At 68.7% G+C, this 99,101-nt stretch carries 97 protein-coding genes (1 of these 97 running past the window's edge); 61 read left to right on the top strand and 36 right to left on the bottom strand.

What is annotated here, in order from left to right; translation table 11 throughout:
* Window positions 1-929, top strand: partial view of a peptidylprolyl isomerase gene (locus tag QMO14_RS04360; RefSeq protein ID WP_301504838.1) — the 3' portion only. It extends 478 nt beyond the left edge of the window; the window shows 929 of its 1,407 coding nt (coding positions 479-1,407); its start codon lies off the left edge, out of view; its stop codon occupies window positions 927-929.
* Between the two features lie 4 nt (window positions 930-933).
* Window positions 934-1,704, top strand: coding sequence for a 16S rRNA (adenine(1518)-N(6)/adenine(1519)-N(6))-dimethyltransferase RsmA (gene rsmA, locus QMO14_RS04365; RefSeq protein WP_301504839.1), 771 nt, complete (start codon window positions 934-936; stop codon window positions 1,702-1,704).
* A gap of 65 nt (window positions 1,705-1,769) precedes the next feature.
* Here the strand turns inward: rsmA and QMO14_RS04370 are convergent, their stop codons facing one another.
* The 4 genes from QMO14_RS04370 to QMO14_RS04385 form a co-directional block, all read right to left on the bottom strand.
* Window positions 1,770-2,006: a hypothetical protein gene (locus QMO14_RS04370; protein ID WP_301504841.1), complete on the bottom strand. Its 237-nt coding sequence runs from the start codon at window positions 2,004-2,006 to the stop codon at window positions 1,770-1,772.
* Complete coding sequence (locus QMO14_RS04375) at window positions 1,985-2,410, bottom strand: barstar family protein (RefSeq protein WP_093129139.1); 426 nt, start codon at window positions 2,408-2,410, stop codon at window positions 1,985-1,987. Before QMO14_RS04375 ends, QMO14_RS04370 begins: the two co-directional genes overlap by 22 nt.
* Before the next feature lie 50 nt (window positions 2,411-2,460).
* The gene (locus tag QMO14_RS04380; RefSeq protein WP_301504843.1) at window positions 2,461-2,874 is read right to left on the bottom strand and encodes a ribonuclease domain-containing protein; all 414 of its coding nucleotides are present in this window, start codon (window positions 2,872-2,874) and stop codon (window positions 2,461-2,463) included.
* A gap of 180 nt (window positions 2,875-3,054) precedes the next feature.
* Entirely contained in the window at window positions 3,055-5,403 is a 2,349-nt protein-coding gene (locus QMO14_RS04385) for an NADP-dependent malic enzyme (protein ID WP_301504845.1), read from the bottom strand.
* A gap of 174 nt (window positions 5,404-5,577) precedes the next feature.
* Between QMO14_RS04385 and QMO14_RS04390 the strand changes: the two genes are divergently transcribed.
* From QMO14_RS04390 to QMO14_RS04455, 14 genes are all read left to right on the top strand, one after another.
* A complete protein-coding gene (locus QMO14_RS04390; protein ID WP_301504847.1) occupies window positions 5,578-6,627 on the top strand; it encodes an SPFH domain-containing protein in 1,050 nt (349 codons plus the stop codon).
* Window positions 6,628-6,751: 124 nt separating this feature from the next.
* Entirely contained in the window at window positions 6,752-8,233 is a 1,482-nt protein-coding gene (locus QMO14_RS04395) for a DUF4178 domain-containing protein (protein WP_301504849.1), read from the top strand.
* A gap of 54 nt (window positions 8,234-8,287) precedes the next feature.
* Window positions 8,288-8,506 carry a DUF350 domain-containing protein gene (locus tag QMO14_RS04400; protein WP_019653703.1) on the top strand — a complete coding sequence of 73 codons (219 nt, stop codon included), beginning with the start codon at window positions 8,288-8,290 and terminating at the stop codon, window positions 8,504-8,506.
* Window positions 8,507-8,605: 99 nt separating this feature from the next.
* On the top strand, window positions 8,606-10,153 hold the full coding sequence (locus QMO14_RS04405) for a polyamine aminopropyltransferase (RefSeq protein WP_301504853.1): 1,548 nt from the start codon (window positions 8,606-8,608) through the stop codon (window positions 10,151-10,153).
* 117 nt (window positions 10,154-10,270) lie between these two features.
* Window positions 10,271-11,920: an FAD-dependent oxidoreductase gene (locus QMO14_RS04410; protein WP_301504855.1), complete on the top strand. Its 1,650-nt coding sequence runs from the start codon at window positions 10,271-10,273 to the stop codon at window positions 11,918-11,920.
* Entirely contained in the window at window positions 11,917-13,047 is a 1,131-nt protein-coding gene (locus QMO14_RS04415) for a saccharopine dehydrogenase family protein (RefSeq protein WP_301504856.1), read from the top strand. The genes QMO14_RS04410 and QMO14_RS04415 overlap by 4 nt, the downstream gene beginning before the upstream one ends.
* Window positions 13,044-13,424, top strand: coding sequence for a DoxX-like family protein (locus QMO14_RS04420; protein ID WP_301504858.1), 381 nt, complete (start codon window positions 13,044-13,046; stop codon window positions 13,422-13,424). Before QMO14_RS04415 ends, QMO14_RS04420 begins: the two co-directional genes overlap by 4 nt.
* A 1-nt stretch (window position 13,425) precedes the next feature.
* Complete coding sequence (locus tag QMO14_RS04425) at window positions 13,426-13,896, top strand: DUF2269 domain-containing protein (RefSeq protein ID WP_301504860.1); 471 nt, start codon at window positions 13,426-13,428, stop codon at window positions 13,894-13,896.
* Between the two features lie 133 nt (window positions 13,897-14,029).
* Window positions 14,030-20,053: an alpha-2-macroglobulin gene (locus QMO14_RS04430; protein ID WP_301504862.1), complete on the top strand. Its 6,024-nt coding sequence runs from the start codon at window positions 14,030-14,032 to the stop codon at window positions 20,051-20,053.
* A gap of 171 nt (window positions 20,054-20,224) precedes the next feature.
* The gene (gene pbpC / locus QMO14_RS04435) at window positions 20,225-22,501 is read left to right on the top strand and encodes a penicillin-binding protein 1C (protein WP_301504864.1); all 2,277 of its coding nucleotides are present in this window, start codon (window positions 20,225-20,227) and stop codon (window positions 22,499-22,501) included.
* Window positions 22,502-22,580: 79 nt separating this feature from the next.
* Complete coding sequence (locus QMO14_RS04440; RefSeq protein WP_301504866.1) at window positions 22,581-23,933, top strand: esterase-like activity of phytase family protein; 1,353 nt, start codon at window positions 22,581-22,583, stop codon at window positions 23,931-23,933.
* Window positions 23,934-24,089: 156 nt separating this feature from the next.
* A complete protein-coding gene (locus QMO14_RS04445; RefSeq protein WP_301504868.1) occupies window positions 24,090-24,398 on the top strand; it encodes a DUF3649 domain-containing protein in 309 nt (102 codons plus the stop codon).
* Complete coding sequence (locus tag QMO14_RS04450) at window positions 24,395-26,068, top strand: PepSY domain-containing protein (protein WP_301504870.1); 1,674 nt, start codon at window positions 24,395-24,397, stop codon at window positions 26,066-26,068. The genes QMO14_RS04445 and QMO14_RS04450 overlap by 4 nt, the downstream gene beginning before the upstream one ends.
* Before the next feature lie 5 nt (window positions 26,069-26,073).
* The gene (locus tag QMO14_RS04455) at window positions 26,074-26,448 is read left to right on the top strand and encodes a DUF3325 domain-containing protein (RefSeq protein ID WP_301504872.1); all 375 of its coding nucleotides are present in this window, start codon (window positions 26,074-26,076) and stop codon (window positions 26,446-26,448) included.
* A gap of 75 nt (window positions 26,449-26,523) precedes the next feature.
* Here QMO14_RS04455 and QMO14_RS04460 read toward each other — a convergent pair whose 3' ends face one another.
* The 3 genes from QMO14_RS04460 to speD are packed head-to-tail and all read right to left on the bottom strand — an operon-like array spanning window position 26,524 to window position 29,041.
* Entirely contained in the window at window positions 26,524-27,924 is a 1,401-nt protein-coding gene (locus tag QMO14_RS04460; protein WP_301504874.1) for an aminopeptidase P N-terminal domain-containing protein, read from the bottom strand.
* On the bottom strand, window positions 27,921-28,634 hold the full coding sequence (locus tag QMO14_RS04465) for a nucleotidyltransferase family protein (protein WP_301505021.1): 714 nt from the start codon (window positions 28,632-28,634) through the stop codon (window positions 27,921-27,923). Before QMO14_RS04465 ends, QMO14_RS04460 begins: the two co-directional genes overlap by 4 nt.
* A gap of 26 nt (window positions 28,635-28,660) precedes the next feature.
* Entirely contained in the window at window positions 28,661-29,041 is a 381-nt protein-coding gene (gene speD, locus QMO14_RS04470; RefSeq protein WP_301504876.1) for an adenosylmethionine decarboxylase, read from the bottom strand.
* 153 nt (window positions 29,042-29,194) lie between these two features.
* Here speD and tkt point away from each other — a divergent pair, with 153 nt between their 5' ends.
* Together tkt and gap are read left to right on the top strand one after the other, a co-directional pair.
* Window positions 29,195-31,249, top strand: a complete 2,055-nt coding sequence (gene tkt / locus QMO14_RS04475) for a transketolase (RefSeq protein WP_301504878.1) — start codon at window positions 29,195-29,197, stop codon at window positions 31,247-31,249.
* A gap of 57 nt (window positions 31,250-31,306) precedes the next feature.
* A complete protein-coding gene (gene gap / locus QMO14_RS04480; protein WP_176665341.1) occupies window positions 31,307-32,308 on the top strand; it encodes a type I glyceraldehyde-3-phosphate dehydrogenase in 1,002 nt (333 codons plus the stop codon).
* Window positions 32,309-32,383: 75 nt separating this feature from the next.
* Here the strand turns inward: gap and QMO14_RS04485 are convergent, their stop codons facing one another.
* The 3 genes from QMO14_RS04485 to QMO14_RS04495 form a co-directional block, all read right to left on the bottom strand.
* Window positions 32,384-32,971 carry a hypothetical protein gene (locus QMO14_RS04485; RefSeq protein WP_301504881.1) on the bottom strand — a complete coding sequence of 196 codons (588 nt, stop codon included), beginning with the start codon at window positions 32,969-32,971 and terminating at the stop codon, window positions 32,384-32,386.
* A 25-nt stretch (window positions 32,972-32,996) separates the two neighbouring features.
* Complete coding sequence (locus tag QMO14_RS04490; protein ID WP_301504883.1) at window positions 32,997-33,590, bottom strand: hypothetical protein; 594 nt, start codon at window positions 33,588-33,590, stop codon at window positions 32,997-32,999.
* Window positions 33,591-33,765: 175 nt separating this feature from the next.
* Window positions 33,766-34,074: a putative quinol monooxygenase gene (locus QMO14_RS04495; protein WP_295984766.1), complete on the bottom strand. Its 309-nt coding sequence runs from the start codon at window positions 34,072-34,074 to the stop codon at window positions 33,766-33,768.
* Between the two features lie 122 nt (window positions 34,075-34,196).
* On the opposite strand from QMO14_RS04495, the gene QMO14_RS04500 reads away from it, so the two are divergent.
* Complete coding sequence (locus QMO14_RS04500) at window positions 34,197-35,525, top strand: Nramp family divalent metal transporter (RefSeq protein ID WP_301504886.1); 1,329 nt, start codon at window positions 34,197-34,199, stop codon at window positions 35,523-35,525.
* Here the strand turns inward: QMO14_RS04500 and QMO14_RS04505 are convergent.
* Window positions 35,512-36,450 (bottom strand): LysR family transcriptional regulator, encoded by a 939-nt coding sequence (locus QMO14_RS04505; RefSeq protein WP_301504888.1) that lies wholly within the window; start codon window positions 36,448-36,450, stop codon window positions 35,512-35,514. The two genes, QMO14_RS04500 and QMO14_RS04505, sit on opposite strands and share 14 nt — an antisense overlap.
* 137 nt (window positions 36,451-36,587) lie before the next feature.
* On the opposite strand from QMO14_RS04505, the gene QMO14_RS04510 reads away from it, so the two are divergent.
* The 3 genes from QMO14_RS04510 (at window position 36,588) to QMO14_RS04520 (ending at window position 39,168) form a co-directional block, all read left to right on the top strand.
* Window positions 36,588-37,682 (top strand): tartrate dehydrogenase, encoded by a 1,095-nt coding sequence (locus QMO14_RS04510; protein ID WP_301504890.1) that lies wholly within the window; start codon window positions 36,588-36,590, stop codon window positions 37,680-37,682.
* Window positions 37,683-37,756: 74 nt separating this feature from the next.
* Window positions 37,757-38,773 carry a tripartite tricarboxylate transporter substrate binding protein gene (locus QMO14_RS04515; RefSeq protein ID WP_301504893.1) on the top strand — a complete coding sequence of 339 codons (1,017 nt, stop codon included), beginning with the start codon at window positions 37,757-37,759 and terminating at the stop codon, window positions 38,771-38,773.
* A 104-nt stretch (window positions 38,774-38,877) separates the two neighbouring features.
* A complete protein-coding gene (locus QMO14_RS04520) occupies window positions 38,878-39,168 on the top strand; it encodes a YciI family protein (protein ID WP_093195879.1) in 291 nt (96 codons plus the stop codon).
* On the opposite strand, the gene QMO14_RS04525 is transcribed toward QMO14_RS04520, so the two are convergent.
* Entirely contained in the window at window positions 39,165-40,253 is a 1,089-nt protein-coding gene (locus tag QMO14_RS04525) for a pirin family protein (protein WP_301504899.1), read from the bottom strand. The two genes, QMO14_RS04520 and QMO14_RS04525, sit on opposite strands and share 4 nt — an antisense overlap.
* A 160-nt stretch (window positions 40,254-40,413) precedes the next feature.
* On the bottom strand, window positions 40,414-40,836 hold the full coding sequence (locus tag QMO14_RS04530) for a VOC family protein (protein ID WP_301504901.1): 423 nt from the start codon (window positions 40,834-40,836) through the stop codon (window positions 40,414-40,416).
* Window positions 40,837-41,011: 175 nt separating this feature from the next.
* Here QMO14_RS04530 and QMO14_RS04535 point away from each other — a divergent pair, with 175 nt between their 5' ends.
* Window positions 41,012-42,598, top strand: coding sequence for a CYTH and CHAD domain-containing protein (locus QMO14_RS04535; protein ID WP_301504903.1), 1,587 nt, complete (start codon window positions 41,012-41,014; stop codon window positions 42,596-42,598).
* A gap of 21 nt (window positions 42,599-42,619) precedes the next feature.
* On the opposite strand, the gene QMO14_RS04540 is transcribed toward QMO14_RS04535, so the two are convergent.
* Window positions 42,620-43,096 carry a peptidylprolyl isomerase gene (locus QMO14_RS04540; RefSeq protein ID WP_093195883.1) on the bottom strand — a complete coding sequence of 159 codons (477 nt, stop codon included), beginning with the start codon at window positions 43,094-43,096 and terminating at the stop codon, window positions 42,620-42,622.
* Between the two features lie 141 nt (window positions 43,097-43,237).
* On the opposite strand from QMO14_RS04540, the gene QMO14_RS04545 reads away from it, so the two are divergent.
* Together QMO14_RS04545 and QMO14_RS04550 are read left to right on the top strand one after the other, a co-directional pair.
* Window positions 43,238-43,930 (top strand): DUF433 domain-containing protein, encoded by a 693-nt coding sequence (locus QMO14_RS04545; protein WP_301504906.1) that lies wholly within the window; start codon window positions 43,238-43,240, stop codon window positions 43,928-43,930.
* A complete protein-coding gene (locus QMO14_RS04550) occupies window positions 43,927-44,343 on the top strand; it encodes a hypothetical protein (RefSeq protein WP_301505023.1) in 417 nt (138 codons plus the stop codon). The genes QMO14_RS04545 and QMO14_RS04550 overlap by 4 nt, the downstream gene beginning before the upstream one ends.
* Before the next feature lie 5 nt (window positions 44,344-44,348).
* Here QMO14_RS04550 and QMO14_RS04555 read toward each other — a convergent pair whose 3' ends face one another.
* A complete protein-coding gene (locus tag QMO14_RS04555) occupies window positions 44,349-45,275 on the bottom strand; it encodes a LysR family transcriptional regulator (RefSeq protein WP_301504908.1) in 927 nt (308 codons plus the stop codon).
* A gap of 212 nt (window positions 45,276-45,487) precedes the next feature.
* On the opposite strand from QMO14_RS04555, the gene QMO14_RS04560 reads away from it, so the two are divergent.
* The 13 genes from QMO14_RS04560 to QMO14_RS04620 all read left to right on the top strand — a co-directional run bounded on the left by QMO14_RS04560 (window position 45,488) and on the right by QMO14_RS04620 (window position 57,772).
* Window positions 45,488-46,081 carry an NADPH-dependent FMN reductase gene (locus QMO14_RS04560; RefSeq protein ID WP_301504909.1) on the top strand — a complete coding sequence of 198 codons (594 nt, stop codon included), beginning with the start codon at window positions 45,488-45,490 and terminating at the stop codon, window positions 46,079-46,081.
* A complete protein-coding gene (locus QMO14_RS04565; RefSeq protein WP_301504911.1) occupies window positions 46,078-46,941 on the top strand; it encodes a pirin family protein in 864 nt (287 codons plus the stop codon). Before QMO14_RS04560 ends, QMO14_RS04565 begins: the two co-directional genes overlap by 4 nt.
* A gap of 111 nt (window positions 46,942-47,052) precedes the next feature.
* Window positions 47,053-48,258: a M20 aminoacylase family protein gene (locus QMO14_RS04570; RefSeq protein ID WP_301504913.1), complete on the top strand. Its 1,206-nt coding sequence runs from the start codon at window positions 47,053-47,055 to the stop codon at window positions 48,256-48,258.
* 43 nt (window positions 48,259-48,301) lie between these two features.
* The gene (locus QMO14_RS04575; protein ID WP_301504915.1) at window positions 48,302-49,276 is read left to right on the top strand and encodes a tripartite tricarboxylate transporter substrate-binding protein; all 975 of its coding nucleotides are present in this window, start codon (window positions 48,302-48,304) and stop codon (window positions 49,274-49,276) included.
* A gap of 123 nt (window positions 49,277-49,399) precedes the next feature.
* A complete protein-coding gene (locus tag QMO14_RS04580) occupies window positions 49,400-50,113 on the top strand; it encodes a glycine zipper 2TM domain-containing protein (protein WP_301504917.1) in 714 nt (237 codons plus the stop codon).
* A 182-nt stretch (window positions 50,114-50,295) separates the two neighbouring features.
* The gene (locus tag QMO14_RS04585) at window positions 50,296-51,210 is read left to right on the top strand and encodes a dihydrodipicolinate synthase family protein (protein WP_301504919.1); all 915 of its coding nucleotides are present in this window, start codon (window positions 50,296-50,298) and stop codon (window positions 51,208-51,210) included.
* A gap of 84 nt (window positions 51,211-51,294) precedes the next feature.
* The gene (locus tag QMO14_RS04590; protein WP_301504921.1) at window positions 51,295-52,428 is read left to right on the top strand and encodes a branched-chain amino acid ABC transporter substrate-binding protein; all 1,134 of its coding nucleotides are present in this window, start codon (window positions 51,295-51,297) and stop codon (window positions 52,426-52,428) included.
* Between the two features lie 28 nt (window positions 52,429-52,456).
* Window positions 52,457-53,395 carry a 4-hydroxyproline epimerase gene (locus QMO14_RS04595; RefSeq protein ID WP_301504923.1) on the top strand — a complete coding sequence of 313 codons (939 nt, stop codon included), beginning with the start codon at window positions 52,457-52,459 and terminating at the stop codon, window positions 53,393-53,395.
* 11 nt (window positions 53,396-53,406) lie between these two features.
* Window positions 53,407-54,510, top strand: a complete 1,104-nt coding sequence (locus tag QMO14_RS04600; RefSeq protein ID WP_301504925.1) for an FAD-binding oxidoreductase — start codon at window positions 53,407-53,409, stop codon at window positions 54,508-54,510.
* A complete protein-coding gene (locus QMO14_RS04605; RefSeq protein WP_301504927.1) occupies window positions 54,507-54,758 on the top strand; it encodes a (2Fe-2S)-binding protein in 252 nt (83 codons plus the stop codon). Before QMO14_RS04600 ends, QMO14_RS04605 begins: the two co-directional genes overlap by 4 nt.
* A complete protein-coding gene (locus QMO14_RS04610) occupies window positions 54,755-56,053 on the top strand; it encodes an FAD/NAD(P)-binding oxidoreductase (protein WP_301504928.1) in 1,299 nt (432 codons plus the stop codon). The genes QMO14_RS04605 and QMO14_RS04610 overlap by 4 nt, the downstream gene beginning before the upstream one ends.
* 26 nt (window positions 56,054-56,079) lie before the next feature.
* Window positions 56,080-56,754, top strand: a complete 675-nt coding sequence (locus QMO14_RS04615; protein WP_301504929.1) for a GntR family transcriptional regulator — start codon at window positions 56,080-56,082, stop codon at window positions 56,752-56,754.
* A gap of 82 nt (window positions 56,755-56,836) precedes the next feature.
* A complete protein-coding gene (locus QMO14_RS04620) occupies window positions 56,837-57,772 on the top strand; it encodes a fatty acid desaturase family protein (RefSeq protein WP_301504930.1) in 936 nt (311 codons plus the stop codon).
* Window positions 57,773-57,776: 4 nt separating this feature from the next.
* On the opposite strand, the gene QMO14_RS04625 is transcribed toward QMO14_RS04620, so the two are convergent.
* Window positions 57,777-58,670 carry an EamA family transporter gene (locus QMO14_RS04625; RefSeq protein ID WP_301504932.1) on the bottom strand — a complete coding sequence of 298 codons (894 nt, stop codon included), beginning with the start codon at window positions 58,668-58,670 and terminating at the stop codon, window positions 57,777-57,779.
* A gap of 88 nt (window positions 58,671-58,758) precedes the next feature.
* On the opposite strand from QMO14_RS04625, the gene QMO14_RS04630 reads away from it, so the two are divergent.
* The gene (locus QMO14_RS04630) at window positions 58,759-59,646 is read left to right on the top strand and encodes a LysR family transcriptional regulator (RefSeq protein WP_301504934.1); all 888 of its coding nucleotides are present in this window, start codon (window positions 58,759-58,761) and stop codon (window positions 59,644-59,646) included.
* Here QMO14_RS04630 and QMO14_RS04635 read toward each other — a convergent pair.
* The 4 genes from QMO14_RS04635 to QMO14_RS04650 form a co-directional block, all read right to left on the bottom strand.
* A complete protein-coding gene (locus tag QMO14_RS04635; protein ID WP_301504936.1) occupies window positions 59,583-60,818 on the bottom strand; it encodes an acyltransferase family protein in 1,236 nt (411 codons plus the stop codon). The two genes, QMO14_RS04630 and QMO14_RS04635, sit on opposite strands and share 64 nt — an antisense overlap.
* A gap of 33 nt (window positions 60,819-60,851) precedes the next feature.
* Entirely contained in the window at window positions 60,852-61,886 is a 1,035-nt protein-coding gene (locus tag QMO14_RS04640) for a TipAS antibiotic-recognition domain-containing protein (RefSeq protein ID WP_301504938.1), read from the bottom strand.
* Window positions 61,887-61,907: 21 nt separating this feature from the next.
* On the bottom strand, window positions 61,908-62,237 hold the full coding sequence (locus QMO14_RS04645; RefSeq protein WP_301504940.1) for a hypothetical protein: 330 nt from the start codon (window positions 62,235-62,237) through the stop codon (window positions 61,908-61,910).
* Window positions 62,238-62,363: 126 nt separating this feature from the next.
* Entirely contained in the window at window positions 62,364-62,534 is a 171-nt protein-coding gene (locus tag QMO14_RS04650; RefSeq protein WP_164546861.1) for a hypothetical protein, read from the bottom strand.
* A 60-nt stretch (window positions 62,535-62,594) separates the two neighbouring features.
* On the opposite strand from QMO14_RS04650, the gene QMO14_RS04655 reads away from it, so the two are divergent.
* A complete protein-coding gene (locus QMO14_RS04655) occupies window positions 62,595-64,070 on the top strand; it encodes an MATE family efflux transporter (RefSeq protein WP_301504944.1) in 1,476 nt (491 codons plus the stop codon).
* Window positions 64,071-64,163: 93 nt separating this feature from the next.
* Here the strand turns inward: QMO14_RS04655 and dbpA are convergent, their stop codons facing one another.
* The 3 genes from dbpA to QMO14_RS04670 form a co-directional block, all read right to left on the bottom strand.
* A complete protein-coding gene (gene dbpA, locus QMO14_RS04660; RefSeq protein WP_301504946.1) occupies window positions 64,164-65,588 on the bottom strand; it encodes an ATP-dependent RNA helicase DbpA in 1,425 nt (474 codons plus the stop codon).
* Window positions 65,589-65,673: 85 nt separating this feature from the next.
* Window positions 65,674-65,943: a translation initiation factor IF-1 gene (infA, locus tag QMO14_RS04665; RefSeq protein WP_007828652.1), complete on the bottom strand. Its 270-nt coding sequence runs from the start codon at window positions 65,941-65,943 to the stop codon at window positions 65,674-65,676.
* A 354-nt stretch (window positions 65,944-66,297) separates the two neighbouring features.
* Complete coding sequence (locus QMO14_RS04670; protein WP_301504953.1) at window positions 66,298-67,551, bottom strand: MFS transporter; 1,254 nt, start codon at window positions 67,549-67,551, stop codon at window positions 66,298-66,300.
* An 86-nt stretch (window positions 67,552-67,637) separates the two neighbouring features.
* On the opposite strand from QMO14_RS04670, the gene QMO14_RS04675 reads away from it, so the two are divergent.
* A complete protein-coding gene (locus QMO14_RS04675; RefSeq protein WP_301504955.1) occupies window positions 67,638-69,098 on the top strand; it encodes a PLP-dependent aminotransferase family protein in 1,461 nt (486 codons plus the stop codon).
* Between the two features lie 112 nt (window positions 69,099-69,210).
* On the opposite strand, the gene QMO14_RS04680 is transcribed toward QMO14_RS04675, so the two are convergent.
* Window positions 69,211-70,266, bottom strand: coding sequence for a sugar phosphate isomerase/epimerase (locus QMO14_RS04680; RefSeq protein WP_301504957.1), 1,056 nt, complete (start codon window positions 70,264-70,266; stop codon window positions 69,211-69,213).
* Between the two features lie 140 nt (window positions 70,267-70,406).
* Between QMO14_RS04680 and QMO14_RS04685 the strand changes: the two genes are divergently transcribed.
* Window positions 70,407-71,294 (top strand): gamma-glutamyl-gamma-aminobutyrate hydrolase family protein, encoded by an 888-nt coding sequence (locus QMO14_RS04685; protein WP_301504959.1) that lies wholly within the window; start codon window positions 70,407-70,409, stop codon window positions 71,292-71,294.
* Between the two features lie 28 nt (window positions 71,295-71,322).
* On the opposite strand, the gene QMO14_RS04690 is transcribed toward QMO14_RS04685, so the two are convergent.
* The 3 genes from QMO14_RS04690 to QMO14_RS04700 all read right to left on the bottom strand — a co-directional run bounded on the left by QMO14_RS04690 (window position 71,323) and on the right by QMO14_RS04700 (window position 75,005).
* Window positions 71,323-71,514, bottom strand: a complete 192-nt coding sequence (locus QMO14_RS04690) for a hypothetical protein (RefSeq protein WP_301504961.1) — start codon at window positions 71,512-71,514, stop codon at window positions 71,323-71,325.
* A gap of 104 nt (window positions 71,515-71,618) precedes the next feature.
* Window positions 71,619-72,023, bottom strand: a complete 405-nt coding sequence (locus tag QMO14_RS04695; RefSeq protein WP_301504962.1) for a tripartite tricarboxylate transporter substrate-binding protein — start codon at window positions 72,021-72,023, stop codon at window positions 71,619-71,621.
* Window positions 72,024-72,053: 30 nt separating this feature from the next.
* Entirely contained in the window at window positions 72,054-75,005 is a 2,952-nt protein-coding gene (locus QMO14_RS04700; RefSeq protein WP_301504964.1) for a DNA topoisomerase III, read from the bottom strand.
* 207 nt (window positions 75,006-75,212) lie between these two features.
* On the opposite strand from QMO14_RS04700, the gene QMO14_RS04705 reads away from it, so the two are divergent.
* Genes QMO14_RS04705 through QMO14_RS04715 form a run of 3 tightly spaced genes read left to right on the top strand, consistent with a single transcriptional unit; the run spans window position 75,213 to window position 76,849 of the window.
* Window positions 75,213-75,821 (top strand): SET domain-containing protein, encoded by a 609-nt coding sequence (locus tag QMO14_RS04705; RefSeq protein WP_301505025.1) that lies wholly within the window; start codon window positions 75,213-75,215, stop codon window positions 75,819-75,821.
* Between the two features lie 3 nt (window positions 75,822-75,824).
* Complete coding sequence (locus QMO14_RS04710; protein WP_301504966.1) at window positions 75,825-76,640, top strand: biotin--[acetyl-CoA-carboxylase] ligase; 816 nt, start codon at window positions 75,825-75,827, stop codon at window positions 76,638-76,640.
* Between the two features lie 8 nt (window positions 76,641-76,648).
* A complete protein-coding gene (locus QMO14_RS04715; RefSeq protein WP_301504967.1) occupies window positions 76,649-76,849 on the top strand; it encodes a sporulation protein in 201 nt (66 codons plus the stop codon).
* A gap of 18 nt (window positions 76,850-76,867) precedes the next feature.
* Here QMO14_RS04715 and QMO14_RS04720 read toward each other — a convergent pair whose 3' ends face one another.
* The 3 genes from QMO14_RS04720 to QMO14_RS04730 form a co-directional block, all read right to left on the bottom strand.
* Complete coding sequence (locus QMO14_RS04720) at window positions 76,868-78,310, bottom strand: sensor histidine kinase (RefSeq protein ID WP_301504969.1); 1,443 nt, start codon at window positions 78,308-78,310, stop codon at window positions 76,868-76,870.
* 115 nt (window positions 78,311-78,425) lie between these two features.
* Window positions 78,426-79,100 (bottom strand): response regulator transcription factor, encoded by a 675-nt coding sequence (locus QMO14_RS04725; RefSeq protein WP_019653813.1) that lies wholly within the window; start codon window positions 79,098-79,100, stop codon window positions 78,426-78,428.
* Between the two features lie 72 nt (window positions 79,101-79,172).
* Window positions 79,173-79,658 (bottom strand): MarR family winged helix-turn-helix transcriptional regulator, encoded by a 486-nt coding sequence (locus QMO14_RS04730; RefSeq protein WP_301504973.1) that lies wholly within the window; start codon window positions 79,656-79,658, stop codon window positions 79,173-79,175.
* Window positions 79,659-79,803: 145 nt separating this feature from the next.
* On the opposite strand from QMO14_RS04730, the gene recA reads away from it, so the two are divergent.
* From recA to QMO14_RS04745, 3 genes are read left to right on the top strand one after another with little or no spacing between them, the layout of a single operon-like run.
* Window positions 79,804-80,931, top strand: a complete 1,128-nt coding sequence (gene recA / locus QMO14_RS04735; protein ID WP_301504976.1) for a recombinase RecA — start codon at window positions 79,804-79,806, stop codon at window positions 80,929-80,931.
* A 45-nt stretch (window positions 80,932-80,976) separates the two neighbouring features.
* Window positions 80,977-81,438, top strand: coding sequence for a recombination regulator RecX (gene recX, locus QMO14_RS04740; RefSeq protein WP_301504977.1), 462 nt, complete (start codon window positions 80,977-80,979; stop codon window positions 81,436-81,438).
* Window positions 81,419-81,850 (top strand): SRPBCC family protein, encoded by a 432-nt coding sequence (locus QMO14_RS04745; protein WP_301504980.1) that lies wholly within the window; start codon window positions 81,419-81,421, stop codon window positions 81,848-81,850. The genes recX and QMO14_RS04745 overlap by 20 nt, the downstream gene beginning before the upstream one ends.
* Before the next feature lie 15 nt (window positions 81,851-81,865).
* Here the strand turns inward: QMO14_RS04745 and yiaA are convergent, their stop codons facing one another.
* Complete coding sequence (gene yiaA / locus QMO14_RS04750; RefSeq protein WP_301504982.1) at window positions 81,866-82,303, bottom strand: inner membrane protein YiaA; 438 nt, start codon at window positions 82,301-82,303, stop codon at window positions 81,866-81,868.
* A 147-nt stretch (window positions 82,304-82,450) separates the two neighbouring features.
* On the opposite strand from yiaA, the gene QMO14_RS04755 reads away from it, so the two are divergent.
* Window positions 82,451-83,263 (top strand): NAD(P)-dependent oxidoreductase, encoded by an 813-nt coding sequence (locus QMO14_RS04755; RefSeq protein WP_301504984.1) that lies wholly within the window; start codon window positions 82,451-82,453, stop codon window positions 83,261-83,263.
* A gap of 124 nt (window positions 83,264-83,387) precedes the next feature.
* Window positions 83,388-84,413 carry a LacI family DNA-binding transcriptional regulator gene (locus tag QMO14_RS04760; RefSeq protein ID WP_301504985.1) on the top strand — a complete coding sequence of 342 codons (1,026 nt, stop codon included), beginning with the start codon at window positions 83,388-83,390 and terminating at the stop codon, window positions 84,411-84,413.
* On the opposite strand, the gene QMO14_RS04765 is transcribed toward QMO14_RS04760, so the two are convergent.
* Window positions 84,313-86,046: a GMC family oxidoreductase gene (locus tag QMO14_RS04765; RefSeq protein ID WP_301504987.1), complete on the bottom strand. Its 1,734-nt coding sequence runs from the start codon at window positions 86,044-86,046 to the stop codon at window positions 84,313-84,315. The two genes, QMO14_RS04760 and QMO14_RS04765, sit on opposite strands and share 101 nt — an antisense overlap.
* A gap of 391 nt (window positions 86,047-86,437) precedes the next feature.
* Here QMO14_RS04765 and QMO14_RS04770 point away from each other — a divergent pair, with 391 nt between their 5' ends.
* From QMO14_RS04770 to QMO14_RS04810, 9 genes are read left to right on the top strand one after another with little or no spacing between them, the layout of a single operon-like run.
* Window positions 86,438-87,469, top strand: a complete 1,032-nt coding sequence (locus tag QMO14_RS04770; RefSeq protein WP_301504989.1) for an ABC transporter substrate-binding protein — start codon at window positions 86,438-86,440, stop codon at window positions 87,467-87,469.
* A gap of 6 nt (window positions 87,470-87,475) precedes the next feature.
* Entirely contained in the window at window positions 87,476-88,258 is a 783-nt protein-coding gene (locus QMO14_RS04775; protein ID WP_301504991.1) for an ABC transporter ATP-binding protein, read from the top strand.
* Between the two features lie 10 nt (window positions 88,259-88,268).
* Window positions 88,269-89,132 (top strand): ABC transporter permease, encoded by an 864-nt coding sequence (locus QMO14_RS04780; RefSeq protein ID WP_301504993.1) that lies wholly within the window; start codon window positions 88,269-88,271, stop codon window positions 89,130-89,132.
* 52 nt (window positions 89,133-89,184) lie between these two features.
* Complete coding sequence (locus QMO14_RS04785; protein WP_301504995.1) at window positions 89,185-90,567, top strand: FAD-dependent oxidoreductase; 1,383 nt, start codon at window positions 89,185-89,187, stop codon at window positions 90,565-90,567.
* Complete coding sequence (locus QMO14_RS04790; RefSeq protein ID WP_301504996.1) at window positions 90,564-91,733, top strand: CaiB/BaiF CoA-transferase family protein; 1,170 nt, start codon at window positions 90,564-90,566, stop codon at window positions 91,731-91,733. The genes QMO14_RS04785 and QMO14_RS04790 overlap by 4 nt, the downstream gene beginning before the upstream one ends.
* Complete coding sequence (locus QMO14_RS04795) at window positions 91,730-92,506, top strand: enoyl-CoA hydratase-related protein (protein WP_301504998.1); 777 nt, start codon at window positions 91,730-91,732, stop codon at window positions 92,504-92,506. Before QMO14_RS04790 ends, QMO14_RS04795 begins: the two co-directional genes overlap by 4 nt.
* Window positions 92,507-92,533: 27 nt before the next feature.
* Window positions 92,534-92,869, top strand: coding sequence for a ferredoxin (fdxA, locus tag QMO14_RS04800; protein WP_301505000.1), 336 nt, complete (start codon window positions 92,534-92,536; stop codon window positions 92,867-92,869).
* Window positions 92,870-92,905: 36 nt separating this feature from the next.
* Complete coding sequence (locus tag QMO14_RS04805; protein WP_301505002.1) at window positions 92,906-93,820, top strand: LysR family transcriptional regulator; 915 nt, start codon at window positions 92,906-92,908, stop codon at window positions 93,818-93,820.
* A gap of 49 nt (window positions 93,821-93,869) precedes the next feature.
* Complete coding sequence (locus tag QMO14_RS04810) at window positions 93,870-94,631, top strand: SDR family NAD(P)-dependent oxidoreductase (RefSeq protein WP_301505003.1); 762 nt, start codon at window positions 93,870-93,872, stop codon at window positions 94,629-94,631.
* Between the two features lie 26 nt (window positions 94,632-94,657).
* Here QMO14_RS04810 and QMO14_RS04815 read toward each other — a convergent pair whose 3' ends face one another.
* Window positions 94,658-95,668, bottom strand: a complete 1,011-nt coding sequence (locus tag QMO14_RS04815) for a CbrC family protein (RefSeq protein WP_301505005.1) — start codon at window positions 95,666-95,668, stop codon at window positions 94,658-94,660.
* A gap of 292 nt (window positions 95,669-95,960) precedes the next feature.
* Between QMO14_RS04815 and QMO14_RS04820 the strand changes: the two genes are divergently transcribed.
* Together QMO14_RS04820 and QMO14_RS04825 are read left to right on the top strand one after the other, a co-directional pair.
* Complete coding sequence (locus tag QMO14_RS04820; protein WP_301505007.1) at window positions 95,961-96,719, top strand: hypothetical protein; 759 nt, start codon at window positions 95,961-95,963, stop codon at window positions 96,717-96,719.
* Window positions 96,720-96,733: 14 nt separating this feature from the next.
* A complete protein-coding gene (locus QMO14_RS04825; RefSeq protein ID WP_301505009.1) occupies window positions 96,734-97,726 on the top strand; it encodes a hypothetical protein in 993 nt (330 codons plus the stop codon).
* Here QMO14_RS04825 and QMO14_RS04830 read toward each other — a convergent pair.
* The 3 genes from QMO14_RS04830 to QMO14_RS04840 all read right to left on the bottom strand — a co-directional run.
* Window positions 97,698-98,279, bottom strand: coding sequence for a nucleotidyltransferase family protein (locus QMO14_RS04830; protein ID WP_301505011.1), 582 nt, complete (start codon window positions 98,277-98,279; stop codon window positions 97,698-97,700). The genes QMO14_RS04825 and QMO14_RS04830 overlap by 29 nt on opposite strands.
* A 5-nt stretch (window positions 98,280-98,284) precedes the next feature.
* Entirely contained in the window at window positions 98,285-98,743 is a 459-nt protein-coding gene (locus QMO14_RS04835) for a RidA family protein (protein ID WP_126021773.1), read from the bottom strand.
* Window positions 98,740-99,101: transglutaminase family protein (locus tag QMO14_RS04840; RefSeq protein ID WP_301505013.1), on the bottom strand; the 362-nt coding region annotated here is incomplete at its 5' end. The genes QMO14_RS04835 and QMO14_RS04840, both read right to left, overlap by 4 nt.

Below are 99,101 nucleotides of genomic sequence, written 5' to 3' on the forward strand. Positions count from 1 at the left end.
AGGACTTCCGCAACGATCTGCGCGACCAGCTGCTGCTCACGCGCCTGCGCGACCGCGAAGTCGAATCGAAGGTCAAGGTCAGCGACGCCGAGGCCGATGAATACCTGCGCGACCAGCGTAACCAGTCCGTGAAGAACGTGGCGCTGGAGAACCTCAACCTCGCGCAGGTGCTGGTGGCCGTTCCCGAGAACGCCACCGACGCGCAGGTGGCCGCCGCGCAGAAGAAGGCGCAGGACATCGCCCAGCGCGCCCGCTCCGGCGAAGACTTCGCCAAGCTCGTGCGCGAGAACTCCGACTCGCCCGATCGCGCCAACGGCGGCGCCATCGGCATGCGCAGCGCCGACCGCTATCCGTCGCTGTTCGTCGAGGCCACGCAGTCGACCGCCGTGAACGGCATCGCCGGGCCGGTGCGTTCCAGCGCCGGCTTCCATGTGCTCAAGGTGCTGGCCAAGGCCCAGATCGGTTCGGGCGACGCCACCGTCACCCAGACGCAGGTACGCCACATCCTGCTGCTCAATGATCCCAAGCGCACCACGGCGCAGGCGGTCGCGCAGCTGGCCGAATTCAAGCGCCGCATCCAGGCCGGCACGGCCGACTTCGCCAGCCTTGCGCGCGACAACTCGCAGGACGGCAGCGCCAAGCAGGGCGGCGATCTCGGCTGGTCGCGCCCCGGCCAGTTCGTGCCCGAGTTCGAGGAAGCCATGGATCGGCTTTCGCCGGGCCAGATCAGCGACCCGGTGGTCTCGCGCTTCGGCGTGCACCTGATCCAGGTGGTCGGCCGTCGCGATTCCAAGCTCAGCCAGTCGGAGCAGCGCGAAGCCGCGCGCGCCGCGCTGCGCGAGCAGCGCGTCGAAGAAGCCTTCACCACCTGGGTGCAGGAAGTGCGCGCGCGCGCCTACGTCGAATACCGCGACCCACCGCAATCCTGAGCTGATGGCGCAGCACATCGCGAGGAAGCGGTTCGGGCAGCACTTCCTGTCCGACGGCGGGATCATCGATTCGATCGTGCGCGAGATCGCGCCGCAGCCCGGCGATGCCATGGTCGAGATCGGCCCGGGGCTCGCAGCGCTGACGCAGCCGCTGGTGGAGCGGCTGGGCCGCCTCACCGTGATCGAGCTCGACCGTGACCTGGCCAAGCGCCTGCGCGAGCATCCTCAGCTGGACGTGATCGAGTCGGACGTACTCAAGGTCGACTTCGCCGAGCTGGCCGCGAGGTTTCCTGCCGGCAAACCGCTGCGCGTGGTGGGCAATCTGCCCTACAACATCTCCACGCCCATCCTGTTCCATCTGCTGGGCTATGCCCATCTGGTCGCCGACCAGCATTTCATGCTGCAGAAGGAAGTGATCGACCGCATGGTGGCGAGCCCCGCCACCTCCGACTACAGCCGCCTGAGCGTGATGCTGCAGTGGCGCTACGAGATGGAGAACGTGCTGTTCGTGCCGCCCGAGAGCTTCGACCCGCCGCCGCGCGTGGACAGCGCCGTGGTGCGGATGGTGCCGCTGGCGACGCCGCCGGCCGTCGACGAGAAGCGCCTGGGCGAGATCGTGCAGGTCGCCTTCAGCCAGCGCCGCAAGCTGCTGCGCCACACGCTGGGCAAGTGGCTCCAGGAGCATGGCTTTTCCGGCGACTTCGACACCCAGAGGCGGGCCGAGGAAGTGCCGGTGGCCGACTACGTGGCGCTGGCCCAGGCCGTGCCCCAATGAAAAAAGCGCGCCGAGGGCGCGCTTTTTCATGTTTGCCGGCAAGCTTGCCGGCTTCTTTCTTCTCGTCAGGCGGCGGCGAGCCAGTAACCCGCGTTGAAGGGGCTGCTCATGCGCAGCGCCAGCGGCGACACGTCGACCAGCTTGTCGGTCGGCATCTTTTCGCCGGCCGGTTCGGCGGCAGCAGCAGCTGCCGCGGTGTTCACTTCGATGCCATCGAGGGTTTCAACGTTCGGTTGAGCCTCGTTCGCCCGTTCTGCTTGGCTGGTGGATGCAGAACGGGCTACAGAAAAGAATAGAAGCACCGGAAAGGGACCTTGCGGTCGCCCCAGTAGTCCGAGGCGTCGCGGAAGATGTCGAGCAGCTGCTCGCGGGCTTCCTTGTCGAACTTGGCATTGGCAGGAATCTGTTCCAGCACGATGACGAAACCCGGCTGCGGGCCCGATTTATGCAACGGGTCGGTCATGCAGTCGTACAGCGCATCGAAGTTCTTCCCGAAGTGGGACGGGAACGTGAACTGCTGGGCGATCAGGTCGAGCACGTCCTGCTTGGTCTGGGCGTTGCCCAGGTTGGCGTACAGGAAGTGCTGGCCGGCCGCATTGGCGGCGTCCTGCAGGTCGTTCACGCGGAACGCGCGGATCGATTGCACGATGTTCGGGCGTACGGCACGAAGGGATAAGGTCATCTCCGCTGGTCTTTCCATAGTCATCATCATTTCTTCGGGGCGCTTCGAGGCGCCGCTCAGGTCGTTTTCATCGCTCATGGCGCAATCCGTCTGAAACTCGCGTAATGGTCCGCGGTGTACCAGCAGGCCTCGGGTGCGGTGCGCTGCTCGCCGCCACAGACGATCCGTTGTGCGCCGCGGTTGCGCGAGCCGGGCGTCGTTACCGTGTATTCACGGTAGTGGCCCCGGCGGGCCGGTGGCAACAGACGCTCGCGATTGCCGAACACCGTGCCGTCCTTGTCATACCGGAAGGGGCCGCCATTGAGGATGGCCTGGTAGGTCCGCCGGCCCTGCACCGGCAGATCGGTCAGCGCAATGGTTTCCTCGGTGGACGTTTTCCCGGCGCCGAACCATCCGCGAGCCTCGGCCCCCGTCGTCAACGCCACCAGCATCAGACTGGTGAGCGCAAACTTTGTGACAGAGGACGTGATCGAGGCGTAAGCCGCCATGGGGCACCACAAGAAAAGAGCGGGGGGTCGAATCGGCGATCAACGTCGGGGTTAACCCGCAAATTCAAGCCCGCGAGTGTGCACCACGCTGGCGAAAATAGCAAGCGACTGCCCAAAGTTTGAGCAGTCGCGAGGGTATCGAATGGCTTTTCAAGTTGGCGGCCACTCTCGCCAGAGGGCTTATCTCTCGGCGTTTGCGTCGGCCACTGTCAAGGCTGTCATGTTCACGATGCGCCGAACAGTCGCGCTTGCCGTGAGAATGTGCACAGGTTTGGCCGCACCGAGCAGAACGGGGCCGATCGCGATGTTGCCGCCCGCCGCCGTCTTGAGCAGGTTGTAGGAAATGTTGGCCGCGTCGATGTTCGGGAAAACCAGCAGATTGGCGTCGCCCGCCAGCGCGCTGTGCGGCATGACGACCGCGCGCTGCTTGCTGTCGAGCGCCACGTCGCCGTGCATTTCGCCGTCCACCTCGAGCCAGGGCGCCTGCACGCGCAGCAGGTCGAGCGTCTTGCGCATCTTGATGGCGCTGGGCTCGTTGCTGGTGCCGAAGTTGGAGTGCGACAGCAGCGCCGCCTTCGGCTTGAGGCCGAAGCGCATCATTTCCTCGGCTGCCATCGTGGTGATCTCGGCCAGTTCCTCGGGCGAGGGGTCGTAGTTGACGTGCGTGTCGACCAGGAACACCTGGCGGTCGGGCAGCAGCAGGCCGTTCATGCAGGCGTACACGGGCACGTCCTGCGGGGTGCTTTCGCAGCCGCCGGGTCGCTTGCCGATCACCTGGTCGATGTAGTGCAGGTGGTTGGCGGTGGTGCCCCAGGTGCCGCAGATCAGGCCGTCGACCTCGCCCTTGTGCAGCAGCATCGAGCCGATCAGCGTCAGGCGCCGGCGCATCTCGATCTTGGCGACCTGCACCGTCACGCCCTTGCGCTCGGTCATGCGGTGGTAGGTCTGCCAGAACTCGCGGTAGCGGTGGTCCTGCTCGACGTTGACCACGTCGTAGTCCAGCTCTTCCTTCAGGCGCAGGCCGAATTTCTCGATGCGCTGGGCGATGATGGCCGGGCGGCCGATCAGCGTCGGGCGCGCGACGCCTTCGTCCACCACGATCTGGGCGGCGCGCAGCACGCGCTCTTCCTCGCCTTCCGAATAGGCCACGCGCTTCTTGCTCGAGCGCCTGGCGGCGTCGAAGATCGGCTTCATCGTGGTGCCCGATGCGTAGACGAAGCTCTGCAGCTTGTCGCGGTAGGCGTCCATGTCCTTGATGGGGCGCTGCGCCACGCCGCTTTCCTCGGCCGCCTTGGCCACGGCCGGCGCGATCTTCATCATGAGGCGCGGGTCGAAGGGCTTCGGAATCAGGTATTCGGGGCCGAATGACAGCTTTTCACCGACGTAGGCGGCGGCCACGCGCTCGCTCTGCTCGGCCTGCGCCAGGTCGGCGATGGCGTGCACCGCGGCGATCTCCATCTCGTCGGTGATCGTCGTCGCGCCGCAATCCAGCGCGCCGCGGAAGATGTACGGGAAGCACAGGACGTTGTTGACCTGGTTCGGGTAGTCGGTACGGCCGGTTGCCATGATCACGTCGTCGCGCACCGCGTGGGCGTCCTCGGGCGCGATCTCGGGGTTGGGGTTGGCCAGCGCGAAGATCACCGGGCGCTTTGCCATCTTCGCCACCATGGCGGGCTTGAGCACGCCGCCGGCCGACAGGCCCAGGAACACGTCGGCGCCCTCGATCACCTCGCCGAGCGTGCGCGCGTCTGTCTTCTGCATGTACTGGCGCTTGTCGTCGTCCATCAGCTCGGTACGGCCTTCGTAGACTACGCCGGCGAGGTCGGTGACGAACACGTTCTCGCGCTTCAGGCCCACCTTGAGCAGCAGGTTCAGGCACGCCAGCGCCGCGGCGCCCGCGCCCGAGGCGACCAGCTTGACCTCCTCGATCTTCTTGCCGGCCACCTTCAAGCCGTTGACCATGGCGGCCGCCACCGTGATGGCCGTGCCGTGCTGGTCGTCGTGGAAGACCGGGATCTTCATGCGCTTGCGCAGCTCGCGCTCGACGTAGAAGCAGTCGGGCGCCTTGATGTCTTCCAGGTTGACCGCGCCGAAGGTGGGCTCCAGCGAGGCGATGATGTCCACCAGCTTGGCCGGGTCCTTCTCGTCGATCTCGATGTCGAACACGTCGACGCCCGCGAACTTCTTGAAGAGCACGCCCTTGCCCTCCATCACCGGCTTGGAGGCCAGCGGGCCGATGTCGCCCAGGCCCAGCACGGCAGTGCCGTTGCTGATGACGGCCACCAGGTTGCCGCGGGAGGTGTACTTGAAGGCGTTGGCCGGGTCCTTGACGATCTCCTCGCAGGGAGCCGCCACGCCGGGCGAGTAGGCCAGCGACAGGTCGCGCTGGTTGACCATCTGCTTCGTCGCCGCGATGGCGATCTTGCCGGGAACGGGAAACTCGTGGTACTCGAGGGCGGCACGGCGCAGTTCTGCGCGCTTGTCTTCGGGCGTGGGAGTCGATGAGGTCGAGGGGGTCGAATCTGACATGTGCCGTAGCTCCTGGTGGCGCTTCTTCTGGGGGCGCCGATTGTAGACCTCGCGCATGACGCCCTAGGCCGCATGGCCAGGGGCGCCATGACCAATAGCACGGGTGCCAATTCAGGTCCATGTGGCAATATCCGCGATCCGGACAAAACCCGAAAAACCTGACGAGGAGCGACCATGGCCCTGATGGATTTCATCAAGAAGCAGTTCATCGACATCATCCAGTGGACCGAGACCGGCGACGGCACGCTGGCCTGGCGCTTCCCGATGGCGGAGATGGAAATCCAGAACGGCGCCTCGCTCACGGTGCGCGAATCGCAGGTCGCCGTCTTCGTCAACGAAGGCAAGGTGGCCGACGTGTTCGGCCCCGGCATGTACAAGCTCACGACGCAGACGCTGCCCGTGCTCACGTACCTGAAGAACTGGGACAAGCTCTTCGAATCGCCCTTCAAGAGCGACGTCTACTTCTTCAGCACCCGCCAGCAGGTCGACCAGAAGTGGGGCACGCCCCAGCCGATCACCATCCGCGACAAGGACTTCGGCGCCGTGCGTCTGCGCGCCTTCGGCAACTACTCCTTCCGCATCGGCGACGCCAAGGCCTTCCACACCGAGATCTCCGGCACGCGCGACATCTATTCCGTGGCCGACCTCGACGGCCAGCTGCGCGGCCTGGTGCTGCAGAACATCAGCAACGCCATCGCTTCCAGCGGCGTGCCCTTCCTCGATCTCGCGGCCAACCAGATCCAGTTCGCGCAGGCGCTCGCCGCCCAGCTGGTGCCCGAGTTCGAGAAGATCGGCATCAAGCTCGAGAACATCACTGTCCAGAACGTCTCGCTGCCCGAAGAACTCCAGAAGATCCTCGACCAGAAGATCGGCATGGGCATGGTCGGCAACGACATGGGCAAGTTCATGCAGTACCAGACGGCGCAAGCGATTCCGAAGTTCGCCGAGGGCGCGGCCGGCGGCGGCGGCATCGCGGGCGACGCGATGGGCCTGGGCGCCGGCGTGGCGCTCGGCCAGGTGCTGGCGCAGAACCTCGCGCAGGGCCTGAGCCCCAATGCCGCGGCGGCCGCCGCGGCACAGCAGCAGCAACCGGCGGTGGCCGTGGTGAGCGCCGCAGACGTGATGACCACGCTCGAGAAGCTCGGCGAACTCAAGACCAAGGGCATCCTCACCCAGGAAGAGTTCGACGCCAAGAAGGCCGAACTGCTCAAGAAACTGGTCTAACCCCCAGGCTTCGCGCACTTCGTGTCGCTTCTCCTCCCCCCTTGCAGGGGGCGATACCAGCGGCCCGGCATAGCCGGTTCCGCGGTATCTCCCGCCTCGTTCGTCGTGTCTTCAGCTGCGTGCCATGGCTGAGGAAACCGGCAACCAACGCTACTACCGTGCGCCCTGCCCCGGCTGCGGCGCGCCGGTCGAATTCCGCTCGGCGCAATCGACGCACGCGGTCTGTCCCTACTGCCAGAGCACTGTCGTGCGCCAGGGCGAGACGCTTGCGCGCACCGGCAAGATGGCCGAGCTGTTCGACGACTTCAGCCCGCTGCAACTGTTTGCCGCCGGCCGCATCCAGGACAAGCCGTTCACGCTGATCGGCCGGCTGCAGTACACCTACCCAGGCGGCCGCTGGACCGAATGGATCGCCGCGCTCGACGGCGACCGCACCGGCGTGCTCAGCGAGGACAACGGCGCCTACGTCTTCGCCCTGCCCTTTGACCTGCAGCGCACCGCGCCGCCGCCCGGCGACCTGCGCGTGGGCGCCACCAGCGCCTTCGCGGGCCAGAGCTACACCGTCACCTCGAACGAGCAGGTGGCGCTGACCTCGGCGCAGGGCGAACTGCCGCACCTGCCCGAGCTCGGCCGCCCGTTCGCGATGGTCGAACTGCGCAACGACCGCGGGCTGGTGCTCAGCATCGACTACGGCACCGCCCAACCCAGCGCCTACCTCGGCCGCTCGGTGCAGCTGGAAGACCTGCAACTGACCGGCCTGCGCGCCGAGTCCGCCAAGGACGAGAAGGGCCGCAGCTTCAACTGCCCCAACTGCGGCTCGCCCGTCACCGTCAACCTCGCCGACAGCAAGAGCATCACCTGCGGATCGTGCAACAGCATCATCGACCTGTCGCAGGGCATCGGCGGCGAGCTGAAGCACGCCACGCAGGACGAGCCGGTGCGCCCGCTCATCGCGCTGGGCAGCATGGGCCAGCTGCAGGGCGCGCAGTGGCAGGTGGTGGGCTTCCAGCACCGCATGGGCAGCGAACCCGGCGACGACGAGCACTTCGGCTGGGACGAGTACCTGCTCTACAACAAGAAGCGCGGATTCAGCTTCCTGGTGGACGCCGAGGACGGCTGGAGCATGGTCAAGCCGACCACCGGCGCGCCGGTGATGGCGGAGAACGGCGCGAGCGCCACCTACCTCGGCAAACGCTACCAGCAGCAGTACGCCTACAACGCCGAGACCACCTACGTGGCGGGCGAGTTCTACTGGCAGGTCGAGCGCGGCCAGAAGACCTTCAACCGCGACTTCGCCAGCGGCGGCGCGCTGCTGTCGATGGAGCGCTCGGCCAACGAGCTCACCTGGTCGTCGGGCGGCAAGATCGACAGCGGCGCCGTGGCCACCGCCTTCAAGCTCGATGCGAAGAAGGACATGTTCAAGCGCGCCGACGCGCTCCCCGTGAGCGCCGCCTCGGGGCTGGGCTGCGGCACCATCATCCTGATCATCGTCGTGATCATCATCCTGCTGATCATCCTGAGCACCTGCTCCAGCAGCGGCGGCTCCGGCTACCGCAGCTCGGGCGGCTCCTACGGCGGCTATTCGAGTGGCGGCGGCCACAAATGACGGCGAAGATGCGCGCGATGCACTCTCTCACTACTGCTACGACTGGAGGTCCCCATGGGATTTGAATGGCTGAAACCGGGCGTGGTCCTCGGATCGCTCGTGTATGCGCTGATCGGCGTCGTGATCTTCTGGCTCTGCTTCCTGATCATCGACAAGATCACGCCCTACGACCTGTGGGGCGAGATCGTCGAGAAGCAGAACGTGGCGCTGGGTCTGGTCGTGGCGGCAATGAGCCTCGGCATCAGCATCATCGTCGCCGCAGCAATACATTAGCCGCCGGCCTTGCACTTCGCTTCGCTACGCTTCATCCGCCACCCCCCGAGGGGGAGGCGCGGTCCGCCTTGGGGCGGCCCGGCGGCGGCTGCCTGATTCATGGATGCTCCTGCCAGTCCGCTGCCGGCCAAAGGCCCGCAGCCCGTTGAGATCGCGCTGCTCGCCAGCGTGTTCGTGGTCGCCGCCTGCGGGCTGGTCTACGAGCTCACCGCGGCCGCGCTCAGCTCATACCTGCTGGGCGACTCGGTGCTGCAGTTCAGCACCATCATCGGCACCTACCTGTTCGCCATGGGCGTGGGCTCGTGGCTCTCGCGCTACTTCGAGCGGCAGCTGCCTGCGCACTTCCTTCGTATCGAACTGCTGGTCGCGCTGATCGGCGGCGCGCTGCCGGCGATCCTGTTCCTGGCCAACGCCTACGTGCCCGGCGCCTTCCGGCTGCTGCTGTACGGCCTGGTGATGGTGGTGGGCACGCTGGTGGGGCTCGAGATCCCGCTGGTGATGCGCATCCTGAAGCGCAACATCGTGCTCAAGAACCTGGTGTCGCAGGTTCTCACCTTCGACTACCTCGGCGCGCTCGCGGTGTCGGTGGCCTTCCCGCTGATCCTGGTGCCGCAGCTGGGCATGATCCGCACCGGCCTGCTGTTCGGCTTCATGAACGCGGCCGTGGCGGTGTGGGCGCTGTGGCTCTTCCGCCATGAACTGCGCCGCGTGGGCGCGCACGCCGTCGCCTGCTTTCTCGCGCTGGCCGCGCTGGTGGCCGCTTTCGCCGGCGCCAACCACATCACCACGCTGGCCGAGGACAAGTTCTACCAGGACCGCATCGTCTTCAGCGCTACCTCGCCCTACCAGCGCATCGTGGTCACGCGCGGGCTGCTGGGGCACCGGCTCTTCCTAAACGGCAACCTGCAGTTTGCCGAGCGCGACGAATACCGCTACCACGAGGCGCTGGTGCATCCGGTGATGGCCGCCCAGGGCGCGCCGAAGAAGGTCGCGGTGCTCGGCGGCGGCGACGGCATGGCGGTACGCGAGATCCTCAAGTACCCGTCGGTGGAATCGGTCACGCTGGTGGAGCTCGATCCGAACATGACGAAGCTCTTCACCGAGCATGAGACGCTGGCCGCGCTCAACGGTCATTCGCTCTCCTCGCCCAAGGTGAAGATCGTGAATACCGACGCCTTCCAGTGGCTGCAGCAGCCCGGCGACACGTTCGACGTGATCGTTGTCGACTTTCCCGATCCCACCAACTTCGCGATCGGCAAGCTCTACACCAACAGTTTCTACGCGCTGCTCGAAAAGCGCCTGTCGGCCAGCGGCTACGCCGTGATCCAGACCACCTCGCCGCTGGTGGCGCGCAAGAGCTACTGGACCGTGGCGACGACCATCGAATCGGTGGGCCTGCGCGCCACGCCGTACCACGCGCACGTGCCCAGCTTCGGCGAATGGGGCTACATCATCGCGAGCCGCAGGCCCTACCGCATGCCCGATGCGCTGCCGCCGGGCCTGCGTTTTCTCTCCCCGACCACGCTGCCGCTGATGTTCGACTTTCCGCTCGACATGGCGCGCGTGCCGGCCGAAGTGAACCGGCTGTCGAACCAGGTCCTCGTCACCACTTACGAGCAGGAGTGGGGCAAGGTCATGGCGCATTGAAATGGCTCGCTCCCAGGCTGCGCGCACTTCGTGTCGCTTCGCCAACCCCCTGCCGGGGGCAATACCCGCGGCCCGGCAAAGCCGGTTCCGCGGTGTTTCACGAATGAGGCAGGCGAGATGAGGCGCCGTGGCTTTCTCGGAGCCGCTGCCGGCGCGGCGGGTGCGCTCGCGCTCGCGGGCTGCGACGCGCCGCCACCGCCTATCGAGGGCGGCTTCACGGGCATCGACGTCACTCGCGGCCATGCGATGCGCGACCGCGCCCTGGGGGGCGGCGCGGCGCCCGCCGCTGTGAAGCGCACGCGCGTGGTCGTCGCGGGCGGCGGCGTGGCCGGCCTCGCCGCCGCACGGGCGCTGCGGCTTGCGGGCATCGACGACTTCGCGCTGCTCGAGCTGGAAGACACCGCCGGCGGCAATGCGCGCGGCGGCACGGTCAACGGCATCGCCTGCCCGCTCGGCGCCCATTACCTGCCCGTGCCGGGGGACGACGCGCGCGAGGTGCAGGATCTGCTGGAGGAACTCGGCCTGCGCCGTCGCGTGGCCGGGCGCTGGGAGTACGACGAGGTCACGCTCTGCCACAGCCCGCAGGAGCGCCTGTTCTTCCAGGGCGAGTGGCAGGACGGCCTGCTGCCCATGCACGGCGTGAACGAAGCCACGCTCGCCCAGTACCGCAAGTTCGCGCAGCGCATCGACGCACTGCAGCACGCCGCGCACTTCGCGATACCGACGCTCAAGGTCGCCATCACGCCCGAGCTGCTGGCGCTCGATGCAGTCAGCTTCCAGAGCTGGCTCGACAGCGAAGGCTTCAGCGATGCCCGGCTGCGCTGGTACCTGGACTACTGCTGCCGCGACGACTACGGCGCCGGCATCGGGCAGGTGTCGGCCTGGGCAGGCATCCATTACTTCGCGAGCCGGCACGGCTTCCATGCGCCCGGCGACCCGACCGGCAGCATCAACGATTCGAGCCCCGAGCGCGACGGCATCCTCACCTGGCCCGAGGGCAACGGCTGGCTCACCAAGCAGCTCGCCAGGCCGCTCGGCGAGCGCCTGCGCACCGGCAGCGTGGTCACGCGCATCGCCGAAGTGCGCGACGGTGTCGAGGTCGATGTGTGGGACGCGGCATCGAAATCGCTCGTGCGCTGGCAGGCCGAGCGCTGCATCGTCGCGCTGCCCGTGTTCATCGCCGCGCGGGTGGTCGAGAACGCGCCCGAGATACTGAAGAACGCCGCCGCGCATGTGCGCTACGCGCCCTGGCTGGTCGCCAACATCCACCTGCGCGGCCCGCTGGCCGACCGGCCCGGCGCCGCGCCGAGCTGGGACAACGTGATCTACGGCACCAGGGGCCTGGGCTACGTGGACGCGCGCCACCAGACGCTGGACCCCACGCCGCGCGGCACCGTGCTGAGCTGGTACCGCCCGCTGGGACCGAGCGGTTACGACACCGCCGACGGCCGCAAGCTGCTGCTGGAGCGACCGTGGACCGGCTGGCGCGACGACCTGCTCGCCGAGCTGTCGGTGCCGCACCCCGATCTGCCCTCGCTGGTCTCGCGCATCGAGATCACGCGCTACGGGCACGCCATGTCCATCCCCAGGCCCGGCCTCCTGGCGCAGATCGGCTCGCAGCGCAGCGCACCCGATGCGGAGCATCGCGGCAGCGTGGTGGCGGGCCGCCTGTCGTTCGCGCATGCGGACTGGTCGGGCTATTCGATCTTCGAAGAGGCGTTCACGCGCGGGCACGTTGCCGGAACGGATGCGGCGGCGGCAGCATGAAGACGCTGGTGCTCGGCGGCTATGGCAACTTCGGCGCGCGCATCTGCCGCGCGCTGGCCGGCAGCCCCGGCATCGAGCTGCTGGTGGCGGGGCGCGATGCGCAGCGCGCGTCGGCTTTCGCTTCATCGCTGGGCGCGGCCGCCAGCGGCGTGCGCGTCGACGTGCAGGCCGCCGATCTCGCCGGCACTCTGCGTAGCCTGGGCGTGGAGCTGGTGATCCACACCGCCGGCCCCTTCCAGAACCAGGACTACCGCGTGCCGCTGGCCGTCGCCGCGGCGGGCGCGCACTACATCGACCTGGCCGACGGGCGGCGCTTCGTGTGCGACTTTCCCGCAGCGCTGGGCGCGGCGTTTCGCGCCGCCGGCCGCACTGCGGTGAGCGGCGCCAGTACGGTGCCCGCGCTGTCCTCGGCCGCCGTCGACCATCTTGCGGCCGGCTGGCAAGGCATCCGAAGCATCGACATCTGCATCGCTCCCGCTCAGGGCGCGCCGCGCGGCGACGCCACTCTGGCTGGCGTGCTCGCGTACTGCGGTGAGCCGATCCGCGTCTGGCAGGGCGGCCGCTGGATCGAGCTGCCTGGCTGGGCTGATCCGGTGAAGGTGGAGTTCGCGCGCATGAAGCCGCGCCGTGGTGCGCTCTGCGACATTCCCGACCTGGAGCTCTTCCCGGCGTGCTACGCGGGCGTGCAGTCGGTGATGTTCCGCGCCGCGCTCGAGGTCGGGTTGACACAGCGCGCCTTCGCCTTCCTGGCCTTCATGCGCCGCGCGGGACTGCTGCCGGCGCCGCAGAAGCTCGCGCCGCTGCTGCATGCCACCGGAGGCGTATTCGACGCACTGGGCACGGCGCTGGGCGGCATGGTCGTGCGCGTCGAAGGCACCGATGCTCAGGGTCACCCGGCGCGGCGCGCCTGGCACATCGCGGCCGACGACAACCACGGGCCGGAGATTCCATGCATGGCTGCGATCCTTCTGGCGCGCCGGCTTGCGAACGGCGACACGGCGCTGCCCATCGGCGCGCATGCCTGCATGGGACTGCTCTCCTTGCCCGAATTCGAACCCGAGTTCGCGCGCTGGGGCATGGTGACCGACGTGGTCGATGAAGAAAGCCCGAGCCCCGCTGCAAGATGACCCGCCCCGCCGACGAGACCGATCGCCTGCTGCGCTACAGCCTCGTCGCCGTATGGCTGTTCACCGCCGTCGCCAGCTTCGTCGAACTGAACGGCCAGAGCCGCGAGGTGCTGGCCGCCGCCGGCATCGCGTCCCCGCAATGGCTGGTGCAGGGGCTGATCGTCGGCGGCGCGGCGGCCGATCTTGCGGTCGGCATCGCGCTGTGGCGATGGCCCGGCCGCGCCAGCTATGCGGCGGCGCTGGCCCTGATGCTCGCCATGACCGTGGTGGCGACGGTGCTGCAGCCGGGCCTGTGGCTGCATCCGCTCGGCCCGCTGCTCAAGAACATCCCCATCGCCGCCCTGCTCTGGCACCTTTACCGGCGCGCCGCACCATGACATGAACACCTATCTCGTCCTCAAGTGGCTGCACATCGTCTCCAGCGTGCTGATGGTCGGCACGGGGCTGGGCTCGGCCTTCTACATGTTCTTCGCCAACCGCAGCGGCAGCGTGCCCGCGCAGGCGGTGGTCAGCCGGCTGGTGGTGCGTGCGGACTGGTGGTTCACCACGCCCACCGTCATCCTGCAGCCGGCCACCGGCTTCGCGCTGGCGCACATGGCGGGCTGGCCGCTGTCCACGCCGTGGCTCGCGGTCTCGCTGGCGCTGTTCGTCTTCGCGGGCGCCTGCTGGCTGCCGGTGGTGTGGCTGCAGATCCGCATGGCGGCGATCGCGGCGCAGGCGCATCGCGATGCGACGGCACTGCCGCCGCTCTACGCGCGCTACCAGCGCTGGTGGGAGCTGCTGGGCTATCCGGCCTTCGCGGCCATGGTGGTCGTGTTCTACCTGATGGTGAACAAGCCCCAGCTATGAGCCGTTGAAATGAACCGATGAGAGATGGCCCGGCGCGGGCCGTGCAGTTTTCACGAAGACTTCACACACAGCGCGATTGCTTCACAGATGGCTCGCACACTCGCGGGCGCCAACAAAAACAGTGGGGAGTTCCATGCTTCAAGTCGCCAACAGAAAACTCGCGTCGATCAGCGACGTGTTCTTCACCGGGCTGGGCCGCGCGCTCGGCTTCCTGCGGCCATTGGCCCGCGGGCTCATCGGTTCCTGGCGACCACCGGGCTGGCTGCGCATCCTTGGCGCCTTCCTTCTTCTGGGATTTCAATGGCTGCAGCAGCGGCTTGCATGGCTGGTGCTGCTTGCACTGCTGTTGCTGGCGGGCTGGGTTGCCCACCCCCATGTCATGAAGTGGTGGCACGGCCTCACGCCCGATCGCGTCGAGCCCGTGGTCGCCACCGCGAAGACCGACTCGCCGCAGCGCACGCAGATCGAACTCGACAAGGGCCCGAACCCCTTCGTCATCAATTTCTCGGCCTCGGTCGCGCCCATCGCGCGCGTCGGACAGGAGGCCACCGGCGTCAGCATCGAGCCCGCCATCGCCGGGCGCTGGACGTGGACCAAGCAGAACCGCCTCGAATTCCTGCCCACGCAGGACTGGCCCGTCGGCCAGCCCTACAAGGTGCAGATTGCCGACAGCGCCCTCGCGCCGCACATCGAGCTGGCGCAGCGCAAGTACGAGTTCAGCTCGCCGGAGTTCACCGCGCAGTTCATCGGCGCCGAGTTCTACCAGGACCCGGTCCAGGCCAACGTGCGCCGCGCCCTCTTCCAGGTGCGCTTCTCGCACCCCGTCAACACGGCTGAGTTCGAGAAGCGGCTGGTGCTGACCTACGACCAGCCCTGCAGCAGCTCCTTCTTCAGCGTGGGCAAGTGCGCAAGCGAGAAGTTCACCGTCAGCTACGACAAGCTGCGCCTCATCGCCACGCTGCAGTCGGAGCCGCTGCCCATTCCCGAGAAGACGCGGCCCGCGATCCTGAGCCTCACCGCCGGCGCGGTCGCGCAGAAGGGCGGACCGGCACTGCGCAACGACCAGTCGCGCGCGGTCGACATCCCCGGCCTCTACAGCCTGGCCATCGCGGGCATCGAGCCCACCATCGTCACCGGCGAGAACGGCGAGCCCGAGCACGTGCTGCAGGTCAATGCCTCCATGCCGGTGCATGAACGCGAGATGGCCCGCGTGGTGCAGGCCTGGCTGCTGCCCGCCACGGAAGAAGCCAAGGGCGACCCCGAGGAGAAGTTCGACTGGTCCGCCGATCCGGCGAAGATCACCGACGCGGTGCTGCGCCGCGCGAAGAAGCTCGACCTGCAGCCCATCGCCAGCGAGCGCGAGGTGACCGACATGGTCGGCTTCCGCATGCCGCAGGCCGAGGGCGGGCGCTACCTGCTGGTGCGCGTGGCCAAGGGCCTGAAGACGCCCGGCGGCTACCAGCTGGGCGCCGCGTTCCAGGACGTTCGCCAGCTCAAGACCTTCGCGCCCGAGCTCACCATCATGAGCCAGGGCTCGCTGCTCGCGCTCTCGGGCGAGCGCAAGCTGCCGATCCTGGTGCGCGACCTGCCCGGCATCCGCCTCGAGATCGGCCGCCTGCTGCCGCAGCAGCTGCAGCACCTGGTGACGCAGACCAGCGGCGACTTCGCGCATCCCCAGTTCTACGGCGGCCTGCAATCGGACGACCTCGTCGACCGCTTCCAGAAGGAGATTCCGCTGAGCATCCCCGCCGGCAAGGCGCACTACGAGACCGTCGACTTCGCCGAGTACCTGCGCAGCGACGCGACCGACCGCCGCGGCGTGTTCCTGCTCAAGGTGCAGGGCTACGACCCCAAGGCGAAGAAGAAGCCCGAAGGCGAGGCCCAACCCGAGGAGGTACAGCAGCAGGAAGAGCAGTCTTCCGAAGAGGAAGGCAGCGACGGCAACGGCGAGGGCGGCAGCCCCGATCAGCAGATCGACCAGCGCCTGGTGCTCGTCACCGACCTGGGCATCGTCGCAAAGAAGTCGCTCGACGGCACGCGCGACGTGTTCGTGCAGAGCATCGCCAGCGGCCAGCCGGTGGCGGGTGCCATGGTCGAGGTGTGGGGACGCAACGGCATGATCGTCGCGTCGCAAGCCACCGACGCCACGGGCGCGGCCAAGCTGCCCAACCTCGCCGGCTACCAGCGCGAGAAGGCGCCGGTGGTGCTGGTCGTGCGCAAGGACGGCGACCTGAGCTTCCTGCCCTTCAACCGCAGCGACCGCACGCTGGACATCTCGCGCTTCGACGTCGGCGGCCTGCGCGCGGCGGGCGTGCCGAACCAGATGACGGCTTATGTCTTCAGCGACCGCGGCATCTACCGCCCCGGCGACACCATGCACATCGCGATGATGGTGAAAGCCGGCAACTGGGCCACCTCGCTGCGCGACCTGCCGCTGGAGGCCGAGATCATCGACGCGCGCGGCCTCAGCGTGCGCCGCGAGAAGCTCAGGCTCGGCCCCGGCGGCGCGGCGGAGATCGCCCACACCACGCAGGACACCTCGCCCACCGGCAACTACGCCGTCAACCTCTACCTGCCGCGACAGTCGTCGCCCGGTGCGCCGGAGGTAGAGAGCCTGCTGATCGGCAGCACCACGGTGAAGGTGCAGGAGTTCCTGCCCGACCGCACCAAGGTCACGGCCAAGCTCAGCAGCGAAATCGCCGAAGGCTGGGTGAGCCCCAAGGACCTGAAGGCGCAGATCGACGTGCAGAACCTCTTCGGCACGCCCGCGCCCGACCGCAAGGTGGAAGGCACGCTCACGCTGAGCCCCGGCTTCCCGGTGTTCCGCGCCTTCACCGACTACGCCTTCTTCGACCCGCAGCGCGCCACCGAGAAGCAGGTGGACGACCTGGGCAGCGTGCAGACCAGCGCCGACGGCAAGGCCGAGTTCGACCTGCGCCTCTCGCGCTTCGACGCCGCCACCTACCAGGTGCACGTGCTGGCCAAGGCCTTCGAGCCCGAGGGCGGGCGCAGCGTGTCCGCCGAGGCGCAGACGCTGGTGAGCGACATGCCCTACCTCGTCGGCGTGAAGGTCGACGGCGACACCAGCTACGTGAGCAAGGGCGCCGCGCGCAACGCCACGGTGATCGCCATCGACCCGCGCGCGAAGAAGACGGCCGTGGCCGACCTGAAGATCGAGCGCGTCGAGCGCAAGGTGCTGTCGGTGCTCATCAAGCAGGACAACGGCCTGTACCGCTACGAGTCGCGCCGCAAGGAGATCGTGCTCGACGAGAAGCCCTTCGCCATCGCCGCCGCGGGCAACAACGTGGTGCTCGATACCGCCGCGCCCGGCAACTTCGCCTACGTGGTGCGCAACGCGCAGGGGCTGGAGCTCAACCGCGTGGAATACAGCGTGGCCGGCAACGCCAATGTGTCGCGCTCGCTCGACCGCAATGCCGAGCTGCAGCTCACGCTGGACCGCAAGGACTACGAGCCGGGCCAGGAGATCTCGGTGAGCATCCGCGCGCCGTACGTGGGCGCGGGCCTCATCACCATCGAGCGCGACAAGGTCTACGCCCATGCGTGGTTCAAGACCGACAAGACCGCCTCGGTGCAGAAGATCACCGTGCCGAAGGACTTCGAGGGCACCGGCTACATCAACGTGCACTTCGTGCGCGACCCGGCCTCCGACGAGGTCTACATGAGCCCGCTGTCTTACGGCGTGGTGCCCTTCGCCACCGCGCTGACCAAGCGCACCGCCAACCTGCAGCTCACCAGCAGCGAGCTGGTGAAGCCGGGGCAGACGGTGAAGATGAAGCTCACCAGCGACAAGCCCACGCGCGCCGTGGTGTTCGCGGTGGACGAAGGCATCCTGCAGGTGGCGCGCTACAAGACGCCCGACCCGCTGAAGCACTTCTTCCAGAAGCGCGCACTTGAAGTCGGCACGCTGCAGACGCTCGACCTGATCCTGCCGGAGTTCAAGAAGCTCATGCAGGGCGCCGCACCCGGCGGCGACGGCGAAGGCGAACTCGGCAAGCACCTGAACCCGTTCAAGCGCAAGCGCGACAAGCCGGTGGCCTACTGGTCGGGCCTGGTCGACGTGAACGGCAGCCGCGAGTTCAGCTACACCGTGCCCGAGAGCTTCAACGGCAGCCTGCGCGTGATGGCCGTGGCCGTGAACGACGAGACCACCGCCGCCAAGAGCACCCGCACCGTGGTGCGCGGCGACATGGTGATATTGCCGAACGCGCCGCTGGCGATGGCGCCCGGCGACACCGTTGAGGTGGGCGTGGGCCTCGCCAACAACATCGTCGGCTCGGGCAAGGAGGCGCCCATCGCGCTCACGCTCACCGCCTCGGGCGGACTCGAAGTGGTGGGTGATGCCACGCAGACGCTCAAGGTCAACGAGCGCGGCGAAGCCAGCACGAAGTTCAACGTGCGCGCTAAGCCGGGCGAGCAGGCGGTGCTGGGCTCCTCGGCGCTGGTGTTCACCTCCACGCACAAGAACTTCAGCGCGCGCCTGTCGACCGAGGTGAGCGTGCGGCCCGCATCGCCCTTCGTCACGCTGGTGCAGGCCGGCAGCTTCCAGCGCGCGGGAGAAATCTCGAGCCAGGCCGACCTGTACCCGAACTTCCGCCAGAGCGACGTGGCCGTGTCGGCCGCGCCCTGGGCCTTCGCGACCGGCCTGATGCAGTACCTGGAGGCCTATCCGCACGGCTGCACAGAGCAGATCACCAGCCAGACCTTCCCGGCGGTGCTGCTGTCGGGCCGACCCGAGCTGGTGAAGGAAATGTCGCGCGGCCGCACGGCCGAGCAGGGCCCGCTGCCCGAGGCGCGCAAGACCTTCGAGCGCTACCTGGTGCAGCTGCGCGCGCGGCAGACGGCCGACGGCGGCTTCTCGCTGTGGCCCGGCGCCGGCACCGACGCCTTCGCGACGCTGTATGCGGTGCAGCTGCTGGTCGAGGCCAAGGACCACAAGCTGCCCGTGCCGCAGGACCTGCTGCAGAAGGCCAACACCTACCTGCAGGGCTGGCTGGGCAGCGGCGACAGCACGCTCGACGGCTGGCGCCAGCGCACGCAGGCGGCCTACCTGCTGACGCGCCAGGGCATCGTCGCGCCGGCCGCGCTCGCCAACCTGCGCGAAGCCCGCCGCAATCAGCTGTCGCGGCAGACTGTGGGCTGGGGCGACGACCTCGGCGCCGTGTACCTCGCCGCAAGCTACCAGCTCGTGAAGCAGGAGCAGGTGGCCAACGAGCTGCTCGACCCGGTGTGGTCCGACCTGCTCGCGCGCACCGAGAAGAAGCAGCGCCGCAACGTCTGGGGCGCCTACTACGACCCGCTGGTGCACGACAGCATGACGCTGCACCTGGTGGGCCGCCACTTCCCCTCGCGCCTGAAGACGCTGAAGCCCGCGGTGTGGGAAGGCATGGCGGCGATGGTGCGCGACGGCTGGTACAACAGCCTGTCGTCGGCCTCGATGCTGCTGGCGGTCGACTCCTACTTCGAGGCCGTGGGGCAGAACGTGGAAGGCAAGCTCTCGGCGAGCACCGTCAATGCCCAGGGCCAGGCGGCGGCGCTCGCGCTGGGCGCGGTGAACCCGATCACGCGCGCTTCGGTGCCGGCCGGTACCGCGAAGCTGAAACTGTCGAACGACAGCGACTTCAACCTCTACTACAGCTGGGCCGAACAGGGCTTCGAGCGCAACGTGCCAAGCACGCCGGTGAACAAGGGCCTGGAGATCTTCCACGAGGTGCTCGACGCCAAGGGCAACCCGGTCACCAAGGTCAAGCTCGGTGAAGAGGTCACCGTGCGGGTGCGCGTGCGCAGCCTGGAGCGCGCGCAGATCAACGATGTGGCGCTGGTCGACGTGCTGCCCGGCGGCCTGGAGCCCGTGCTGCAGGCCGTGGGCGACGACGACGATGCAGCCAACGCCGACGCGCCCATCTGGAAGAAGCGTCTGGGCGGCGGCGGTTCGTGGAAGGTGCAGTACGCCGACATCCGCGAAGACCGTGTCGTGTTCTACGGCGGCGTCGGCAAGGACCTGCTCGAAGTGACCTACAAGGCCCGCGCCACCAACGTGGGCGACTACGTGGTGCCGGCGGCCTACGGCGAGGCGATGTACGACCGGCGCGTGTTCTCGCGCTCGGCGGGTGCGCGCTTCCAGGTGGTGGCAAATTGATCGTGACGCGCTCTTGCCTTGTTCCCTCTCCCGCTTGCGGGAGAGGGTTAGGGTGAGGGGGCGGCGCTTCCTATGACCTCCGCGCCCGATCCATCGCCGACGCCCTCACCCCAGCCCTCTCCCGCAAGCGGGAGAGGGAGGAAGGCCGTCATCGCCCTTGCGGTCTTCGTCGTGCTGCTTGTCCTTCTTCGCCTGTGGCCCCACGCCCCGCTGAGCGAAACCGTCGGCAGCTCGCGCGCCGTCTATGCGCAGGGCGGCGAACTGATGCGCCTCACGCTCGCCGCCGACGAGCAATACCGGCTCTGGGTGCCGCTGGAGCGCATCTCGCCCACGCTGATCGATGCGGTGCTGCTGTACGAAGACCGGCGCTTCTACGCACACCCCGGCGTCAACCCCGCCGCGCTGGTGCGCAGCGCATGGCGCATCGCCAGCGGGGAGCGCAGGCAGGGCGGCTCCACGCTCACCATGCAGCTCGCGCGGCGCGTGTACGGTATCGACAGCCGCACGCCCGGCGGCAAGGTCGCGCAGATCTTCGCGGCGCTGTGGCTGGAGGCACGCTTCAGCAAGCACGACATCCTGGAGGCGTACCTCAACACCGCGCCCTACGGCGGCAACATCGAGGGCGTGCAGGCCGCGAGCCTCATCTACTTCCGCAAGGACGCCGCCAGGCTCAGCCTGCCCGAGGCGCTGACGCTCGCGGTGATTCCGCAGAACCCCGTCAAGCGCATCGCCGAGCGCGGGCGCAATGCGGAGCTGCAGGCCGCGCGCGAGCGCCTCGCGGCGCTGTGGGCCGAACGCGATCCGACGGCGAAGCAGCATGCGCCCGACGCGCAGCTCGCACTGTCGGCCCAGTCGCGCGGCAGCCTGCCCTTTCTCGCGCCGCACGCCACCGACATGCTGCTCGCGCAGGAGCGCGGCGTGCAGGAGGTGCACACCACCATCGACCTGCGCATGCAGGCCACGCTCGAGCGCGTGATGGCGCAGTACCTGCGCGCGCATGCCGACGTCGGCATGAACAACGCGAGCGCGCTGCTGCTCGACGCATCGACGATGCAGGTGCGCGCGATGATCGGCTCCGCCGACTTCCGCAACGACGCCATCTCAGGCCAGGTCAACGGCGTGCTGGCCAAGCGCTCGCCGGGCTCCACGCTCAAGCCCTTCATCTACGCGCTGGCGCTCGACCAGGGGCTGCTGCACCAGAAGACGATGCTGAAGGACGCGCCCACCTCCTTCGGCCCCTACACGCCCGAGAACTTCGACCACCGCTTCGCCGGCCCGCTGCCGGCGCAGGAGGCGCTGATCCGCAGCCGCAACGTGCCCGCGGTGGCCGTGGCGGCGAAGCTCTCGAAGCCGGGCCTCTACGACTTCATGCGGCTGGCGGGCGTGCAGAAGCTGCAGAGCGAGCAGCACTACGGCCTTGCGCTGGTGCTGGGCGGCGGCGAGGTCACGCCCGAGGAACTGGCCGGCATGTACGCGACGCTGGCCAACGGCGGCATCTCGCAGCCCATCCGCTACACGCGACCCGATCCCGACGAGAAGCCCGTGCAGCCGCTGCGCCTGCTGAGCGAGGAGGCCTCGTTCATCACGCTCGACATGCTGCGCCACACGCCGCGCCCAGACACCACGCTGCCCGCGCGCCCGGCCATCGCGTGGAAGACGGGCACCTCCTGGGGCTTTCGCGATGCATGGACCGCGGGCGTGTTCGGCCGCCACGTGCTGGTGGTGTGGGTGGGCAACTTCGACGGCAGCAGCAACCCCGCGCTGGTGGGCGTGGATGCCGCGGCGCCGCTCTTCCTGCGCATGGTCGATGCGCTGCGCGCCGAGCGGCTGGACCCGGGCGAGATGGCATCGCGCCGGCCGCCCGACCTGCGCCAGGTGGAGGTATGCGCGGCGACGGGCGGCCTGCCCGACGCGCTTTGCCCGGTGCGCACCATGACATGGTTCATTGCGGGCAAGTCGCCCATCCAGGTCAGCAACCTGCATCGCGCGGTTTGGGTCGACGAGACCACGGGCAAGGTCGTCTGTGGCCCGCAGCCCAACGCTCGGCAGCAGGTGGTGGAGCAATGGGGCAGCGACATGCGGCGGCTGTTCCGGCAGGCCGGGCTTCCGCGCGCTAGCGCGCCCTCCGACGGTTGCGAGAAGGCGCAGGGCGGCGAAGGTGATGCGTCTTCGGACAGCGCGCCGCTCATCACCTCGCCGCTGCGCGGCGTGCGCCACACGCTGCGCGCGAAGAAGCCCGAGCCGCTGGTGCTGCGCGCCGAGGGAGCGGCCGGCACGCAGGCGATCTACTGGTTCGCGGACGACGCGCTCATCGGCCGCACGGCGCCGGGCGAAGGCATCACATGGATGCCCGATCTCGCGTCGTCGGGGCGGCGCTACCTGCTGCGCGCCGTCGATGACCAGGGGCGGGCCGAGTCGCGCGAGGTGACGGTCGACATCGCGCCCTGAAATCCCGCGGGGCATGTCATGGCCGCGTCACTCCTTGCCGGCATGGTCACGCGTTTTCGACTTGGAGTCCTCCCTGCTCATGACGCGTCTTGCCACCTTGTCTCTCGTCTCCTTCGCTGCCGCCTTCGCTTGCTCCGCAGCCCAGGCACAGACGGCCTTCCCCGCCACGCTCGCCGGCCACGCCGTGCTGCCAGCGCAGAGCTTCGTCGCGGCGCCCAAGGACGCACCGGCCGACCTGCAGGTCAGCGGCAAGTTCACCAGCGGCAAGCGCGTCGAGGCCGTGGGCTCGGTCGAAGGGCTCTCGGGCGGCCGTGGCACCGGCGTGTCGCTGCCCTTCAAGGGCCAGCCGCTGCAGGGCCATTCCGGCATCAAGAAGATGGACGACGGCAGCTTCTGGATCCTCACCGACAACGGCGCCGGCGCCAAGGCCAACTCGCCCGACTTCATGCTCTACCTGAGCCACTACAAGGTGGACTTCAAGAGCGGCAAATTCAACCGCATCGAAACCGTCTTCCTGCACGACCCCGACAAGAAGGTGCCCTTCCGCATCGTCCATGAAGGCACCAGGCAGCGCTACCTGACGGGCTCCGACTTCGACCCGGAGAGCTTCCAGTTCGCCGGCGGCGCACTGTGGATCGGCGAGGAGTTCGGCCCCTTCCTCATCAAGGCCGACCTCAAGGGCAAGGTGCTCGCCGTGTACGACACGCTGGTCGACGGCAAGGCCGTGCGCTCGCCCGACCATCCGGCCGTGACCACGCCGGGCGCCCCGGGCGGCGCGGTCGACTTCCAGATCAAGCGCTCCAAGGGCTTCGAGGGCATGGCTTCGTCGAAGGACGGCAGCAAGCTGTATGCGCTGCTCGAGGGCCCGGTGTGGAACGCCGAGGCCAAGGACTACGAGAAGGTCGAGGGCAAGGAAGCGCTGCGCGTCTTGGAATTTGACGTCAAGGCTGAACGCTGGACGGGCCGCCACTGGCAGTACGTGCTCGAAGCCAACGGCAACGCCATCGGCGACTTCAACATGATCGACGGCAGCACGGGCCTCATCATCGAGCGCGACAACGGCGAAGGCACCAGCGACAAGGCCTGCCCCGAAGGCCAGAAGCGCACCGACTGCTTCCACGATATCGCGAAGTTCAAGCGCGTCTACAAGGTCGAACTCAGCGACGCCAACGTGGGCGGCCCGGTGCGCAAGATCGGCTACATCGATCTGCTGAACATCGCCGACCCGAACAAGCTCGCACGCAAGCCCCTGAACGACGGCGTGCTGAAGTTCCCCTTCTTCACCATCGAGAACGTCGACGTGGTCGACGCCACGCACATCGTGGTCGGCAACGACAACAACCTGCCGTTCTCAAGCAGCCGCGAGCCGAACAAGGCGGACGACAACGAGCTGGTGCTGCTGGAGGCTGGGGCGCTGCTGCAGGCGAAATAAGCGGCAGTTGCTGCGGCCGGGGCGGAAATGCCCCGGATCGCGAATGGGGTGGTTGTGAAAGAGTTTTCAAGATGAGTATCATTCTCATCTTCTCGAATTTCTCTTCCCCTTCTCCATGAACCTCCGTACGACCTCGCACGCCGTCCGGCGCGCGTCGTGACCGCTGGCGTTCGTTACCGCCTCGGCGTTGCTTCGCGTGCGGTCGCCGCCATCGCCGGCGGCTACGGCGTCGCGGCGCTGTCATCCGTCGTGCTCGCGCTGTGCCTGCCCGCCATCTTCGGCATGGCCCGCAGCGAGGCCACGATGACCGGCCTGCTCGCGTCCTTCGCCATCTTCGCGCTCGCGGTGATGTGGGTCTTCGCCGCGCGTACCGCGTTGCGCGCTTGGTTGGGGCTTGCCGTGGTTGCGGTGGTGCTGGGGTCGCTCCTTCTGCTGCTCATGCGCGCGACTGGAGCGGCCGCATGAAGGAAGGCTTCCGCCAGTCGATGGCTTGGCTTCATACCTGGTCAGGCCTGCTGGTCGGCTGGGTGCTGTTCATGGTGTTCGCGGCCGGGACGGCTTCGTATTTCAAGGACGAGATCACCTTCTGGATGAAGCCCGAACTGCACGCGGCAGCCGCACGCACGGAAGTTCCGCCGGTACAGGCGGCCGAAGGCGCGGTGGCCTACCTGCAGCAGCACGGCGCGGGCAGCCCGCGCTGGTTCATCAACCTGCCGACCGAGCGCCAGCCGTCGACCGACGTGCTGTATCTGGCTACTCCCGCCCAGGGCGGCGCGCCCGGCGACAAGCCGCGCCGCCGCTTCGACCGCGCCTCGCTCGACCCCGCCACCGGCGAGGCCCTCTCCGCGCCACGTGTCACGCGCGGCGGCGAGTTCTTCTACCGCCTGCACTTCGACCTGCACTACATGCCCGCGCTGTGGGCGCGCTGGATCGTCGGCTTCTGCGCGATGTTCATGCTGGTGGCGATCTTCAGCGGCATCGTCACGCACAAGCGCATCTTCAAGGACTTCTTCACCTTCCGGCCGAAGAAGGGCCAGCGCTCGTGGCTCGACGCGCACAACGTGACGGCGGTGCTCGCCCTGCCCTATCACCTCATGATCACGTACACGGGCCTCGTCACGCTGATGTTCATGTACATGCCCTGGAGTCCGCAGGTGGCCTACAAGGATCGCGGCGGCGAGCAGGCCTTCTTCTCCGAGGTGTTCCCCGGTGGCGGCCGCGACCAGGTCAAGGCCTCGGGCAACAGGGTGCCGCTGGCGCCCATCGCGCCGATGATGGCGCAGGCCTCCGCGCACTGGGACGGCGCCGCCGTGGGCCGCATCACCGTGCACCAGCCCAACGACGCCAACGCGGTCGTCGCGCTCACCCGCGCCGAAGGGCCGCAGCTCTCGTACGACAAGCCGTCGATGCTTTTCAACGGCACCACTGGCGCGCTGATCGGCGCCTACGGCGACGTGCCCAAGCCCGCGGCGGAGACGCGCGGCGTGCTCTACGGCCTGCACATCGCGCGTTTCGGCGATCCGTTGCTGCGCGCGCTGTTCTTCCTTTCGGGGCTCGCGGGCTGCCTGATGGTGGCGACGGGGCTCCTGCTGTGGGCCGTGAAGGAGCGCCAGAAGTTCGCGAAGACGCTCAAGCAGGGCGGACGCATCGGCTTCGGCCTGCGGCTCGTCGACGGCTTGAACCTCGGCGCCATCGCCGGCCTGCCCGTCGCGATGGCTTCCTTCTTCTGGGCCAACCGCCTGCTGCCGGTGGGCATGGCCGAGCGCGGCGAGGCGGAGATCCGCTGGTTCTTCATCGTCTGGGGCGCGGCCGCGGTGCTCGGCCTGCTGCGGCCCACGCTGCGCATGTGGCAGGCGCAGCTCGCAGCGGGTGCGTTGCTCTTCGTCCTGCTGCCGGTGCTCAACGCCTTCACCGGCCTGGCGCCGTTGACCGTCAGCCTGCGCGCCGGACCGAGCGCGGTGGCAGGCTTCGATCTGGTCGTGATCGCGCTGGGCCTGGGGCTCGCGGGCGCGGTGTGGATCGTCGAGCGCAAGCGGCGCAAGTCGATGGCTGCCAAGCGGCAGGCGGAGAAGAAGCCGCCGAGCTCGCCTCAACAGCCGTCGTCGACGCTCGCCCCGTCGGGCCAGGGCTCGTGACGTCGATGGATTCGTCCCTGCTCTCCCTCGTGTTCGCCGCTTCGCTCGCGGGTTTCTGCGCGCTGAGCCTCGCGATGGACCGCCACAGCGAAGACGTCTACGGCCGTGGCAGCACGCCCGGCCCCTGGCGGCGTTGGCTGCAGCTCGGCGGTGCGGTGCTGCTGTGCCTGTCGCTGTGCGCCAGCCTGCGCGCGGCGGGCAGTGCCGCCGGCTGGGTGCTCTGGCTGGGCGCGCTCACGGCTGCGGCGTTGTCCACGGTGGGGCTGCTCAGCTATGCGCCGCGCCGCTTTCACTGGATCGCATTCGCGGCCACGGCTGTCGCGCTGTGCAGCCTGCTGATGAGTCTGCTGGCGTCGTCCTCCGCATCGGGCACGTCGTGACGATGACGGTGGCGGCGCGCAGCGCGCCTGCCTGCTCATTGCGTCTTCCGCCCTCGCCGGTGTCCCTGTGGGCCGTCAGGCCCGCATCAGCGCCTCGATCTCGTCCGCCTTCACCGGCACGCCGCGCGAAATGAGCTCGCAGCCGGTGGCGGTGACGATCGCGTCGTCTTCGATGCGGATGCCGATGTTGTGGAACTGCTCGGGCACGCCGTCGGCGGGGCGCACGTAGATGCCGGGCTCCAGCGTCAGCACCATGCCGGGGTGCAGGATGCGGCTGGGGCGGTTCTTGATGACTTCGTTCGACAGCGGGTCCTTGCGCTCGCTCACCTCGCCCACCTGGGTGGGCTCGACGTAGCTGCCGCAGTCGTGCACGTCCATGCCGAGCCAGTGGCCGGTACGGTGCATGTAGAACTGGAAGTAGGCACGCTTGTCGATCACGTCATCGACGCTGCCGACCTTGTTGGCGTCGAGCAGGCCGAAGTCGAGCATGCCCTGCGCCAGCACCCGCACGGCGGCGTCGTGCGGGTCGTTGAAGCGGTTGCCGGCCTTGGTGGCCGCTGCCGCCGCATCCTGGCTGGCGAGCACGAGGTCGTACAGCGCGCGCTGCGGGCCGCTGAACTTGCCGTCGGCCGGGAAGGTGCGGGTGATGTCGCTGGCGTAGCCGTCGAGCTCGCAGCCCGCGTCGATCAGCACCAGCTCGCCCTTGCGCACGGGTGCGGCGTCGGCGCGGTAGTGCAGCACGCAGGCGTTGGCGCCCGCCGCGACGATGGAGTAGTAGGCGGGGTACTGCGAGCCGCCGAGGCGGAATTCGTGCAGCAGCTCGGCGTCGAGGTGGTATTCGCGCGCATCCTTGCCCTCGCGCAGCATGCGGGCCGACAGCTGCATCGCGCGCACGTGCGCGCGGGCGCTGATCTGCGCGGCGCGGCGCATGATGTCCTGCTCGTGCGCGTCCTTGACCAGCCGCATCTCGTCGAGCGGGCCGCACAGGTCGCGCTGCTCGTCGGGGCACAGCGCGCCGTAGCGCACGCGTGCGCGCACCGACTGCAGCCAGCCGTCGACGCGGCTTTCCAGGCCCTTGTGGATGGCGAAGGGAAACCACACGGTGGCGCGGTTCTCCAGCAGCTTGGGCAGCTTCGCGTCGAGTTCGGTGACGGGGAAGGCCTCGTCGACGCCGAGCGCCGCGGGCGCAGCGTCGGGGCCCAGGCGGTAGCCGTCCCAGATCTCGCGCTCGATGTCCTTGGGCGCGCAGAAGAGCGTCGAGCGGCCGTCGCCCGCCAGCACCAGCCAGGCATTGGGCTCGGTGAAGCCGGTCAGGTAATAGAAGTAGCTGTCGTGGCGGTAGAGGAAGTCGGTGTCGCGGTTGCGCGGCCGCTCGGGCGCGGTCGGGATGATGGCGATGCCGTCCTTGCCCAGTTGCGAGGCGAGGCGCGCGCGGCGCTCGGCGTAGATCGTGGTGGCGATGTCTGCTGCGGTCATCTTGTTGGCGTGTTCAGTTGGGCGAGCCGTTCGGGGGTTCCCACATCGGTCCAGGGGCCGGTGTAGAGCTCTGCGCTCACGAGTTCATTGTCCATCGCGGCGCGCAGGATCGGCGCCAATGGGGCCTTGCGGCCGGCCGGGTTGCCGCTCGGGATGTCGCAGTAGGGCGGCGCGAAGAGCGCGGCGCGGTACAGGCCGATGGTCGAGAAGGTGTACTTCTCGGCCGCCGCGTTCAGCGCGAGGCCGTCCGCCGAGAGGCCGAAATCGCCCTTCGGGTTGTGCGCCGGGTTGGGCACCAGCCAGAGGTGCGCGAGCCTGCCGCTGGCCATGAAGCGGTCGACCCAGGCCTGCGTGAAGGTGAAGCCGGGCGCGAACACGTCGCCGGCGGCGACCCAGAACACGTCGCCCAGCAGGGGCAGCGCACGCACGATGCCGCCGGCCGTCTCCAGCGCGCCGCCGAAGTCGCGGCCTTCGTCGGAATATGAAATCGATAGCGCGGCAGGCCCGTCCAGCTTGGGATTCGCGCCGAAGCGTCCGGAAATCTGTGCACCCAGCCAGTCGGTGTTGACGACCAGCTCGGTGAAGCCGCCGGTGGCCAGCGCCTCCATCGGCCATTGCATCAGGGGCTTGCCGCGCACCTCCAGCAGGGGCTTGGGGCAGGAATCGGTCAGCGGCCGCATGCGCTCGCCGCGCCCGGCGGCCAGGATCATGGCCCGTACTGCGCTGCTGTTGCCGTTCACGCCGCGATCCGCCCGCGCTGAAGCTCGTTGCGCTCGCTGTGCCGGGGCTGGAACACCGACACCAGGCACTCCATCAGCGCATGCGCCTTGGCAGAGTGGTCGCCGCTGAAGTTGCAGACGTACACGTCCAGGGTCACGCCGCGCTGCTCGGGCCAGGTGTGGATGCAAAGATGCGATTCGGCCAGCAGCACCGTGGCCGTGACCCCGCCCGGGCCCTGCGGCGTGGCCGGAAAACCATGGATCAGCTTGCCCACCGCCTGCAGCCCGGCGGCCGCCACCGCCTTGAGGCAGACGGCCCCCAGCGCGTCGCGGTCGGTGAGCCATTGGAGGCCGCATTGGCAGTCGTGGAGGTCGGCGGTGAGGTGCAGGCCGTGCATGGGTGGCAACTCTAGCAGTCCGTCTGGCGGGCCAGGCGCACAGGAACATCGGAAGGGTGTTCGGGCCGTATCGGGAGCGTCCGGGGCTCGCCCGGTAAAATCGCGGGTTCTCCCCACCCCAACCCTCCTTTTCCCTCCGAAAGCCCACCGCACATGGCAAATCACGCCCTGATGGCCAACGCAATCCGCGCTCTGGCCATGGATGCCGTCCAACAAGCAAATTCCGGACATCCGGGCGCACCGATGGGCATGGCCGACATGGCCGTCGCACTCTGGGGCGATCACCTGCGCTACAACCCCGCCAACCCGCACTGGTTCGACCGCGACCGCTTCGTGCTCTCGAACGGCCACGCCTCGATGCTGCTGTACTCGGTGCTGCACCTGACCGGCTACGACCTGCCGATCGGCGAGCTCAAGAACTTCCGCCAGCTGCACAGCAAGACCGCCGGCCACCCCGAAGTGGACGTGACCCCGGGCGTGGAAACCACCACCGGCCCGCTGGGCCAGGGCATTACCAACGCCGTGGGCTTCGCGCTGGCCGAGAAGCTGCTGGCCGCCGAGTTCAACCGCAAGGACCATGCCGTGGTCGACCATCACACCTACGCCTTCCTGGGCGACGGCTGCATGATGGAAGGCATCAGCCATGAAGCTTGCGCGCTGGCCGGCGCCTGGCACCTGAACAAGCTGATCGCGCTGTACGACGACAACGGCATCAGCATCGACGGCCAGGTCAAGCCCTGGTTCATCGACAACACCGAAGAGCGCTTCAAGGCCTACGGCTGGAACGTCATCGGCCCGATCGACGGCAACGACGCCGAGGCGGTGTCCAAGGCCATCGCCAAGGCGAAGAAGGAAGAGGCGAAGCCCACGCTGATCGTCTGCAAGACGGTCATCGGCAAGGGCAGCCCGAATCGCGCCGGCACCGCCAAGGCGCACGGCGAGGCGCTGGGCGCGGAAGAAATCGTGCTCACCCGCGAAGCCATCGGCTGGCCCTACCCCGCATTCGAAATCCCCGCCGAGGTGTATGCCGACTGGGACCACAAGGAAGCCGGCGCCAAGACCGAAGCCGAGTGGAACGACAGGTTCGCCGCCTACGCGGCCGCCTATCCCGAGCTGGCCGCCGAGTTCACCCGCCGCATGAAGGGCGAGCTGCCCAAGGACTTCCACCAGGTCGCGTTCGACACCGTGGTCGCCGCCCACACCAAGGCCGAGACCGTCGCCAGCCGCAAGGCCAGCCAGCTCGCGCTGGAATCCTTCACCGCCGCGCTGCCCGAGCTGCTCGGCGGCAGCGCCGACCTGACCGGCTCGAACCTCACCAACACCAAGAGCACGCCCGCCCTGCGCTTCGACGCGAAGACCGGCGCCGTGGTGCGCACCGAGCCCACCGAACAGCACCCCGAAGGCCAGATCGGCCGCCACATCAACTACGGCGTGCGCGAGTTCGGCATGGCCGCCATCATGAACGGCGTGGCGCTGCATGGCGGCTACATCCCCTACGGCGGCACCTTCCTCACCTTCAGCGACTACAGCCGCAACGCCATCCGCATGGCCGCGCTGATGAAGCGCCGCGTGGTCCACGTGTTCACGCACGACTCCATCGGCCTCGGCGAAGACGGCCCGACGCACCAGTCGATCGAGCACGCCGCCTCGCTGCGCCTGATCCCGAACCTCGACGTCTGGCGTCCGGGCGACACGGCCGAAACGGCCGTGGCCTGGGCCGTGGCGCTGCAGAACCAGTCGCGCCCGACCGCGCTGCTCCTGAGCCGCCAGAACATCGCCTACGCGCCAAAGAGCGAGCTCGGCGACATCAGCCGCGGCGCCTACGTGCTCTCCGAGCCCGAGAACGTCGGCCTCAAGAACAAGAAGACGGCGGCCGTCATCATCGCCACCGGCTCCGAAGTGCAGCTCGCGCTGGCCGCCCAGAAGCTGCTGGCCGAGAAGAAGATCGCCGTGCGCGTGGTGTCGATGCCCTCGACCACCACCTTCGACCGCCAGGACCTCGCCTACAAGAAGGCCGTGCTGCCGAAGAAGCTGCCGCGCATCGCCGTGGAAATGGGCTGCACCGGAGGCTGGTGGAAGTACGGCTGCGCGGCAGTCGTCGGCATCGACACGTACGGCGAGTCGGCGCCCGCGCCGGTGCTGTTCAAGCACTTCGGATTCACGGCGGAGAACGTGGCCGCCACTGTGGAAGCGGCGCTGCGCGACTGAGCCTTTCTTCGCCGGATCACGACAGACAACAGTTTTTCAACCTTAGGAGCAAGTCAGATGGCTATCAAACTCGGTATCAACGGCTTCGGCCGCATCGGTCGCAACGTGCTGCGCGCAGCCGTGCAGAACTTCAAGAACGACATCGAAATCGTTGCCATCAACGACCTGCTCGAGCCCGATTACCTGGCCTACATGCTCCAGTACGACTCGGTGCACGGCCGCTTCAAGGGCGAAGTCACGGTTGAAGGCAACACGCTGATCGTGAACGGCAAGAAGATTCGCCTCACGCAGGAGCGCGACCCCGCGCAACTGAAGTGGAACGAAGTCGGCGCCGACATCGTGCTGGAGTCGACCGGCCTTTTCCTGACGAAGGAAACCGCCCAGAAGCACATCGACGCGGGCGCGAAGAAGGTGATCCTGTCGGCACCGTCGAAGGACGACACCCCCATGTTCGTCTACGGCGTGAACGACAAGAAGTACGCCGGCGAAGCCATCATCAGCAACGCCAGCTGCACCACCAACTGCCTGGCTCCGCTGGCCAAGGTGCTGAACGACAAGTGGGGCATCAAGCGCGGCCTGATGACCACCGTGCACGCCGCCACCGCCACGCAGAAGACCGTGGACGGCCCGAGCAACAAGGACTGGCGCGGCGGCCGCGGCATCCTGGAAAACATCATCCCGTCGTCGACGGGCGCGGCCAAGGCCGTGGGCGTGGTGATCCCCGAGCTCAACAAGAAGCTCACCGGCATGAGCTTCCGCGTGCCGACCTCCGACGTGTCGGTGGTCGACCTGACGGTCGAGCTGGTGAAGGAAGCCACGTACAAGGAAATCTGCGCCGAGATGAAGGCACAGAGCGAAGGCGCGCTCAAGGGCGTGCTGGGCTACACCGAAGACAAGGTGGTGGCCACCGACTTCCGCGGCGACCCGCGCACCTCGATCTTCGACGCCGAAGCCGGCATCGCGCTCGACGGCACCTTCGTGAAGCTCGTGAGCTGGTACGACAACGAATGGGGCTACTCGAACAAGTGCCTGGAGATGGTGAAGGTCGTCTCGAAGTAAGCAGCAAGCCTTCTTCGACGCTTCAATGAAAAACGCGCCTTCGGGCGCGTTTTTTTATTGGGCTTTTGCTCGCTGCTATCGCAGCCTCTCGTTCCTGCGAACCTCGCTGCTCAGCTGCGAAGTCAGCCGCGTCGCGGCCCTTCTTGCTGCCAGCCCGAAGTCGCCCTTGAACTCCCCGAACTCGGCCGTGCCGTTACCCACGGCACGCACGCGCGCGACTTCGGCACCATTGGCATCGGTCACCACGCACGAAACCTCGGCCGTGAAGGAGGTCGGCGGCCAGCTGATCCACGACGACGAGCTCGAATCGGTCTTGATGCGCGGCGAGAACACCAGCGATACGCCCGCCGCCTCGTTGGCCTTCGCGTCGCCGGCGGTGCGCAGCACGACCACGTCGCGGTACACGGCACGCAGCGCATCGCGGATCGACTTCTCGAGGTCGCGGTACGGGTAGTAGCTCACGCGGTCGCCGCTGCCGCCGGGGGTGACCACTTCGAGGTCGCGGTCCGCGTCGGTCATCACGTAGGCGACCTTCTTTTGAATCAGGTGCGCCTGCGAACGCTGCGGCGCGGTCTCGGTGATCATGGTGATCGGGTGCACGCAGCCGGCGAGCAGCAGCAGTGCCGACAGCGCCATGGTCAGCGGTAAAGAAAAGAACTGCATCGAAGCGCCTCCTGATCTCCGGGGATCAACGGCCGATGGCGGCCACGAACTGCGGATCGGCATACACCTGCCGCAGCAAGGCACGCACGAGGCGCGGGTACGCGGCCTGCCCGGCAGGCACGGCGACGATGCTCGCGTAGCTCGAATCGAAAGCGGTCTCGGCGCGGTAGGTCTTGCGCAGGCGCTGCGTGGCGTCGCGCGTGACGGTGATCTCCACCTCCATGCGGCCGGTGCCGTTGATCACGCCGAGGTCGATCTCGTTGACCAGCACGCGCGCCGCGATGCGCGTGGGCGCCTTCGGGTCGTAGACGGAGATCTCGCCGAGGTCGCGCATCATCGCGTCCTGCAGGTACTGCGCGAAGCTGCCGCTGGGCGACAGCAGTCGGGCGCTGCGCAGGCGCACGGTGTTGACCTTGTCCTCGGCACCGGTGGGCTGCGCCCTCGCGAGGGCCACCGGGCCGGGCCGCGTGGCCTCCAGCTTGTCGAGGGTCTCGTAGTCGGCCGCGTAGGGCGGCGCGAGCAATGGCGCGCAGCCGGTGGCCAGAACGGCGGCTGCCAGCGCGCCGGGCAAGAAGAGGCTGCGCAAACGCCAGCCCTGCTGCGAACTAAAGATCGCCATCCCTTCGGTCCCCTCTCAGCATCTTCACGAGGCCCGCGATGCATGCATGGTGCATCGGTGGCGCGTGCTCCCGGCGCGAAGGTAGCACGCATCGCACGGCGTGCGAATGCGTGATGCCGCGAAACCTAAAGGTACGGAGAGGGACGAAGTGGTGCGAAGGCGAACCTCAGGCTGCTCAGACCGGCTCGAGCACGTGGATCAGCTTGCCCGCGGTGAGCTCCTTGGTCTTCTCGCTGTGGGCCTTCATGTGCGGCGCGACCGCGTGCGCCTGCAGGTGCGCCAGCGTTTCCCACTTCTCGATCACGACGAAGGTGTCGGGGCCGAAGCTGGCCTTCGACGCCGGGATGCCCTGCGCATCGACCGTGGCGCCGTACTCGATGCAGCCTGCTTCGGCCAGCACGGCCGCACGGTTCTCCGCGAAGGCTTCGAGCAGTTTGGCGCGCTGGCCCGGCTTGGCGGTGATGACGGCGACGACGTGGATCATTGAAAGAGTCTCCGGTTGGGTGTGGTTGGTGAATCGGGTGCGACGGTCGAATCTAAGAGATTTGGCGCGGGCATGCAGGTCAGGTCCGCGACAACGCCGGCCTTGTCCCTATCATCGCCCGCATGTTCTTTCCCCTGCCCCGCACGGCCACGGCGCCCTTCTGCCCTTCCGAAGTCAAGGGCAGCGTGGCCGTCCCGCAGGAGCTGCCCTTTTTCAGGAAGCTGATGCGCTACGCGGGCCCGGGCCTGCTGGTGTCGGTCGGCTACATGGACCCGGGCAACTGGGCGACCGACATCGAGGCCGGCTCGCGCTTCGGCTACGGGCTGCTGTTCGTGGTGCTGCTGGCGAGCCTCTCGGCGATGCTGCTGCAGACGCTGTGCGTGCGGCTGGGCATCGTCGCGCGCAAGGACCTGGCGCGCGCCTGCCGCGAGCACTACTCGCCGCGCGTCAACCGCCTGCTGTGGCTGGGCGCCGAGCTGGCCATCGTGGCCTGCGACCTCGCCGAAGTGCTGGGCAGCGCGCTTGCGCTGCACCTGCTGTTCGGCGTGTCGATTCCGGTGGGCATCGGCATCACGGCCTTCGACACGCTGCTGGTGCTGGGCCTGCAGGGCGCGGGCTTCAGGCGCGTGGAGGCCATCGTGCTGGGGCTGGTGGGCACCATCGCGGCCTGCTTCGTCGTCGAGCTGGCGATGGCGCCGCCCAACTGGTTCGGCGTGGCGATGGGCTTCGGGCCCAGCCTGGAGCGGCTGCACCAGCCGGGCGCGCTGTACCTGGCCATCGGCATCGTCGGCGCGACGGTGATGCCGCACAACCTGTACCTGCATTCGTCCATCGTGCAGACGCGCCTGATCGCCGACACCGAGCCCGCGCGGCGCGAGGCGGTGCGCTTCTGCACGCTCGACGCGGTGGTGTCGCTGTCGCTCGCGCTCTTGGTCAACGCGGCGATCATGGTGCTGGCGGCCAGCGCCTTCCACGCCACCGGCCACCGCGAGGTGACGGAGATCGACGACGCCTACCGGCTGCTGGAGCCCATCGTCGGCAGCGCCGTCGCGGCCACGCTGTTCGGCATCGCGCTGCTGGCCTCGGGACAGAGCTCGACCTTCACGGGCACCATCGCGGGCCAGATCATCATGGAAGGCTTCCTCGACCTGAAGATCCCGTGCTGGCAGCGCCGCCTCATCACGCGTGCGCTGGCGCTGGGCCCTGCGTGGCTGGGCGTCTGGTGGTTCGGCGACGACGGCGTGGGCAAGATGCTGGTGCTCAGCCAGGTGGTGCTGAGCTTCCAGTTGCCCTTCGCGATGTGGCCGCTGATCCGCTTCACGGGCAGCCGCGCGCTGATGGGCAGCTTCGCCAACGGCCCCGTGCTCAGGTCGCTGGCCTGGCTGCTGTTCGGCGCGATCGGTGCGGCCAACGTGTGGCTGGTGGCGTCGGTGGTGTTCAGCGGCGGTTGAGCGAAGGCTCGGCCGCGTCCTTGCCGAGCGCCACCGCGATGAAATCGACGAAGCTGCGTACGCGCGCCGACAGCTGGTGGCGCTGGGGATAGACGGCGTAGATGTCTGCATCGGGCGTGCGGTAGCTGGCGAGCAACTGCACCAGCCGGCCGCTGCGCAGGTAGCGCGCGATGTCCCACTCGGCGCGCATCAGGATGCCGTGGCCGTCGAGCGCCCAGTTGACCGCGATCTCGCCGTCGTTGGTGCTGAGCATGCCGCGCGTCTTCACCGCTTCGGTGCGCTGCGCGGTGCCGCGCCCGGTGCTCAGCCGCCAGATGCCGTAGGCCTCGTCGCCCTGGCGGATGCCGATGCAGCGGTGGCGCGTGAGGTCGTTGGGCACCTTGGGCAGCCCGGCGCGCGCGATGTAGGGCGGCGAGGCGCACAGCAGGCGCCGGTTCGACGCGATGCGCCGCGCGATCACGCGGGCCTCGGGCGGCGCGCCGAAGCGGATGCAGACGTCGAAGGCGTCGTCGGTCAATGGCGGCGGGTTGACCGAGAGCTGCAGCTGCACCTCGACTTGCGGATGCTTCTTCGCGAACTTCGAGATCAGCGGCGCGACATGGCTGCGCCCGAAGCCCAGCGTGGCGTTCACGCGCAGCAGTCCCTGGGGCTCGCTCCTGGCGCCGCCCAGCAGCTGCGCCATGTCGTCGATCTCGCCGAGGATGCGGCGCGCGTGCGCCACGTAGAGCTCGCCCTCGGGCGTGAGGCTCATGCGCCGCGTGGTGCGGTTCACCAGCGTGACGCCCAGGCGCGATTCCATCTGCGCGAGCCGCTTGCTTACCGCCGGTGTGCTGATGCCGAGTTCGCGCGCGCCGGCGCTCAGGCTGCCGCAGGCCGCGAGCGTGGAGAAGAAGCCGAGATCGGCGGGCTGGACCGGAGCGGCCATGGAGGTCGTGCCTTCGATTGTTGAACTGAGGTTAACGATGGATTCACTTCCGGCGTGAATTGTTCGCCGAGCCGGATCCTACAGTGGGCGATCCGCAGCACACCTGCATGCGGGCAAACCACCACAGGACATCGACGATGAGCAGCAGCTACAGCATTGCCACCATTCCCGGCGACGGCATCGGCAAGGAAGTGATACCCGCAGGACGCCAGGTGATGGAGGCGCTGGCCGAGGCCTCCGGCGGCGCGCTGAAGTTCAGCTTCGAGGACTTCGGCTGGGGCGGCGACTGGTACCGCGCGCACGGCGAGATGATGCCGGCCGACGGCCTCGACGCGCTGCGCGGCAAGGACGCCATTCTTTTCGGCTCCGCGGGCGATCCGCACATTCCCGACCACATCACGCTGTGGGGCCTGCGCCTGAAGATCTGCCAGGGCTTCGACCAGTACGCCAACGTGCGGCCCACGCGCATCCTGCCCGGCATCGATGCGCCGCTGAAGCGCTGCAGGGCCGAGGACCTGAACTGGGTGATCGTGCGCGAGAACTCCGAGGGCGAATACGCCGGCGTCGGGGGCCGTGTGCATCAGGGCCATCCGATCGAGGCCGCCACCGACGTGAGCATGATGACCCGCGCCGGCGTGGAGCGCGTCATGCGCTTCGCCTTCGGGCTGGCACGCTCGCGGCCGCGCAAGCTGCTCACGGTGGTCACCAAGAGCAACGCGCAGCGCCACGCGATGGTGATGTGGGACGAGATCGCGCTGCAGGTCTCGAAGGAGTTCCCCGACGTGAGCTGGGACAAGGAACTGGTGGACGCGATGACCGCGCGCATGGTCAACAGGCCCGCCACGCTCGACACCATCGTCGCCACCAACCTGCACGCCGACATCCTCAGCGACCTTGCGGCCGCGCTCGCGGGCAGCCTGGGCATCGCGCCCACCGGCAACATCGATCCCGAGCGGCGCTACCCGTCCATGTTCGAGCCCATCCACGGCTCGGCCTTCGACATCATGGGCAAGGGGCTCGCCAACCCGGTGGGCACCTTCTGGTCGGTGGTGATGCTGCTGGAGCACCTGGGCGAGACAGAGGCCGCGCGCCGCGTGATGGCCGCGGTGGAGCACGTCACGGCCAATCCCGCGCTGCACACGCGCGACCTCGGCGGCAACGCGACCACCGAGCAGGTGACGCGCGCGGTGTGCGCGCACATAGCGGCTAGGCCGCTGCGGCTGGCGGCCTGACCGGGCCCTGAGCGATTCCACGGTTTCCGCGCGCCTCGATGCGCGCACCACGACAACGAGCCGGAGACAAGACCATGAACGCTTTTCCGAACGCGCGCCGCCAGCGGCGCACCTTGCTGCGGGCCGCAGCTGTCGTGCTGGGGCTGGGCACTACCGCCCTCGCCTTCGCGCAGCAGGCGCAGCCCACTCCGGGCTGGCCAGCAAGGCCGATCAGCCTCGTCGTGCCCTTTCCCGCCGGCGGCACCACCGACGTGCTCGCTCGCGCGTTGGCCGACAGGCTCTCGCAGTCGCTGGGCCAGCCGGTGGTGGTCGAGAGCAAGCCCGGCGCCGGCGCCACGCTGGGCGCCGACTACGTGGCCAAGGCCAGGCCCGATGGCTACACGCTGCTGATGGGCGCGGTGCACCACACCATCGCCACCAGCGTCTACAGGAAGCTGCCCTACGACTTCCAGAAGGACCTGGCACCCATCACCGTGGTGGCGATGGTGCCCAACGTGCTGGTGGTCAACGCGGCGAACACGCCCGCGAAGAACGTGGCCGAACTGGTCGCGCTCGCCAAGGCGGCGCCCGAGAAGCTGGCCTACGGCTCCAACGGCAACGGCACGGCGCAGCACCTGATCGGCACGCAGTTCCAGGCCAGCACCGGCGCGAAGCTGCTGCACGTGCCCTACAAGGGCAGCGGGCCGCTGACCACCGACCTGCTCGGCGGGCAGGTGGCGATGTCCTTCGACACCATCACGCCGGTGCTGCAGCACATCAAGGGCGGCAAGCTGCGCGCGCTGGCCGTGACCACCGCGCGGCGCTCGTCGGTGCTGCCCGATGTGCCGACGCTGGAGGAAGCGGGGCTCAAGGGCTTCGACATCGGCACCTGGTTCGGCGTGCTCGCGCCGGCGGCCACGCCGAAGGAGATCGTGGCGCGGCTGAACGCCGAGATGGTGAAGATCATCCATTCGCCCGATTTCGCGCAGCGCATGCAGGCCATCGGCGCCGAGCCGCTGGGCGGCACGCAGGAAGAAATGGCGCGGCAGATCCGCGAGGAGACGGCGAAGTTCGCGAAGCTGGTGAAGGAAGGCGGCGTGGCGATCGAATAGCGGCCGGCGGTGAGCAGTCGGTTACGGACGCGCACACCTGCGCCCGGCGGGCATGCCGCCGAGGCCATAGGATCGGGGCTTCCGAATTCACCGCCGTCCCGCCCATGTTCATCGTCACCCTCACCTACATCCGCCCGCTCGAGGAAGTCGACGCGCTGATGGATGCGCACATGGTCTGGCTCAAGAAGCACTACGAAAGCGGCCTTTTCGTGGCTTCGGGCCGGCAGGTGCCGCGCCAGGGTGGGGTGATCCTCGCGCGCTCGGGCGACCGCGAGGGCCTGGAGGCGGTGCTGGCGCGCGACCCCTTCGTGCAGGGCGGGGTGGCGCGCACCGAGGTCATCGAGTTCGTGCCGCGCATGACGGCGCCGAGCGTCGAAATCCTCAAGACTTTCTAGGCCGGCTTTCCAGCCGCTTCCACCGGCAGCTCCTCGCGCCCGCCGGGATGCCGGGCGAAGCGCGGCGTGCCGTGGCCGTGTACCGGCGCCGGGTCGTCCCAGGGCCAGCCGCCGAACTGCGTGCGGCGGTAGTCGGCCATGGTCTGGCTGATCTCGGCCTGCGTGTTCATCACGAAGGGGCCGTACTGGGCCACCGGCTCGGCGATCGGGCGGCCCTGCAGCACCAGGAACTCCGCGGCTTCCGCGTCGCCGTTGGCGATATCGACGGCCGTGTCCGCGCGCAGCTCGATGGCAGCCGGGCCCTGCACGCTCTCGCCGCCGACCAGCGCCGTCGCTCCCTTGAAGAAGTACAGCATGCGCCGCGTGCCCTCGCCGGTGGCGGCGGGCAGCGTCCATTGGGCGCCGGGCGTCATCTTCAGCGTCCAGATCGCCACGTCGGCATCGGCCTGCGCGGCCCAGGAGTCGGGCGGGGGCGCCAGCGGCTGGATCGGTGCGCGGCCGTTGGCGGCGTCGTCGCCGAGCCGGCCCGCGATCACCGCGACCTCGGTGCGGCCGCCCTTCGCGTCGTCGGAGACGAAGCGCGGAATGGCCTCCGACCAGAACATCGTGAAGTGCGGCTCGGCCATCTTGTTCCTGGCGGGCAGGTTGAGCCAGATCTGGAACAGCTCCAGCGGATTCGCCGAGGCGGCGTCGAGCAGCGGGAACATCTCGGAATGCACGATGCCCTTGCCGGCGGTGAGCCACTGCACGTCGCCGCCGCCGAAGCGCGCGGTGGCACCCAGCGAGTCGGAGTGGTCGACAAGGCCCTTGCGCACGATGGTCACGGTCTCGAAGCCGCGGTGCGGGTGCGAGGGAAAGCCCGGCACCGTCTCGCCGTGGTACATGCTCCAGCCGTCCTTGCGGCTGAAGTCCTGGCCGATCTGGCGGCCGGCCAGCGAGGCCTCGGGGCCCATGCGGCCGTTGGCCTTCGGGTAGGCGTCGTCGTGGTAGACGCAGAAGAGGAACGGGTCGATCGTCTGCCAGGGGAAACCGAGCGGCTTGACCTGGACGACGGGGCTCCTGTTGTCGTTGTTGTTGTCGGACATGCGGATATTCCTTTCCATGGGGCGCGCGGCCGATGATGCCGTGCCGGTGGATGGAATATCGGGCCGGCGACGCCTTTCGCCAGAGGCCTTCCGTGCAACAGTGAAGAGCGCGTATGGAACGATCGGCATCGCTGCGGTCCTCCGGCGCAGTGGCGCCGCGTCAGGGGTTCTGGTGCGTCACGGCGGCGTTCGGGTCCATGTAGACCAGTTCCCACAGGTGGCCGTCGATGTCCTGGAAGCCGTGGCCGTACATGAAGCCGTAGTCCTTCGGCTCGGTCGGCGTGGTGCCGCCGGCGGCCTTGGCCTTGGCCACGAGTTCGTCGACCTCGGCGCGGCTCTCGCACGAGAGGCACAGCAGCACTTCGGTGCTCTTCGCGGTGTCGGTGATGCTCTTGGTGGTGAAGGTCTTGAAGAACTCCTCGACCAGCAGCATCACGTGGATGCTGTCCTTCTGGACGACCATGCACGCGGCATTGGCGTCGGTGAACTGCTCGTTGAAGGTGTAGCCCAGGGCGGCGAAGAACGCCTTGGTCTTGTCGAGGTTCTTGACGGGGAGGTTCACGAAGATCTGCTTGGTGGCCATGGTGTCGTCCTTGCCGATGAAGAAAAGAGAGTGGATGTGGAGGTGTTTTCCGGCATCTTGTGTACGCCGTCCACAAACGATATCAAATCAAATGGACGGCGTCCACATTTTTTTCGAAGCCGGGAAATTCCGGCGATGCGACCGCGATTGCAAGAGGTGAAATGAACGGGGCATCATGGTCGCCATGGAAATCGAGTTCAAGTTCTGCATCCCTCCCGGCCGCCTGAAGGCCGTCGAAGCCGCCCTCAAGCGCGGCACCGTCGTGCGCACCCGTCTGCAGGCCCGCTATTTCGACACCGCCGACCAGCGCCTGGCCGCCGACGGCATGGTGCTGCGGCTGCGCAAGGAGGGGCGGCGCTGGGTCCAGACCGTCAAGGCCACCGGCGACAACGCCCTGCACCGGCTCGAGCACAACGTCGACCTGGGCACCACGGGCCCCGCGCCCGGCATCGATCCGCAGCGCCACCAGGGCACGCCCGTGGGCGAGCGGCTCGCGAAGCTGCTGGCCGAAGGCGGCGCGGCGCTGGTCGAGCGCCAGTCGACCGATATCGTGCGGCTCACGCGCGACGTGCGCGTCACCGGCCCCGGCGGCGCGGTGGTCGAGATGGCGCTGGACGTCGGCAAGGTCGTCGCCCACGCTGGCACGCCCGAGCAGCGCGAATCGCCGGTGTGCGAGCTCGAACTGGAGCTCAAGCGCGGCGACGTGCAGGGGCTGGTCTCGCTCGCGCGGCGCTGGTCGCAGCAGCACGGGCTGTGGTTCAGCACCGTCTCGAAGGCCGAACGCGGCGCGCGCCTGCTGGCCGCGCAGGAAACCGTGGAGGCGGTGAAGGCCGAAACGCCGCGCTTCGCCGGCCCGCATCCGGACGGCATGGCCATCCGGCAGGCCGTGGTGGCCTCGTGCCTCGCGCAGATGCTGCCGAACGCGAGCGAGATCGCCGCGGGCAGCACCGACGAGGAGCAGATCCACCAGCTGCGCATCGGCATCCGCCGCCTGCGCACCGCCCTGCGCGAACTCGCGCCGCTCGATCCCGTATCGGGCGCAGCCGAAGCCGCCGAATGGGAGCCCCCGCTGGTCGACGCCTTCCGCGCCCTCGGCGCACTGCGCGACCGCGAGCAGGTCGTGACGCTGGCCCAGCCGCGCCTGCGCGAAGCCGGCGCGCCCGATTTCGACTCGCTGGCCGCCGGCGATGCCGCCGCTGCCGATGCGCCCTCGCCCGCCGACATCGTGCGTGCCCCGGCCTTCCAGAACGTGCTCGTCTCGCTGATCGGCCTCACCGCAGCCGCCAGGCCGGCCGAACCCGCGCCCGCCCCTGTCGCGGAAGACACCTCGTCATCAGCACCGATCGGCGCCAACGCCGCCCGCCGCCTGCTGCGCAAGCGCCTGCAGCGCCTCCACAAGCAGGTGCTGCGCGACGGCGAACGCTTCGAGTCGCTCGACACCGAAAGCCAGCACCGCGTGCGCAAGCGCCTCAAGCGCTTGCGCTACCTCGCCGAGTTCGTGGCGCCGCTGTTCGGTGAAAAGAAAGACGACGGCGGCGCCGCCGATCGCTACCTGAAGGCCCTGCGCCCGGCGCAGGACGCATTGGGCGCGTTCAACGACGAGGCCGTCGCACTCGCCCTGTACCGCGAGGCCGCCGCCCGCGATGCACGCGCATGGTTCGCCGTGGGGTGGTTCACCGCGCGGCGCGACACCGGGGCGAAGGACTGCCGCAAGGCGCTCGCGAAGATCGAGGATGCGGCGAGGTTCTGGAAGAAGAGTTAGTCGCTAGCCGGCACGGCCGGTTCAGTGATGGTGCCCATGCGCCCCATGCACATGCCGGTGCTCGATCTCCACCGGCTGCGCCGCGCGCACATCAGTCACCTGCAGGCTGAACTTCAACGCCTTGCCGGCCCAGGGATGGTTGCCGTCGAGCAGCACGACCGGGCCCTTGATCTTCATCACGGTGAACACATGCTCGCGGCCGTCGTCGAGCCGGCCCTGCAGCTGGCCGCCGACCTTCACGCCGGGCGGGAAGTCGGTCTTGGGGATGCTGCGCACCAGCGACTCGTCGCGCTGGCCGAAGGCGTCTTCGGGGGCGAGGTTCAGCACGGTCTGATAGCCCTTTTCCTTGCCGTCGAGGGCTTCCTCGATCTTCGGCAGCGTGTTCTCGTAGCCGCCATGCAGGTAGGCCATCGGCTCGGGGCTCGCCTCGATGAGCTTGCCCTGGGCGTCGGAGACCTTGTACTTGATGGTGACGACGGTGTCTTTTGCGATTTTCATGAACTCATTTTCCCTTGACCGGAGGATCACTGTCCGGGTGCTCGTTTGAGCACCGGGAGCCTCGAGTCTGTGCGACACCTCACGAAGATGCTGTATAAAAACACAGACAATGACTAGAGTTACCAACTACACTTTGCCGAAATGGCTTCGTCAAATCTACTGGACACAGGAATCTATTCACTCGGGCAAGCTGCGCGCTTGATCGGTGCGGAGACTCGTGCAGTCAGGCGATGGATGCGTGGCCATCGCTGGAAATATGGCGAAGGTCATCGTTACACACCGCCCTTATGGACGTCGCAGTTGGCGGATGCCGATTTCGATGAACCAGCTATTGGATTCCGCGACTTGATGGAGTTGCGCCTCGTCCGAGCCTTTACTGACGCAGGTGTGAGCCTTCATGTGGTCAAAGCAACAATTGAAGCTGCACGCGAGAGATTGCATACCGACTATCCGCTGACCACGCGTCGCTTTTTGACTGACGGCAAGAAGATTTTTGAGTCAGCCGTCGACGAGGCAGGTGATGAAACCTTGATTGACATACGTGCACACCAAATCGTGTTCACGCATGTCATCAAGCCTTCTCTATATGCCGGGATTGAGTACGAGGGAAATGTTGCGCGTCTTTGGACTCCGCTCGGCAATAAGGGCGTGGCATTGGATCCGTCACGTCAGTTTGGCACTCCGATTGTTGTTGGTCCAAGTATTCCCACAGATACGCTTTTTGATGTTTTCGTCGCAGAGGGGCGTGATCGCAAAGCTGTCGCGCGTCAGTTTGAAATAGAACCACGGCACGTGGATATAGCCGTGCGATTCGAGGAGCGGCTACGGGCCTGAAGTTCTTTTTCGATGCGAATCTGTCGCCACACTTTGCCCGTGGCATCGCTGGTCTATGTGGCTCAGTCAGGGATGATGTCGAACAGGTTGTACATCTAACTGATTTGTTCAAGCCTGACGCGCAGGATGTCGATTGGATTGGCGAACTAACCAAAACTGGACCGTGGTGCATCGTGTCCATCGATCGCTTCAAGAAACATCACAATGCCGAGCGTGAAGCTTTGCGAAAGGGCGGGCACATGGTCTTCGTGCTGGAGAAGCAGTGGAGCGGTCAGCCATTTTGGGTTAAAGCCGAACGTCTAGTCGGATGGTGGCCTCAGATCATTGCTCAAGCCGAACTTCAGGCTGGTGGCATGTTGTCGGTGCCATTTACTCACCGCTCCGGTGCAAAGTTCAAGCCGATAAAGCTATAGGCTGATCAGGTGTGACCGGGTCGCAATGTCCCGGTCAGCGCGTCCATCTGGTCGAGCTTGCCCATCACCAGCCCGATGAAGGCCGACACCGCCAGCGGTAGGTGCTTGCGGCTCGGGTACACCACGTTGAGCCCCCGGCCGGTGTATTCGTATTGCGGCAGCACGCGCACCAACTGGCCGGCCTGCTCGTCGCGCGTGGCCATGGCGGGCGGCAGCTGCGCGATGCCCAGCCCGGCGAGCGCGGCCCTGCGCAGCGCCTGGGCGGTGTTGCCGGTGAAGCGGCCGGTGACCTGCACTTCCTCTTCCACGCCATCGGGGCCGGTGAGGCGCCAGGTGGTGTGGCCGGTGGGGGTCGAGGGCGTCACGCAGTCGTGGCCGGCCAGCTCCCGCAGGTTCTTCGGTTCGCCGCGTCGGGCGATGTAGGCGGGGCTCGCCAGCAGGCCGGCGCTGCTGGTGGCCAGCCGCCGGCCCACGTAGCCCGAGTCGCGCAGCACGCCGCCGCGGAAGGCCACGTCGATCCGCTCGGCGATCAGGTCGGCGGCCGCGTCGCTGAGCACGAAGTCGAGCTTGACCAGCGGATGTTCGGCCAGGAAGCCGGCCACCCATTCCATCGGGAAGAAATCGAAGAAATCCGCCGGCGCGGCCACGCGCACGAGGCCGCTGGGCTCCTGGCCGCCGGCCGCCAGCGCCTGCCCGGCGGCGGCGAGCCCGTCGATGTGGCCGGCGCACTGGTCGTGGAACTCCTGCCCGGCGCTGGTCAGCGTGAGCTTGCGGGTGGAGCGCTGCATCAGCCGGGTGCCCAACTGTGACTCAAGCTGCTGGATGCGCCGGCTCACGGTGTTGGGCGGCAGGCCCAGCCGCCTGCCTGCCTCGGCGAAGCTGCCGTGGCGCACCACCTGGACGAAGACGGCGGCGTCGTTGAGGTCGAACATGGCGGGCTGATTCCTTCGATTGATGGACGAGTGCAATCCGACTCTACCGCCTAGTCGATCAATGGGTGCGTGCCTAACCTTCTGGCCATGGCTTCCGAATCGCTCATCTCCTGCACACCGCGCCGCGCCCATCGGGGCGCGCGGGCCTTCGGCGAGCGTTTCCGAGCTTCGCTTTTCCATCCATCCACCCGGAACATTCCACGGAGTACCCCATGACCTCGCAGCAACCGCGACAACCCCGCATCGGCATCATCCTCGGCTCCACCCGCGAAGGCCGCTTCGGCGAGAAGCCCGCGCAGTGGATCCATGACATCGCGAAGCAGCGCACCGACCTGGCCTTCGAGCTGGTCGACCTGCGCGACCATCCGCTGCCCCTTTTCAATGAAGCCGGCGCGCCGGCCTGGGGCCCGGTGAAGAACGAGGCCGCGCAGCGCTGGCAGGCCAAGCTGGCCAGCTTCGACGGCCTGATCGTGGTCACGCCCGAGTACAACCACGGCCCGAGCGCGGTGCTGAAGAACGCGATCGACTGGGCCTACAAGGAATTCATCCGCAAGCCGATCGGATTCGTGGGCTATGGCGGCGTGGGCGCGGCGCGCGCCATCGAGCAGTTGCGGCTGGTGGCGGTCGAGATGCAGATGGCGCCGGTGCGCCACGCGGTGCACATCGGCATGGTCGAGTTCCTCGGCATCTGGCAGCAGGGCAAGAGCTTCGGCGACTTCCCGCACCTCGCGCAGGCGGCCACCGCGCTGCTCGACGACATCGCCTGGTGGACCAGGGCGCTCAAGACGGCAAGGGAGGCAGCATGAACGCCGCAGCAGCAGAAACGCAAACGCAGGCCCGCGCCATCGTCTACCGCACGCGCGGCTCGCGCCACGGCGGCATCACACGGCTGATGAGCCCCGGCGACCTGGGCGAATTCCTCAAGCCCTTCGTGTTCCTGGACCTCTTCGGCTTCGACGTCACGGGCGGCCACAAGGGCTTCGGCCTGCATCCGCACTCGGGCATCGCCACGCTGACCTGGCTGATGGAAGGCGACACGCAATACGAGGACACCACCGGCGAGAAGGGCACGCTGCACGGCGGCGGCGTCGAATGGATGCGTGCCGGCAACGGCGTGTGGCACACCGGCGCCCCCGCGTCCGGCGTGGAGCGCGTGAGCGGCTTCCAGCTGTGGGTGGCGCTGCCGCCTTCGGAAGAGAACGCGCCCGCGCAGAGCATGTACCTCGCGCCCTCGCAGGTGCCGCAGGAAGGGCCGGCGCGCGTGCTGCTCGGCCGATACGGCGCGGCGCGCAGCCCCATCGCCGCACCCTCGCCGATGAACTACCTGGCCGTGAAGCTGAAGGACGGCGAACGCTGGAGCTACGTGCCTCCGGCCGGCCACACCGTGGGCTGGGTCGCGCTCAGCGCGGGCCGGCTCGAGGCGGGCGACGACACCGGCGGCCCCATCGTCGCCGGCGAGCTCGCGGTGTTCGAGGAATCGGGCGCGGCCATCGACTTCGTGGCGCACGGCGACACGTCCTTCGTGCTGGGCTCGGCGGTGAAGCATCCGCATGAGCTGGTGATGGGCTACTACTCGGTGCACACCAGCAAGGCCGCGCTCGAGCAGGGCGAGGCGGAGATCCGGCGCATCGGCGCGAAGCTGCGGCAAGAGGGGCGCCTCGCGTAGTCAGGTCAGCAAGCAACCCGGCGTGCGCCGGGCGGGCGGCTGCGCCAGAATCGTTCGCTTCATCCTTCATCGAACGACCGGACCGGCTTCGCAGCCGGCAGCAGCCCCGCCATGAACATCGCCGATTCCTTCGTCACCAACGCCGCCCGCTTCGTCGAGATCCGGCGCGACATCCACGCCCACCCCGAGCTCGGCTTCGAGGAGCACCGCACTTCCGAGAAGGTGGCGAAGCTGCTCGCCGAATGGGGCATCGAGGTGCATCGCGGCATCGCCGGCACCGGCCTCGTCGGCGTGCTGCGCAAGGGCACCGGCAGCCGCACCATCGGCCTGCGCGCCGACATGGACGCGCTGCCGCTGCACGAGGCCAACGAGTTCGCCCACAAGTCGACCAACCCCGGCCGCATGCACGCCTGCGGCCACGACGGCCACACCACCATGCTGCTGGCCGCCGCCTGGCACCTGTCGCAGCAGGGCCCCGACGACTTCGACGGCACGGTGCATTTCATCTTCCAGCCCGCCGAGGAGATGGGCAAGGCCGGCGCGAAGAAGATGATCGACGAGGGCCTGTTCGAGCGCTTCCCCTGCGACGCGGTCTTCGGCCTGCACAACTTCCCGGTGGGCGACGTGGGCCGCTTCGCGCTCAACGAAGGCGCGCTGATGGCGTCGAGCAACACCTACATGATCACCGTGCGCGGGCGCGGCACGCACGCCTCCATGCCGCACACCGGCATCGACCCGGTGGCGGCGGTGGTCACGCTCGCGCAGCAGCTGCAGACCATCGTGGCGCGCACCATTCCAAGCACCGAGCGCGCGCTGCTCGCGGTCACGCAGCTGCAGGGCTCCGATGCGCCCAACGTCATTCCCGACGTGGCCACGGTGGGCGGCACCATCCGCACCTTCTCCATCGACGCCATCGACAAGCTCGAAGCCCGCCTGCGCGAAGTGGCCGCGGGCGTGGCGGCGGCGCATGGCTGCACGGCCGAGGTGTTCTTCAAGCGCTCGTCGCCGCCGACCGTGAACCACCCGGCCGAGGCACGCTTCGCAGCCGGCGTGATGCGCGAGGTGGTGGGCGACGACATGGTCACCGACGACTTCCCCGCCGTGATGGGCGCGGAAGACTTCGCCCACATGCTGCTTGCGCGGCCCGGCTGCTACGCCTTCCTGGGCAACGGCGACGGAGACCACCGTCTCGACGGCCACGGGCCCGGCCCTTGCATCATCCACAACACCTCGTTCGACTTCAACGACGAGATCATCCCGATCGGCGCGAGCTACTTCGTGAAGCTGGTGCAGCGCTGGCTGCCGGCGCGCGGCTGACCGGCGTTTCCTTTTTCTGTTGATGATGAAAGCGGCCACCAAGATGACCACGACCCCGTTCACCCGACGTTCCCTGGCCGCGCTGGCGGCCGCCGCCGCGCTTTGCGCCGTCGCGCCGCTGCACGCGCAGCAGCGCGTGATCCACATCGTCGTGCCCTTCGCCACCGGCGCGGTGCAGGACACGGTGGCGCGCGCCTTCAACAACGAGCTGGGCGCGGCGCTGAACGCCAGCGCCATCGTCGAGAACCGCGCGGGCGCGGGCGGCACGGTGGGCGCGGCCATGGTGGCGCGCGCCCCGGCGGACGGCAACACGCTGATCCTCGCGGCCGCGAGCCACAACATCGCGGGCTTTCTGTACAACAAGCTCAGCTACGACCCGCTGAAGGACTTCGTCGGCGTCGCCAACGTCGGCAACGCGGGCTACGTGCTGGCGGTGGCCAGCGGCATGGGCGTGTCGAGCACGGCCGACTTCATCAAGGAGGTCAAGGCCAACCCGGGCAAGTACAACTACGCCTCGGCCGGCAATGGCAGCGCGACGCACCTGGCGATGGCGTCCTTCCTCGCGAAGGCCGGGCTGCAGATGACGCACATCCCGACCAAGTCGACCGGCGAGGCCGTCAACGAGGTGCTTGCGGGCCGCGTGCAGGCGGTGATCTCGTCGAGCATCGGCGTGATCGGCTTCCAGGACGACGCCCGCATGAAGCTGCTGGCCTCCACCGGCCAGTCGCGCAGCCCCTTCCTGCCCAAGCTGCCCACCGTGGCCGAAAGCGGCCTGCCGGGCTACGCCTTCGATTCGTGGATCGGCCTGCTCGCCCCCGCCGGCACGCCCAAGGCCGAGGTCGAGCGCCTGAACGCCGCCGCCAACAAGGTGCTGGCCGATCCGGTGATCCAGGAACGCTTCAAGCGCCTGGGCGTGGAGCCGCGCAGCCAGAGCGCGGAAGAATTCCAGAAGCTGCTGCGCGCGGATTGGGATGCGATGGGGGTTGTGGTGAAGGCTTCGGGGGCGAAGGTCGATTGAGGGGGTGCCGGGCGACGTCTTCCTTCTTGTAGGACGCCGCTCAATTGACAACGCGCCAGCCGCGTCCATGCTCCTGGGTGGGTTCCGCGGCATTCCGCCTCGGACCGCACAAGGGGCTATTTCATGGATCCGACGTCGCCATTCAATCCGCCTGCGGGCACGCCGGCGAGCAAGTCGCCCAAGGTGCTCTGGGGCGTGATCGGCGCGCTCGCCGTGGCCGTGGTGGCGCTGGGCGGGACGTTGCTGTACAGGCACGAGGCGCCGACAGCGGTTGCGCCGCCGGTGGCCGCGGTTGCCGCCAACACCAATATCGCGCCCCAGGCGCCCGACGATTTCAAGCCTGAAGCGATGCCGCCGGTGCCGGCCGTGCCGCCGATGGCCGCCGCGCCGCTGCCAGCGCCCGTGCGGGCGCCCGAGCCGCAAGCCGTCCAGCCCGGACCCGCGCCCGGCGCGAACGCTCCGGTTGTGGCTGCCGCCGCTCCTCCCGCCCCGCCGCCCTGCGCGGTCTGCGGCCATGTCGAATCCGTGCGCTCCGTGCAGCGCCCGCAGAAGACCACCGGCGTGGGCATCGTGGCCGGCGGCCTTGTGGGCGGGCTCGTGGGCAACCAGTTCGGGCACGGCAACGGGCGCACCGCGACCACGGTGCTCGGCGCGGTCGGCGGCGGTTTCGCGGGCAATGCCATCGAGAAGCACGTGCGCACCGTCACGGTCTACCAGGTGAGCGTGCGCATGGACAACGGCGCGCTGCGCACCGTGGAGACGAAGACGGCGCCGCCCGTCGGCCAGCCGGTCACGCTGAAGCGAGGCGTGTTGCGGCCTGCGGTGCAGCACGGGTAAGCGCAGCCGGTTCCCCGTTCCGGCCCTGCTGTCCCGCGGGCCGGCCCTTCCATCCCCCCTCGCGCGATATCACAGAAGAGCCGCGCCCGGAAGAGCGCTTGCCCCACAGGTATCTTGACGGTATATCCTTAATATATTTAGAGTGCGTGGCTTCCACACCGCACATCCACAGGAGCGATCAAGTGAGCAATCCCCGCTGGCAAGGCATCTTTCCCGCCGTCACCACCAAGTTCAACGCCGACGAGAGCATCGACGCCGAGGGCACCGCCCGGCACATCGACTTCCAGATCCGCAACGGCATCCACGGCCTCGTCACCTGCGGCTCGCTCGGCGAAGCCAGCACCCTGACGCTGGAAGAGAAACTGCAGGTCGCGAAGATCGCGCTGGAGGCCGCCGACGGCCGCATCCCGGTGCTGGCCAACGTGTCCGAAACCAGCACCGGCGAGGCGCTGCGCTACGTCGACGGCGCCAACAGGCTCGGCGTGGCCGGCTTCATGGTCATGCCCTCGGTGATCTACGTGGCCGACGCGCGCGAGGCGATGCTCAACGTGCGCACCATCGCCAACGCGGCGCAGAAACCCATCATGGTCTACAACAACCCGGTGGCCTACCGCGTCGACCTCAAGCCCGCGCACATGGCCGAGCTGGCCGACTGCGAATGGATCGCCGCCATCAAGGAAAGCACCGACGACATCCGCCGCATCACCGACCTGCGCAACACCGTGGGCGAGCGCTACCAGCTCTTCCTCGGCGTGGACGACCTCGCCTACGAGGGCCTGGCGCTGGGCTGCGACGGCCTGCTCGCCGGCGTGGGCTGCGCCTTCCCGCGCGAGACGGTGGCGCTCTACGACCTGATGAAGGCCGGCAAGTTCGCCGAGGCGCTCAAGCTCTACCAGTGGATGACGCCCATGCTGCACCTCGACGTGTCGACCAAGCTGGTGCAGAACCTCAAGCTCATCGACGCCCTCGTGGGCGTGGGCACCGAGCACATGCGCCGCCCGCGCCTGCCGCTGGTCGGCGCCGAGCGCGAGTTCGTCGAAGGCATCGTGAAGAAGGCGCTCGCGACGAGGCCTGTTCAATACCAGTCGGTCATGTAATAAACCGACGGCGCGCTGGCGCCGGCTTACCCGCCGGCTGCCGGCAGCGTGTTTTTCATCGTCCCCAACCCAGCAGGAAGAAGCATGAAGACAAAAGCAGGCATGGTTTCGTTTCTCGGTCTCGCCGCCCTGGCCCTTGCCGGCCAGGCGCATGCGCAGGAGCAGGTCGTCAAGATCGGCCACAGCGGTCCGCTGTCGGGCCCCAACGCCTTCGCGGGCAAGGACAATGAAAACGGCGTGCGCCTCGCCATCGAGGAGCTCAACGCGAAGAAGCTCGTCGTCGGCGGCAAGACGCTGAAGTTCGAACTCGTCTCCGAAGACGACCAGTGCGACGCCAAGACCGGCGTGAGCGTGGCGCAGAAGTTCGTGGACGACGGCGTCAAGTTTGTCATGGGACCGTACTGCTCGGGCGTGGCCATTCCGGCCTCGCGCGTCTACGCCGACGGCGGCACCATGGTCTCCACCGTGGGCACCAATCCGAAGGTCACCCAGGGCGGCTATAAGAACCTCTACCGCATCATCGCGAGCGACAACCAGATCGGCGGCGCCATGGCCGTGTACGCGGCCAAGGAAATGAAGCTGAAGAAGGTCGGCGTGATCGACGACCGCACCGCCTTCGGCCAGGGCCTCGCCGAGGAGTTCACCAAGGAGGCCAAGAAGCAGGGCCTCACCGTGGTCGGCCAGGAGTTCACCACCGACAAGGCCGTGGACTTCACCGCCATCCTCACCAACATGAAGGCCAAGGCGCCCGAGGCCATCTTCTTCGGCGGCTATGCGCCGCAGGCCGCGCCCATGGCACGCCAGATGAAGCAGCTCGCGGTGCCCGGCAAGCTGCTGGGCGGCGACACCGTCTGCAGCCCCGCCACAGGCAAGCTCGGCGGCGACGCGGTCAACGACCTGGTGTTCTGCGCGCAGGGCGGCTCCATCCTCGAGAAGGCGCAAAGCGGCCCGGCCTTCAAGGAGAAGTTCAAGAAGCGCTTCAACGCCGACCCCGACGCCTACGCCGCCTCGTACTACGACCAGGTGCTCTTCATCGGCGAGTCGATGAAGAAGGCCAACTCCATCGACCCCGACAAGGTCGGCGCCGAGCTCTACAAGACCACCTACAAGGGCGTGGCCGCGACCTACGCCTACGACGACAAGGGCAACATGAAGCAGGCGCCGATCACGGTGTTCACCTTCAAGAACGCGGCGCCGGTGCCCATCGCCAGCTACTGAAGAAGAAAGAAAGAACGGACCACGCCCCATGCAGCGCATCCAGGTCATCGACTCACACACGGGCGGCGAGCCCACGCGCCTGGTGATCGGGGGCTTTCCCGACCTGGGCAAGGGCAGCATGGCCGAGCGCCGCGCGCTGCTGGCCGACCAGCACGACAAGTGGCGCGCCGCCGCCGTGCTGGAGCCGCGCGGCAGCGACGTGGTGGTGGGCGCGCTGCTGTGCGAGCCCGTCTCGCCCGATGCGGCGGCGGGCGTCGTCTTCTYCAACAACGCCGGCTACCTCGGCATGTGCGGCCACGGCACCATCGGGCTGGTGGCCAGCCTCGCGCACATGGGGCGCATCGGCATCGGCGAGCACCGCATCGAGACGCCCGTGGGCACCGTGACCACCACGCTGCACGAGGACGGCTCGGTGAGCGTGCGCAACGTGCCCGCATGGCGGCACCTGCGGCAGACGGCGGTCGAGCTGCCCGGCCACGGCACCGTGCGCGGCGACGTGGCCTGGGGCGGCAACTGGTTCTTCCTCGTGAGCGAGCACGGCCAGCGCGTGGCGAGCGACAACCTCGCCGCGCTCACCGACTACACCGCCGCCCTGCGCAAGGCCCTGGCGGCGCAGGGCATCACCGGTGCCGACGGCGCCGAGATCGACCACATCGAACTCTTCGCCGACGACAGCGAGGGCGCCGACAGCCGCAACTTCGTGCTGTGCCCCGGCAACGCCTACGACCGCTCGCCCTGCGGCACCGGCACCAGCGCCAAGATCGCCTGCCTCGCGGCCGACGGCAAGCTCGCGCCGGGCGAGGTGTGGAAGCAGGCCAGCGTGATCGGCAGCGTCTTCGAGGTCAGCTACGCGCTCGACGGCGAAGGCCGCGTCATTCCCACGCTGCGCGGCCGCGCGCACATCAGCGCCGAGGCCACGCTGCTGATCGACGAGGCCGATCCCTTCGGCTGGGGCATACGGCTCTGACACCAGTCGGAATGGACGCGGACGTCATCGTCATCGGCGCCGGCATCGTCGGCGCCGCTTGCGCGCATGCGCTCGCGAATGCCGGCGCGAGGGTGCTGGTGCTCGACGCCGGCATCGGCGGCGCCACCGGCGCGGGCATGGGCCACCTCGTGGTGATGGACGACAACCCGGCCGAACTCGCGCTCAGCCGCCATTCGATCGCGCAGTGGCGCGAGCTTGCGCCGCGCATGGCCGAAGACTGCGCCTACAGCGCCTGCGGCACGCTCTGGATCGCCGCCAACGACGAGGAAATGGCCGAGGCCGAGCGCAAGCTGCAGCGGCTGCGCGCCGACGGCATCGACAGCCGCCTGCTCGATGCGCGCCAGCTCGCGGCCGCCGAGCCCGCGCTGCGCAAGGGCCTCGCCGGCGCGCTCGAAGTGCCGGGCGACGGCATCCTCTACGCGCCCAACGCGGCTCGCTGGCTGCTCGCGCAGCACGCAACATCGATCCGCGTCGAGCAGGCGAAGGTCGATGCCATCGAGGAAGACGGCACGCTGCGCCTGGCCGGCGGCAGCCGCCGCGCCGCGCCGCAGGTCGTGCTGGCCAACGGCATCCAGGCGACGACGCTGTGCCCCGAGCTGCCGATACGTCCGAAGAAGGGCCACCTGCTCATCACCGACCGCTATCCGGGCACGGTGCACCACCAGCTCGTCGAGCTCGGCTACGTGACCAGCGCGCACCACAGCGAGGGCGAATCGGTCGCTTTCAACGTGCAGCCGCGTCCCACTGGGCAGCTGCTGATCGGCTCCTCGCGCCAGTTCGACACCACGGACGCGGCGGTCGAAGCGCCGATGCTCGCGCGCATGCTCCAGCGCGCGCTCGACTACCTGCCGGGGCTCGCGAACCTCAACGCCCTGCGCTCGTGGACCGGCATGCGCGCGGCCTCGCCCGACGGCCTGCCGCTGCTGGGCAGGCACCCGTGGCGCGAGAAGCTCTGGCTCGCCGTCGGCCACGAAGGCCTGGGCGTGACCACCGCGCCCGGCAGCGCGCATCTGCTCGCCGCGTCGATGACCGGCACGACGCCCGGCTTCGATGCCGTGCCCTATGCGCCGCGCGGCCTGCGGGAGGCGGCATGAACAACGGCCACACCCTGCTGAACATCGACGGACGCCTCGTCCGCGTGAAGGCCGGCAGCTCGGTCGCCGCCGCGCTGCGCGTGGCTGGCGGCACGGGCGTGGCGCGCACTTCCGTCAGCGGCCAGCCCCGCGCGCCCTTCTGCGGCATGGGCGTGTGCCAGGAATGCCGTGTGCTCGTCGACGGGCGGCGCAGGCTGGCCTGCCAGACGGTGTGCGCCGAGGGCATGCGCGTGGAGACATCGGAATGAACGGCCTCGCGCAGGAACGCTGCGACGTGCTCGTCATCGGCGCCGGCCCCGCCGGCATGGCTGCTGCGGTGGCGGCCGCACCGAGCGGCGCATCGATCGTCGTGATCGACGACAACCCCGCGCCGGGCGGACAGATCTGGCGCGACGGCCCCGGTGCCTCGCTGCCGCCGGCGGCGCGCAAGTGGCGCGACGCGCTCGACGGCCGCGCCAACATCCGCGTGCGCAGCGGTACGCGCGTGGTCGCCGCGCCCGAGCCCGGCGAGCTGCTGCTCGAAGACGCCGAAGGCGCCGTGCGCATGCGATGGGGCAAGCTGATCCTCTGCACCGGCGCACGCGAACTGCTGCTGCCCTTTCCCGGCTGGACGTTGGCCGGCGTGACCGGTGCGGGCGGGCTGCAGGCGCTCATCAAGGCCGGCCTGCCTGTCGAGGGCGAGCGCATCGTCATCGCGGGCAGCGGACCGCTGCTGCTTGCCGCAGCCGCCACCGCGCGCGCGGCAGGTGCGAAGGTGTTGCGCATCGCCGAGCAGGCTTCGTTCGCTTCGGTCGCTCGCTTCGGCGCCAGCCTTGCGCGCTGGCCCGGCAAGGCGGCGCAGGCCGTCACGCTGGCAGACCCTTGCTATCGCACCTCGTCGCGCGTCGTCTCGGCGGGAGGCGCCGCGAAGGTCGAATCGGTGCGCCTGCGCCAGGGCAACGGCAAGGAAGTGGAGATCGCCTGCGACCGCATCGCCTGCGGCTTCGGCCTCGTGCCCAACACGCAGCTCGGCCGCATGCTCGGCTGCGCGCTGGCTTCGGACGGCTTCCGCGCGCGGGGCCTGCAGGTCGATGCGCGGCAGGCCACCAGCGTGCCCGGCATCTTCGCGGCGGGCGAATGCACCGGCTTCGGCGGCAGCGAACGCGCGCTGGCGCAGGGCACCATCGCCGGCCATGCAGCGGTCGGCAACGAGTGCGCCGCTGCCGCGCACGAGGGCGAACGCGCCCGCTGGGACGGCTTCGCCGCGCAGCTGCACCGCAGCTTCGCGCTGTCGCCCTCCCTCAAGGCCCTGCCGCAAGCCGACACGCTCGTGTGCCGCTGCGAGGACGTGCCCTTCTCGGCCCTGAAAGACTGCGGCGGCTGGACCGACGCCAAGCTGCACCGCCGCTGCGGCATGGGCGCCTGCCAGGGGCGCGTGTGCGGCGACGCCGCGCAGTTCCTCTTCGGATGGACGCCGCCCGCGCCGCGCCCGCCGCTGTCGCCGGTGCGCATCGCCACGCTCGCTGGCCTTGTCGCGAGCGAAGGCGCGGACGCCCGACAATGACGCCGCCGCATCCGCAGAACAAGACCATGGCCTCTCCGAAGAACACCGTCGCACCCCGTCCCCAGCCCAAGCGCCGCGCCGCCGACGAGGCCTACGACGCCATCGAGACGCTGCTGTCCACGATGCAGCTGCAGCCCGGCAGCCAGATCGTCGAGGCCGAACTCGCCGAGCGCACCGGGCTGGGCCGCACGCCGGTGCGCGAGGCGCTGATGCGCATGGTGTCCATCGGCCTCATCGTGCAGCAGCCGCGGCGCGGGCTGCTGGTGTCGGCCATCGACCTGGCCGACCACCTCGACGTGATCCAGACGCGGCGCGTGCTCGAACTGCTGATCGCCGCCTGCTCGGCGCGTCGCGCCACCGCGCAGCAGCGCAAGGAGATCGTGCGCTGCGCCGAGATGATGGTCGAGGCCGCGGACCGGGGCGACCTCAACGACTACATGCAGGCCGACCGCGCGCTGGACCTCGTCAACCACCAGGCGAGCCACAACGATTCGGCGGTGCGAGCGGTGATTCCGCCCATCGTGCAGTGCCGGCGCTTCTGGTACGCCTACCAGCACGAGGGCGAGATCGTCGAGGGCGCGAACGCGCACCTGCAGCTGGCGCGAGGCATCGCGACCGGCGACGAGGCGGCCGCCACAGCGGGTGCCAACCGGCTGATGGACTACCTGGAAGTCTTCGCGCGCAAGATCATCGACAACTAGGCCGAAGGGCCTCGTTCTCGGCCCCGGCACCTCGGGCAACTCCGCGTGCCCTGCACCCGCCTCGCGGCGCATACTGGCCCGCATGGCCGTTGCACCCCGCGCCCAACCCGAAGACTTCTTCACCGCCGACGAGTGGCGCTCGCTCACCGCGCGTTCGTCGTGGAAGGGGCTGTGGCTGGTGCTGCACTGCTGGAGCGTGATCGGCGCCGCGATGCTCGCGGGCATCGTGTGGCCGTGGACCATTCCGCTGGTGGTGCCCATCGTCGGCGCGCGGCAGCTGGGCCTCTTCATCCTCATGCACGACGCGGCGCACGCGGCCCTGCACCGCAACCGCAAGGTCAACGACTGGGTGGGCTACTGGCTGTGCTCGTCGACGCTGCGCGACTACCGGCCCTACCACCTGCGGCACCACCGCTTCGTGCAGCAGAACGAAGACCCGGACCTCGTGCTGTCGGCGCCCTTCCCGATCACGCGCGCTTCGATGTGGCGCAAGGTGGTGCGCGACCTGAGCGGACAGACCTTCTACAAGCAGCGCTTCGGGCATATCGCCGAGGGCATCCGCAAGCGCGCGCATGGCGAATCGGTGCTGAAGGCATTCGGGCGCGAGCTTGCGAAGGACCGGCGCTTCCTCGTCGCCAACGGCCTCGGCTTTCTGGCCTTCGCGCTCGCCGGCTACTGGTGGGCCTGGCTCGCGATGTGGCTGCTGCCGATGGTCACCTGGCTGCCGCTGGTGAGCCGCGTGCGCAACATCGCCGAGCATGCGCTGGTCGCGCAGAACGAGGCCGATCCGCTGCGGCAGGCCCGCACCACGCATGCCGGCTGGCTCGAACGCACGCTGGTGGCGCCCTACTGGGTCAACTACCACTGCGAGCACCACATGTTCACCAGCCTGCCCTGCTGGGCGCTGCCGAAGGCGCACCGGCTGCTTCAGCGGCAGGGCGCCATCGCGCGCATGGAAGTGCAGCCGGGCTACCTGAGCCTGCTGAAGCGCGCCACGGCCGGCGCGCAGCCTGCCTAGCTGGTCAGCGAACAGCCGCCGGCGCGGCGCGCACCGTTGTCGGCTGCGCACCGCGCTGCGCGCGCTGGCTCAGCCAGATGCTCGCGATCACGATGAAGATGCCCAGCACCTGCCACGCCGAGAGCGCCTGGCCGAGCAGCGCCCAGCCGAGGATCACGGCCATTACCGGGCTCAGGAAGGCGAGCGGTGCGATGGTCGAGGGCTCCAGCCGCGCCACGCCGCGGAACCACACGATGTAGGTCAGCGCGGCGCCCACGAGGCCGAGCCAGCCGAAGCCGATCCAGTTGTGCAGCGTGAGCGCGGGCAGCGGCGGCTCCAGCAGCAGCGCCACCGGCAACAGCAGCAGGCCGCCCGCGGTGAGCTGCCATGCGGTGAAGGTCAGCGCCGACACCGGCGGCTGCCAGCGCCGGCTCAGCACCGTGCCGAAGGCCATCGATACGGCGGCGGCGATGGCGGCCGCGATGCCGAGCGCATCGAGCGCCGCGTTCGGCGTCAGCACCAGCAGCGCCACCCCGCCGATGCCGACCACCGCCGCCACCACCGACAGCGCGCGCACCCGCGAACCGAGGAAGAAGCTGGCCAGGAACACCACCATCAGCGGCTGCACCGAGGTGATCGTGGCTGCCACCCCGCCCGGCAGCCGGTAGGCCGCGAGGAACAGCATGGCCCACAGCACCGAGAAATTCAGCGCGCCCAGCAGCAGGATGCGGCCCCACCAGGCCCGTTCGGGCGGCTGCCGCACGATCGCGAGCAGCAGCAGGCCGGCGGGCAATGCGCGCAGCAGCGCGACGGTCAGCGGGTAGTTCGCCGGCAGCAGTTCGGTGGTGACGATGTAGGTGCTGCCCCAGATGGCGGGCGCCGTGGCGGTGAGAAGGATGTCGGTGGTGCGGCTGGTCATGCCTCGAATCTAGTGAGTTGACCTGTGGTTGTGAATGCTCGAATAATGAATTGATTCTTTACTGATAGTTGTCAATAAGGCCGTACCCATGGACCATCTCACCGCCCTGCGGGTCTTCCGCACCGCCGCAGCCACCGGCAGCTTCGCCGGCGCGGCGCGGCAGATGGGCCTTTCGGCCGCGGCCGTCAGCAAGAACATCGCGGAACTGGAGGCGCACCTGAAGGTGCGGCTCATCAACCGCACCACCCGGCAGATGAGCCTGACCGAGGCCGGCGCGGCGTACCACGAGCGGCTGTCGCGCATCCTCGACGAGCTCGCCGAGGCCGATGCCGCGCTCGCGCCCATGGGCAGCAGTCCCGGCGGCGTGCTGCGCGTGAGCGCGCCGCTGACCTTCGCGCTCACGCAGCTGTCGCCGGCCGTTCCCGAGTTCATGGCCCGCCATCCGAACCTGCGGCTGGAGCTGAACCTGCAGGACGCCCGCGTCGACATCATCGGCGAGGGCTACGACCTCGCCATCCGCGGCAGCGACCGGCTGGAGGATTCGAGCCTCGTCGCGCGCGAGCTCATGACCATGGACCACGTGCTGTGCGGCGCTCCGGCCTACTTCGCCGCCTTTGGCCGGCCCCGGCAGCCCGGCGACCTGAAGAACCACGAGTGCGTGCAGTTCACGCTCTCGGGCCACGCCAACAAATGGACCTTCGCGCGCGCCGGCCGCAGCGTGGCGGTGCCCATCGACGGGCGCTACAAGGTCAGCTCCAGCATCGCCGTGCGCGACGCGCTGCTCGCGGGCTTCGGCCTGAGCCTTGTCCCGCGCATCTACGTCGAGACCGAGCTGGCCTCGGGCCGGCTGGAGGCGGTGCTCGAAGACTGGGAGGCCGACCGCACGCCGATCTATGCCGTGTACCCCTCGCGTCACCTTGCGGCGAAGACCCGCGCCTTCGTCGACTTCCTGGTCGAGCGGCTCTCGGGGCGCTGACCGTTCAGCAGCCTGCCGACGGGCGTGCGGCGCACCAGCAGCTGGTAGCTCGCGAGCGCCGCCAGCGAGGTGGCCGCGATGTTCAGCCCCATCTTCGCGACCGCGCCCAGCGGCGCGTTGAACAGAAGGATGCCGAAGCCGACGGTGCCCAGCATGTGCACCAGGTACACCCAGTAGGAGCTTTGCGACAGGTAGGCCAGCACCGCGTTCTGGCGCGGCAGGTAGCGCACGAAGCCGCCTATCAGCGCCATGCTCCAGAGCCACGCGGTCGCGTTGTAGGCGAAGGCGGTCCAGAACTCGGGGTGCGGCAGATGATGCGGGCCGTTGCCGCGCGAGGCGCCAAGCAACGCCAGGGTTGCAACCAGGAAAGCGATGCCGGCTACGGCGTAGGCCTTGCACCGCGCCGCGAACAGTGCCAGCAGCCGCTCCTGTTGGCGATGCACGTACCAGCCGGCCACGAAGAAGAGGCCGCTCTGCGCCCATTCGGCCAGTGGCGGCAGGAACGAGCCGCTTTCCGTGACCATGCCGGACGGATAGAGCATGCCGATGAAGGCCAGCGGCAGCGCCAGCACCGCGAAACCCCAGCGCCGCGCCATCAGTTCGGTGAAGCCGGAGGCCAGCGCCGCGCGCAGCCGCGCCGGCACGAAGCGCCGGACCCGCATGCCGGCCCACGCCAGCACGCTGAGCCAGAACAGCTGGTACAGGAACCACAGGTGCATGGTGTTGAAGGGCGAGCCGCCGGCCTGCCGCGCTGGTGTCAGCGCGACGTCGATGCCCGGCACGCCGCGCACCGTCAGGTGGATGTAGACCATCGCCAGCACCGTGGTCGCCACGAAAAGCGGCGGCCAGAAGATCGTGAACGGCAGCGCGAGCCGCAGGCAGCGGTTCTTCAGCATGCCGTCGGCCCCGCGCCGTGCAACCAGCAGCGCCGCGAAGAAACCCGCCAGCACGAAGAACACCGGCATGCGGAAGCTGTGGATGAAGAGCAGCAGCAGGTCGGCGACCGGCGATGTCTTCGGGTCGCGCCAGGGGAGCGGCGAATCGACGGTGATGTGGTTGATCGCGACGTGCAGCACGATGCCGAGCCACATCATGAGGGCGCGGAGGTTGTCGAGCGCGTGCAGCCGCTGGACAGGCTGAAGGGGCTGGAGTGGTGTGTGTGCGTTGTTCATGCGGCCACTGTCGGACCTCACGCAACGTCAGGGTCAAGCGCCGCTGGCGGCTGGCGGAAGATTTTTCAGGCGCAGCGCGGCCATGGCGCGCACCAGGTACTCGCGCACCGCGGGCGTCGCCACGGCGGCGGCCTGCAGCACCGGCTCCGCCGCCATTGCCTGCATCAGCCGGGCGGCAATGCCGGGGTCATGGTCGGTGAAGGCGTCGAACAGGCGCGCCCATTCGCGCGCGATGGCCTGGACGGCATCGCCTTCGGGCGGAGCGCCGCGCGCCTGCAGGGCAGCGAGTTCGGCCGCGAGCCGCCGCCACTCGTCCTCGGGCGGCGGGCCCAGCCGCGCGAAGTCGGCGGTGCGCATGTGGCGCAGCAGCGCGGCCATGCGGATGCCGATAGCCTCGCCGATGTAGTCGACCAGCTCGGTGGAGGGCCCCTCGTCGCGGCGCGCCACGGGTTCGCGGCGATACATCTCGCCCCAGCGCGCGACGAGATCGTGGTTGCCGTCCATCCACTGGCCCATCAGCGTCATCCAGCGCGCAGCCAGCGGCTGCAGTTCCAGCGAGTCGGCGGGCACGCCGCGCGCCATCAGCGCGGCCACCTCGGCCACCAGCGGCGGCCAGCGGTCGGCCACCGTCTTCCAGTTGGCCATGAGCGACCTGATCTCGGCGGGGCTGAAGTAGCGGCCGTAGGTGGTCATCTGCTCCAGAGTGGCGAGCCAGTCCTTCATGTCGGGCGGGGTGCCCTCGGCCAGGCGCTGTTCGAGCAGGCCGAGCCGTTCGCGCAGGGCGGTGGCCTGCGCGATCTGCTGGTCCAGCGAGGCCATCTGGCGCCGCAGGATGGATGGCAGCGCATCGCTTTCCGTGCGGAGCACCGCGCCGATCTCGGCCAGCGGCAGGCCCAGCAGACGCAGTGCCTGGATGGCGTGCAGCCGGGCGATGTCAGCCGCGTTGTAGAGCCGGTAGCCGGCCTCGGAGCGCGCCGAGGGGGCCAGCAGGCCGATGGCGTCGTAGTGGTGCAGCGTGCGCACCGTGAGGCCGGTGTGCCTGGCGAGTTCTCCGACCTTGAGCAGCACGGGTTGTCGCTCCTGCGGGGCTCAGCCGGCTTCGGGCTCCGGCTCGGGCAGTTCGGGGTCTTCCCAGCCCAGCAGCTCGGCCAGCCGCCGCACGACCCAGGTGGCCTCGGCCGCCGACACGCCCGATTCGCGCGCCATCAGCCCGGCGTGGATGCGCCGCAGGATCTCGCTTTCGACGGGCACCTCGGTGTGGTGCTGGATCTGCGCGTGGCCCACGAGGTGGCTGGCGAGGTCCTCGCAGATCTCGTAGCGCTCGCGCACCACGCCGATGGGTTCGCTCAGGCGCTGGCGTGCGTCGGTGTAGACCGCGAAGAACGAGGGCGGGATGAGGATCTGGTTGTCGTCGGACATCGCGGGCCTGGGGAAAGTCTCGGAGCGGCGGCCCCAATGACAAAACGCGCCCTGGGGCGCGTTCGTCGTGGCTCCTTCGGTGCTCTTTCGGGAAGCTCGGGGAGCCGGCGGGGGGCCGATGCCGGATCAGCCGCCCTTCTTGGCGCGCTTGCCGGGGTTCTTCTTGCTGCGCGTTGCGGTGCCGCGTTCGAGGCTGACCTTCTGGCCGCCACCGGAGCGCGGCACGGTGTAGCCGGGCAGCGGCGTCGGCTTCGGGGTGGCAACGCGTTCGGCTTCGGTACGGAATGTCTTGGGCATGAAAAGCTCGGGTAAAAGTGAATGTTCGAACCTGCAATTAGGCCACATCGGGAATTTCACATGCCAATAACCGCAACGGCGGGTGGTGTCGGACGCGCGCGCTTCGTTTCAGGCTCGCTGATGCGCCACGTCTGCGTGATGGCCGGCACGGGCGCCATCGGGCTGATCGCGGTGTTCGCGGTCGATCTCATCAACCTGTTCTACATCTCGCTGCTCGGGGAGAAGGAGATCGCCGCGGCGGTCGGCTTCGCGGGCGTGGTGGGCTTCTTCCATGCGTCGCTGTGCATCGGTCTGACCATCGGCATCGCGGCGGTGGTGTCGCGCACAGTGGGTGCCGGCCGTGGCGACGACGCGCGCCGCATCGCCACGTCGAGCCTCGTGCTGATGACGGCGCTGGCCGTGGTGGCGGGCACGGGCACCGCGTTCTTCCTGCACCCGGCGCTGCACGCGCTCGGCGCCCAGGGTGAAACGGCGCGGCTCGCGCACCGCTACCTCTCGGTGACGGTGCACACGCTGCCGCTGCTGGGCATCGGCATGGCGACGGCCGCGCTGCTGCGCTCCATCGGCGATGCGCGCCGCTCGATGACGGTGACGCTCGGCGGCGCCTTCGTGACGGCGGTGCTCGATCCGATCCTGATCTTCGGCTTCGGCCTGGGGCTCGATGGCGCTGCCATCAGCGCGGTGGTCTCTCGCATCGTGCTCGCGGCCATCGGGCTGCACGGCGTGACAGTGAAGCACCACATGCTGGGGCGCTTCGAGCCGTCGCGGCTGGCTGGCGATGCGCGCGCGCTCGGCACGGTGGCTGCTCCGGCCGTGCTGACCAATCTCGCCACGCCCGTGGGCGCTGCCTTCGTCACGCACTCGATCGCGCAGTTCGGGCCCTCGGCGGTGGCGGGCGCGGCCACCATCGACCGGCTCACGCCGGTGGCCTTCGGGCTGGTCTATGCGCTCAGCGGCGCGGTCGGGCCGATCCTCGCGCAGAACCTGGGCGCGGGGCAGTTCCGCCGCGTGCAGGAGGGGCTGCGCGACAGCCTGCTCTTCATGGTGGTGTCGGTGGCCGTGGCGTGGCTGGTGCTCGCGCTCGGGCAGGGCGTGCTGATCCGCGCGTTCTCGGCCGAGGGGCAGGCGGCGCAGCTGATCTCGCTTTTCTGCAGCTGGCTGGCCGCGAGCTTCTTCTTCGCGGGCGGGCTGTTCGTGGCGAACGCCTCGTTCAACAACCTCGGGCATCCGCTGCTGTCGACCGCGTTCAACTGGGGACGGGCCACGCTGGGCACGATTCCGTTCGCGTGGTGGGGCTCGCACTACGGCGCGGCCGGCGTGCTGATCGGCCAGGCCGTGGGCTCGTCGATCTTCGGGCTGCTGGCGGTGATCGTCGCGTTCCGGCTGGCCGCGAAGCTGGCGCGGCAGGAGCTGCCGGCGCCGGACGCCGCACCGGCCCCGGTGCTCGACGCGCCGGTGGCGCCGGCCTCGGCGCATGCGGAGGCCGCAGCTTTGACCACGCCGCAGTCGGTTCCGAAGGGCGCCGCATCTTCGTGAGGGCCGCCGCGCACGGCCGCCCGAAGCGGCCGGCCCGCCCCCGGTAGGGGGTTGGAGAAGCGACACGAGGTGCGCGAAGCCTGGGGGCGAGTCCTAGATGAGCCGCACCTTGACCGACTTGCCCTTCACGCGGCCGGCCGACAGCTTGCGCGCCGCTTCCGCCGCGATGGCGCGGTCCACCGCCACGTAGGTCGAGAACTCGTTGACGTTGATCTTGCCCACCTGCTCCTTGGCATAGCCGCAGTCGCCGGTCAGCGCGCCCAGCACGTCGCCGGCGCGGATCTTTTCCTTGCGCCCGCCCACGATCTGCAGCGTGGCCATCGGCGGCTGAAGCGGCGCGCCCTTGCCCGGCGTGAGCTCGGCCAACTGGTGCCATTCGGATTCGCGGCCCTGCAGCTGCTCGATCTTCCCGACACTGCCCATCTCGTCCATGCTCGCCAGGTTCAGCGCCAGGCCTTCGGCCCCGCCCTGCTGCCCCACGCGGCCGGTGCGGCCGACGCGGTGGATGTGCACCTCGGCATCGGGCGTCACGTCGACGTTGATCACGGCTTCGAGATGCGCGATGTCCAGTCCGCGCGCCGCCACGTCGGTGGCGACGAGCACCGAGCAGCTGCGGTTGGCGAACTGCACCAGCACCTGGTCGCGCTCGCGCTGCTCCAGTTCGCCGAACAGCGCCAGGGCACTGAAGCCCTGCGCCTGCAGTACCTCGACGAGGTCGCGGCACTGCTGCTTGGTGTTGCAGAAGGCCAGCGTGCTCACGGGGCGGAAGTGGTCGAGCAGCAGGCTCACGGTGTGCAGCCGCTCACTGTCCTTCACTTCGTACCAGCGCTGGCGGATCTTGCTGCCCTCGTGCTGCGCCTGCACCGCGATCTGCTCGGGGCTCTTCATGAACTGCTCGGCGAGCTTGGCGATGCCCTCGGGGTAGGTGGCCGAGAACAGCAGCGTCTGGCGGGCCGAAGGGCACTGGCGCGCCACCTTCACGATGTCGTCGAAGAAACCCATGTCCAGCATGCGGTCGGCTTCGTCGAGCACCAGGGTGTTGAGCGCTTCCAGGTTCAGGTTCTCGCGCTCGAGGTGGTCCATGATGCGCCCCGGCGTGCCCACCACGATGTGCGCGCCGTGCTCCAGGCTGGCCACCTGCCCGCGCAGCGCGACGCCGCCGCAGAGCGTGACCACCTTGATGTTCTCCTCGGCGCGCGCGAGGCGGCGGATTTCGGTCGTGACCTGGTCGGCCAGCTCGCGCGTCGGGCACAGCACCAGCGCCTGCACCGCGAAGCGGCGCGGGTTCAGGTTGGAAAGCAGTGCGAGGGCGAAGGCGGCGGTCTTGCCGCTGCCGGTCTTGGCCTGGGCGATCAGGTCCTTGCCGAGCAGCGCGGGCGGCAGCGCTGCCGCCTGGATCGGCGTCATCTGCGTGTAGCCCAGCTGCGTGAGGTTGGCGAGCATCCGGGGCGAGAGCGCCAGCGAGGCAAAGCCGTTGTCGGCTGGAGGGCCGCCGGCTGTGGGATTGGGTGTGGTCATCGTTCAGCAGCCGGAGAGACGCAAAAAAACAAAAGCCTCGCCGGCGCCCGTTGCGGGCGCCGCAAGGCCTTTCGTCAATCGCGGATCAGCGGCGGGGGGAGTTGTTGCCGCCGGTGGTCGGCGGCGGACCGCGGCGCTCCAGGTGGCGGAAGGTGATGCGGCCCTTGGTCAGGTCGTAGGGCGAGAGTTCCAGCGACACCTTGTCGCCGGCCAGGATGCGGATGTGGTGCTTGCGCATCTTGCCGCCGCTGTAGGCGATCAGCTGATGGCCGTTGTCCAGCGTGACGCGGTAGCGCGAGTCCGGCAGGACTTCGGTCACCGCGCCGTTCATTTCGATGAGTTCTTCCTTGGGCATCTGTGCTTACCTCTGAATCGTTCGATGTGTGTTGGAGATTGAATTGGGTGTGATTGTTTCAGCCCACGTACGGGAGCGCGAGACGGACGCGCGATTCGCTTCAACAGGAACGAAGGCAGTGGTGGCCATCATGGGCGCCGGTCAGGCACTCCAACACACTGTGAAGCCGGCTCGCCGTGCGGGAAGCCCGGAGAATCCGGGAGCAGCGCAGCTTGCAGGCTGGATTGACGAAATTCTTCGTCGTGGTATCGAAACGAACCCGACATTATAGCTTGCAGGGCATGACAGTTGCTTGTCTTAAAACAACGCACGAAAGAAAAAGGCCCCGAAGGGCCGTTCCATCGAAGTTTCCCGCTATCGAAAACATAGCCCGTCGGGTGCGCTGCAGGTCGTGCGCGCGCGGCGTGCGGCGCGCAGCAGCAGCATCAGGCCCACAAGCTGGCAGGCCGCGCCGACCCAGCCCACCGAGCCGATACCGAACAGCTCGATCGCCGCCCCGCCCAGTGCCGAACCCGCCGCGATGCCCAGGTAGATCGCCGAGGCGTTGAGCGACAGCGTCATCGGCGCGCGTTCCGGCGCCAGCCGGATCAGCCGCACCGCCTGCGCGGGCCCGAAGCCCCAGCCCGCGAAGCCCCAGAGCGCCGACAGCCCCACGATCGCCGGCAGCGCCAGCCCGCGCGGCAGCATCTGCGCCGATAGCGACAACCCACCCAGGATCAGCACCAGCATCAGCGCGAAACCCTGCGCCATGCGGTCGGCGCCGAAGCGGTCGGTGGCCCAGCCGCCTGCCGCGGTGCCGATGGCCGCCGCCACGCCGATGGCGAAGAACACCGCGCCAGCGCCTTCCGCGCCGAAGCCCAGCGTGTGCGACAGGAAGAGCGCGATGTAGGTATAGAAGCTGAACCCGCCCGTGGCCCACAGCAGGCTGACCAGCAGCCCCGCCAGCACGCCCGGCTCGCGGGCCACGGCGAAGGCCGGTGCCCGCTTTTCCGCGACAGGCGCCTGCGCCAGTTCGCGCGGCAGCCCCAGCGCGAGGCCCCAGGTGGCGAGCGCCGCCACTGCCGCGATCAGCAGGTAGGCCGTGCGCCAGCCGCCCCAGCCTGCGATCCACGCGCCCAGCGGCACGCCGAGCGCCACCGCCACCGTGCCGCCGCCGGTCACGATGGCCAGCGCCCGGCCGCGCAGCGCGGGAGACACCATCACCGCCGCCACCGCGCTCGCCGTCGGCAAAAACACGCCGGCCACCAGCCCCAGCGCGACGCGCGCCAGCGCCAGCTGCATGAAGCCGTGCGCCATCGAGGCCGCCAGCGTCAGCCCCGAAAAGGCCGCGAGGCTCACCACCAGCAGTCGCCGGCGCCCGAAGCGCGCCAGCAGCGCCGCCATCAGCGGCGAGCCGATCGCATAGCTCAGCGCGAACAGCAGCACCAGCTGGCCGGCGCGCGCGGCGCTGATCCGCAGATCGGCCGCCAGCACCGGCAGCAGCCCCGCGACCATGAAGCTCTCGGTGCCGATGGCGAAGGCGCCCAGCGCGAGCCAGCCCAGGCTCAGCGGCAGGCGCCCGGCCGGTTGCGGTGCGGAGGAGGAAGAGGAAAGAGCCGTGTTGTTCATGACGATGACTCCATGGAAATTGTGTTCAGTGCCTCCAGAATAGGTTTGCAAGTGGCTCTTCAAAAGAACCACAATCGGCGAAGTTCATGGAGCCACTTTTCGAACTCGCCATCCGCCTGCCGGCCGCCGGCTCGCGCGACCTGCTGCGCGWGCTGCACCGCCAGTTCCGCGGCGCCATCCTCGACGGCCGGCTGCAGCCCGGCGCGCGCCTGCCCGCCACGCGCGCGCTGGCGCAGCGGCTGGGCGTTTCGCGCAACACCATGCTGGCGGCCTACGACCTGCTGCTGGGCGAGGGCTACCTGCTCACGCGCCCCGGCGCCGGCACCTACGTGGCCGACACGCTGCCGGTGTCCCGGCGGGGCCGCGCCAGCAGAAAGGCGCTTGCCGCCGGCCGCGACCGCCGGCTGGTGCCGGCGAGCATCCCCGGCGCCGACCTCGCCCCCACCCTGCAGCCGCAACCCGCGCGCGACGACTTCCGCGTCGGCCTGCCCGACGTGAGCCTCTTTCCCTTCGACATCTGGCGCCGCCTGAGCGACCGCGCCCTGCGCCGCATTGCGCGCCAGACGGCCGACTACGCCGACCCGCAGGGCCAGGCCGCGCTGCGCGAAGCGATCGCCGGGCATGTGTCATTCACCCGCGCGGTGGGCTGCACGGCGGACGACATCGTGGTCACGGCCGGCGCCCAGCAGGCCTTCGGGCTGCTCGCGCGCATCCTGGTGGTGCCGGGGCGCACGGTGGTCGCGGTCGAGCAGCTTTTTTATCCGTCGCTGCGCGAGGCCATGCTGGCGGCCGGCGCGCGGGTGGTGACGGTGCCCACCGACGCCGAGGGCCTGTGCGTGGAGGGCATCCCGCCCGAGGCGCGCGTGGTCTGCGTCACGCCCTCGCACCAGTTTCCGACCGGCGTCGCGATGTCGCCGCAGCGCCGCGCCGCGCTGCTGGCCTTCGCGCGGGAGCGCGACGCGGTGATCGTCGAGGACGACTACGACAGCGAGTTCCGCTTCTCCGGCCGCCCGCTCGACGCGCTGCAGACGCTGGACCGCGCAGAGTCGGTCTTCTACGTCGGCACCTTCTCGAAGAGCCTGTTCCCCGCGCTGCGGCTGGGCTTCGTGGTCGCGCCGCCCTGGGCCCGCGCGGCGCTGGTGCGCTCGCGCGAACTGGCCGACTGGCATGGCCCGGTGCTCGGCCAGGAGGCGCTGGCCGCGTTCATTGCCGAGGGACATCTCGCGCGCCACATCCGCAAGATGCGCAAGCTCTACGGCGCGCGGCGCACCGCCCTGCTGGAGGCATTGGCGCGCCACAGCGCGGACCGGCTGGAGACGATTCCGTCGAGCGCCGGCCTGCACCTGTCGGCACGGCTGCATGGCGACACGCGCGATTTCACCGTGGTCGAGCGCGCCGCGGCGGCCGGCATCACGCTGCCGCCGCTGTCGCGCTTCGCGCTCGATCCGCTGGCGCCCGACACGCCCAACGGGCTGGCCTTCGGCTACGGGCTGATCGGCGAGGCGCAGATCGACGGTGCGATCCGGCGGCTGGCGGCGCTGCTGTAGCGCTCGCCTCCTTTCCGGCGACTGCCTGCCGGGTGGCGAGGGCCGCGCGAACCCCGAGACGGTGCGCGGCGCGTAGACGACCGAAGACGTGATCCGATCTACTTGCTGGTCCCTAACCGATACCCAGCATCCGCTTGTTCGCCGCCACGTCGACCCCGCCTGCCGCGAAGTCGTCGAAGGCGCGGTCGGCCACGCGGATGATGTGGTCGGCGATGAATTTCGCGCCCTCGCGCGCGCCGTCTTCCGGGTGCTTGATGCAGCACTCCCACTCCAGCACCGCCCAGCCCGGGAAGTCGTACTGCGCCATCTTCGAGAAGATGGCCTTGAAGTCGACCTGGCCGTCGCCCAGCGAGCGGAAGCGCCCGGCGCGATTGATCCAGCTCTGGAAGCCGCCGTACACGCCCTGCTTGCCGGTCGGGTTGAACTCGGCGTCCTTCACATGGAAGATCTTGATGCGCTCGTGGTAGTGGTCGATGTAGGCCAGGTAGTCGAGCTGCTGCAGCATGAAGTGGCTCGGGTCGTACAGCAGGCAGGCGCGCGGGTGGTTGCCGACGCGCTCCAGGAACATCTCGTAGCTCGCGCCGTCGTGCAGGTCCTCGCCGGGGTGGATCTCGTAGCCCACGTCCACGCCCACCGCGTCGAAGGCGTCCAGGATGGGCCGCCAGCGGCGCGCAAGTTCGTCGAAGGCCTCCTCGATCAGGCCCGGCGGGCGCGGCGGCCAGGAGTAGAGGTACGGCCAGGCCAGCGCGCCCGAGAAGGTCGCGTGCGCCGTGAGCCCCAGGTTGGCCGAGGCGCGGGCCGCCAGGTGCAGCTGCTCGACGGCCCACTGCTGGCGCCGCGCCGGGTCGCCGCGCACCTCGGGCGCCGCGAAGCCGTCGAAGCCCGCGTCGTAGGCCGGGTGCACCGCCACCAGCTGGCCCTGCAGGTGGGTCGAGAGTTCGGTGATCTGCAGGCCATGGCTGGCCAGCGTGCCCTTCACCTCCTCGCAGTAGGTCTTGCTTTCGGCGGCGCGCTGAAGGTTGAAGAGGCGGGCGTCCCAGCTGGGAATCTGGACGCCCTTGTAGCCCAGGCCGGCAGCCCAGCCGGCGATGCCGTCGAGGGTGTCGAAGGGGGCTGTGTCTCCGGCGAACTGGGCCAGAAAGATGGCGGGGCCCTTGATGGTCTTCATCGGCTTGTCTTCCTTATTCGTTGGGGCGGCGTTGAAAGCATACTTGGCGTGTCGTCCGACCCCGCGCGAGAGGCCAACGAGCAAAAATGGACTTTCCTTTTCGCATCACCCGTCCGGTTAGCACTGGCGACAGTCCAGCGATGACACAACCCGTTTCCGCCCGGCTCAAGATCGGCCTGTCCGCCTGCTTCTCGCACGCCGACCCGGCCCGTTCGCTCTTCTCCAACAAGACCCTGCAGTACGTCGAGCAGTCGATCGCGCACTGGCTCATGTCCGCCGGCGCCATGGTGGTGATGGTGCCCTGCCCCACCGGCGACACCGCGCGCGGCGACACCAAGCTGTCGCACTACGCCGAATGGCTCGACGGCGTGGTGATGCACGGCGGCGCCGACGTCTGGCCCGGCAGCTACGGCGAGGTGCCGCTGAAGGACGCCTGGATCGGCGACCGCATCCGCGACCTCTACGACCTGGCGCTGGTCGAAGCCTTCGAGCAGGCCGGCAAGCCCATCTTCGGCGTGTGCCGGGGGCTGCAGCTCATCAACGTGGCCTTCGGCGGCACGCTCTACCAGGACATCGAGGAGCAGCACGGCCACCCCCAGACGCTGAAGCACCGCGACCCGGTGACCTACGACCAGAACTTCCACGAGATCGAGATCGTCGAGGGCACGCGGCTTTCCAGGCTCTATCCGCAGGTGCACACCGCGCGCGTCAACAGCATCCACCACCAGGGCATCAAGGGCCTCGCGCCGGGCTTCGAGATCGAGGCCTGGAGCCTGCCCGACCGCGTGCCCGAGGCCATCCGCCGTCTCCCCGAGAAGGGACGCAGCTACATCGCCGCGACCCAGTGGCACCCCGAGTTCCACAAGTACGGCAGCACCGAGACGGTGGACGACACGCCGATCCTGCACGACTTCCTGTGGGCCTGTGCCACCGCCAAGGTCGCGCCCAGGACTCCGGCGCGTTCCGGACCCGGCAAGATCCGCGACCGCGCCGCGCGGGTGCTGCGCCAGGCGCTGCTGCGGCGCTGAAGAGCCCGAGCCCCTCCGCGCGGCCCGATCAGCGCGAGCTGCTGCTGTTCTTGTAGCCGCTGACGCTGGCGTCGATGGTGCCGAACACCGTGACGCCGCTGCCGCTGGCCGGTGTCGCGGCCGAGGAGCCGGGGTTGCCGGCGGAACCGGTGCCGGCGCAGCCCGTGGCCAGCACGCCCATTGCGATCGCGAATGCGGCGGCGATGAAAGACGACTTCAACGGAGTCTCCTGGATGGTTGGGTCCGGGCCACTATAGGCCCGGCGGCCGGGACGGCCTGTAACAAACACACCCGGCGTGGTCAGGGCTGTTGCTCCATCCCGCCCTACTCGGGCCTGGCGCCCGAGGCCTTCACCGCCGCGCCCCACACGCCGATCTTGCTCGCCGCGAAGCGATCGAGCCTGGCTGGCGTCGTGGGTGCGGGTTCGGAGGCGCGTTCGCGGATGAAGCGCGCCATCTGCCCGCTCTTCAGGATGTCGGTCACCTCGCGGTTGAGGCGCTCGGCGACTCCGCCCGGCGTGCCACGCGGCGCCATCAGGCCCGGCAGATGCTGCGTGCCGCCGATGCCGGCGCTCGCGCAGCTCAGCCGGCAGGGCTCGACCAGGGCGAGGGCGAAGATGTCCGTGGCCTGCCCGGGCGGGAACGGCACCACCAGCCTGACTGGCTTGTCGGGCCATGCGGCGGCATGCGCCAGGCCCGTGCCGCCCAGCACCGAGATGGCCAGGGCCAAGCTCGCGCCGAAGTGTCCGCGCCGAATGGCTCAGGCCGCCGACAGGTGCTTGCCCACGATGCCCGCGAGTTCGAACATCGTCACCTGGTCCTTGCCGAACACAGGCTTGAGCTTGGCGTCGGCGTTGATCGAGCGCTTGTCCTTGGCGTCCTGCAGGCCGTTGGCCTTGATGTAGTCCCAGAGCTTCTTCACGACCTCGGTGCGCGCGACCGGCTCGTTGCCGATCACCGCCGCCAGCGCGTCGCTGGGCTTGAGGCCCGCGCCGGTCTTGCGCGGTGCGGCGGCCTTCTTCGCGGCCGGTGCCTTCTTGGCGGCGGGCGTCTTCTTTGCAGCAGCCGTCTTCTTGGCGGCGGCGGTCTTGCCGGCGAAGGTCTTGCGCGGCGGGAACTTGCTTGCGCCCTCTCGCGGCGCGAACTCGAAGGTCACCTTGCCTTCTTCGGCGTTCCAGGTCAGGAAGGCCTTGAAGGCGCGGCGCGTGCGCATGCTCACGAACTTGTCGAGCAGGTCGGTCTTGCCGGTGGCCAGCAGCTTTTCCATCTGCGCGCGCTCCACCGGCTGCTGCAGGATGATCTTGCCGGTCTTGAAGGTGCAGCTCGGCGTGGGCTGCGAATTGGTCGGCACCGACTTCTCGCAGACGTAGTTGCTGCCGTGCTCGAACACGGGCGCGCCGCACACCGGGCAAGGGCCCACGGTGTCCTGCTCGCTGAAGTCGACGATCTCGCCGCTGTCCTCGTTCTTGTCGTCGCCGAAGTCGAACTCCAGCTTCCAGTTCTTCGCCTCTTCGTCGAACTTGATGACGATCTCGGAGGTGAAGGGCCAGCCGGCCTTGGAGCGGAAGCCTTCCAGCGGGCCGATGTGCTTGTCGCGCAGCAGCGCTTCGGCCTCGGCCACCTCGAAGGTGCGCCCGGCCGGCGACTTGCCGAACGAGAAGCCGCAGGCGTTCTCGCCGGTGCCGCTCTTGCCGGTGCAGGCGTAGCGGCGGTAGTTCTCGCGCACGATGCCGCCGCAGTTGGGGCACGGCGTCTGCAGGGTCGCGTAGTCGCCCGGCACGGTGTCGCGGTCGTATTCCTTGGCCTTCTTAACGATGTGCTGCGTCATCTCGGCGATCTCGCGCATGAAGGCGTCGCGGCTGAGCGCGCCCTTCTCCATCTGCGCGAGCTTGTATTCCCACTCGCCGGTCAGCTCTGCCTTGGAGAGTTCCTCCACGCCCAGGCCGCGCAGCAGCGTCATGAGCTGGAAGGCCTTGGCCGTCGGGATCAGCTCACGGCCTTCGCGCAGGATGTACTTCTCGGCGATCAGGCCTTCGATGGTGGCCGCGCGCGTGGCTGGCGTGCCCAGGCCTTTCTCCTGCATGGCCTCGCGCAGCTCGTCGTCGTCGATGGTCTTGCCCGCGCCTTCCATGGCGCCCAGCAGCGTGGCTTCGGAATAGCGTGCCGGCGGGCGCGTCTTCAGGCCCTTGGTGTCGACCGACTCGGCCTTCACGATCTCGCCCGGCTTCACCGGCACGAGGCGCTTGCCGTCCTTGTCGTCTTCCTTCTCGTCGTCCTGTGCTTCCTTGCCGTAGATGGCGAGCCAGCCCGGCTTCACCAGCACCTTGCCGTCGGTGCGGAAGGGGTACTTCCTGCCGCCCTGCTCCACAGTGCTGATGCGCGTGGTGACCTGGTATTCGGCGCTCGGGAAGAACACCGAGAGAAAGCGCCGCACGACGAAGTCGTAGAGCTTCTGCTCGGCTTCGCTCAGGCCGCTGGGCGCCTGCAGCGTCGGGATGATGGCGAAGTGATCCGACACCTTGGCGTTGTCGAAGATGCGCTTGTTGGGCTTCACGTAGTTGCCGTCCACCGCTTGCTGGGCGAAGGGCGCCAGGTGCTTCATGCCGCTGTTGGCGAGCATGCCCATGGTCTGCTTGACCACCGGCAGATAGTCCTCGGGCAGCGCGCGCGAATCGGTACGCGGGTAGGTCAGTGCCTTGTGGCGTTCGTACAGGCTCTGCGCCAGCGCCAGCGTGGTCTTGGCGCTGAAGCCGAAGCGGCCGTTGGCCTCGCGCTGCAGCGAGGTCAGGTCGAACAGCGCGGGCGATGCCTGCGTGGTGGGCTTGCTTTCTTCGGTGACGGTGGCGGGCTTGCCGCGCGCGGCGTCGGCGATGGCGCGGGCTTCCTGCTCGTTCCAGACGCGGTCGGCGCGCTGCTCGGGGTCGGGCTCGCCATTGGCCAGCAGCGGCGCGTTGGCTTTCTTCCAGTCGGGGTTGAACCACTTGCCCGGGTACTCGCCGGCCTCGGCCGCGAAGCTGCCGTGGATTTCCCAGTAGTCGCGCGAGACGAACTTGCGGATCTGCTCCTCGCGCTCCACGACGACGGAGAGAGTCGGCGTCTGCACCCGGCCCACGGTCGTGAGGAAGAAGCCGCCGTCGCGCGAATTGAAGGCGGTCATGGCGCGCGTGCCGTTGATGCCCACCAGCCAGTCGGCCTCCGATCGCGAGCGCGCGGCATCGGCCAGGCCCTGCATCTGCTTCTCGGTGCGCAGCGCGTCGAAGCCGTCGCGGATGGCCTGCGGCGTCATCGACTGCAGCCAGAGGCGCTTCACAGGCTTGTTCAGGCCCGACTTGCCGCCCGCGTACTGCTCGATGAGACGGAAGATCAGCTCGCCCTCGCGCCCCGCGTCACAGGCGTTGATGAGCTGCGTGACGTCCTTGCGCTTGGCCTGCTTGACCACCGCGTTCAGGCGCGTCTTGGTCTTGTCCACGGGCTTGAGGTCGAAGTGCGGCGGGATCACCGGCAGGTTGGCGAAGCTCCACTTGCCGCGCTTGACGTCGAATTCCTCGGGTGCCTGGATCTCGACCAGGTGACCGACCGCGCTGGTCACGACATAGCTGTCGTTCTCGAAATGCTCGTCATGTTTGTCGAATTTCCCTGCGACCGGCGTGAGAGCGCGGACGATGTCCTGCGCCACCGACGGCTTTTCTGCGATTACCAACGTCTTTGTCATCTAAGGGCTCTCTATACTCTGCGGCTTCCCGCGTGCGCACGCGCACACGCGCATGTGTGTGCATATTCAAACTAACAGACTTCGGCGATGCCTTCCAAATCCCCACTTCCGGCCGGTCGTGATACGCAAGCCACCGCTCTTACCGAGGCAGATGCACAACCCGCCGCCAAGGCCAAGGATCGTTCCGGCGGCGGCCGCCGCATCCAGATGCGGCGCTCCGATGTCCACGGCAACGGCGTGTTCGCCGTGCAGGACCTGGCCGAAGGCGAAACGCTGATCGAATACAAGGGCGAGGTCATCAGCTGGAAGGAGGCGCTGCGCCGCCATCCGCACGACCCGACCCAGCCGAACCATACCTTCTACTTCCACATCGACGACGGCCGCGTGATCGACGGCAACGTCAAGGGCAACGACGCGCGCTGGATCAACCACTCGTGCGAACCGAACTGCGAAGCCGACGAGGTCGATGGGCGCGTTTATATCAAGGCGCTGCGCAACATCGCTGCCGGCGAGGAGCTCAACTACGACTACGGCCTGATCATCGACGAGCCGTACACACCGAAACTGCTTTCCGAATTTCCCTGCTGGTGCGGCTCCGAGCAATGCCGCGGCACGCTGCTGACACCCAAGGATGAGGACGAGGAAAAGAAAAAGAAGAAGGCGAAGAAAAAAGCCGAAAAGAAAAAGGCCGAGAAAAAGGCCGAAAAGAAGGAGGCGAAAAAGGAAGCCAAAAAGGCCGGGAAGAAAGCCGAAAAGAAGGCTGAAGCGAAAGCGGAAAAGAAATCCGCGAAGAAGGCCAGGTCCGCCAAGGACTGACGGATGAACGACAGCAGCACCGCCGACTGGTTCCAGGACCGGATCGCCGCGGCGGTCGTGCCGCTGCTGCCCGGCTTCGCGGTCGAGGCCGTGGCCGAGATCGACTCCACCAACACCGAGCTGATGCGCCGCGCGCGCGCCGGCCGCGTCGAGCCCGTGCTGCTCGTGGCCGAGCGCCAGACGGCCGGGCGCGGCCGCCTCGGGCGCCCCTGGCAGAGCGGCGCGCGGCAGGACGCGGCCGTTTCGCTGACCTTCTCGCTGGGCATGCCGCTCGCGCCCGCCGACTGGTCGGGCCTGTCGCTGGCCGTTGGCGTGGCGGTGGCCGAGGGGCTCGATCCCTCGGGCGCGCACAAGGTCGGCCTGAAGTGGCCCAACGACATCTGGGTCGACGACCGCAAGCTGGTCGGCATCCTCATCGAAACCGCCCTGCCCTCCGATGGCGGCCCCGATGCGTCGCGCTATGTGGTGATCGGCATCGGCATCAACATCGGCGCGCGCGAAGGCGACGGCATGCGCACGCCGCCGGCATGGCTGCGCCAGTGGCGCCCGGGAGCCGGCGCGCCCGAGGTGCTGGCCGAACTGGCCGAGCCGCTGGTGCGGACGGTGCTCGACTTCGAGGCTCGCGGCTTCGCGCCCTTTGCCGAACGCTTCGCCGCGCGCGACGTGCTGCGCGGGCGCGAGGTGGCGCTCAGCGACGGCACCGCCGGCCTGTGCGAAGGCGTGGCCTGGGGCGGCGAACTGCAGGTGCGCACCGACGCCGGCCTGCAGCTCATTTCCAGCGATGAAGTGAGCGTGCGCCCTCGCGGCATGTCTTTCTGATCTTCACCATGAAGCTGCGCCTGCTCCTCGTCGTCCTGCTGCTCGCCAATGCCGGCTACTTCCTCTGGGCGCGCGGCGATCTTGCCGGCTTCGGTCTCGCGCCGGCCGGCCTCGCCGAGCGCGAGCCGCAGCGCATGGCGCGGCAGATCCATCCCGAGTGGCTGCAGATCCGCAAGGAAGCACCGAAGGCCGCCGCACCGGCGCCCTGACGCACTCCCGCTGCCGTCTCAGGACGGCTGCTCGCCCTCGAAGCGCACCGTGAAGAGCGCCCCCGGCGGATGCTTGCCGGGATGCGCATCCTCCAGCTTCACCTGCGCGCGGTGCTGGTTCGCGATCTCCAGCACGATCGGCAGGCCCAGCCCCGAGCCGTCGGCCTCGTTGCCGAGCACGCGGTAGAAGGGCTCGAACACCAGCTCGCGGTCGGCCTCGGCGATGCCCGGGCCGTTGTCCTCCACCTGCAGCAGCAGCACGTGGCCGAAGGGGTCGGCCAGCACGCGCACGGTGATCAGGCCGGGGCGCTCGGGCGTCGATGGCGTGTAGTTGATCGCGTTGTCGACCAGGTTGCGCACCAGCTCCTTCAGCAGCGTGGCGTTGCCGTCGAACACCGCGCCCGGCGCGCCGGGCTCGACGCCGTCGTAGCCCAGGTCGATGCGCTTCTCGATGGCGCGCGGCACCGCCTCGCGCACCACCTCGATGGTCAGTTTCGCGAGGTCGCAGGGCTGGTGGTGCGCGTGGGCGCTGTTGCCCTCGGCGCGCGCCAGCGACAGCAGCTGGTTCACCGTGTGCGTGGCGCGCTTGCTCGCGCGGCCGATCTGCTTGAGCGACTGCTTCAGCTCGTCGGCATTGGCACCCTCGCGCTGCGCCAGGTCGGCCTGCATGCGCAAGCCCGCCAGCGGCGTCTTCAGCTGGTGCGCCGCGTCGGCCAGGAAGCGCTTCTGCGTGCCTATGGAGTCGTTGAGCTTGTCCAGCAGCTCGTTCACCGAGGACACCAGCGGCACCACTTCCAGCGGCACCGAGGATTCGTCCAGCGGGCTCAGGTCGCCGGGGCGCCGCTCGCGGATGCGAGCCTCCACCACCGACAGCGGCTTGATGCCGCGCACCAGCGCCAGCCAGATCAGCAGCACCGCCAGCGGCAGGATGGCGAACTGCGGCAGCAGCACGCCCTTGATGATCTCGGCCGCCAGCACCGACTGCTTCTCGCGCGTCTCGGCCAGCTGCAGCAGCGTGGGCGGCACGTCGTCGGTGCCGCTGGCGATCCACATCGAGGCCACGCGCACCGGCTGGCCGTGCACGTCGCTGTTGTGCAGGAAGACCTGGCCGGGCGGCAGCGGCTCGTCGAGTCCGGGCTGCGGAATGTCGCGCTCGCCGCTGAGCAGGTTGTCGTAGCCGTCGAGCAGCTGGTAATAGACGTGGCCGGTCTCGTCGGCACGCAGGATCTCGCGCGCCGACTGCGAGAGCACGAACTGCGCGTGCCCTTCCCTCACCGTCACCAGCTCGGCCAGCGCCTTCACGTTGTGCTCCAGCGCGCGGTCGAAGGGGGCGTTGGCAATGCCCTGCGCCACCAGCCAGGTGACGCCGATGCTCACCGGCACCAGCAGCAGCAGCGGCGTGAGCATCCAGTCGAGGATCTCGCCGAAGAGAGAGCGCTGCGCGCGCTGGAACAACTTCACTTGGTTCGCCCCCAGGCTGCGCGCACTTCGTGTCGCTTCGCCAAGCCCCTTCCGGGGGCAATGCCTGCGGCCCGGCAAAGCCGGTTCCGCGGCATTTCCCGCATCTCAGAATGCATCAGGGTTGGATCTTTTCGAGGCAGTAGCCCAGCCCGCGCACCGTCGCGATGCGCACCGGGCCCTTCTCGATCTTCTTGCGCAGCCGGTGGATGTACACCTCGATGGCGTTGAGGCTCACCTCCTCGCCCCATTCGCACAGCCGGTCGACCAGCTGGTCCTTGCTCACCAGCCGGCCGGCGCGCTGCAGCAGCACCTCGAGCAGGCCGAGTTCGCGCGCCGACAGCTCGATCATCTTGCCGTCGATGGTGGCCACGCGGCCGGCCTGGTCGTACACCAGCGGGCCGTGGCGGATGGTGTTGCTGGTGGCGCCCATGCCGCGCCGGGTGAGGGCGCGCACGCGCGCCTCGAGCTCCTGCAGGCTGAAGGGCTTGGCCATGTAGTCGTCGGCGCCGTGGTCCAGGCCCTTGACGCGCTCTTCCACGCTGTCGGCCGCGGTCAGCACCAGCACCGGCAGCTGCGAGCCGCGCGCGCGCAGGCGCTTGAGGATCTCGATGCCGTGCAGGCTGGGCAGCCCGAGGTCGAGGATCAGCAGGTCGAACTCGTCATGGGTCATGAGCGCGGTGTCGGCCTGCGAGCCGTTCGCCACGTGGTCGACCGCCGCGCCCGAGGTGCGCAGGCTGCGCAGCAGGGCATCGGCCAGCACCTGGTCGTCTTCGGCAATCAGAATCCGCATGCGCCACCTCCGGCCTGTTTCGGGTGTCGGGCGCCACGCCGGCGCCGTTCACATTTGTCTCTTCGCCGGAGTCTAGCCCGCCGTATAGGCTTCGAGTCCGATGGTTACCACGGTGGCGATCTCGTCGCCCACGCTGGCGCGGAACTCCTTTTCCGCCTGCGTCACCGCGCCGCGGAAGGCGTCGAGCCAGGCCAGCCCGTCGGCGGTGAAGAGCACCCGCCGCGCCCGCGCGTCCAGCGGATCGGGCCCGCGCGTGACCAGCCCCCAGGCCTCGCACTGGTCGACCAGCGCGCCCATGGCCTGCTTCGTCATGCCCGCGCGCTCGGCCAGCTCCGTGAGGCGCGAGCCCTCGCGCGCCAGGTGCCGCGTGATGTGGATGTGCGCTGCGCTCACCTGCGCGCGCGCCGCGAGGTTCGACAGCGCCAGCGGCACGTCGACGTCGTGCGCCATCAGCTCCAGCACGCGCTCGTCGAAGCGGCGCATGGCGTGGCCCAGCAGGCGGCCCAGGTGGGTCTGGCGCCAGGCGTCCTGATCGGCGGAGAAGGTGGTGTCGGCCATGCTTCAGATGGTAAAGCAAACTGACCAAAAAGCGGGTTTACGCCGAAGAATCAGCCTCTACACTACTGTTCAAGCATCCAGCCTGTAGTTAAACGCAGATGGATGGTGTCACACACAAGCCATTGATTTTCAAGGAGATTTCCACATGGACGCAGTCGTCAAGGGTTCGAGCATCGCAGGCGCCAACACCGAAAAGGCCAAGGCCCTGCAGGCCGCGCTGGCCCAGATCGAAAAGCAGTTCGGCAAGGGCACCATCATGCGGCTCGGCGAGGGCGAGGCGCTGGAAGACATCCAGGTGGTCTCCACCGGTTCGCTGGGCCTGGACATCGCGCTGGGCGTCGGCGGCCTGCCGCGCGGCCGCGTCATCGAAATCTACGGCCCGGAATCCTCGGGCAAGACCACGCTCACGCTGCAGGTCATCGCCGCCATGCAGAAACAGGCCGGCACCTGCGCCTTCGTCGACGCCGAACACGCCCTCGACGTGCAATACGCCCAGAAGCTCGGCGTCAACCTGTCCGACCTGCTGATCAGCCAGCCCGACACCGGCGAGCAGGCGCTTGAAATCGTCGATTCGCTGGTGCGCTCGGGCGCCGTGGACCTGATCGTGGTCGACTCGGTCGCCGCGCTCACGCCCAAGGCCGAAATCGAAGGCGAAATGGGCGACTCGCTGCCCGGCCTGCAGGCCCGCCTGATGAGCCAGGCGCTGCGCAAGCTCACCGCCACCATCAAGAAGACCAACTGCATGGTCATCTTCATCAACCAGATCCGCATGAAGATCGGCGTGATGTTCGGCTCGCCCGAAACCACCACCGGCGGCAACGCGCTGAAGTTCTACGCCTCGGTGCGCCTGGACATCCGCCGCATCGGCACCATCAAGAAGGGCGACGAGGCCATCGGCAACGAAACCAAGGTGAAGGTGGTGAAGAACAAGGTCTCGCCTCCGTTCAAGACGGCCGAGTTCGACATCCTGTTCGGCGAGGGCATCAGCCGCGAGGGCGAGATCATCGACATGGGCGTGAACGCCAAGATCATCGACAAGTCGGGCGCCTGGTACGCCTACAACGGCGAGAAGATCGGCCAGGGCCGCGACAACGCCCGCGAGTTCCTGCGCGAGAACCCGGCGCTGTCGCGCGAGATCGAGAACAAGGTGCGCGAGTCGCTGGGCATTCCGCTGCTGGCTGCCGATGTCGGCACCGAGGAGCCCGAGAAGCCGCAGAAGGCGGCCAAGGCCGACAAGGCCGACAAGGCCGACAAGGCCGAGAAGGGCGAATAAGACCGGGCGCGGCTCCTTCCGGGGGCCGCGCGAGCGACTCCCCGCATGGCATTCGACGCCCCATCCCTCAAAGGCCGCGCGCTGCGCCTGCTGAGCCAGCGCGAGCATTCGCGCGCGGAGCTGGAGCGCAAGCTGGCCAGGCACGAGGAAGAGCCCGGCACGCTGGCGAAGGCGCTCGACGAGCTGGCGGCCAAGGACTTCATCAGCGAGCCGCGCGTGGTGGCTTCGGTGCTTCACCAGCGCGCGGCCAGTTCGGGCGCTTTGCGTGTGAGGCAGGAACTGCAGGCCAAGGGCATCGCGCCCGAGGCCATCGCCGAGGCGGTGGCCGGCCTGCAGGATACGGAAGTCGAGCGCGCCACGGCCGTCTGGCGCCGCCGCTTCAGCGCCCCGCCCGCCGACGCGAAGGAGCGCGCGAAGCAGATGCGATTCCTGATGGCGCGCGGCTTCTCCGGCGCCGTCGTCTCCAAGGTGCTCAGGAGCGATTTCGATGAAGCATCAGACGAGTGAAGGCCCCGTGGCGCAATCCCGCGTCATCATCCAGCGCGTCGCCTGCGAATGGCGCCGCGCCTACGTGCTGGCGGCCGACCCGAAGCGCCTGCCCGAATGGGCGAGCGGGCTTGCGAAGAGCGCGCTGGTGCCGCATGGCGACCACTGGATCGTGCGCACGCCCGAAAGCGGCGAGGCCCGCATGCGCTTCGCGCCGCGCAACGACTTCGGCGTGCTCGACCACTGGGTGGCGCCCGAGGGCGTGCCCGAGGTCTACCTGCCGTTCCGCGTGATCGGCGTCGCGCCGGACGCCTGCGAGCTGCAGTTCACGCTGCTGCGCCAGCCGCACATGGACGACGCGGCCTTCGCGCGCGATGCGCAGTGGATCGCCAGCGACCTGCGCACCCTGCGCGACCTGCTCGAGGCGGGCTGACGGGACGGGCCGGCTTCAGCCGGCCTCGGGGGCGTCGTCGAGCGAAGGCGCTTCGTTCTTGTGCGCGGCGATGTCGCGCACGTTCTTCTGCACGGCCACCGCGCCGAACAGGCTCAGCAGGAAGGCCATCGCGTAGAAGCCCTTCTCGCTACCAGCCAGTGTGGCGTTGAACAGGCCGACGGCCAGCAGCGCCACCGACAGCAGCAGCGAGATCCAGCACAGGCCGTAGTAGATGCCGGTGACGGCGATGCCCTCGAGGCGGTCGCGCACGGTCTTCTGCAGCGAGACGGCGGCGAAGAGGCCGTACATCAGCACGGTGAAGTAGTAGCCCTTCTCGTTGAGCTGCATCGAGGCGTTCCACAGCCCGATCAGGTAGACGACGGCGCCGATGAACAGCGCTGCCCAGGACGCGGCGACGAATGCCGCGGTCGGTTTCTGGAATCTGACGGCCATGGGATTCTCCTCGTATGGTTTGCGCGCGATTATGGTGGAGCGGCGCCGGTGGCATGATCCGCGCCGGGCCGGCGGTTGCGCAGCAGCAGCAATCGCGCGAGGCGGCCGTCAACATCAACATCAACAACAACGCAGGAGTCTTCCCATATGTCGTCGTCGACCGACCCCGCGGCCCGGCAGTCGCTCGTGCGCACCGGCGCCAAGGCCGGGCTGTCCTTCGCCGGTTCAGTGATCAAGGGCGGCCTGCTCGGCGTCTTCCTGGGCGGCGGTGTTTTCTTCTTCTACCTGAGCCAGCTGCAGGGGCCGGGCAACGTAGCCGCGCGCGCGGGCGGAGTCGGCGCGGTGCTCGCGCTCGTCACCTCGCCGCCGCTGCTGGTGGCGCTGCTGCTGCTGTTCTTCGTGGTCGTCTACGTGACGCTGGGCATCCTCGGCTTCGGCCGCATCGGGCAGGCGGTGGCACGACGCGCCGCCCTGGGCTTCGGCATGCCGGTGCTCTACCACGCGCGCCGGCCGGTCGACCTGGCCGCGCAGGCGCCCGAGCTGCAGGGCCGCGCCACGCACGCGCCCCTGGACGACCTGCTCGCGCGTTCCGACATCGTTCTCGCCATGCTGCCGCTGACCGAAGCCACGCGCGGCATGATCGACGCCGCCTTCTTCGCGCGCATGAAGCCCGGTGCGTCCTTCATCAACGGTGGCCGTGGCGCCACGGTGAACGAAGAGGCGCTGCTGCATGCGCTCGACCACGGCACGCTGCGCGCCGCCGGCCTCGACGTGTTCGCGAAGGAACCGCTGCCCGCCGATTCGCCGCTGCGCACCCACCCGCGCGTGACGCCGCTGCCACACATCGGCTCGGCCACGCACGAGACGCGACACGCCATGGCCGAACTCGCCACGACGAATCTGTTGCAGGTGCTGGCGGGCGAGAAGCCGACGGCGCAGTACGACACGGCGAGCGCATGACCGGTGCCAGGCCTTTCTCCCTCCCCCGCTGGGGGAGGGCAGGGGTGGGGGCAAGCGGCGTGTCCATTGGGCGCTCTGCCTGCCCCCATCCCAACCTTCCCCCAGAGGGGGAAGGAGCAAAGACATGAAACCCACAGGCCGCGCCACCATAGCCGACGTCGCCGAGGCCGCCGGCGTCTCCAAGGCCACGGTCTCGCGCTTCCTCAATCATCGGGAGCGCCTGCTGAGCCCCGACATCGCCGCGCGCGTCGAGGTCGCCATCGCCAAGCTGGGGTATTCGCCCAGCCCGATGGCGCAGGCGCTGAGCCATGGCCGCTCGCGGCTGGTCGGCCTGATCGTGGCGGACATCACCAACCCATATTCCGTCGCGGTGCTGCGCGGCGCCGAGAAGGCCTGCCAGGACGCCGGCTACCTCGTGATGCTGTTCAACCTCGGCAACGAGAGCGAACGCGAGCGCGAGGCCATCGACGCACTGGCGGGCTACCAGGTCGACGGCTTCATCCTCAACACCCTGGGGCGCGGCAGCAACGTGGTCGACGCCGTCACGCTGCACGGCAAGCCGGCGGTGCTGGTGGACCGGCGCCACACCGGCATGCACACCGACTTCGTCTCGCTCGACAACGATGCCGCGATGACCGCCACCTGTGGCCATCTGGTCGAAGGCGGCTATCGCGAGCTGCTCTACGTCACGGAGCCGCAGAAGGGTGTGAGTTCGCGGCGCGAGCGCACGGCCGCCTTCGGCGCCTGCGTGGCGGCGCACGAGCCGCGCGTGGCGGGCGAGGTGTTCGAGAGCGTGGAAGGCGAGGCCGATGCGCTCGATGAGGCCATGCGCGCATTGCGCCGGCGAGCCAAACGCGGTCGCCGCGCGGCGGTGGTCGCGGGCAACGCGGTGGTCACCCTGCGCATCGCGCAGTCGATGGCGCGGCTGGGCTGGCAGTTCGGCGCCGACCTCGGCTTCGTGGGCTTCGACGATCCCGAATGGGCCTCGCTCATCGGCCCCGGCCTGAGCACCGTGGCCCAGCCTACCGACGCCATCGGCCGCGCGGCCGCTACATGCCTGATCGAACGGTTGCGGGGGCTGGATGCGGCGCCGCGCCAGCTCCTGTTGCCTGGAGAACTGGTCGTTCGAGGATCGTCGAAGGCCGTCTAGCGTCGAGTTCGGCGCGGTCGAAGGTCAGCGGGCCGCGCATCCACTCGGCGGCGCGCTCGGCGATCATGATGGTCGGTGCATTGGTGTTGCCGCCGATCAGCGTGGGCATCACCGAAGCATCGACCACGCGCAGGTTGGCGATGCCGTGCACGCGCAGCTTCGCATCGACCACCGCCATCGCGTCGGTGCCCATCTTGCAGGTGCCCACGGGGTGGTAGATGGTGTCGGCGCGCGCGCGGATGTGCGAGAGCAGTTCCTCGTCTGTGTTCGCCCCGGCCGTGTAGAGCTCGGCCTGGCGGTACTTCCGCAACGCCGGCGCGCGCAGGATCTCGCGCATCTTCTTCACGCCCGCCAGCAGCCGCGCCACGTCGTCCTCGTCCGAGAGGAATCTCGGATCGATGCGCGGCGCCGTCGCCGGGTCGGCGTCGTTCAGCCGCACGTCGCCACGGCCCCTGGGGCGCAGCACGCAGGCATGGCATGAGAAGCCGAAGCCGCCGTGCAGCTTGCGCGCATGGTCGTCGACCAGCGCGATCACGAAGTGCAGCTGCAGGTCGGGCTTGGCCAGTTCGGGCGATGTCTTGAAGAAGGCGCCGGCCTCGGCGTAGGGCGTGGCGATCAGGCCCTTGCCGCTGCGCCGCCACTCGGGAATGGCCTTCGCGAAGTTCAGCATGCCGGCGGGGCCGAGCCCGGGCAGGCCCTTCTCCCTGGTGCGGCAGGAGAGGATGAAGTCGACGTGGTCCTGCAGGTTGCGGCCCACACCCGGCAGCGCATGGCGCACCGCGATGCCGTGGCGCGACAGCTCTTGCGGATCGCCGATGCCAGACAGCATCAGCAGCTGCGGCGAGTTGAAGGCGCCGCCGCACAGCACCACCTCGCGGCGCGCGAAGAGGGTGTCTGCCTCGCCGTCGCGGCGTATCTCCACACCGGTGGCGCGGTGCTCGTCGAGCAGTACGCGCTGCGCCTGCACGCCGGTCATCACCGTGAGGTTGGAGCGCGCGTTCATCACCGGGTGCAGGTAGGCGGCGGCCGCCGAGCAGCGCTCGCCGTTCTTCGCGCCGCCGTGGAACTGCGTGACCTGGTAGAGCCCTGCGCCTTCCTGCACGCCATCGTTGAAGTCGTCGTTGCGCGGAATGCCGCACTCCATCGCGGCGCGCACGAAGGCGTCGCTGATCTCGCGCGGCGACTGCTGGTCGGCCACCTGCAGCGGGCCGCGCGCGCCGTGCATCGCGCTTTCGCCGCGCTGGTTGCCCTCGGCGCGCTTGAAGTAGGGCAGCACGTCGTCGAAGGACCAGCCGGTGCAACCCGCGCGCTCCCAGTCGTCGTAGTCGTCGGGATGGCCGCGCACGTAGAGCATGGCGTTGATGGCGCTGGAGCCGCCCAGGCAGCGCCCGCGCGGCTGGTAGCCGCGCCGTCCGTTCAGGCCGGGCTGCGGCACGGTCTGGTAGGCGTAGTTGTTGATGCGCGGGCGTCCCGAGATCATGGCCGCCGCGCCGGCCGGCGCGCGCACCAGGATGCCCCGCCCGTCGCCGCCGGCCTCGACCAGGCAGACCTGCACGGCGGGGTCTTCGCTGAGCCGCGCGGCCAGCGTGGCGCCGCCGGAGCCGCCACCCACGATCACGTAGTCGAACTCCATGATGTGTCGTCCTCTGTGTTGTCTCGGTTCCCGGTCTCTGCCGGGCGTGCGGCTTTATAACTCCCAATGCCGGCACGCGGGTTTCCCCTGCCGCCGCCGGGCGCGCGGCGCCTGAGGGCGCCTTTCCCGTTCTTCTTCTTCTTCTTCTTCTTCCTATCGTTTTCCCGAAGATGGTGCGTGCCGCAATGGCGCATGCACCGCGATGTCATTGGGAGCGCACGTGGAGAACTATTTTTTAGTTCGCCCGTTGCGAAAAACGGTGCTTGGTGCGCTCGCACCCCGCTCCTAGCATTCGCCTCGCCAGCCTCATTGATGCCTCGATGCATCGCAGGCGGCACACAAGCACAGCCGAATGCCTTCACCTCATCGCATCGAAGAAAAGGAATCCGCCATGGCCCATCTCCGCGATCCCGGTCGCCGAAGTCTGCTCAAGACATCCCTCATCGCCGGCGGACTCTCCGCCGGTGGCCTGCTCTCGGTCGACGCCTTCGCGCAGGGCAAGGCGCGCATCAACATGCAGCTGGGCTGGATCGTCGGCGGCAACCAGATCGGCGAGGTGGTCGCCAAGCGCCTGGGCTTCTACGAGCAGGAGGGCATCGATTTCGCGATCCAGCCGGGCGGCCCGAACATCGACGGCGTGGCCATCATCGCCTCGGGCCGCTACGAGGTGGGGCAGGTGTCGTCCAGCCCCTCGATCATGCTGGCCGTGTCGCAGGGCCTGCCGATCAAGTGCTTCGCGGTCGGCGCGCAGAAGCATCCCTACACCTACTTCTCGCTCGCGAAGAACCCGGTGCGCAAGCCGGCCGACCTGATCGGCAAGCGCGTGGGCATTCCGTCGACGGCGGCCATCCTGCTGCGCGCGCTGCTCGCGAAGAACAAGATCGCCGAGAAGGACGTGAAGGTGGTCTCCATCGGCGCCGACATGACGCCGCTGCTCACGGGGCAGGTCGACGTGGTGACGGGCTGGCTCACCAACACCACCGCCATCAAGGTACTGGGCCCCGACATCGCCACGCTCACGCAGTGGGACGCGGGCGTGCGCCTCTACGCGCTGCCCTACTACGCATCGACCAAGACGCTGGAGACGCAGCCCAAGGTGATCGAGGCCTTCCTGCGCGCCACCGCCAAGGGCTGGCACCACGTGCGCGCCAACCGCGACCAGGCGGTGGACATGCTCATCAAGGAGTACCCGAACCTCAAGCGCGAGGACGAACGCGTGGCGGTCGACGCGATGCTCGAATACGCCTTCGGCGGCGCGGCGCAGACCCAGGGCTGGGGCGCGATGGACCCGGCCGTGTGGCAGGAGCAGATCAACACCTACGCGGAGCTGGGCCAGTTCACCGCGCGCACGCCGAAGGTGGAAGACGTGATCTCGCTCGACGCGCTGAAGGCCACCGCCGCCGCGCGCGCCATGAAGGGCTGACGCGCGATGGCCGCCGTTCTCTCCGCTCCCCCGGCCATCGCCTGCCGCGATATCGGCGTGCGCTTCTTCACCGAGCGCCGCGACGTCACCGCCATCAAGAGCCTCGACCTCGAAGTGGCGCAGGGCGAATTCCTCACCTTGCTCGGGCCCTCGGGCTGCGGCAAGTCGACCTTTCTTCGCGTGGTGGCCGACCTGCTGCCGCCCAGCCGCGGCAGCATCGAGGTGTTGTCTTCCACGCCGCAGGTGGCGCGCAAGAACCGCGACATCGGTTTCGTGTTCCAGGATGCGGCGCTGCTGCCCTGGCGCACCGCGCTGCAGAACGTGGAGCTGCCGCTGCAGGTCGGCGGCGGCGCAAGCCGCAAGGGCCGCCGCTCGCCGCGGGAACTGCTCGAGCTGGTGGGCCTGAAAGACCGCCTGAACGCCTTCCCGCACGAGATGTCGGGCGGCCAGCGCCAGCGCGTGTCGATTGCGCGCGCACTGGCGAGCGACCCGAAGATCCTGCTGATGGACGAGCCCTTCGGCGCGCTCGACGAGATCACGCGCGACCGGCTCAACGAGGAGATCCTGCGCGTATGGCGCGAGACCGGCGTGACCATCCTCTTCGTCACCCACAGCATCCACGAGGCCGCCTTCCTCGGCCAGCGCGTGCTGATGCTGGCCGCCAACCCCGGCCGCGTGCGCGAGATCGTGCCGGTCGAGCTGCCCGCCGAACGCACGCTCGAAGTGCGCGAGACCCCCGAGTTCGTCCGACTCACGAGCCACCTGCGGCGCGTGCTGGAAACCTGCTGAGGCCGATGCCATGAATACGCGTTCCATCGATACCACCGTGCCGGGGGCATCGGGCGCCATCGGCGCGCCGCCTTCGGCAGATCCCGAATACCTGGCCTGGGCCGCCGCGCGGCAAAAGCGCATCTGGCGCCGCCGCATCCTGCCGGCGCTGGGCATCGTCGGGCTCATCGCCCTGTGGTGGGCGGTGATCGTCGTGTTCGGCGTCAAGCCCTTCATCGCGCCCACGCCCTGGGCCGTGCTGGAGACGCTCTACGCCAAGCGCGACGTGCTGCTCGACAACCTGCTGCCCACGGCCTTCGAGGCGGCCGGCGGCTTCGTGCTGGGCAACCTCGCGGCCATCGTCGTTGCGACGATCTTCGTGCACAACAAGACGCTGCAGGACATCTTCTTTCCCGTGGTGCTGATGTTCAACGCCGTGCCGCTGGTGGCGAAGGCGCCCGTGCTGGTGCTCATCATGGGCAACGGCATGGAGCCGAAGATCACCATCGCCGCGCTGGTGTGCTTCTTTCCGACGCTGGTGAACATGGTGCGCGGGCTGGAGTCGGTCAACCCGCAGGCGATGGAGCTGATGCGGGTGCTGTCGGCGAGCAAGACGGAGATCTTCTTCCGCCTGCGGCTGCTCAACGCGCTGCCCTACCTGTTCTCGGCGCTTCGCATCGCGGCTTCGATGTGCGTGATCGGCGCGGTGGTGGGCGAATGGGTGGGTGCCACGGTGGGCATCGGCGCCATGATTCTGCAGGCCACCTTCAACTTCGATTCGCCGCTGCTCTACGCCGCGATCGTGATGAGCGCAACGCTCTCGGGCCTGTTCTTCCTGCTCGTGACGCTGGCCGAACGCTGGGTCATCCGCTGGCAGCCGGAGGCCGCGCCCTGACCGTTCGGGCGCATTCCAAAAACACAACCAGACATTTCAACAGGAGATTTCTATGAGCCGTATTGGCGACTGGATGCAGGAGCCCGCGCACGACGTGCGCGTGGCAGCCGAATCGGACGTGGTGGTGGTCGGCGGCGGCCCCGCCGGGCAGGCCGCGGCTTTGGCCGCCGTGCGCAACGGCGCGAGCGTGACGCTGCTGGAGCGCTACAACCACCTGGGCGGCCTCGCCTCGGGCGGCATGGTGCTGGTGCTGGACGACATGTGGGACAGCCATCAGCAGGAAATTTCGGTGCGCGGCATCTGCCTGGAGATGATCGAGCGCATGTCGGCGCTGGGCCTGGCCGAGTACCCGCGCCAGCACGAATGGGGCACGCTGCCCGAGTCGGTGCGGCGCTGGAAGCGCTGGGGCACCTACGACTTCCACAGCAAGACGAAGCCGCACCCCATCTGCTTCGCCGCCGCCTTCGACCCCGACGCATGGAAGCGCACCTCGCTCGAGATGGTGCTGCAGGCCGGCATCGAGCTGCGGCTGCACTCCTGGTTCTCGCGCACGCTGGTTGAGGACGGCAAGGTCAAGGGCGTGGTCTGCGAGACCAAGGGCGGGCGCGAGGCCATCCTGGGCAAGGTGGTGATCGACACGACCGGCGACCTCGACGTGGCCGCCTCGGCCGGAGCGCCGCACATCAGCGGCAGCTACATCGTGACCACCGTGTTCCGCCTCGGCGGCGTCGACACCGAGGAGGCCGAGCGCTTCGAGCGCGAGGAGGCCGAGGCCTGGCAGGCACTCGACCGGGAGATCAAGCACATGCTCGGCGGTGCCTGGGAAGCCTGGTGGCTCAAGACGCCGCTGCCGGGCGTGGTGTGGTGCAACTGCCCGCACATGCCGGGCCTCGACGGCCTGAAGGTGAGCGACCTCACACGCGCCGAGGTGCAGGGCCGCGCCACCATCCAGAAGGTGATCGACTTCGTGCGCGCGAAGCTGCCGGGCTTCTCGAAGTGCACGCTGATCGACATGGCACCGCAGACCGGCATCCGCCAGACCCGCCTGCTCGAAGGCGCCTACGTGATGACCAAGGAGGACGTGGCCCAGCGCACCCGCTTCGAAGACAGCGTGGCGCGAGGGCGCGACTACTACTACCCCTACCGCACGCTGCTGCCGCGCAGCGTCGAGAACCTGCTGGTGGCCGGCCGCCACTACTCGGCCACCTCCGCGGCACAGAAGATCTCGCGCGAGATCCCGCCGTGCATGGCGATGGGCGAGGCCACGGGCACCGCCGCCGCGCTGGCGCTGGATGCCGGCGTGACGGTGCGCGAGGTCGACATCGCGAAGCTGCAGAAGACACTTCGTGCGCAGGGCGCCGACCCCGGCGACCAGAAGGGGCCGAACGCCGACGTGCCGACCATCGCCCGTTCTTTCACGAAGGAGGCCGCATGAGCGCCGGCACCGACGCACTGCCGCTGGACGGCATCCGCATCATCGACTTCACGCAGGTGATGATGGGCCCGGTCTGCACGCAGATGCTGGCCGACCATGGCGCCGACGTCGTCAAGATCGAGCGCAAGGGCGCGGGCGACCTCAGCCGCTCGACCTTCGCGCCGGTGGCCGGCGAGGACAACCCCATCTTCTGCAGCCTCAACCGCAACAAGCGCAGCGTGGAGATCGACCTGCGCGACGCCGCGCAGATGGACTTGGTGAAGGCGCTCATCGCCGGTGCCGACGTGGTCACCAACAACTTCCGCGCCGGCGTGATGGAGCGGCTGGGCCTGGGCTACGAAGACTGCAGGCGGCTGAACCCGCGCATCATCTACGCCGTGGGCACCGGCTACGGCGAGACCGGCCCCTACGCCCACAAGGGCGGGCAGGACGTGCTGGCGCAGGCGCTCACCGGCGTGATGGCGCGGCGCGCCGATGCATCTGTTCCGGTGTCGATCTACCCGACTGCGCTGGCCGACTACACCGCCGGCATGCACATGGTGCAGGGCATCCTGCTGGCGCTGCTGCAGCGCGAGCGCACGGGCGAGGGGCAGAAGATCTCGGTGTCGCTTTACAACTCCATGCTGGCCATGCAGATGCAGGAGGCGGCCATGGTGATGATGGAGGACTCCGAGGTGAACTGGGCCGCCATGCCGCTGTCTGGCGTGTTCGACACGCGGACCGGGCCGCTGGTGCTGGTGGGCGCCTTCAAGGCCAACCCGCTGCGCGACATCTGCACCGCGCTGGGCATCGACGACCTCTCGCTCGACGCGCGCTACGCCACGCTCTCGGCGCAGTTCGAGAACAAGGCCGCGCTGCACGCCATCTTCCGCGAGCGCTTCGCAAGCGATACCCGCGAGCACTGGCTTGCGAAGCTGGAAGAGCAGGACCTGCTGTCGGCCCCGGTGCGCGACATGCGTGAGGCGCTGGTCGATCCGCAGACGCTGCACAACGCAATGATCCTGGAAGGCGGCACGCCCTCGGGCCGTGCGCTGAAGTTCATTGGCAGCCCCATCCACATGTCGGGCGCCAGGGCTGGCCTGCGCCGGGCGCCGCCCCGGCTCGGGCAGCACACGGCCGAGGTTCTCGCCGAGGCGCGCGCGCTGATCGAGGAGGCCGGCGCATGAGCGTTTTCCTCGAAGTCGCGGGCCATGTCGCGACGGTCACCATCGACCGGCCCGAGGTGCTCAATGCCGTCGACCTGCCCACCGAGGCAGAGCTGCAGCGCATCTGGAGCGAGATCGAGTCGCGCGACGACATCCGCGCCGTGGTGCTCACTGGCGCCGGCGAGCGCGCCTTCTGCGCCGGCGCCGACCTGAAGAACACCTCCAGCCTCAAGGGCGTGGAGTACTGGGCGGCGGCGCGTCCCGGCGGTTTCGGCGGCATCGCGCTGCGCGAGACGCTGGACGTGCCGGTGATCGCCCGCGTCAACGGCCTTGCCCTGGGTGGCGGCTTCGAGMTGGTGCTGGGCTGCGACATCGTGGTGGCCTGCGAGGAGGCCAGCTTCGGCCTGCCCGAACCGCTGGTGGGGCGGCTGCCGCTGGACGGCGGCATGCTGCTGCTGCAGCGGCAGATTCCCTACCGCCAGGCCATGGGCATGATGCTCACCGGCCAGCGCGTGAAGGCGCAGCGCGCGCTGGAGATGGGCCTCGTCAACGAGGTGGTGCCCCGTGCGGAGCTCGATGCGGCCGTCGACCGCTGGGTGCAGCAGATGCTGGCCTGCGCGCCGCTGTCGCTCAAGGCCATCAAGCAGGTGGTGCGGCGCACCGGCACCCTGGCGCCGGCCGAGGCGCATCGCATGCGGCTGCCGGCGCTGGTGGCGGCGCTGCAGTCGCAGGACGCCGACGAGGGTGTGCTGGCCTTCCGGCAGAAGCGCAAGCCGCAGTGGCTGGGCCGCTAGACCGGCCCGCCAGCGAAGGTGCATGTCATGCCCCACGTCATCACCGGTGCCTGCATCGACGTCAAGGACGGCGCCTGCGTCAAGTGCTGTCCTGTCGATTGCATCTACGAAGGCGCGCGCACTCTGTACATTCACCCGGATGAATGCATCGACTGCGGCATTTGCGTGTCGGCCTGCCCCACGCAGGCGATCTACGAAGACCTTCGGCTGCCGCCCGAAATGGCACATTTCTCGGCGATCAACCGCGACTTCTTCGCTGCGGAAGTCAGCGGACTGGGCTCGCCTGGCGGCGCGGCCGACACCGGCCCCGTGGCCTGCGACCACCCCGGCATCGCCCTGGAGCAAGCGAGGCCGGCCGGATGAGCCGAGTGCCTTGCACGCGTGCAGGAGGGCCGCCTGATGCATGCCAGCATCCTCAAATACTTCATCGAAGTGGCGAGCTGCGGCTCGGTGCGCAAGGCTTCGGAGCGGCTCTTCGTGGCCGCGAGCGCGGTCAACCGGCAGATCCACAAGCTGGAGGACGAACTTGGCGTGGAGCTGTTCGACCGCATGCCCAACGGCCTGCGGCTGAACGCGGCCGGCGAGCGCCTGCTGAAGCACGCGCAGGAGACGCTGCACCAGTACCAGGTGATGCGCACCGAGCTCGATGCGCTCAAGGGCGAGCGCACCGGCCACGTGAAGGTGGCGGCCATGGACTCGTTCTTCGAGGAGCTGCTGCCCTCGGCGGTGGAAGACTTCCTGCAGGTGTTCCCGGCCGTCACGTACACCATCACCGCGGTGCAGCCGATGGACGTGGCGCAGATGGTGATGTCGGGTCAGGTCGATGTGGGCATGACCTTCGTGAGCCGGCTGCCCGGTGGCGTGGCGGCGGTGGCGCTGGCCAGGCTGCCCATCGGGCTGGTGATGCCGCCGGGGCATCCGCTGGCCAACCAGGCGAGCGTGTCGCTGAAGGAATGCGCGCGCTATCCGTTCTTGCGCTCCAGCTCGCATCCGGTGATCAGCGCCGCGCTGTCGCCCGAGTTCGCCGCGTTCTGGGACGACATGGAGCCGGCCGCCACATGCAACTCGACGCCGATGCTCAAGCGGCTCATCAAGGCAGGCAAGGGCATCTCGTGCTTCTCGAAGATTGCCTTCATCGAGGATCTCAAGCGCGGCGACCTGATCTGGCGGCCTTTCGAGCTGCCCGCGCTCGACCAGCTGCAGGTCGGCATCGTGGTGCCCTCGCAGCGCGTGCTGCCGCACGTGACGCAGAACTTCGTCGGCCGCATGGCGCGCCGGCTGGCCCAACTCGAGATCGCAGCCGCCGCCGTGTAGACGCGGGTGGTGGGTGCGCCCACTTTTCAACCCAAGGAGACACGACGACATGAACGATCTGAAGGACAAGGCGGTACTGGTCACGGGCGCGAGCACGGGCATCGGCGCGGCGGTGGCGCGCGCGCTGGGGCAGGCCGGCGCGCGGGTGGCGGTGCACTACCGGGGCAGCGCCGACGAGGCCCGCAATGTGGCGCGCGACATCGAGGCCGCCGGTGGCCGCGCGCTGCTGGTGCAGGCCGACGTGACCGACACGGCTGCCGTCGACCGCATGGTGCAGACGGTGCATGCCGAGTTCGGCCGCATCGACGTGCTGGTCAACAACGCGGGCGGCTTCGTGAAGCGCTCGCCCATCGTCGATGCGGATGACGACTACATCGACGCGGTGTTCCGCCTCAACGCGCGCTCGGTGGTGGCGGTGAGCCGCCGCGTCATTCCGTTGATGGCCGCCGGCGGCGGTGGCGCGATCATCAACGTGACCACGCAGGCCGCGCGCACCGGCGGCGGGCCGGGCGCGGGCCTCTACGCGGCGTGCAAGGGCTTCGTGTCGACCATCACGCGCACCATGGCCAAGGAGCTGGTGAAGGACAAGATCCGCGTCAACGCGGTGGCGCCGGGCGTGATCGAGACCCCGTTCCACGACGGGCATTCGAGCCCCGAGGTGCTGAAGAACTTTGCCAACGCCATTCCCATGGGGCGGCTGGGCACGGCGGATGAATGCGTCGGCGCCTTCCTGTTCCTCGCGAGCGAGGCGGCCAGCAGCTACGTGACCGGCCAGGTCATCGAGGTCAACGGCGGGCAGGTGATGCCCTGATGGCCGTGCGCGCCGCTCAGCTCAGCTCAGCTCAGGTCGACGTAGCCGCCTAGCTTGCCGCAGTTCAGGCAGCCGAACACGAAGACTGCGAAGCTGCGCTCGCGCGAGGGCGTGTCGAGCAGCCATTGCCAGCCTTCGCCGGCATCGAGGCGCGCGTCGTCGCAGGTTTCGCGCATGAAGTCGCCGGCCGGCTCCGACGCGAGCAGCGCGCGGTCGACATGCTCGATCTCTCCGAGGAAGCGGCCGGCGTCGTGGCAGTGCGCCCACCATCGCTCCTGCTGCCAGCTGAAGAAGCTGGGTGTGCGTTGCGACACTTCTTCGATGATGCGCATCGGCAGTTCGACCTCGCCCATGCCCACGCCTGCGGCGTCGTTGAATTCGCCGTCGAACTTCGCCGCGGCCGAACCGTCGGCGATGCACCAGGGGCAGAAGTGCGATTCGTCGCCGATGGCGTAGAAGCTGCCGCCGTAGATGTAGCCGGTGGCCTGGCCGCAGCACTGGCAGGTTTCGCCGGACGTGCGCATCACGCCCGATTCGAACGGATCGGCGTAGTAGCGGAACACGGGCAGCGCACGCGCGGGGTCGGGCTGCACGGCCTCCGGCACGCGGGCCTGGTCGATGGCCGCCTGCAGGTCGCTGGCATACGGCGCGGACCACTCGCCGGTGTGCACGTCGAACAGCAGGATGTCTTCGGCGATGGTGCCGCTCGCGGGGTCGCGGCGCACGAAGAGCTGGCGGTACATCGAGTAGTCGTGCGCAATGCTGATGCCGTCGCGCGGAAAGCGCGCGTCCTGCAGCGCGAGCCGTGTGTAGTGGAGAACATCTTCAGCGGTGCGCTTCATCTGCTTGCGGTCGCCGCCGTCGAAGACCGGATGCAACTGCCACTCGGCATCGCGTTTTCGGGGATCGCCGAAGCTGCCGCCGTTGGATGCGGCATAGCGGCTTCGCAGGATCGGCGGCAGGGCGGCGCCCAGCTTTTCTTCGAGGTCGTGCAGTGCGCTTTCGGGTGCGGGTGGGGGCTGAGTGTGTCGATTCATGGAGAGGAATGAAGGACCGGATTGCAGTATGCCGAACACCGTGCGGCCGCTCGAACGCCTTCTAGAATCGTCCTCGCATTTCCTCTCGCGGCTGCACGCGGCCCGCCCGGAGCGCAACGCTCCTTCTCTTCTTTTTTCCTTGATGCCTTTCAGATTTCGACTCGCTCTTTCCTCCTCTTTTCTTACTCTGTCCGCTGCCACCGTCTGCGCCGCATCCACGCCTCAGCTCGTGCTCGTCCCCGAGTCCGAGCGGGCGCCGCAAACGTCCCAGATTCCCGCGCTCGACCGCGCCGTGACCGACTTCGCCGGCCTGGCTTCCGGCTCGTACTACTGGCCTGAAGGCCTGCTGGCAGAACAATTGATCGCCGGACTGGCATCGCGGCGCCACCGGCAGCAGCAGGCGTTGCCGGGCGGCAAGCGGGTGTTGTCGTCGTACCGCTCGCCCAACGGCGGCAGCGAGCGCTCGGCCCTGCTGGTGGATGACAGCACCGGCGAAGTGCTCGCCGCGGCACTGGCGCACCGCGAATGCGGCGTCAAATCATCGTCCACCGGTTGCCGCGACGATCAGCACGCGGTGCTGTCGATATTCCTGCGCCCCGGCATCGATCGCGCACAGGCGCAGCCGCTGGTCGACTGGAGCCGCACGGTGCCGAAGGAAGACCTGGACTCCGGCAAGGAAGAGAAGTTCGAGAAGACCGAGTACACGACCATGGACGCCGCGCACACCAAGGCGCGGCCGGTCACGCGGCCGAAAGGCTTTTCGCAGGCCGTACCGCTGTATCCGAGGGCTGTGCTGCACTACACCGGCCAGGACGCCCTGAGCGATGCGAAGGCCAGGCGCGTGCTGCGCCTGCAGACCGTCGACACCGTGGAGCAGGTGCTCGCCTTCTACAAGAAGCTGTCGCCGCCGCTCGAGGGCATTCAGTCGGAAGCTGACGAGCGTTCGGGCTACGTGCTCGGCAGCCTCAAGGGCATTGCCTTCTCCGTCAACGCCAAGGTGCCGCGCGACATGCCGGCGATCACCAACATCGAAATCGAGATCGCCGAATGAGCGCGCTGTTTCCAATGAAGACCCTGGCGTCGCTGCTGCTCGCCTGCACGCTCGGCGCCTCCGTGCACGCGGCGCCCGTCACCACCGAGCTGCCTCCGCCCCGGCTGAAGCTCAGCGAACAACCCAAGATCCGCAGCGCCGTGATTGCCATGGTCGGCTATGTGCGCGGCAGCTACACCGACGGCGACAGGCTCATCGCCGCGCAGGTGCTGGACGGCATGCGCTCGCGCTTCGACGTCACCCGCTCCGTGTGGCCTGACGGGCGCACGGTGATTGCGTCGGTGAGCGGCGAAGGCCACGGCGAGGAACGCTCGGCGCTGCTGCTCGACGGCGAAGGCCGCCTGCTGGCGATCGGGCTGGTCAACGGCCACTGCCGCGATTCCACCAAGCGCGACGAGCCCAAGGTGTGCAACCCCGACCCGCAAGCCGTGCTGACGATCTTCCATCCCGCCGACGCCAGGCCATCGGATGCCGAACCCCTGATCGCGTGGGCCAAGACGCTGCCTTCGTACCACGCGCTCATGGCGCAGAGCGATGACCCCGCCGAAGCAGCGGCCGCGCAGAAGATCGCCACCGTCGAATACATCGCGGGCCAGCCGACGGCGCCGGGCTGGCGCAATGCGGAACTGCCGGCGGGCTTTCCGGCCTCGCTGAAGCCGCTGCTCGTTCAGACGGGGGAGGTGAACAGCACCGCCAGCGCCGGCAAGATCGTGATACCCAAGGGGCTGGCCGGCCTGCCGATGTACACCGACCGCGAGAACGCCCGGCTCAAGGGCGCCCGCTGGCCGGATGCCGAAGTGACGCTGCGCAGCTACGCGGCATTCGACGACCTGGTCGCCACCTACCGTGAACTGGCCAAGGGCGCGAGCCTGGAAGCCGGCGACAGTGAGCGTGAGCGCGAGGCCGTGTTCAGCGGCACCGACGGCGCGGGCCGCTACACCGTGCGGCTGCGCGATGCGAAGGAAACCGGCGTGTTCGTCACGGTGTCGAGCTGGAAGCGCAAGTAGCGATTCGCAGCCAGGGCCAGCGCGACTGGTAGTCGCGCGCCTTCACGGCGAACATCTCCGGCATCGGCAGCAGCGGATTCATGCGCAGGATGCCGGCGGCCAGGTCATCGAGCCCGTCGGGCGCGTAGAGCGAGCCGTCGGCCAGGTCGATGCCCACGCGGGTGCAGGCGATGAGGTATCGGTCGATGCCGTCGCGCGCGGACTGCAGGCGCGGGTAGGGCGCCTTGAAGCGCTGTTCGTACCAGAGGTGCACGCGGGCCTGGTTCTTGACCTCGATGGTCGCGCCGAGGTCGGCGGTGGCTTCGCGCACGCGGCGGATGACGGCGTCTTCGGCTTCCCACGACAGGTCACTGTCGTCGAAGTAGAAGACGTCGTAGTCCTTCACGCCCCAGCCCGGCGGCCGGCCGGCTGTGTGGTTCCACGCGGACTGGAAGATGCAGCCGGCCGTGAGGAAGCTCTGCCGGAGCCCGAGGCCGGGAAGGCGGCTTGCCAGCGCCGCGTTGACGGGGTCCTGCATCGCCTGTGCGATGAGGGCGTCGGGCGTCAGCGCCAATGCGATCAGCCGACTTCGGCGATCAGCTCGATCTCCACGCAGGCGCCCAGCGGAATCTGCGCCACGCCGAAGGCGCTGCGTGCATGCGCACCCTTTTCAGGACCGAAGACTTCCGCGAAGAACTCGCTCGCGCCGTTGGTCACGAGGTGCTGTTCGGTGAAGGTGCCGACCGAGTTGACCAGGCTCATCACCTTGACGATGCGCTTGACCTTGTTGAGGTCGCCCACTGCGGCGTGCAGGGTGCCCAGCAGGTCGATGGCAATGGCGCGGGCGGCCTGCTTGCCTTCTTCGGTGCCGATGTTGGCGCCAAGCTGGCCCGTCCAGACCTTGCCGTCCTTCTTCGCGATGTGGCCCGAGAGGAACACGAGGTTGCCGGTCTGCACGAAGGGCACGTACGCGGCGGCGGGGGCGGCGACGGGCGGAAGGGTGATGCCGAGGCTGGAAAGTTTGTCGTAAACGCTCATGGAGACTCCTTGTCTTGGGAAGGCGATTGTGTCTGTGTTTGCGGCAGGCCATCGACCACTTCCCCCACCGGCTGCACGGTCACGCCGACCCTCAGCGTGTGCCTCGCGCCGCCATGCAGTACGCCGCGCATCGGCGAGACGTCGGAGTAGTCGCGGCCGATGGCGAGGGTGACGTAGTCCTCGCCGGGCTGGCGGCCATTGGTGGGGTCGAAGTCGACCCAGTCGCCGGGGCTGCCGCCGGTGCCGTCGTCCTCGCCGGGCAGGTACACCGACACCCATGCGTGCGAGGCGTCGGCGCCCACCAGCCGGGGCTGGCCGGGCGGCGGCTGCGTGAGCAGGTAGCCGCTCACGTAGCGCG

The organism is Variovorax sp. CAN15, from assembly GCF_030462475.1.
GTDB lineage: Bacteria > Pseudomonadota > Gammaproteobacteria > Burkholderiales > Burkholderiaceae_C > Variovorax.

What these genes read in the sequence shown, in the direction of transcription:
- QMO14_RS04555 (WP_301504908.1), bottom strand. Translation starts at nt 45,275, where the DNA reads ATGTTCGACCTCAACGACGCCGCCGTCTTCGTCCAGGTGGTGCGCCAC.
- QMO14_RS04530 (WP_301504901.1), bottom strand. Translation starts at nt 40,836, where the DNA reads ATGGCCACCAAGCAGATCTTCGTGAACCTCCCCGTCAAGAACCTCGAC.
- QMO14_RS04430 (WP_301504862.1), top strand. Translation starts at nt 14,030, where the DNA reads ATGCTTCAAGTCGCCAACAGAAAACTCGCGTCGATCAGCGACGTGTTC.
- QMO14_RS04395 (WP_301504849.1), top strand. Translation starts at nt 6,752, where the DNA reads ATGGCTGAGGAAACCGGCAACCAACGCTACTACCGTGCGCCCTGCCCC.
- QMO14_RS04570 (WP_301504913.1), top strand. Translation starts at nt 47,053, where the DNA reads ATGAACATCGCCGATTCCTTCGTCACCAACGCCGCCCGCTTCGTCGAG.
- QMO14_RS04630 (WP_301504934.1), top strand. Translation starts at nt 58,759, where the DNA reads ATGGACCATCTCACCGCCCTGCGGGTCTTCCGCACCGCCGCAGCCACC.
- QMO14_RS04375 (WP_093129139.1), bottom strand. Translation starts at nt 2,410, where the DNA reads ATGACTATGGAAAGACCAGCGGAGATGACCTTATCCCTTCGTGCCGTA.
- QMO14_RS04405 (WP_301504853.1), top strand. Translation starts at nt 8,606, where the DNA reads ATGGATGCTCCTGCCAGTCCGCTGCCGGCCAAAGGCCCGCAGCCCGTT.
- QMO14_RS04600 (WP_301504925.1), top strand. Translation starts at nt 53,407, where the DNA reads ATGGACGCGGACGTCATCGTCATCGGCGCCGGCATCGTCGGCGCCGCT.
- QMO14_RS04400 (WP_019653703.1), top strand. Translation starts at nt 8,288, where the DNA reads ATGGGATTTGAATGGCTGAAACCGGGCGTGGTCCTCGGATCGCTCGTG.
- QMO14_RS04715 (WP_301504967.1), top strand. Translation starts at nt 76,649, where the DNA reads ATGAAGCTGCGCCTGCTCCTCGTCGTCCTGCTGCTCGCCAATGCCGGC.
- QMO14_RS04815 (WP_301505005.1), bottom strand. Translation starts at nt 95,668, where the DNA reads ATGAATCGACACACTCAGCCCCCACCCGCACCCGAAAGCGCACTGCAC.
- QMO14_RS04540 (WP_093195883.1), bottom strand. Translation starts at nt 43,096, where the DNA reads ATGAAAATCGCAAAAGACACCGTCGTCACCATCAAGTACAAGGTCTCC.
- tkt (WP_301504878.1), top strand. Translation starts at nt 29,195, where the DNA reads ATGGCAAATCACGCCCTGATGGCCAACGCAATCCGCGCTCTGGCCATG.
- QMO14_RS04615 (WP_301504929.1), top strand. Translation starts at nt 56,080, where the DNA reads ATGGCCTCTCCGAAGAACACCGTCGCACCCCGTCCCCAGCCCAAGCGC.
- QMO14_RS04465 (WP_301505021.1), bottom strand. Translation starts at nt 28,634, where the DNA reads ATGATCCTGGCCGCCGGGCGCGGCGAGCGCATGCGGCCGCTGACCGAT.
- gap (WP_176665341.1), top strand. Translation starts at nt 31,307, where the DNA reads ATGGCTATCAAACTCGGTATCAACGGCTTCGGCCGCATCGGTCGCAAC.
- QMO14_RS04490 (WP_301504883.1), bottom strand. Translation starts at nt 33,590, where the DNA reads ATGGCGATCTTTAGTTCGCAGCAGGGCTGGCGTTTGCGCAGCCTCTTC.
- QMO14_RS04420 (WP_301504858.1), top strand. Translation starts at nt 13,044, where the DNA reads ATGACCCGCCCCGCCGACGAGACCGATCGCCTGCTGCGCTACAGCCTC.
- QMO14_RS04415 (WP_301504856.1), top strand. Translation starts at nt 11,917, where the DNA reads ATGAAGACGCTGGTGCTCGGCGGCTATGGCAACTTCGGCGCGCGCATC.
- speD (WP_301504876.1), bottom strand. Translation starts at nt 29,041, where the DNA reads ATGCACGGCCTGCACCTCACCGCCGACCTCCACGACTGCCAATGCGGC.
- QMO14_RS04705 (WP_301505025.1), top strand. Translation starts at nt 75,213, where the DNA reads ATGCGGCGCTCCGATGTCCACGGCAACGGCGTGTTCGCCGTGCAGGAC.
- QMO14_RS04650 (WP_164546861.1), bottom strand. Translation starts at nt 62,534, where the DNA reads ATGCCCAAGACATTCCGTACCGAAGCCGAACGCGTTGCCACCCCGAAG.
- QMO14_RS04580 (WP_301504917.1), top strand. Translation starts at nt 49,400, where the DNA reads ATGGATCCGACGTCGCCATTCAATCCGCCTGCGGGCACGCCGGCGAGC.
- QMO14_RS04635 (WP_301504936.1), bottom strand. Translation starts at nt 60,818, where the DNA reads ATGAACAACGCACACACACCACTCCAGCCCCTTCAGCCTGTCCAGCGG.
- QMO14_RS04835 (WP_126021773.1), bottom strand. Translation starts at nt 98,743, where the DNA reads ATGAGCGTTTACGACAAACTTTCCAGCCTCGGCATCACCCTTCCGCCC.
- QMO14_RS04655 (WP_301504944.1), top strand. Translation starts at nt 62,595, where the DNA reads ATGCCAATAACCGCAACGGCGGGTGGTGTCGGACGCGCGCGCTTCGTT.
- QMO14_RS04625 (WP_301504932.1), bottom strand. Translation starts at nt 58,670, where the DNA reads ATGACCAGCCGCACCACCGACATCCTTCTCACCGCCACGGCGCCCGCC.
- QMO14_RS04620 (WP_301504930.1), top strand. Translation starts at nt 56,837, where the DNA reads ATGGCCGTTGCACCCCGCGCCCAACCCGAAGACTTCTTCACCGCCGAC.
- QMO14_RS04700 (WP_301504964.1), bottom strand. Translation starts at nt 75,005, where the DNA reads ATGACAAAGACGTTGGTAATCGCAGAAAAGCCGTCGGTGGCGCAGGAC.
- QMO14_RS04645 (WP_301504940.1), bottom strand. Translation starts at nt 62,237, where the DNA reads ATGTCCGACGACAACCAGATCCTCATCCCGCCCTCGTTCTTCGCGGTC.
- QMO14_RS04525 (WP_301504899.1), bottom strand. Translation starts at nt 40,253, where the DNA reads ATGTCCGACAACAACAACGACAACAGGAGCCCCGTCGTCCAGGTCAAG.
- QMO14_RS04605 (WP_301504927.1), top strand. Translation starts at nt 54,507, where the DNA reads ATGAACAACGGCCACACCCTGCTGAACATCGACGGACGCCTCGTCCGC.
- QMO14_RS04565 (WP_301504911.1), top strand. Translation starts at nt 46,078, where the DNA reads ATGAACGCCGCAGCAGCAGAAACGCAAACGCAGGCCCGCGCCATCGTC.
- QMO14_RS04455 (WP_301504872.1), top strand. Translation starts at nt 26,074, where the DNA reads ATGGATTCGTCCCTGCTCTCCCTCGTGTTCGCCGCTTCGCTCGCGGGT.
- QMO14_RS04495 (WP_295984766.1), bottom strand. Translation starts at nt 34,074, where the DNA reads ATGATCCACGTCGTCGCCGTCATCACCGCCAAGCCGGGCCAGCGCGCC.
- QMO14_RS04500 (WP_301504886.1), top strand. Translation starts at nt 34,197, where the DNA reads ATGTTCTTTCCCCTGCCCCGCACGGCCACGGCGCCCTTCTGCCCTTCC.
- QMO14_RS04590 (WP_301504921.1), top strand. Translation starts at nt 51,295, where the DNA reads ATGAAGACAAAAGCAGGCATGGTTTCGTTTCTCGGTCTCGCCGCCCTG.
- QMO14_RS04745 (WP_301504980.1), top strand. Translation starts at nt 81,419, where the DNA reads ATGAAGCATCAGACGAGTGAAGGCCCCGTGGCGCAATCCCGCGTCATC.
- QMO14_RS04485 (WP_301504881.1), bottom strand. Translation starts at nt 32,971, where the DNA reads ATGCAGTTCTTTTCTTTACCGCTGACCATGGCGCTGTCGGCACTGCTG.
- QMO14_RS04545 (WP_301504906.1), top strand. Translation starts at nt 43,238, where the DNA reads ATGGCTTCGTCAAATCTACTGGACACAGGAATCTATTCACTCGGGCAA.
- QMO14_RS04770 (WP_301504989.1), top strand. Translation starts at nt 86,438, where the DNA reads ATGGCCCATCTCCGCGATCCCGGTCGCCGAAGTCTGCTCAAGACATCC.
- QMO14_RS04440 (WP_301504866.1), top strand. Translation starts at nt 22,581, where the DNA reads ATGACGCGTCTTGCCACCTTGTCTCTCGTCTCCTTCGCTGCCGCCTTC.
- QMO14_RS04785 (WP_301504995.1), top strand. Translation starts at nt 89,185, where the DNA reads ATGAGCCGTATTGGCGACTGGATGCAGGAGCCCGCGCACGACGTGCGC.
- QMO14_RS04730 (WP_301504973.1), bottom strand. Translation starts at nt 79,658, where the DNA reads ATGGCCGACACCACCTTCTCCGCCGATCAGGACGCCTGGCGCCAGACC.
- rsmA (WP_301504839.1), top strand. Translation starts at nt 934, where the DNA reads ATGGCGCAGCACATCGCGAGGAAGCGGTTCGGGCAGCACTTCCTGTCC.
- QMO14_RS04515 (WP_301504893.1), top strand. Translation starts at nt 37,757, where the DNA reads ATGAACGCTTTTCCGAACGCGCGCCGCCAGCGGCGCACCTTGCTGCGG.
- QMO14_RS04505 (WP_301504888.1), bottom strand. Translation starts at nt 36,450, where the DNA reads ATGGCCGCTCCGGTCCAGCCCGCCGATCTCGGCTTCTTCTCCACGCTC.
- QMO14_RS04765 (WP_301504987.1), bottom strand. Translation starts at nt 86,046, where the DNA reads ATGGAGTTCGACTACGTGATCGTGGGTGGCGGCTCCGGCGGCGCCACG.
- QMO14_RS04725 (WP_019653813.1), bottom strand. Translation starts at nt 79,100, where the DNA reads ATGCGGATTCTGATTGCCGAAGACGACCAGGTGCTGGCCGATGCCCTG.
- QMO14_RS04450 (WP_301504870.1), top strand. Translation starts at nt 24,395, where the DNA reads ATGAAGGAAGGCTTCCGCCAGTCGATGGCTTGGCTTCATACCTGGTCA.
- QMO14_RS04610 (WP_301504928.1), top strand. Translation starts at nt 54,755, where the DNA reads ATGAACGGCCTCGCGCAGGAACGCTGCGACGTGCTCGTCATCGGCGCC.
- QMO14_RS04460 (WP_301504874.1), bottom strand. Translation starts at nt 27,924, where the DNA reads ATGACCGCAGCAGACATCGCCACCACGATCTACGCCGAGCGCCGCGCG.
- QMO14_RS04790 (WP_301504996.1), top strand. Translation starts at nt 90,564, where the DNA reads ATGAGCGCCGGCACCGACGCACTGCCGCTGGACGGCATCCGCATCATC.
- QMO14_RS04510 (WP_301504890.1), top strand. Translation starts at nt 36,588, where the DNA reads ATGAGCAGCAGCTACAGCATTGCCACCATTCCCGGCGACGGCATCGGC.
- QMO14_RS04425 (WP_301504860.1), top strand. Translation starts at nt 13,426, where the DNA reads ATGAACACCTATCTCGTCCTCAAGTGGCTGCACATCGTCTCCAGCGTG.
- infA (WP_007828652.1), bottom strand. Translation starts at nt 65,943, where the DNA reads ATGCCCAAGGAAGAACTCATCGAAATGAACGGCGCGGTGACCGAAGTC.
- QMO14_RS04810 (WP_301505003.1), top strand. Translation starts at nt 93,870, where the DNA reads ATGAACGATCTGAAGGACAAGGCGGTACTGGTCACGGGCGCGAGCACG.
- QMO14_RS04780 (WP_301504993.1), top strand. Translation starts at nt 88,269, where the DNA reads ATGAATACGCGTTCCATCGATACCACCGTGCCGGGGGCATCGGGCGCC.
- QMO14_RS04825 (WP_301505009.1), top strand. Translation starts at nt 96,734, where the DNA reads ATGAAGACCCTGGCGTCGCTGCTGCTCGCCTGCACGCTCGGCGCCTCC.
- QMO14_RS04680 (WP_301504957.1), bottom strand. Translation starts at nt 70,266, where the DNA reads ATGAAGACCATCAAGGGCCCCGCCATCTTTCTGGCCCAGTTCGCCGGA.
- recA (WP_301504976.1), top strand. Translation starts at nt 79,804, where the DNA reads ATGGACGCAGTCGTCAAGGGTTCGAGCATCGCAGGCGCCAACACCGAA.
- QMO14_RS04755 (WP_301504984.1), top strand. Translation starts at nt 82,451, where the DNA reads ATGTCGTCGTCGACCGACCCCGCGGCCCGGCAGTCGCTCGTGCGCACC.
- QMO14_RS04410 (WP_301504855.1), top strand. Translation starts at nt 10,271, where the DNA reads ATGAGGCGCCGTGGCTTTCTCGGAGCCGCTGCCGGCGCGGCGGGTGCG.
- QMO14_RS04760 (WP_301504985.1), top strand. Translation starts at nt 83,388, where the DNA reads ATGAAACCCACAGGCCGCGCCACCATAGCCGACGTCGCCGAGGCCGCC.
- QMO14_RS04670 (WP_301504953.1), bottom strand. Translation starts at nt 67,551, where the DNA reads ATGAACAACACGGCTCTTTCCTCTTCCTCCTCCGCACCGCAACCGGCC.
- QMO14_RS04385 (WP_301504845.1), bottom strand. Translation starts at nt 5,403, where the DNA reads ATGTCAGATTCGACCCCCTCGACCTCATCGACTCCCACGCCCGAAGAC.
- dbpA (WP_301504946.1), bottom strand. Translation starts at nt 65,588, where the DNA reads ATGACCACACCCAATCCCACAGCCGGCGGCCCTCCAGCCGACAACGGC.
- QMO14_RS04805 (WP_301505002.1), top strand. Translation starts at nt 92,906, where the DNA reads ATGCATGCCAGCATCCTCAAATACTTCATCGAAGTGGCGAGCTGCGGC.
- QMO14_RS04685 (WP_301504959.1), top strand. Translation starts at nt 70,407, where the DNA reads ATGACACAACCCGTTTCCGCCCGGCTCAAGATCGGCCTGTCCGCCTGC.
- fdxA (WP_301505000.1), top strand. Translation starts at nt 92,534, where the DNA reads ATGCCCCACGTCATCACCGGTGCCTGCATCGACGTCAAGGACGGCGCC.
- QMO14_RS04390 (WP_301504847.1), top strand. Translation starts at nt 5,578, where the DNA reads ATGGCCCTGATGGATTTCATCAAGAAGCAGTTCATCGACATCATCCAG.
- QMO14_RS04380 (WP_301504843.1), bottom strand. Translation starts at nt 2,874, where the DNA reads ATGGCGGCTTACGCCTCGATCACGTCCTCTGTCACAAAGTTTGCGCTC.
- yiaA (WP_301504982.1), bottom strand. Translation starts at nt 82,303, where the DNA reads ATGGCCGTCAGATTCCAGAAACCGACCGCGGCATTCGTCGCCGCGTCC.
- QMO14_RS04710 (WP_301504966.1), top strand. Translation starts at nt 75,825, where the DNA reads ATGAACGACAGCAGCACCGCCGACTGGTTCCAGGACCGGATCGCCGCG.
- QMO14_RS04520 (WP_093195879.1), top strand. Translation starts at nt 38,878, where the DNA reads ATGTTCATCGTCACCCTCACCTACATCCGCCCGCTCGAGGAAGTCGAC.
- recX (WP_301504977.1), top strand. Translation starts at nt 80,977, where the DNA reads ATGGCATTCGACGCCCCATCCCTCAAAGGCCGCGCGCTGCGCCTGCTG.
- QMO14_RS04575 (WP_301504915.1), top strand. Translation starts at nt 48,302, where the DNA reads ATGACCACGACCCCGTTCACCCGACGTTCCCTGGCCGCGCTGGCGGCC.
- QMO14_RS04560 (WP_301504909.1), top strand. Translation starts at nt 45,488, where the DNA reads ATGACCTCGCAGCAACCGCGACAACCCCGCATCGGCATCATCCTCGGC.
- QMO14_RS04775 (WP_301504991.1), top strand. Translation starts at nt 87,476, where the DNA reads ATGGCCGCCGTTCTCTCCGCTCCCCCGGCCATCGCCTGCCGCGATATC.
- QMO14_RS04535 (WP_301504903.1), top strand. Translation starts at nt 41,012, where the DNA reads ATGGTCGCCATGGAAATCGAGTTCAAGTTCTGCATCCCTCCCGGCCGC.